Annotated in this window: 101 protein-coding genes and 1 pseudogene (1 of these 102 cut by a window edge); 47 read left to right on the plus strand and 55 right to left on the minus strand. The window is 44.1% G+C overall.

All coding sequences use genetic code 11. The features are described from left to right. Positions 1-35: 35 nt before the first annotated feature. Positions 36-665 carry a DUF3306 domain-containing protein gene (locus tag R7035_RS00470; RefSeq protein ID WP_262651999.1) on the minus strand — a complete coding sequence of 210 codons (630 nt, stop codon included), beginning with the start codon at positions 663-665 and terminating at the stop codon, positions 36-38. Further along, entirely contained in the window at positions 655-1119 is a 465-nt protein-coding gene (locus R7035_RS00475; protein ID WP_005377550.1) for a DUF3305 domain-containing protein, read from the minus strand. The genes R7035_RS00470 and R7035_RS00475 overlap by 11 nt, the downstream gene beginning before the upstream one ends. 323 nt (positions 1120-1442) lie before the next feature. Between R7035_RS00475 and R7035_RS00480 the strand changes: the two genes are divergently transcribed. Continuing rightward, complete coding sequence (locus R7035_RS00480; RefSeq protein ID WP_017820681.1) at positions 1443-2267, plus strand: formate dehydrogenase accessory sulfurtransferase FdhD; 825 nt, start codon at positions 1443-1445, stop codon at positions 2265-2267. A 240-nt stretch (positions 2268-2507) separates the two neighbouring features. On the opposite strand, the gene R7035_RS00485 is transcribed toward R7035_RS00480, so the two are convergent. The 3 genes from R7035_RS00485 to R7035_RS00495 form a co-directional block, all read right to left on the minus strand. Then, a complete protein-coding gene (locus R7035_RS00485; protein ID WP_025766654.1) occupies positions 2508-4100 on the minus strand; it encodes an ABC-F family ATPase in 1593 nt (530 codons plus the stop codon). A gap of 216 nt (positions 4101-4316) precedes the next feature. Next, positions 4317-6356: a cache domain-containing protein gene (locus R7035_RS00490; RefSeq protein WP_005377562.1), complete on the minus strand. Its 2040-nt coding sequence runs from the start codon at positions 6354-6356 to the stop codon at positions 4317-4319. Beyond that, entirely contained in the window at positions 6346-7797 is a 1452-nt protein-coding gene (locus R7035_RS00495) for a sigma-54-dependent transcriptional regulator (RefSeq protein ID WP_025766656.1), read from the minus strand. Before R7035_RS00495 ends, R7035_RS00490 begins: the two co-directional genes overlap by 11 nt. A 334-nt stretch (positions 7798-8131) precedes the next feature. Here R7035_RS00495 and R7035_RS00500 point away from each other — a divergent pair, with 334 nt between their 5' ends. The 6 genes from R7035_RS00500 to R7035_RS00525 all read left to right on the plus strand — a co-directional run bounded on the left by R7035_RS00500 (position 8132) and on the right by R7035_RS00525 (position 13108). Next, entirely contained in the window at positions 8132-8950 is an 819-nt protein-coding gene (locus tag R7035_RS00500) for a substrate-binding domain-containing protein (protein WP_005389522.1), read from the plus strand. Between the two features lie 6 nt (positions 8951-8956). Continuing rightward, positions 8957-9655 carry an ABC transporter permease gene (locus R7035_RS00505; RefSeq protein ID WP_005389524.1) on the plus strand — a complete coding sequence of 233 codons (699 nt, stop codon included), beginning with the start codon at positions 8957-8959 and terminating at the stop codon, positions 9653-9655. 50 nt (positions 9656-9705) lie between these two features. Further along, positions 9706-10425, plus strand: a complete 720-nt coding sequence (locus R7035_RS00510) for an energy-coupling factor ABC transporter ATP-binding protein (protein ID WP_017634914.1) — start codon at positions 9706-9708, stop codon at positions 10423-10425. Further along, positions 10403-10990: a molybdenum cofactor guanylyltransferase MobA gene (mobA, locus tag R7035_RS00515; RefSeq protein WP_005389527.1), complete on the plus strand. Its 588-nt coding sequence runs from the start codon at positions 10403-10405 to the stop codon at positions 10988-10990. The genes R7035_RS00510 and mobA overlap by 23 nt, the downstream gene beginning before the upstream one ends. Then, the gene (locus R7035_RS00520) at positions 10987-12765 is read left to right on the plus strand and encodes a bifunctional molybdopterin-guanine dinucleotide biosynthesis adaptor protein MobB/molybdopterin molybdotransferase MoeA (RefSeq protein ID WP_213901137.1); all 1779 of its coding nucleotides are present in this window, start codon (positions 10987-10989) and stop codon (positions 12763-12765) included. Before mobA ends, R7035_RS00520 begins: the two co-directional genes overlap by 4 nt. Positions 12766-12841: 76 nt before the next feature. Beyond that, positions 12842-13108 (plus strand): DUF2960 domain-containing protein, encoded by a 267-nt coding sequence (locus R7035_RS00525; RefSeq protein WP_005377584.1) that lies wholly within the window; start codon positions 12842-12844, stop codon positions 13106-13108. Positions 13109-13344: 236 nt separating this feature from the next. Here the strand turns inward: R7035_RS00525 and nagK are convergent, their stop codons facing one another. Next, positions 13345-14253, minus strand: coding sequence for an N-acetylglucosamine kinase (gene nagK / locus R7035_RS00530; protein WP_005377586.1), 909 nt, complete (start codon positions 14251-14253; stop codon positions 13345-13347). A 174-nt stretch (positions 14254-14427) separates the two neighbouring features. Then, on the minus strand, positions 14428-15177 hold the full coding sequence (locus R7035_RS00535; RefSeq protein WP_021033873.1) for a tRNA-uridine aminocarboxypropyltransferase: 750 nt from the start codon (positions 15175-15177) through the stop codon (positions 14428-14430). A 140-nt stretch (positions 15178-15317) separates the two neighbouring features. On the opposite strand from R7035_RS00535, the gene R7035_RS00540 reads away from it, so the two are divergent. After that, positions 15318-16133, plus strand: coding sequence for a sterol desaturase family protein (locus R7035_RS00540; protein WP_031777247.1), 816 nt, complete (start codon positions 15318-15320; stop codon positions 16131-16133). 103 nt (positions 16134-16236) lie between these two features. Here the strand turns inward: R7035_RS00540 and R7035_RS00545 are convergent, their stop codons facing one another. From R7035_RS00545 to R7035_RS00560, 4 genes are all read right to left on the minus strand, one after another. Beyond that, the gene (locus tag R7035_RS00545; protein ID WP_005389537.1) at positions 16237-16455 is read right to left on the minus strand and encodes a hypothetical protein; all 219 of its coding nucleotides are present in this window, start codon (positions 16453-16455) and stop codon (positions 16237-16239) included. Between the two features lie 48 nt (positions 16456-16503). Then, entirely contained in the window at positions 16504-16884 is a 381-nt protein-coding gene (locus R7035_RS00550) for a hypothetical protein (protein WP_170890626.1), read from the minus strand. A 198-nt stretch (positions 16885-17082) separates the two neighbouring features. Next, a complete protein-coding gene (locus R7035_RS00555; RefSeq protein ID WP_053307087.1) occupies positions 17083-17496 on the minus strand; it encodes an NUDIX hydrolase in 414 nt (137 codons plus the stop codon). Positions 17497-17779: 283 nt separating this feature from the next. Beyond that, the gene (locus R7035_RS00560) at positions 17780-19798 is read right to left on the minus strand and encodes a methyl-accepting chemotaxis protein (RefSeq protein WP_005377618.1); all 2019 of its coding nucleotides are present in this window, start codon (positions 19796-19798) and stop codon (positions 17780-17782) included. A 134-nt stretch (positions 19799-19932) separates the two neighbouring features. Here R7035_RS00560 and R7035_RS00565 point away from each other — a divergent pair, with 134 nt between their 5' ends. After that, entirely contained in the window at positions 19933-20427 is a 495-nt protein-coding gene (locus R7035_RS00565) for an NlpC/P60 family protein (RefSeq protein ID WP_005377619.1), read from the plus strand. Positions 20428-20471: 44 nt separating this feature from the next. On the opposite strand, the gene R7035_RS00570 is transcribed toward R7035_RS00565, so the two are convergent. The 3 genes from R7035_RS00570 to R7035_RS00580 form a co-directional block, all read right to left on the minus strand. Next, positions 20472-20816: a DUF3802 family protein gene (locus tag R7035_RS00570; protein ID WP_005377620.1), complete on the minus strand. Its 345-nt coding sequence runs from the start codon at positions 20814-20816 to the stop codon at positions 20472-20474. A gap of 190 nt (positions 20817-21006) precedes the next feature. After that, the gene (locus tag R7035_RS00575) at positions 21007-21969 is read right to left on the minus strand and encodes a GGDEF domain-containing protein (RefSeq protein ID WP_005377621.1); all 963 of its coding nucleotides are present in this window, start codon (positions 21967-21969) and stop codon (positions 21007-21009) included. After that, a complete protein-coding gene (locus tag R7035_RS00580; RefSeq protein WP_021033872.1) occupies positions 21969-22943 on the minus strand; it encodes a response regulator in 975 nt (324 codons plus the stop codon). Before R7035_RS00580 ends, R7035_RS00575 begins: the two co-directional genes overlap by 1 nt. Before the next feature lie 224 nt (positions 22944-23167). Between R7035_RS00580 and R7035_RS00585 the strand changes: the two genes are divergently transcribed. Next, positions 23168-24034: a fructosamine kinase family protein gene (locus tag R7035_RS00585; RefSeq protein ID WP_005377623.1), complete on the plus strand. Its 867-nt coding sequence runs from the start codon at positions 23168-23170 to the stop codon at positions 24032-24034. A gap of 253 nt (positions 24035-24287) precedes the next feature. Further along, positions 24288-24482 (plus strand): CPXCG motif-containing cysteine-rich protein, encoded by a 195-nt coding sequence (locus tag R7035_RS00590; protein ID WP_005377624.1) that lies wholly within the window; start codon positions 24288-24290, stop codon positions 24480-24482. Between the two features lie 75 nt (positions 24483-24557). Here R7035_RS00590 and R7035_RS00595 read toward each other — a convergent pair whose 3' ends face one another. After that, positions 24558-25169, minus strand: coding sequence for a riboflavin synthase (locus R7035_RS00595; RefSeq protein WP_005377625.1), 612 nt, complete (start codon positions 25167-25169; stop codon positions 24558-24560). Positions 25170-25561: 392 nt separating this feature from the next. Between R7035_RS00595 and R7035_RS00600 the strand changes: the two genes are divergently transcribed. Both R7035_RS00600 and R7035_RS00605 read left to right on the plus strand, forming a co-directional pair. After that, entirely contained in the window at positions 25562-26932 is a 1371-nt protein-coding gene (locus tag R7035_RS00600; RefSeq protein WP_005377626.1) for an MATE family efflux transporter, read from the plus strand. 133 nt (positions 26933-27065) lie between these two features. Continuing rightward, positions 27066-28064, plus strand: coding sequence for a DUF3080 domain-containing protein (locus tag R7035_RS00605; RefSeq protein WP_132936654.1), 999 nt, complete (start codon positions 27066-27068; stop codon positions 28062-28064). Positions 28065-28079: 15 nt separating this feature from the next. On the opposite strand, the gene R7035_RS00610 is transcribed toward R7035_RS00605, so the two are convergent. Further along, positions 28080-28925, minus strand: a complete 846-nt coding sequence (locus R7035_RS00610) for a DNA ligase (RefSeq protein WP_191116136.1) — start codon at positions 28923-28925, stop codon at positions 28080-28082. 419 nt (positions 28926-29344) lie between these two features. Between R7035_RS00610 and R7035_RS00615 the strand changes: the two genes are divergently transcribed. From R7035_RS00615 to R7035_RS00690, 16 genes and pseudogenes are all read left to right on the plus strand, one after another. Further along, positions 29345-29665: an STAS domain-containing protein gene (locus R7035_RS00615; RefSeq protein WP_017634929.1), complete on the plus strand. Its 321-nt coding sequence runs from the start codon at positions 29345-29347 to the stop codon at positions 29663-29665. A gap of 26 nt (positions 29666-29691) precedes the next feature. Further along, on the plus strand, positions 29692-30558 hold the full coding sequence (locus tag R7035_RS00620; RefSeq protein WP_065274524.1) for an OmpA family protein: 867 nt from the start codon (positions 29692-29694) through the stop codon (positions 30556-30558). Next, positions 30555-32657, plus strand: a complete 2103-nt coding sequence (locus R7035_RS00625) for an SLBB domain-containing protein (protein ID WP_262652002.1) — start codon at positions 30555-30557, stop codon at positions 32655-32657. Before R7035_RS00620 ends, R7035_RS00625 begins: the two co-directional genes overlap by 4 nt. Further along, positions 32657-33343: an AAA family ATPase gene (locus R7035_RS00630; protein WP_054576898.1), complete on the plus strand. Its 687-nt coding sequence runs from the start codon at positions 32657-32659 to the stop codon at positions 33341-33343. Before R7035_RS00625 ends, R7035_RS00630 begins: the two co-directional genes overlap by 1 nt. A gap of 11 nt (positions 33344-33354) precedes the next feature. Beyond that, the gene (locus tag R7035_RS00635; protein ID WP_005377636.1) at positions 33355-33735 is read left to right on the plus strand and encodes an Hpt domain-containing protein; all 381 of its coding nucleotides are present in this window, start codon (positions 33355-33357) and stop codon (positions 33733-33735) included. Positions 33736-34042: 307 nt separating this feature from the next. Further along, positions 34043-35569 (plus strand): sigma-54-dependent transcriptional regulator, encoded by a 1527-nt coding sequence (locus R7035_RS00640; RefSeq protein WP_031778967.1) that lies wholly within the window; start codon positions 34043-34045, stop codon positions 35567-35569. Next, positions 35544-36613, plus strand: a pseudogene (locus R7035_RS00645) (glycosyltransferase family 4 protein). Before R7035_RS00640 ends, R7035_RS00645 begins: the two are co-directional and overlap by 26 nt. Positions 36614-36757: 144 nt before the next feature. After that, positions 36758-37942 carry a glycosyltransferase gene (locus R7035_RS00650; protein ID WP_005377639.1) on the plus strand — a complete coding sequence of 395 codons (1185 nt, stop codon included), beginning with the start codon at positions 36758-36760 and terminating at the stop codon, positions 37940-37942. A gap of 11 nt (positions 37943-37953) precedes the next feature. Beyond that, positions 37954-39126, plus strand: coding sequence for a glycosyltransferase (locus R7035_RS00655; protein WP_005377641.1), 1173 nt, complete (start codon positions 37954-37956; stop codon positions 39124-39126). Further along, entirely contained in the window at positions 39119-40549 is a 1431-nt protein-coding gene (locus R7035_RS00660; protein WP_005377643.1) for a lipopolysaccharide biosynthesis protein, read from the plus strand. The genes R7035_RS00655 and R7035_RS00660 overlap by 8 nt, the downstream gene beginning before the upstream one ends. Further along, entirely contained in the window at positions 40546-41910 is a 1365-nt protein-coding gene (locus R7035_RS00665; RefSeq protein WP_005377645.1) for an O-antigen ligase family protein, read from the plus strand. The genes R7035_RS00660 and R7035_RS00665 overlap by 4 nt, the downstream gene beginning before the upstream one ends. A gap of 115 nt (positions 41911-42025) precedes the next feature. Beyond that, positions 42026-43150, plus strand: a complete 1125-nt coding sequence (locus R7035_RS00670; RefSeq protein ID WP_005377646.1) for a glycosyltransferase — start codon at positions 42026-42028, stop codon at positions 43148-43150. Beyond that, positions 43147-44580: a GumC family protein gene (locus R7035_RS00675; protein WP_005377649.1), complete on the plus strand. Its 1434-nt coding sequence runs from the start codon at positions 43147-43149 to the stop codon at positions 44578-44580. Before R7035_RS00670 ends, R7035_RS00675 begins: the two co-directional genes overlap by 4 nt. A gap of 221 nt (positions 44581-44801) precedes the next feature. Further along, entirely contained in the window at positions 44802-45920 is a 1119-nt protein-coding gene (locus R7035_RS00680; RefSeq protein ID WP_165935345.1) for a glycosyltransferase, read from the plus strand. Continuing rightward, positions 45913-47103, plus strand: coding sequence for a glycosyltransferase family 2 protein (locus R7035_RS00685; RefSeq protein WP_132936651.1), 1191 nt, complete (start codon positions 45913-45915; stop codon positions 47101-47103). Before R7035_RS00680 ends, R7035_RS00685 begins: the two co-directional genes overlap by 8 nt. Positions 47104-47113: 10 nt before the next feature. Next, positions 47114-47752: a sugar transferase gene (locus tag R7035_RS00690; protein WP_005377654.1), complete on the plus strand. Its 639-nt coding sequence runs from the start codon at positions 47114-47116 to the stop codon at positions 47750-47752. Positions 47753-47771: 19 nt separating this feature from the next. Here the strand turns inward: R7035_RS00690 and R7035_RS00695 are convergent, their stop codons facing one another. The 5 genes from R7035_RS00695 to hrpA all read right to left on the minus strand — a co-directional run bounded on the left by R7035_RS00695 (position 47772) and on the right by hrpA (position 55594). Next, on the minus strand, positions 47772-48161 hold the full coding sequence (locus R7035_RS00695; protein ID WP_005377656.1) for an ATP-binding protein: 390 nt from the start codon (positions 48159-48161) through the stop codon (positions 47772-47774). 126 nt (positions 48162-48287) lie between these two features. Next, positions 48288-49868 carry a BCCT family transporter gene (locus tag R7035_RS00700; protein WP_005377659.1) on the minus strand — a complete coding sequence of 527 codons (1581 nt, stop codon included), beginning with the start codon at positions 49866-49868 and terminating at the stop codon, positions 48288-48290. 362 nt (positions 49869-50230) lie between these two features. Then, on the minus strand, positions 50231-50746 hold the full coding sequence (locus tag R7035_RS00705; RefSeq protein ID WP_005377661.1) for an outer membrane beta-barrel protein: 516 nt from the start codon (positions 50744-50746) through the stop codon (positions 50231-50233). A 199-nt stretch (positions 50747-50945) separates the two neighbouring features. Then, entirely contained in the window at positions 50946-51425 is a 480-nt protein-coding gene (locus R7035_RS00710) for an outer membrane beta-barrel protein (RefSeq protein WP_021033871.1), read from the minus strand. Between the two features lie 182 nt (positions 51426-51607). Continuing rightward, positions 51608-55594 carry an ATP-dependent RNA helicase HrpA gene (gene hrpA / locus R7035_RS00715; protein ID WP_017634938.1) on the minus strand — a complete coding sequence of 1329 codons (3987 nt, stop codon included), beginning with the start codon at positions 55592-55594 and terminating at the stop codon, positions 51608-51610. A 185-nt stretch (positions 55595-55779) separates the two neighbouring features. Between hrpA and R7035_RS00720 the strand changes: the two genes are divergently transcribed. Continuing rightward, on the plus strand, positions 55780-56364 hold the full coding sequence (locus R7035_RS00720; protein WP_017634939.1) for an FMN-dependent NADH-azoreductase: 585 nt from the start codon (positions 55780-55782) through the stop codon (positions 56362-56364). 94 nt (positions 56365-56458) lie between these two features. Here R7035_RS00720 and R7035_RS00725 read toward each other — a convergent pair whose 3' ends face one another. Both R7035_RS00725 and R7035_RS00730 read right to left on the minus strand, forming a co-directional pair. Continuing rightward, complete coding sequence (locus R7035_RS00725; RefSeq protein WP_017634940.1) at positions 56459-56845, minus strand: hypothetical protein; 387 nt, start codon at positions 56843-56845, stop codon at positions 56459-56461. Positions 56846-56910: 65 nt separating this feature from the next. Further along, positions 56911-58215: a MipA/OmpV family protein gene (locus R7035_RS00730; RefSeq protein ID WP_171342973.1), complete on the minus strand. Its 1305-nt coding sequence runs from the start codon at positions 58213-58215 to the stop codon at positions 56911-56913. A 235-nt stretch (positions 58216-58450) separates the two neighbouring features. Between R7035_RS00730 and R7035_RS00735 the strand changes: the two genes are divergently transcribed. The 3 genes from R7035_RS00735 (at position 58451) to R7035_RS00745 (ending at position 61381) form a co-directional block, all read left to right on the plus strand. Beyond that, a complete protein-coding gene (locus R7035_RS00735; protein WP_017634942.1) occupies positions 58451-58801 on the plus strand; it encodes a hypothetical protein in 351 nt (116 codons plus the stop codon). Positions 58802-58810: 9 nt separating this feature from the next. Then, positions 58811-60751, plus strand: a complete 1941-nt coding sequence (locus R7035_RS00740; protein WP_170897095.1) for an alkaline phosphatase D family protein — start codon at positions 58811-58813, stop codon at positions 60749-60751. Between the two features lie 189 nt (positions 60752-60940). Beyond that, positions 60941-61381: a TerB family tellurite resistance protein gene (locus tag R7035_RS00745; protein ID WP_017820644.1), complete on the plus strand. Its 441-nt coding sequence runs from the start codon at positions 60941-60943 to the stop codon at positions 61379-61381. Positions 61382-61622: 241 nt separating this feature from the next. Here the strand turns inward: R7035_RS00745 and R7035_RS00750 are convergent, their stop codons facing one another. Then, positions 61623-62153, minus strand: coding sequence for a 3'-5' exonuclease (locus R7035_RS00750; protein WP_005377684.1), 531 nt, complete (start codon positions 62151-62153; stop codon positions 61623-61625). Between the two features lie 83 nt (positions 62154-62236). Next, positions 62237-63778 (minus strand): sensor domain-containing diguanylate cyclase, encoded by a 1542-nt coding sequence (locus R7035_RS00755; RefSeq protein ID WP_005377686.1) that lies wholly within the window; start codon positions 63776-63778, stop codon positions 62237-62239. Positions 63779-64069: 291 nt separating this feature from the next. Here R7035_RS00755 and R7035_RS00760 point away from each other — a divergent pair, with 291 nt between their 5' ends. Genes R7035_RS00760 through R7035_RS00770 form a run of 3 tightly spaced genes read left to right on the plus strand, consistent with a single transcriptional unit; the run spans position 64070 to position 69532 of the window. Then, positions 64070-64702, plus strand: coding sequence for a DUF2760 domain-containing protein (locus tag R7035_RS00760; protein ID WP_017634945.1), 633 nt, complete (start codon positions 64070-64072; stop codon positions 64700-64702). Then, positions 64702-66666, plus strand: a complete 1965-nt coding sequence (locus R7035_RS00765; protein WP_005442693.1) for an Hsp70 family protein — start codon at positions 64702-64704, stop codon at positions 66664-66666. Before R7035_RS00760 ends, R7035_RS00765 begins: the two co-directional genes overlap by 1 nt. Positions 66667-66721: 55 nt before the next feature. Next, entirely contained in the window at positions 66722-69532 is a 2811-nt protein-coding gene (locus R7035_RS00770) for an Hsp70 family protein (protein ID WP_104979155.1), read from the plus strand. Positions 69533-69617: 85 nt separating this feature from the next. Here R7035_RS00770 and R7035_RS00775 read toward each other — a convergent pair whose 3' ends face one another. Further along, complete coding sequence (locus R7035_RS00775) at positions 69618-69812, minus strand: hypothetical protein (protein WP_005377692.1); 195 nt, start codon at positions 69810-69812, stop codon at positions 69618-69620. Between the two features lie 86 nt (positions 69813-69898). Between R7035_RS00775 and R7035_RS00780 the strand changes: the two genes are divergently transcribed. Beyond that, positions 69899-70585, plus strand: coding sequence for a DNA-3-methyladenine glycosylase I (locus R7035_RS00780; RefSeq protein ID WP_005377694.1), 687 nt, complete (start codon positions 69899-69901; stop codon positions 70583-70585). Positions 70586-70667: 82 nt separating this feature from the next. On the opposite strand, the gene R7035_RS00785 is transcribed toward R7035_RS00780, so the two are convergent. Continuing rightward, complete coding sequence (locus tag R7035_RS00785) at positions 70668-71645, minus strand: Gfo/Idh/MocA family protein (protein ID WP_270054782.1); 978 nt, start codon at positions 71643-71645, stop codon at positions 70668-70670. A gap of 11 nt (positions 71646-71656) precedes the next feature. Next, entirely contained in the window at positions 71657-71944 is a 288-nt protein-coding gene (locus R7035_RS00790; RefSeq protein ID WP_005389066.1) for a putative quinol monooxygenase, read from the minus strand. A gap of 103 nt (positions 71945-72047) precedes the next feature. On the opposite strand from R7035_RS00790, the gene R7035_RS00795 reads away from it, so the two are divergent. The 6 genes from R7035_RS00795 (at position 72048) to R7035_RS00820 (ending at position 79981) form a co-directional block, all read left to right on the plus strand. Further along, entirely contained in the window at positions 72048-72926 is an 879-nt protein-coding gene (locus R7035_RS00795) for a LysR family transcriptional regulator (protein ID WP_054579469.1), read from the plus strand. Between the two features lie 425 nt (positions 72927-73351). Further along, positions 73352-74695 (plus strand): sodium/glutamate symporter, encoded by a 1344-nt coding sequence (locus R7035_RS00800; protein ID WP_086046743.1) that lies wholly within the window; start codon positions 73352-73354, stop codon positions 74693-74695. Between the two features lie 204 nt (positions 74696-74899). Beyond that, a complete protein-coding gene (locus R7035_RS00805) occupies positions 74900-75391 on the plus strand; it encodes a type II secretion system protein (protein ID WP_005377704.1) in 492 nt (163 codons plus the stop codon). A gap of 271 nt (positions 75392-75662) precedes the next feature. Continuing rightward, entirely contained in the window at positions 75663-77402 is a 1740-nt protein-coding gene (locus R7035_RS00810) for an ABC transporter transmembrane domain-containing protein (RefSeq protein ID WP_065274505.1), read from the plus strand. Between the two features lie 3 nt (positions 77403-77405). After that, positions 77406-79181, plus strand: coding sequence for an ABC transporter transmembrane domain-containing protein (locus R7035_RS00815; protein ID WP_158173869.1), 1776 nt, complete (start codon positions 77406-77408; stop codon positions 79179-79181). Positions 79182-79432: 251 nt separating this feature from the next. Continuing rightward, the gene (locus tag R7035_RS00820) at positions 79433-79981 is read left to right on the plus strand and encodes a hypothetical protein (RefSeq protein ID WP_005377712.1); all 549 of its coding nucleotides are present in this window, start codon (positions 79433-79435) and stop codon (positions 79979-79981) included. A 42-nt stretch (positions 79982-80023) separates the two neighbouring features. On the opposite strand, the gene R7035_RS00825 is transcribed toward R7035_RS00820, so the two are convergent. From R7035_RS00825 to R7035_RS00860, 8 genes are all read right to left on the minus strand, one after another. Continuing rightward, on the minus strand, positions 80024-82246 hold the full coding sequence (locus tag R7035_RS00825) for a TonB-dependent siderophore receptor (protein WP_213904930.1): 2223 nt from the start codon (positions 82244-82246) through the stop codon (positions 80024-80026). A 200-nt stretch (positions 82247-82446) separates the two neighbouring features. After that, entirely contained in the window at positions 82447-84423 is a 1977-nt protein-coding gene (gene fhuB, locus R7035_RS00830; protein WP_065274502.1) for a Fe(3+)-hydroxamate ABC transporter permease FhuB, read from the minus strand. Then, on the minus strand, positions 84420-85304 hold the full coding sequence (locus tag R7035_RS00835) for an iron-siderophore ABC transporter substrate-binding protein (protein WP_053303102.1): 885 nt from the start codon (positions 85302-85304) through the stop codon (positions 84420-84422). Before R7035_RS00835 ends, fhuB begins: the two co-directional genes overlap by 4 nt. Positions 85305-85315: 11 nt before the next feature. After that, on the minus strand, positions 85316-86080 hold the full coding sequence (locus R7035_RS00840; RefSeq protein WP_064353887.1) for an ABC transporter ATP-binding protein: 765 nt from the start codon (positions 86078-86080) through the stop codon (positions 85316-85318). 324 nt (positions 86081-86404) lie between these two features. Next, complete coding sequence (locus R7035_RS00845; protein WP_005377723.1) at positions 86405-86623, minus strand: hypothetical protein; 219 nt, start codon at positions 86621-86623, stop codon at positions 86405-86407. 87 nt (positions 86624-86710) lie between these two features. Further along, positions 86711-87835, minus strand: a complete 1125-nt coding sequence (locus R7035_RS00850) for an HD-GYP domain-containing protein (protein WP_318145920.1) — start codon at positions 87833-87835, stop codon at positions 86711-86713. A gap of 274 nt (positions 87836-88109) precedes the next feature. Continuing rightward, positions 88110-89315, minus strand: coding sequence for an aromatic amino acid transport family protein (locus tag R7035_RS00855; protein WP_318145921.1), 1206 nt, complete (start codon positions 89313-89315; stop codon positions 88110-88112). A gap of 161 nt (positions 89316-89476) precedes the next feature. Beyond that, on the minus strand, positions 89477-90670 hold the full coding sequence (locus tag R7035_RS00860; protein WP_318145922.1) for an iron-containing alcohol dehydrogenase: 1194 nt from the start codon (positions 90668-90670) through the stop codon (positions 89477-89479). A gap of 623 nt (positions 90671-91293) precedes the next feature. Between R7035_RS00860 and R7035_RS00865 the strand changes: the two genes are divergently transcribed. After that, positions 91294-92559 (plus strand): HD domain-containing phosphohydrolase, encoded by a 1266-nt coding sequence (locus R7035_RS00865; RefSeq protein WP_005389088.1) that lies wholly within the window; start codon positions 91294-91296, stop codon positions 92557-92559. A gap of 54 nt (positions 92560-92613) precedes the next feature. On the opposite strand, the gene R7035_RS00870 is transcribed toward R7035_RS00865, so the two are convergent. Then, entirely contained in the window at positions 92614-93216 is a 603-nt protein-coding gene (locus R7035_RS00870) for a 2OG-Fe(II) oxygenase (RefSeq protein ID WP_154204619.1), read from the minus strand. A gap of 160 nt (positions 93217-93376) precedes the next feature. Further along, the gene (locus R7035_RS00875; protein WP_005377734.1) at positions 93377-94147 is read right to left on the minus strand and encodes a TerC family protein; all 771 of its coding nucleotides are present in this window, start codon (positions 94145-94147) and stop codon (positions 93377-93379) included. A gap of 442 nt (positions 94148-94589) precedes the next feature. Between R7035_RS00875 and R7035_RS00880 the strand changes: the two genes are divergently transcribed. Next, complete coding sequence (locus tag R7035_RS00880) at positions 94590-95528, plus strand: LysR family transcriptional regulator (RefSeq protein ID WP_005377737.1); 939 nt, start codon at positions 94590-94592, stop codon at positions 95526-95528. Positions 95529-95547: 19 nt separating this feature from the next. On the opposite strand, the gene R7035_RS00885 is transcribed toward R7035_RS00880, so the two are convergent. The 4 genes from R7035_RS00885 to R7035_RS00900 all read right to left on the minus strand — a co-directional run bounded on the left by R7035_RS00885 (position 95548) and on the right by R7035_RS00900 (position 100252). Then, positions 95548-96429, minus strand: coding sequence for a YjjW family glycine radical enzyme activase (locus R7035_RS00885; protein ID WP_258509770.1), 882 nt, complete (start codon positions 96427-96429; stop codon positions 95548-95550). A 22-nt stretch (positions 96430-96451) separates the two neighbouring features. Continuing rightward, on the minus strand, positions 96452-97996 hold the full coding sequence (locus R7035_RS00890; RefSeq protein ID WP_267922645.1) for a YjjI family glycine radical enzyme: 1545 nt from the start codon (positions 97994-97996) through the stop codon (positions 96452-96454). Between the two features lie 212 nt (positions 97997-98208). Then, on the minus strand, positions 98209-98832 hold the full coding sequence (locus R7035_RS00895; RefSeq protein ID WP_005377741.1) for a LysE family translocator: 624 nt from the start codon (positions 98830-98832) through the stop codon (positions 98209-98211). Between the two features lie 202 nt (positions 98833-99034). Beyond that, on the minus strand, positions 99035-100252 hold the full coding sequence (locus tag R7035_RS00900; protein ID WP_258475725.1) for an HD-GYP domain-containing protein: 1218 nt from the start codon (positions 100250-100252) through the stop codon (positions 99035-99037). A gap of 487 nt (positions 100253-100739) precedes the next feature. On the opposite strand from R7035_RS00900, the gene R7035_RS00905 reads away from it, so the two are divergent. Then, a complete protein-coding gene (locus tag R7035_RS00905; protein ID WP_005377743.1) occupies positions 100740-102443 on the plus strand; it encodes a putative bifunctional diguanylate cyclase/phosphodiesterase in 1704 nt (567 codons plus the stop codon). A 107-nt stretch (positions 102444-102550) separates the two neighbouring features. On the opposite strand, the gene R7035_RS00910 is transcribed toward R7035_RS00905, so the two are convergent. From R7035_RS00910 to R7035_RS00930, 5 genes are all read right to left on the minus strand, one after another. Continuing rightward, a complete protein-coding gene (locus R7035_RS00910) occupies positions 102551-103024 on the minus strand; it encodes a response regulator (protein WP_005377744.1) in 474 nt (157 codons plus the stop codon). Then, the gene (locus R7035_RS00915; RefSeq protein WP_005389108.1) at positions 103011-104348 is read right to left on the minus strand and encodes an ATP-binding protein; all 1338 of its coding nucleotides are present in this window, start codon (positions 104346-104348) and stop codon (positions 103011-103013) included. The genes R7035_RS00910 and R7035_RS00915 overlap by 14 nt, the downstream gene beginning before the upstream one ends. 3 nt (positions 104349-104351) lie before the next feature. After that, the gene (locus tag R7035_RS00920; RefSeq protein WP_182039588.1) at positions 104352-105770 is read right to left on the minus strand and encodes an SLC13 family permease; all 1419 of its coding nucleotides are present in this window, start codon (positions 105768-105770) and stop codon (positions 104352-104354) included. A gap of 248 nt (positions 105771-106018) precedes the next feature. Next, a complete protein-coding gene (locus R7035_RS00925; RefSeq protein ID WP_053350583.1) occupies positions 106019-106483 on the minus strand; it encodes a GNAT family N-acetyltransferase in 465 nt (154 codons plus the stop codon). 35 nt (positions 106484-106518) lie between these two features. Then, the gene (locus tag R7035_RS00930; protein WP_025766707.1) at positions 106519-106881 is read right to left on the minus strand and encodes a hypothetical protein; all 363 of its coding nucleotides are present in this window, start codon (positions 106879-106881) and stop codon (positions 106519-106521) included. Between the two features lie 480 nt (positions 106882-107361). On the opposite strand from R7035_RS00930, the gene R7035_RS00935 reads away from it, so the two are divergent. Further along, a complete protein-coding gene (locus R7035_RS00935) occupies positions 107362-107919 on the plus strand; it encodes a DUF3750 domain-containing protein (RefSeq protein WP_064353879.1) in 558 nt (185 codons plus the stop codon). A gap of 51 nt (positions 107920-107970) precedes the next feature. Here R7035_RS00935 and R7035_RS00940 read toward each other — a convergent pair whose 3' ends face one another. The 8 genes from R7035_RS00940 to R7035_RS00975 all read right to left on the minus strand — a co-directional run. Continuing rightward, complete coding sequence (locus R7035_RS00940; RefSeq protein WP_318145923.1) at positions 107971-109332, minus strand: sensor domain-containing diguanylate cyclase; 1362 nt, start codon at positions 109330-109332, stop codon at positions 107971-107973. Between the two features lie 185 nt (positions 109333-109517). Next, positions 109518-109988: a heme-degrading domain-containing protein gene (locus R7035_RS00945; RefSeq protein ID WP_053306491.1), complete on the minus strand. Its 471-nt coding sequence runs from the start codon at positions 109986-109988 to the stop codon at positions 109518-109520. Next, positions 109985-111025, minus strand: a complete 1041-nt coding sequence (locus R7035_RS00950; RefSeq protein ID WP_054579456.1) for an oxidoreductase — start codon at positions 111023-111025, stop codon at positions 109985-109987. Before R7035_RS00950 ends, R7035_RS00945 begins: the two co-directional genes overlap by 4 nt. Positions 111026-111036: 11 nt before the next feature. Next, positions 111037-111810, minus strand: coding sequence for a DeoR/GlpR family DNA-binding transcription regulator (locus R7035_RS00955; RefSeq protein WP_206954060.1), 774 nt, complete (start codon positions 111808-111810; stop codon positions 111037-111039). A gap of 178 nt (positions 111811-111988) precedes the next feature. Then, positions 111989-112831 (minus strand): phosphate ABC transporter substrate-binding protein, encoded by an 843-nt coding sequence (locus R7035_RS00960; RefSeq protein ID WP_318145924.1) that lies wholly within the window; start codon positions 112829-112831, stop codon positions 111989-111991. Then, positions 112821-113441 carry an OmpA family protein gene (locus R7035_RS00965; RefSeq protein WP_005377755.1) on the minus strand — a complete coding sequence of 207 codons (621 nt, stop codon included), beginning with the start codon at positions 113439-113441 and terminating at the stop codon, positions 112821-112823. Before R7035_RS00965 ends, R7035_RS00960 begins: the two co-directional genes overlap by 11 nt. Next, complete coding sequence (locus tag R7035_RS00970; protein ID WP_206954056.1) at positions 113434-114747, minus strand: TolC family outer membrane protein; 1314 nt, start codon at positions 114745-114747, stop codon at positions 113434-113436. The genes R7035_RS00965 and R7035_RS00970 overlap by 8 nt, the downstream gene beginning before the upstream one ends. A 15-nt stretch (positions 114748-114762) precedes the next feature. Further along, positions 114763-115343, minus strand: the end of a protein-coding gene (locus R7035_RS00975) for an HlyD family type I secretion periplasmic adaptor subunit (protein WP_021033865.1). The gene runs 733 nt beyond the window's last position; 581 of the gene's 1314 nt are visible here — the last part of the coding sequence; its start codon lies off the right edge, out of view; its stop codon occupies positions 114763-114765.

Consider the following 115343-nt stretch of genomic DNA (forward strand, 5'->3'; position numbering starts at 1 on the left):
TCAGCCGGCTAATTGAGTGTTTAGTCAAAATGTACCTATTCTTTGTGTGGTATATTTTGTCTCACCTCGTTAGGCTGTGATTCTTCAGCAAAAGTATCACTTTCGCCAGGAACTGTATTTATATACAGTTCATTTTCATCTTGAGTAATTTGGCCACTTTTGTCGGTGTTTGATTCTGCGTCTTCAACTACCTCAGATGCGATATCGTTAGCGTTAAGCTCAGACCCTTGCGCAGTTTCAGCGTCTGGTTCGTCTTCCACTTTGTCTTTAACCCAATCACGCAGCGTCTCAGCGACGTCTTGAGAAAGTGACTTTAAGTTACTGTAATCATCATCGTAATCGTCTAGGCCGTCACGCACGTTAAATTCTTCGGACAAGAACATTTTGCGCAGCGCAGCTTTCTTGACGCTTTCTGAGGCTTCAGAAACCAGCAGTTGCGCCACAGACATTTCTTCGGTTTTTTCAGTCTCTACACTCGCGGTAATGTCTGGAGCCTGACTATCCTCATTGACGTTCAAAGCATCTGAGCTTTCGTCAGCGTTTGAAAGCGCTGTGACACTATCTTTGGATTGCTCCGTCTCTGCTATCGGCGTGATCTCTTCATCATGTTGGGAAGATTCTTCTAGTTTACGTTTCGACCAACGGCTTAAAAAACTAGTTGCCATTTGCTCTGCCTGCTCCTTTGCGTTTCTTGCGTCTTACTTCTAACAACTCACCGTGACGACCAATAAAGGCTTCCATCCAAGCCTGAACGGCTAACGGCATATCGTTAGATAGTACAAGGTTATCACCATCCATATATTGCGCCGCAACAGATTGTGAAGCCGTCAGTAACTGTATCGCTGGTTTTTCACCAGACTCGACGTTATCCATCACTAAAAAGAGTTTAGGTTGCTGAGAGCTTAAGTTAAAACGGTAGTCTGTACGCTCGTCTTTATGTAATTGCAACGGACAAACATCTGGAGTCTCTTCCGTCGGATTCAGCGCAAATCCTGTCAACTGCCATTGGGTTGTCACCCAAATCCCTGTACTGATCTCATGCTCAACAAGCTCTACGCCGATTGGCCATGTATCCTCAGTCTTTTCGTAATTTTTTTCGAAATCTTTCTTATCCGACATAACTCACCCAGTCTTTCTATTTTTGGTCTGAAAACACACAGGACATTTTGCCCCCGTTTTCGACCATTTTTATTGTCTTCGAAGCAATAAACGCGCCAAGCTGATATAACTTAGTCTATATACTCCCTCAGGCTATAAGTACCAAACTAGACGAAACTCAAATGTATTGATGTGTCATTACTGCGAACTCGCAGTTTTAATGCATTGTTGACATAAAACCTCGCAATTTCTGTGGGAACCGCTATTTTGGAATGAGATTTGCTAGCCATTTAAAAAGCTAAAATGCGTAGCAACCTAACGCTCTTAATCACTAGGACACGACTGTGCTGAAACCAAATATTATTAAAACCAGTGAAAATCCCCTGCAAACCATTGAAGTCGATGTGTATGACGAGTACGGCGAAAAGCTCACGAAGCAAATCGCTTGCGAGCGTCCTCTTACGGTCATGCTGAACTGGAAAGAAGTGGTCACGCTCATGACGCTAGGTTCGCGTCCAGAAGCACTAGTACTGGGTTATTTAAAAAACCAAAGCTTCCTGTCCGATCCAGCCGCGATTGAATCCGTTATTATTGACTGGGAAACGCATTCCGCAGCGGTGATTACTAAAGAAAACACTGAGCACTTAGAAGGCGCCCTGAAAAAGAAAACCGTCACCTCAGGTTGTGGCCAAGGCACTATGTATGGCAACGTGATGAAGCAGCTTGAAAATTATCAAGTGCCTCAAGTTCCTCTTAAGCAGTCAGAAATTTATTCTGCGCTGGAAGCGTTAACTCATTACAACGACACCTACAAAAAAGCGGGCGCAGTACACGGCTGTGCGGTTTGCAAAGGTAATGAGGTGTTATCATTTGTGGAAGATGTCGGCCGTCACAACGCAGTGGATACACTTGCAGGTGAGATGTGGCTCAAAGAAGAAACAGGTGAAGATAAAATTTTCTACACAACTGGTCGCCTTACATCAGAGATGGTGATTAAAGTGGCTCAAATGGGCATTCCTGTTCTGCTTTCTCGCTCTGGCGTTACTCAAATGGGGTTAGATCTAGCGAAGCAATTTGGTATTACGACCATTGCGCGTGCGAAAGGTTTGCGCTTCCAAGTGTTTACAGGAGCCGACAAGGTTGAATTTGATGTAAAAGGCAACCAATAACACCTTTTCAGTGTAAACTAAAACCAATAATGCGGATTCACAGAGGATGTGGACTATGAATAATGACCAATTGTGGAATTTTCTGCTTACGCCCAGCGGTATCATGCTTTCTATGATTATTACCTTTGGCGTGGTCGGGATCTATGCGTATATAACCGGTCAGTTTAAGGATTAAGGCCAAACATCAAAAAAGCCTCGCTAAATAGCGAGGCTTTTGCTTTTTAAACGCTTTGCGAGTAATTACGCGTCAACGCCACGAGATTTTAGGAACTCAGAGTAAGTGCCTTTAAAGTCTGTGATTTTACCATCGCGGATTTCGATAATACGCGTTGCTAGTGAGTCTACGAATACACGGTCGTGAGAGACGAAGAACAACGTGCCTTTGTATTGCTCAAGCGCCGTGTTCAAAGATTCAATTGATTCCATGTCCATGTGGTTGGTTGGTTCGTCCATTAGCAACATGTTTGGCTTGTGCATCATTAGCTTACCAAGCAGCATACGACCTTGCTCACCACCAGACAGTACTTTTACTGACTTCTTAATGTCATCTTGACCAAACAGCATACGACCAAGGAAACCACGAACGACTTGCTCGTCATCACCTTCCTGACGCCATTGACCCATCCAATCCGTTAGATTCATATCTTCTGCAAAGTCATGCGCGTGGTCTTGCGCGTAGTAACCGATGTTTGCATTTTCAGACCATTTGAACTCACCCGCACGCGGTTCAAGTACACCAGCAAGCGTGTTTAGAAGTGTTGTTTTACCCACACCGTTCTCACCAATGATCGCAACGCGCTCTCCCACTTCAAAAATTGCATTGAAGTCTGAGAACAAGTCCTCTTCAAAACCTTGGCTCAGGTTTTCTACAATCAGAGCGTTACGGAACAGCTCTTTAGACTGTTCAAAACGAATGAATGGGTTTTGACGACTAGACGCTTTCACTTCGTCCAATTTGATCTTGTCGATTTGCTTCGCACGAGATGTCGCTTGTTTTGCTTTCGATGCGTTTGCAGAGAAACGCGCAACGAACGTTTGTAGCTCAGCGATTTGTGCTTTCTTCTTAGCGTTGTCGTTTAGTAGACGTTCGCGAGCTTGAGAAGCCGCCGTCATGTACTCGTCGTAGTTACCAGGGTAAACGCGTAGTTCACCGTAGTCCAAGTCAGCCATGTGTGTACATACTGAGTTTAGGAAGTGACGGTCGTGCGAAATGATGATCATTGTGCAGTTACGCGCGTTTAGCGTGTCTTCCAACCAACGAATTGTGTCCATGTCCAAGTTGTTGGTAGGTTCGTCAAGAAGCATCACATCTGGGTCTGCGAATAGAACCTGCGCTAGAAGCACACGAAGTTTCCAGCCTGGTGCTACTTCACTCATTAGACCGAAGTGTTGCTCCATTGGGATACCTACAGCAAGAAGAAGCTCGCCCGCTTTGGCTTCTGCCATGTAGCCGTCCATTTCAGCAAACTGAACTTCTAAGTCAGCCACTTTCATGCCGTCTTCTTCGCTCATTTCAGCAAGTGAGTAGATGCGGTCACGCTCTTTCTTCACTTCCCATAGCTCTTTATGACCCATGATAACGGTATCGATTACCGTAAATTCTTCGTAAGCGAACTGGTCCTGGTTCAGTTTTGCAACGCGCTCGTTTGGATCGTAGCTTACGTTACCACTGGTTTGCTCAAGCTCGCCGCTGAGGATCTTCATAAAGGTTGATTTACCACAACCGTTAGCTCCAATTAAGCCATAGCGATTGCCTTCGCCGAACTTAACTGAAATGTTTTCGAATAGCGGCTTAGCGCCGAATTGTTGAGTAATATTCGCTGTGGAGATCAAAACCTTTACCTTAGCAATTGGGGTGTATTTAGAAAAACCGGGCAACGGTACTTGTTCATGCTACATACTGCAAGTGTTGTTTTTATTAATTCACTCCAAGTAAAATCATTGTAAGGTTTCTAAGAAGCAAAAGCGCAAACATAAATGCGTCATTAAATACAAAAAAGAGCCACTATCGTCAGTGGCTCTTTTTCCATTAATACTTCAAAAAAGTGACTAAGCGATGTTCGTCACCTCTAGGATCAGTTCGGCTTTTTTAGGTAAATAAATACTGAATTTACTGCCTTTTCCCCATTCAGACTCTGCTTTTAACTCACCACCCGTTTGGCTGAGAATACTTTGGGAGACCGATAGCCCTAACCCTGTGCCTTCTCGTTTCGTTGTGTAAAATGGCGAGAAGATTCGACTCAAGTTTTCTGGTTTAATACCGCAGCCCTCATCGATAACATGAATCGCAGCTCCTTTCACTTCGCCCTCTTCAATCCAGTCTTCACTGACTACTGTTAAAGTTCCTTTACCGCTCATTGCGTGAATGGCATTCATTTGCAAATTAACTAAGATTTGTAGCAAGTGGTGACGGTTTATCTCAACGGACGTATGCGCTTGTAGGTCAGTCACAAACTCAACGTCGCGTTTCTTGGTGCCAGTTTTAACCAAGGTGATGCTTTCATCAATGATAGGATTGACATGTTGCCAAGTGATTTCATCTTGAACACCGCCTTGTCGACTGTATTGCAATAAACTGCGTGTGATATTGCGGATACGATCAATTTGCGCGTGAATCGCATCAATTTCTTCTTGTACTCGACTTGCATCGTCACCCAATTCAAAATGGATCAATTCTACGTTGCCAAGAATCACGGCGGTTGGGTTATTAATTTCGTGAGCAATCCCCGCGGTGAGTTCTCCCAATGCTGCCAGTTTTTCATGAACAACGAGTTTGTCGCGAGTTTGGTTAAGCAATTGAATATGCAGCTCAAGATCTTGGGTTTTTTCTCTCAGGCTTGCCGTACGCTCTTGAACTTTGCATTCAAGTTGAGCTGCGGAGTTTTTCAGTTCAATTTTGCGCTCTTCTAGCGCGTCTAACATATCATCAAACTGTCTGGCTAACTGCGCAAGTTCATGATCGGCATCTAATCCTAACGGGCCAATCCGTTTTTCTTTACCTTGTTGGACCTGCTTCACCACTTTGTGAATGCGTTCGATCGGTCGAAACAGATCATAAGAACCGCGATATACCATCACGCCAGAAACCAGCAATAACATAACCGTAATCAAGCTGATTTCGGCAATGTTGGTCATGTAGGCTTTAACGAATGGCCACATTAGGTAACCGGTATAAAGCATACCAATAACATTGTCGTATTGGTCTTTGATTGGTTGATACGCCGTAATATACCAAGCGTCATACACATATGCTCGGTCAACCCACTGTTCACCCTTCGAAAGTACTTGGTTATACACTTCTGCGCTCACGCGAGTGCCTATGGCGCGCCCTAGCCTATGATCGCTGTCTAAAGGAACGTTGGTGCTCACACGCAAATCATCGAGAAACACAGTCAACGTACCCACAGGGCGAAGGCGGTCATTATCACTTAAGTAAATGAGATCGCGGATTTGATCCACCAACACTGTACTGTTGTTAAGGAGCAAACCACCATCAAGAAAGCCGATCAAATCGTTCGCTTGGCTGTATACCGGAATCACGGTTCGACTGACTAACCCACGCGCCTCCCTGTCACCATCAGCAAGAATAGGCACTTCTGCTCGTTTGGCGAGTTCAGGATCGAGGCGTTCGAGTTCTTCTTTATTGAGTACATCAAAAAACGATTCGCGCTTGGTGAGATCCATAAAGCGGAATTTGTTTTCCATGGAATTAACGCGTTGGAAAGAGAGAAAATCTAAAGCATATCTTTTCTTCTGCTCTGTGACCCACTTTTGCAGGTCACCTTGTGGCGTTCCTTGATTAATGCGAATACGGAAATCGTACGAATCGGCAAACGCCCGCACGTAATTGGCTTGCTTTTGCTGTAACAACGTTACGCTGTTATTTGCAACACCAAGACGCTCCGAGACATCAAGCAGCGCATTTTGCCACGTGTAATGAATAGACCAATAAATGGTAATGCCGATCAGAGCTAACAACGTGAGGAAAATCGGCGCAGAGGTTAAGAATAACAAACGATAACGCACCATGGTTTTAAAACGGTGCGTCCATTTTGACAATCCTTTGTGCTGTGGGCCGTTAGTCGGCATATTCCTCATCCTCAGAATCCCATTCTTTGTATTTACGTTCTAAGGTCTTGCGAGCTACGCCCAAGTCGCGAGCAGCGGCTGATTTGTTGCCTTCGTGCAAGTTAACGACTTGTTTAATATGTGCTTTCTCGACTTCTTTTAACGTCCAGCTGTTTGGATAGCCCTCGCCAGTAAATTCTTTGCCTTCTTTAAAGGTTGGTAACTCAGCTGAGTGAGAAACAGTAATCGATACATTAGGCAGTGAATGCCCGCCATTCAGCTCTCGCCAATAGTGTGCAGGTGGTTTGCCAAGCAAGATACAACGCTCAATCAAGTTTTTCAGCTCACGAATGTTTCCTGGCCAATCGTACTCACTCATGGCTTCCATGTCCTCGTGCGCCCATTTGGGCGCGGGCATACCTAGCTCGCGCGTCAGCATGTTGCTGAAAAATGGCACCAACTCAAATAAGTCGGTTTTGCGCTCTCGCAGCGGACACACTTCAATTTTCAGAACGTTTAAACGGTAATAGAGGTCACTGCGGAAATTACCTTGATTGACCTCTTCTTGCAGGTTTCGGTTGGTTGCCGCTACGATACGGACATCAATACTGATCTCTCTTTCTGAACCGACAGGGCGAATCGTACGCTGCTCTAACACACGTAATAATGATGCCTGCATTGCAAGTGGCATCTCCCCGATTTCGTCAAGAAATAAGGTGCCACCGTTAGCAACACGGAACAAACCTTCACGCGATTTTTTTGCACCGGTAAACGCGCCCGATGTATGACCAAACAACTCACTTTCTAAAAGCTCTGGTGCAATCGCACCGCAGTTGATTGGCACAAACGGGCCCGTTCGCCCACTCGCCTGGTGGATACCTCGTGCAACTAGCTCTTTACCTGTACCCGACTCACCTTCCACCAAAACAGAAGCGCGTGATGGTGCAAATTGGTTAATAAGTTGCTTAAGCAGACGCGTTTTTTCTGAGCCGCCGATGATCTCTGAGGTATTGTGACGCTGGTAATCGCGTGTCATGGCGTACTGCATGCGTTCGTTCAAACGGCGATCCATACAGCGACTGACCGCTTTTAACATCTGCTCAAGGTTGAATGGTTTGAGGATAAAGTCGGAAGCACCGAGCTGTAGCGCTCGAATGGCAATTTCTAAATCCGCATAACCCGTCATAAAAATCACATCGGCACGTTTGTCATCATCTTCAAACGCTTCTTCCCACTCAATTCCAGAACGCCCTGGCAGATTAATATCCAGTAAGATCAGATCATAATGTCGAGAATTACGCAGTTGTTCTGCTTCTTCGATGCTACCAGCTGTATCGACATGTGAAAAAAGCTTACCCAATGCCTTTTTCAAGATGGCTTGCATGCCTAATTCATCATCGACGACCAGTACGGAAAAGGCGCTATATTGTTGGTTTGTACTAAGATGGGATTGAGTAGACATATTTACCCCAGATGGATTTCGATGGGACAGAGTGTACCAAGTTTAAACAGAGATACCCTACAAAAAGTGCGACATTTTGTACCAACGCAAACTTTTATGCAAATAACCCCATGATTTAGTGCATAAACCAAGCACTTTAAGCTTGTAAAAGGTTGGCATCTTGTTTGCTATAAGGTCGATACGGAGCGCATTTAAGTGATCTCAGGATGTTGATGTTTGCTTATTCCAACACCCTAAGACAACTTGCGTATTACGCTAATCGCTCTCGTCCAAAAAGGCTTCTCCCTAAAACCTGGAGAGATTCCAAAGAATCATTGGAAAGGAACACATAAAAATGAAAAAAATTGCGCTAACTCTGGCTGCAACGTCTATCACGCTTGTAAGTTACTCTGCGTTTTCTGCTCAAGACGGAGAACATGTTCGCCTTGCAACCACAACCAGTACTTACCATTCAGGTTTACTTGATTACCTGCTTCCACAATTTGAAAAAGACACGGGCTACAAAGTCGATGTTATTGCTGCAGGTACGGGTAAAGCCTTAAAAATGGGCGAAAACGGTGACGTAGATTTGGTGATGACACATGCACCAAAAGCTGAAGGCGCATTTGTTGAGAAAGGCTACGGCGTTTTACCTCGCAAGCTAATGTACAACGACTTTGTGATTGTAGGCCCGAAAGCTGACCCAGCAACAATCAAAAATGACGAAGGCGTGTTAGATGTATTCAAAGAGATCGCAAACAAAAACGCAACGTTCATCTCTCGCGGCGATGATTCTGGTACGCACAAAAAAGAAATGGGCTTCTGGGCTCAAACTAAAATCGAACCGAACTTTGGTGGCTACCGTAGCGTAGGTCAAGGTATGGGCCCAACTCTAAACATGGCGTCTGAAATGCAAGGCTACACCATGACGGACCGCGGCACATGGCTGGCTTACCAAAACAAATTGGATCTAGAAATTCTGTTCCAAGGCGATGAAAAACTGTTTAACCCGTACCAAGTTATTCTTGTTAACCCTGAGCGTTACCCAACGATCAACTATCAAGGTGCGAAGGCATTCAGTGATTGGTTGGTAAACCCTCGCGGACAGGAACTTATCAATGGTTTCCGCCTAAACGGTAAACAACTGTTTGTTGCGAATGCTGAGAGCAAATAACGCAATATGAATCTTGCTGATACAACACTGGAAGCGCTTCGCTTACTGGTGAATTTTGATGCAGACCTATGGGAGATCGTTGCGGTCTCCTTTAGTGTTTCTATCACGGCAATATCCCTAGTGGTATTGCCGGCTATTTTGATGTCCTTTGTACTGGCGTATACCGACTTTCGCGGTAAATGGTTTTTGTTGTCGATCGTAAATACGCTGCAAGCGGTCCCTACCGTGGTGATTGGCCTGTTGCTGTACATGTTGCTGTCGCGTGCTGGCCCTTGGGGAGACTGGCAAATGCTGTTCACTCAGAAGGCAATGATCTTCGGCCAAATGGTGATCTGCTTCCCTGTTTTGGTATCGATGATGCATGGTGCATTACAATCTAGCGACCGTCGTGCAGTGGAAACTGCCATCACGCTGGGCGTCTCCATTCCGCGCTTGGCAGCTACGATGATTTGGGAAACCCGCTTTCCTCTACTTGCGGCTATCATTGCAGGGTTTTCACGTATCGTGACCGAGGTGGGCTGCTCAATGATGGTTGGTGGTAACATTATGGGCGTGACGCGAAATATTCCCACGGCTATCGCAATGGAAAGCAGTAAAGGTGCTTTTGCGCAAGGAGTTGCATTAGGAATTGTATTACTATCTTTAGCGTTGGCTCTAAACTTCTTCTTATCAAGTATGAGAGGCAAAGGCTACCTCAGAACATAGAACATGAAGCAAACAAACGACTCACCATTAACCCCATGTCGAGGCGAATTATGACTATAAAAATCACCGCCGAACAGTTATCCATGCGCTTTAAAGAGCGTGTGCTTTTCCACATCCCTGAGTTAGCCATCGGCCCAAATGATGCCATTTATCTCAAGGGTGACAATGGTGTGGGCAAAACTACCCTACTCAAAATCCTTGCTGGCTTGCTCAAACCCTCTACTGGCGATGTTGTTGCGCCAAAAGATACGTGGCTGAAAAAACTGACGCGTCGCAATGGTCGTGTCGATGTGATTTATCTCCACCAATCCCCTTACCTTTTTGACGGCACTGTATATGAAAACGTAGTCTATGGAGTGAAATATCAACAAGACACGCAAAAAGATAAGCGAGCTCAAGTTATTCACGCGCTGCGCATGGTAGGTTTAGAAACCTTAGCGGACGAACATATTTCCGTGTTGTCCGGCGGTGAAAAACAGCGCGTTGCCATGGCAAGGGCTTGGATCTTAAAACCGTCGATTTTGTTGATGGATGAGCCAAGTGCGTCTTTAGACCAAGAATCCATTGAACGGTTGGTGGTGATGGCGAAAGATCTTTTGGATCGTGGTTCCAGTATCGTGGTGACAAGCCATCAGGCCAACGCACTGACCGACTTATGTAAAAAACAGTGGTGGATTAAAGACAAGACTTTGATAGAGTCTCCTCTGTTGTATGTCATACCAAAAGAAACATCCCAAGAGAATGCATATGCTTCAACCAACACAAACTAGTTGGGTCATTTTGGCTGGTGGCCAAGCCAGCCGTATGGGTGGAAAAGATAAAGGTCTGATTGAGTTAAATCAGAAGCCACTCATCGAGCACGTTATTGAACGTTTATCTCCACAAACTCCACGCATTTTAATTAATGCCAACCGAAACCAAGATGCGTACAGCAAATTTGGTTTCGTATTTAGTGATCAATTCAAAGATTTCCCTGGGCCTATGGGCGGTATTCACGCGGGTTTGATGCATTCTGAAACCGACTGGGTCGGATTTGTACCTTGCGATAGTCCACAAATTAACACCGACCTTGTCGAGCGTTTCTGCCAGGCCGTCAAAGAAGACAGCGATATTTTGGTCGCGCATGATGGTGACCATCAGCAACCTGTTTTTACGCTCTACCACAAGCGCGTACTGCCAAAACTCACCGCGTTTTTAGAACGTGGCGACCGCAAAATCATTCTGCTCTACAAAGAGTGCAACACCAGTTACGTTGACTTTAGCGACTCACCAAACTGTTTCGTCAACTTGAACACTCCGGAAGAACTGGCGCAATTTGGACAATTAGAATCATGAAACACACGCTAAACATTCCTATTCTTGGTTTTGCAGCTTATTCAGGCACAGGCAAAACCACGCTACTTGAAGCCCTATTGCCAAAGCTGACCGAAGCAGGTTTACGCATTGGCATGCTAAAACATGCGCACCACAACTTCGATGTCGATAAGCCGGGTAAAGACAGCTACCGTTTACGCAAAGCTGGCGCATCTCAAATGCTGATTGCTTCTCGCAACCGTTTTGCGTTAATGACAGAAACGCCAGAAGCCGAAGCGGAGTTTGAATACCTATTAACACGTTTTGATGAAGACATGCTTGATGTGGTTTTGGTCGAAGGCTGCAAAAACATCGCGTTTCCTAAAATTGAATTGCATCGTGAAGAAGTGGGTAAACCTTGGCTTTATCCAAACGATGAAAACATCATTGCTATCGCTTCCGACAGTGCGGAGTTAGATTCTGAGCTCCCTCAAATGAACATCAATGATTTGGATGCCATCGCTCAATTTGTTCTTCAATACGTTCAAGAAGCGAAAGCGCCAAAAAACAAAGAGAAAGAAGCCGCATGTTGCGACACACTTTCTCCTGCTTTCCTTTCTGTGGTTCAAGGCCAAGAGAAAATCCTTTCTTTGGTGAACACGGTTTCGGAAATAGAAGCATGCAAGATTGAAAACGCCTATGGCCGCGTTCTTGCGGAACATATCGTTTCACCAGTAAATGTGCCGCAATACACCAACTCCGCGATGGACGGTTATGCCATCCGCAGTGATGATGTTGACCGTGATAGCTACCAAGTGGTTGCTGAAGTGATGGCGGGCCATGCTTACGATCAGCCTCTGGAAGTTGGTCAAGCAGTTAAGATCATGACTGGCGCACCAACACCACGTAACGGCGATACAGTGGTCATGCGTGAGCAAGCCATTCAAGAAGGTGACAAGGTCACTTTTAACGGTGCGAATATCAAAGCAGGCCAAAACGTTCGTCAAGCAGGTGAAGATCTCGCTATCGGCAGTGACGTCTTTACCGCAGGCACTCGCCTCGCCTCTCCAGAAATGGGCATGATCGCTTCGCTTGGCTTTGGTGAAGCGAATGTATTCCGAAAATTGAAAGTTGCCGTGTTCTCCACCGGTGACGAAGTACAAGCGCCGGGAACAGAGCAAAAAGCGAATTCTATCTACGATTCCAACCGTTTTACCATCATGGGCATGCTTGAAAAGCTCGGCTGCGAGATCTTGGACTTCGGTATTCTGGAAGACAACGAACAGTTAATGATTGAAGCATTGGAAAACGCATCGGCGCAAGCGGACGTGGTTATGACTTCTGGTGGCGTATCCGTTGGTGATGCGGATTACATCAAACTTGCCTTGGATAAACTTGGTCAAATCGATTTTTGGCGAATCAACATGCGTCCGGGACGTCCATTAGCGTTTGGTCAAATCAACAACAAGCCGTTCTTTGGTCTGCCGGGCAACCCTGTTGCCGTGATGGTTTCATTCATCAACTTTGTTGAGCCTGCACTGCGTAAGATGCAAGGCGAACAAGGCTGGAAGCCTCTGAAAGTGAATGCCATCGCGACTGAAAACCTTCGCTCTCGCCAAGGTCGTACCGAGTTTAGCCGTGGCGTCTATGAACTGGATGCAACTGGCCGTTTAACCGTTCGTACAACAGGCAAGCAAGGCTCTGGTATTTTACGCTCAATGAGTGAGGCAAACTGTTTGATCGAAATCTCCCCAGCTATTGATACAGTAAAAGCGGGAGAAAGCGTGACAATTATCCCACTTCAAGGCAGAATCTAGCTCAAACTAGAAATTCAAAGGTCAGCGAGTCTGGCCTTTTTGTTTAATATACAGAAACCTTTTCAGAGAGACAGCTATGGCTCGCACCATTCTTTACACTTACAAAGACCAAGACAAAGAACTGACGTTCTCATACCAGCAACACCGCAACATTCAAGAAGCAGTTGCAGAAGCCGAAGGTATCGATATCACTGAGTTCCTAAAGATGGAGCAACAAATCGAAGCAGTGTCTGACACTAAAGCGGTGCGAAACTACCGCGACAACTACTTCAGAAAATTAGGCTTTAGCAAAATCACCCTAGCTCAAAAAGAAAACCTGGGCGTAGGCAAAAAGAACAAATAAGCTTAGCTGCAAACAGAAAACTCACGATTCGTCGTGAGTTTTTTATGCATGCTACTTTTGTTCATGATCCATACCCGAGCATACCGAAATTACTTAGGTATATGAGTTACTTGGGTATACAAGTTACTTCGGTATATAAGTTACTTCGGTATATAAGTAAAAGCCCCGTTTAACCTTGAAAGTCTAAACGGGGCTTTAAATTTCTTCTTACTTTATATCGAGTAAGGTTTAAGTCATTACTTGATGTTTAAGAACGCAGCGCCGCGTACACCACCTGAATCACCGTGTTTTGCTTTGATGATCTTAGGACACTTAGCCACAGACAATAAGTGTTTAGGGATGCGTTTTGGCATCTCTTCGTAAATCAATTCGAAGTTAGATAAGCCGCCACCAAGTACAACGGTGTGTGGGTCTGTTGCAGTAAACAGGTTTGCAAAGCAGATCGCTAGCAGCTCCATAAAGCGCTCGACGTGCTCTACTGCTTTCTCTTCACCCTCTGCGTGCGCTTTAATAATGTCGATCGCTTTCTTCTCTTCGCCGTAGTAATGCGCGTAAAGAAGCTCGAAACCACGACCAGATAGGTAACTATCTAAACAGCCTTTGTTGCCACAGCCACAACCCAGTAATGGTGCGTTTTCGCCTAGGTGGAACCATGCGTCGATAGGAAGACGTGTGTGACCCACCTCACCCGCTACGTGGTTGCGGCCAGAGAATACTTTGCCTTCGTAGATAAAGCCGCCACCAAAACCAGTACCAAGGATCAAACCTAGTACAGATGGTTCATCTTGAAGATCTTCGTCCCAGGCTTCAGAAAGCGCGAAACAGTTTGCATCGTTTTCAATTTTTACGCTGCGACCGATTTTAGCTTCTAGATCAGCACGAAGTGGTTTGCCTTTTGCCGCAGGAACGTTAACTGTTAGTACCGTTGCATCATCGGCGTCTTCCATACCTGGTAGGCCAAGACCAATCGTACCTTCGCAGCCAAACTCTGTATCGTATTTATTCACCAATTCCGCAATGGTATCAACCAGCAGCTCGTAGTTGTCTGTTGGTGTAGGTACACGTTCCGTCGCTACACGCTCAAGCTTCTCGTTAAATGCACCAAATTCAATTTTAGTGCCACCGACATCAAAGCCGTAATACATGTATTTCTCTCCTAAAAAATGCTTCAAACGACTCTCAAAATGGCTAGAGTCAAAAGTATAAACTGATGGCATTATCCATATCTGTACGCCTGCAAACCGTGACCGAATGCAGATTTATCCCCTCACCGAAGCCAGTTGAACAACATACCATCAACAAAAGCTCATTCCTTAGAGTCAGCTCTCGGTTTTCATCCACTCTTTGAAACGTTTCAAGTGTGGCTGGTTAGGGTCGTTTTTGACTCGAGTCTTGCTCAGCATGTAAGTTTCTCTGAAGGCTTCAAACCACAGTTGAAGGCATTCCGCAGCTTTCGGCTCACCAGCTTGTTTTAAAACTAATGTCGCGACTTCGGCGGTTGAAAGATGCTGCTCATTCTCGGAGCGGCGCATGATGTATTCAGACAGAGATTCCGGCTCAATGGAAAGCACAGGCAAAGATTTAAGAAAATCAGAACGACGGAATATCTTTCGTGCCTCACGCCAGCTACCATCAATAAAGATCAGCAACCATTTTTTGTTCTCGACATCTTCTTTTACCAATCGCCCTGGCTCTAGATCTTCAATTAAACGAGAGGGATCATCCACATAGTCTGCAGGAAATACAATCACTGGTTGGTAACTGTCATCCTGTAGTAGCGCTAGCATCTCTTCAGACGGTTCTGTTCGGTTCCATTGATACACGTAAGTCTCTTGAATCGTATCAGCGATTAGACGACCGGTATTACTTGGCTTAAACACTTCGTTTTCAGAAACAATCAACATACATGCAATATTGGCCTTGATGTTTGGCTGAAGGTCGCACAAACAGTGTTGCTCAGAAACCTGGCAATATTGGCAACGAACCACTTTACATCCACGCGCGTTGAAAGGCTTGGTTGAGATAGATTGTCGGTACTGATATAAACGGTGGAAAGCGTGAATTCTCATGGTAAGTAATGCCAAGTAAAAAGTAGAGCGCGATTCTACTGATATTATGGTTTCGCCTCAAGATAAGCCCATCAGCAGTGTGTTGAAATAATTTCACTCTTATCTCGGTCATAGATAAAGAAATAAATAAGGGAATGACAGTGACAGAAACGACATTTCAAGAACCCTCATGGCTCAGATTAGGCTTTTTCCTTGGCGTATTATTGCTTTGTGCCATTTGGGAGAACAAATTGCCTAGAAAAACACTGACCGCTTCGCGCAGGTTTCGCTGGGTCAATAACTTGTCATTGGTTGCTTTTAACAGCCTAGTTATTGCTTTAATCATGCCTATCGCCGCCTTTCAAGCTGCGGTCATAGCTCAGGAGCAACAATGGGGGCTGCTGAATATTCTGTCCCTCCCCGCTTGGTTAAATATTTTTCTAACCGTCATTTTGCTTGATTTCGTCATTTACGCTCAGCATGTTGTCTTTCATCATGTAAAACCGCTGTGGAAGATTCACCGAATGCATCACGCCGATCTCGACATAGACGTCACCACAGGCGCACGCTTTCATCCCTTCGAAATAATCATTTCAATGGGAGTAAAAATTGCAGCCGTGTTTATCTTAGGTGTTTCACCTATCGGAATTGTGGTATTTGAAATTGTGCTTAATGCGAGCGCGATGTTTAATCACAGTAATGCAAAACTGGCTTTATCTATGGACCAAAAACTGCGAAACGTCATCGTTACACCAGACATGCATCGCGTGCACCATTCAGTGATAGTAAAAGAGACCCACTCAAACTTTGGTTTTTTCCTTTCAGTTTGGGACCGCTTTTTTGGGACATACCGAGCTCAGCCTAAGTTGGGTCATGAAGATGTTGTTATTGGTGTGCCGGAAATTAGAGACGAAGAAGAGCAAAGATTAGATAAGCTGTTAACGCAGCCCTTTCGCTACAATAAAGAGAAGAAGTAATGGTTGAAAAAATATTGTTGGATGAAGTATGTCAACAAAACGAATAGACCAAGCCTAAACCCCTGTTAAACACTACTTCATCCTCATGATGTGTAAGAACAGATTAGTTTTCTGCTAGCTGACGCTTTTTGTTTAACTGAGTAATACCAACAAATAAACCAACAACACCAAGCACTGCACATGCCAAAGCATTGGTGTTCATTACTTGCTGTGCCTCTATTGAGCTGTATAGAAAAGCAAGGCTGAAGAAAGTGGTGGCAAAGCTCAAACCTGTCAGTACGCTGAAACCAGCAAAACTGGCCAAGTCTTTAAAATCGTTCATAACGAGTCCCTGTTTACAATCCTTAATCGAGTGTTGTGAAAATAATAATTAACGAAATATTTGGCGCGATTGACTATGTTTTCGCGCATTCCATAACCAGATAGATACCCCAAATGAGAACCCTAAAAACAGTGTCTTCATTTGTAGGGCGACGTTGTTATCTAATATTTCTAATGTATAGTGAGCGTGGGAACTAAAGATAACATTGGTTATAAGAATCAATAACATAACCACTAGGCCAGAGCGGCGATGCTTGACCAATAGATACGCTGCTAATAAGTCTAACAGCCCCAACGAGCTCCAATACATATTCAACCAGCGTGGCGCAAAATCGTAAGGTAAAAAGCCACCAACAATGTTGTCATAAAGATGAACCACTCCGCCAACTGTCATAAAAAGGCATAAGAGAAACACGACGAATTTTTCCATTACCGTTTCCTTATCTGAATGAATGAGCAAAGCATATAGAAGTCACTTAAACATTTGTAATCCCATCGCCATTTTTGAGATCGACAGTGCCATTATCAACACGATGAGAACAGTAACGGCTGCTCTACCTTCTTTATTTAGCATAGTGTTTGCTTTGTCATTGTCCCAAATCCGCCAATGCAACGACAGAATCCTCCTTTAAATCACGCCTTGGTTTATCAACTCTCGTACCTTTTCCAGCCCGCGCTGAAACACAGTATGTGCATTCGCGGGAAGGCCGCTCTCGACATCGTGCCAGAAGAACGCGAAATCATGTCCACCATCGTCTTGCGTATGAAACAGCCATGAATTAGCGAGGTCAGCACACTCACACAAAACAAAATGCCATACTTGATTTTGAAAGCCACTGTCCCATGAGCATAAATATCGTGCGGAACGAACATGTGTGATACCAGACTCCTCAGCGAGCTCCCGCTTGGCTGCTATGATGTAACTTTCATCAAACACTTCAACAGTGCCCTTGACGAGCTGAACACCCGCCAACGGATGTTTAAAAAGTAGGATCTCTTGATTTTGATTACGTAGAACGACGGGGCAAACTTTATCGATCACAAAACCACTCCTTCTTATGGTTCAAGCAAAAGGCTTTATCTTTCTCTGGATATAAAGAAATCGCATGAAGCTGCATGATTCATTCCTTTGAATTCTGGCGACATTCTAGTCAACGAGTCCCTCGAACAAAGCATTAACATCACGTTGTGATAACTAAACCCTTTAGAAATGAACGAGATGAGATGTAACTCACTTTTGCGATGCAAATAGGAGCCATTAAATGAGTAGCCGTAACAAAAAAGCAGAACCGAGGTTCTGCTTTTAGTCGGTGGAAACATCTCATTTACTTGGTCTGATGAAGCTCATACTTGTGCAGCATTGCTTGCTGGTGCCCAGCAATTTCCGCCACTTGCTCAGAACTCTCAACCATAGACTCAAGCTGCAGCTTTGTGCGTTCGCCAAGATCAGAAATATGTGTGATGGATTGAGATACATCTGCCGTCGCTCGTTCTTGTTCTTCTGTAGCAACTGAGATTTGCTCAACACGTTCTTGAATGTGCTTAACCGCGAGGTTGATATCAGAGAATGTCGATTTCACTTCATTGCTGGACTGTAGCGCGTGGGTCATTTCTTCTCTTGAATCATTAACTGCTTGGCGCGAGCGCTCTGCGGCAGTAATAAGCTCGCTCATCATTTCTCGGATGTTCGTAGTTTGTTGAGAGGTATCACTTGCAAGTTTGCGAACTTCATCAGCGACAACCGCAAATCCACGCCCTTGCTCACCAGCACGGGCAGCCTCTATTGCCGCGTTGAGAGCAAGTAAGTTGGTGTTGTCCGCGATCCCACTGATCATATCCACCATTTCACGAATCTGTTTAACACGCTGGTCTAGCTCTAACATTGACTGTTCATTTACATCCAAAGAGCTTTCTAATGACTCCAAACGTTCGCGGTTTTGTTCCACGACTTGAACCCCTTTTTCAGTGTGTTGGGTTGCAAGGAGCGAGTCCTGTGAAGATGCATTTGTCACCATTGCTATTTCACGAATAGAGGCTTCAAGCTGCGTTATGGTCGTGATCATACTCGACAACGCTTCATTTTGTGTTGCCAACCCATCACTTGTTTGTTCGGCTGCACTGTGACTTACTTCTGCCGTCTGATAAAGCGTTTCACAATTGCGCGTCACCGTTTGAATGGAGTCATGTGTGGAATCGATTACTTGATTCAACTTTCGTGCTACTTCTTTCAGCTCATAGGGGCCAACTTCTTCTGCCTTGTCACGAAAATCATGTTCGGTAAGTGCTGAAAGACGCGTTAGTACATTCCTTAACCCTCGGTTTGTCCATGACTTGAGACTAAACCAAGTAACCAGAATAATAAAAGAAATCACACACGCCGCAAACACGAGCACAACGCTCACCGATTCAATGGTCTCGTTGACCACCCGCTCCTTTTCATCGATCAACTGACCAGCGGTTTGGGAGATTTGATCAAGTAACCGCATGGTTTCATCCGCAAGCATCGAAGCCTGTTTAAACTCTGAACGTTGCAATTCCCCTTGTTCTAGTTTGGCGAGGATCAAACGCAGCACGCCCTTTTCACTAAAGCCTTGTTTCACCATCTCATATGGTGCGGTTAAGCTTGCATATTCACTTACTTCAGGATGGAAAGATTGGAAGTCTTCATAGGCGAGTTTAATACCTGCTATGCGATTTCGCATTTCTCGGTATTCTTTTTCGGCTTTGTTTAATTCTGAGTGCATCATCATGACTAAGAACGTACTTTCCATTGAGCTTGCAGAAGCAATGAAACGGTTAGCGGCATCGCTCGACTCAGGATTATCAGCACTAAGGAACGAACTGATTCGATTCATTTCCGGGCCGATAGAGCTAAGCCCATAGCGAAAACCACCAACAGCGGCATCAATATCCATTTGAATTTGTATCACCGAAGATTGCTTCAACAAAATGGACTGCGTGATGTTATGTAAACGCGCTAGTTTGGTGTCTAACTCCTCCGAGAGTTGCTGAGCTACACCAGACGCTTTCACAACCAAAGTTGTGCTTTGAGTTGCAAGAGAGTCGATTTGCTCTTTTATGAGAGGCAACTCTTTCGGCTCAGTAATCTGCATACCATGGTTGAGTAGCTTAACCATCTCCAATACATTCCTGGTTAACTTTGCGTTTGCCATCGCGATTGGTAATGCTTTTTGCGACAAGTCTTCAAATTGTTCCCCTACCTGTTCCATTCCTTTGAAACTTGAGACAGAAAGGGCTATAACAAGAGCAATGATAGTTAAAAATGTTGCACTGACAGCCTGAATCAGTGAAAGTGATGTGCGTGAGCGTTTTCGCTTTGCCATAATCAATTTTTATTCTTTCTTAAGGTTGAATCGGTTCTGCAGTGATTCCGTCACATTTGTGAGACAAAACCGTGATTTGCAGCCCATACTATGGATTGGTTATGACACTAATATTTCAGTTGTGAGTCATAGAGATGACAGGTGGTGATTTGCGTCGAGTATATTTTCCTTTGATAATCAGTGTGCTACTAAGCGCCTGCTCTTCTGGGCCTGAGCCTAGTGAGCAAGCTCAAGTGACAGCACCTACAAATCAGCTATTGTCGGACAACCCCGACTTGTTCGAGTTTTACACAGAGTGGCACGGCACGCCTTATCGCTTAGGCGGGACACAGAAATCTGGAATTGATTGCTCAGCATTTGTACAAAAAGCGTTTATTGAGGCTTATCAGCTCTCGTTACCAAGGACAACGAGGCAGCAATCAACGCAAGGTGTGGAGTTAAGTTGGACGGATGCCAAGCAAGGGGATCTAGTGTTTTTTAAAACAAGACGTACAACTTATCATGTCGGAATTTACTTGGGTAACAAGCAGTTCATGCATGCATCGACGTCTAGAGGTGTGATTATTTCAAGAATCGACAACCCATACTGGGCATCTAAGTTTTGGCAAATAAGAAGAGTTACAATGTAACTCTTCTTACTCTTAACCGGACATTGCTGTAAGTTAAAACAATATCAGTCGTAAGTCGCAACAGCATTATCGAACAGATTTTTGACCAGAGCGATGTATTCATCAAGGAACGTGATCTGTTCATTGGTCGCTTTTTTATGCCATACCCCAGCCAATATCTCACCAAGATCTTCAACAACTGCATCAGCCTCTTTCAACAATTTGAAACGTACGCTCGAGTGAAGTTCTGGATTTTGCTCAAAAATCGCCATGATGTTTGAAGCCACCATATCGGTGACAACATCTTCGATGCTTTCGGATCCAGTGTCGCCAATTTCGGTCGTAAAAATATCTAGATTTAGAGACAAGTGCTCGATAAGAGCGAGATATCCATCGGTTTCTAAAACCACTGTTTTTCTCCGTTTATTGCAAGCCTTCGAAGCTGAAAGCAGAATAGTTTCAATAGTAAGACATGCCGAGAAAATTTCATTAACTTATTTCATATTAACAAACATTCACGAACCAACTGGATGATTTTCAAACAATTGAGCTTTGCTTCACTGAATTCGGATACAGGGTTTCTTCAAACCTTTTTATATTTCAGCCATTTTCATGCAAACAGGTTTGGTTACGACCATTTTCTTTTGCACGATACAGCGCAGCATCGGCACTCTTTAACCATTGAGTGTGAGTTTCAAAATAAGGCTTATACTCGCAAACACCAATACTTATCGTGTAATTAATCAAAAAATCTTCCACTTTCACGATCTCTTGCTCAATTCTTTTGCGCAAACGCTCTGCGAAATAGCAAGCTTGCTCCTGGTTTGTGTGAGGAAGTAGTACGGTAAACTCTTCACCACCAAAACGACCGCAGATGTCACTGCTTCTTGCTGTTTTTCTCAACAAGGCAGAGGTTCGACGAATGACTTCGTCCCCTGTCGGGTGACCATAAGTATCATTCACCTTCTTAAAGTGGTCGATATCGAATATTACTAATGAGCATGGTCCGTCGATAACTTTTAAGTGAGCAAACTCATCTTTCAATGATTGCTCCCAATAAGCGCGATTAAATAAACCTGTTAAACCATCTTTGCGACTGATTTCCGACAAATGTTGATTTGTTTCTTTCAAATGAATGCGATTTCTCGCAGTTTCAGAAACATCATTGACTTGAATCGCTATGTGGCTGACCTCTCCTGAGAGCCCAATTAACGGCGTGATCACGATATCTTGATACATAAAATCACTGCTGTTTGAAACCGGAGAAAAATTGTTGAACTTAAAAAGATACGGTCGGTTTTCCCAGCTAGAAAAAGAACGAGTTTCCAGATCGGCGGCAGCTTTTATCTTGGTTTCTAGCCAAGTTCTTGGCAGCTCTTCAAAATGCTCAAATAAACATTCACCAAGAATTTCTTGTGATAGAATGCCACTGTATGACTGCATAAAACTGTTCCACACACACACTTTATACTCTTGATCCAAAACAATAAGCCCTGAATCCATCGTATCGAGAATTTGTGTGACCCAATGAAAGTCTGCTATGTCCAGCGTGATATCGGACATTAGATTAGCTCCATGATTTCATAGATTATTTCTACGGATGGCTTATCAATTAAAAACAGTACCTCGCACTCGAAATCGAGCGCTTCTGCCATGTAGGTGTATTCGATAGTAAAGAGCTCACCCAACTCGCCTTGCTCTTCACAATAAGGTGTTAAGGTATCCACAATGCCTGGCTGACGAAGTGAGAACTGCTTGTCGAGTTGATCGCCTAACGACGTGAGAAATGACGAAACCAGTAGGTTAGAGATATTCAAGATGATTTCATTATGAGGCGTAAACTCAAGGAGGTAACCTAATTTTTCCCCAATCTGATTGATATCCCTACCACGTAAGCACACCAGTGCCTCTCCGTGAATACCACCACCGACAAACCTCTGCGCTACCGCAACGGAACTGTCACGCCCAACCACATCAACCAGTGTCATATGAAGCTCGCCGTAGGACAACGGTCCAACATGAGGAACAGGAAGTTGGATGAACTCATGTAAATGGTCAGCCATAATCGCAGCCCCTTTACCAAGGGCAATGTTCGCAATTTCACGGAATTTGGCTAGTAAGGAAAGCTCTTCGCAACCCTGGTTTTTAGAATCAACCGAATGACTAGGTTTGAACGCATAATGCAGCCCTAATTGTTCGTATAGTGGGAGCACCTGCTCTTCTGTCAGAGGCTTAGCGATAAAAGCTTGAGCACCAAGATCGAGACAGCGCTGTTTTGCCTCTTGTTGAACATCTCCAGAAATAATGACGATTTTGGTCGGGTACTGACTAACAGGTAATGATTCGAGGACCTCAAAACCATCCATTATGGGCATCGTTAAATCGAGAAACAAAATATCGATATTTTGCTCAGCAAGAATATTAAGCGCCTCATAACCATCTTGCGCTTCAATAAGATGCAATGATGTATCTTGTACGATAGAACGCGCAATAAGCTTTCTTGCAACAGCTGAGTCATCACATATCAGTATTTTCATGCCACCAATGGAACTAACGTCAAAAAAATCATAATACCTGTTGTAAACGTTCATCTCCATATGCTAAGCCAACAAATCAGAGGCTTATAAGCGATTTGATTCACATTTATACAAATTGACTACACTAAGAGGAAGGTTTCTTTACTAAGTATGCTCAACATAGCGCCAACTCCCTGCTATTTATCCTAAACTATTGGTGGTCAAATAGATTCGCGAGGTTTTGTATGTGGCAAGCAATATCGCAACAGCTTTCTGATACTTTATTGTTCGATTACCAGATCACGGAAAAAGTAAGGCTGTCTGGTGGGGATATCAGTGAAAGCTACATGATCAATGATGGCGAGCAACGTTATTTTGTGAAAATTAACGATCGCGAGTTTTTGTCGAAATTTGAGGTAGAAGCTGAAAGCCTGCATCTTTTGCGTGAAACATCCACCCTATTTGTACCTGAGGTGGTATTGGTTGGTAAAACCAAAAATGCCTCATTCTTAATTCTTAACTACCTTCCAACGAAACCATTAGAAGATGGTCCCAACAGCTTTAAATTTGGGCAGCAATTAGCTCACCTACACCAGTGGGGCGAGCAAAAAGAGTTTGGTTTTGATACCGACAACTATCTTGGTTCGACTCTACAGCCCAACAAATGGCACAAGAAATGGTGTGTATTCTTTGCTGAGCAACGTATAGGATGGCAATTACAGCTCCTTAAAGAAAAAGGCGTCACCTTGGTTGATATCGATGACTTTATCGATGTCGTAAAACAGCGGCTAGCAAACCATGCTCCGGAACCTTCTTTGTTGCATGGCGATTTATGGAATGGAAATGCGGCACTCACTGCATTCGGTCCTATCTGTTACGATCCTGCGTGCTATTGGGGGGACAGGGAGTGTGATATTGCGATGACGGAGCTTTTTGGTGGATTTCAACCAGAATTTTATCAAGGCTACGAATCGGTTATGCCACTTTCTTCAAGCTATGAAGAGCGTAAAGATATCTATAACCTTTACCATGTTCTCAACCATTGTAATTTGTTTGGCGGCCATTACTTGGAACAGGCTCAACTGGTTATTAATAAAATCATTTCTTATTAATTTGGAAGCCACTGCATATTTCAATATGTAAAATCTCGAGGCACATCACTACAGAAGATCACCCTAAGCTCAAGGTTGAGTTTGGGGTCAAGTTTTGTACTTATTTCGACTCAATTAGCAACAACTCGACCTAATATCAAAGGAGACTTAACTTTGGATTGTGCCTATTTTCCTTGTAGGCAAAGTAAGTAAAGGGCTGTACTTCCTTGATGAATAGTGTGTTTAAAAGCCCTGCGAGATTAGGAGTTGTTGTATGAAAAATTATACCGAAAGGTATGTAAAGTGCCCGCATTGCGGACACTCTATCGGCATTACATTAGATGCAAGTAATGGTGACCAAGAGTTTTATGATGATTGCCCAGCTTGTTGCCACGCTATCCACCTAAATATGCGAGTGGATGAGTTACAAGATAAGGTCGAACTAATTATCGATGACAATTACGAATAACAGCTCGAGCATGTGAACATCAGAAATATAAAAACGCTTAAATGAAAAAGGAGCATTAGGCTCCTTTTTCTCATTCTAAAGCTGTTTTGCTGCAAGAACGCGCTCAACAGTATCAACAATTGCTTGAGTCTGAGGATCAAACTCAATATTAACACGCTCCCCTACTTGTCTCACTCCGAAAAGCGTTCGCTGCAAGGTTTCTGGAATTAGGTGTACCGAAAAACGACACGCTTCAACTTCACCAATAGTTAGCGAGCAGCCATCTAAACCAATGTAACCTTTCGCTAATACATATTTCATTGATTCTTGCGGCAGTTGAAACCAAATCGTGCGGTTATTGGGCGTATCGATGATATCGACAATATCTGCCGTCAAACTAATATGACCAGACATGCTATGCCCGCCTATTTCGTCACCAAACTTAGCCGCGCGCTCAATGTTTACGCTATCCCCTTCCACCAGCCGACCTAAATTAGTAAGAGCCAATGTCGCTTGCATTAAATCAAAACTGATAAGGTTGCCTTCGATCTTAGTCACAGTTAGACAACATCCGTTGTGTGCAACGGATGCACCAATTTCTAACCCTTTACAAAGTTCATCGCTTAACTCGACAACGTGCGTTTGAAAGCGTTCTTTTTTATCAATTTTAACGACCTTCGCCGTACCCTGAACTATTCCTGTAAACATTTCTTTTTACCTATTGATTTCATACCAACTGTAGTTGAAGACTAAGCCTTAAACACTGCGCTACGGGCCGGAAATAAAGACCGCAGACGATAAAGCAACGGCTTAATGAACACTGGTCTGCTCTCATGCATGTTTCAACATTACCATGATTCGCTGCTGTTCTCAGTAAAAGCGTATCCTTAGCGTGGAGAGCGTCCAGTCAGTGTTATCGACTATTCACTACCTAGCTATGGAATATAAACATACAATTGTTTATCATTTGCGCGGAGTTTCTCCGAGGCATTTTTTCACCTTATCGTGACTAAAATCAACCATCAGATCCGTTCACCACATCTTTTGCCCTCGAGTACTCTCATTCTTTCAACTTATTGTTCCGCTCTGGAGTATTTTTCGTGCATCGCTATAAAGAAGAAGCATCAAGTCTTATCAAATTGGCGACCCCGGTATTGATCGCATCTGTCGCTCAAACTGGTATGGGGTTTGTTGATACCGTAATGGCTGGCGGCGTTAGCGCCACCGACATGGCTGCGGTTTCTGTCGCTTCAAGTATTTGGCTACCATCCATTTTGTTTGGGGTGGGTTTATTAATGGCATTGGTCCCTGTTGTCGCACAGTTAAATGGCTCTGGTCGTCGAGTGAAAATACCGTTTGAAATTCAGCAAGGCGTCGTTTTGGCATTGCTGATCAGTGTGCCGATAATTGCAGTCCTGCTCCAAACCCAGTTTATTCTCGGGCTGATGGATGTTGAAGCACTGATGGCTGAAAAAACGGTGGGATACATTCATGCCGTTATATTAGCAGTACCCGCTTTTTTACTTTTCCAAACGCTTAGAAGCTTTACGGATGGTATGTCATTGACGAAACCGGCAATGGTTATTGGCTTTATCGGTTTGCTGCTCAACATTCCTCTAAACTGGATTTTCGTGTACGGCAAGTTTGGTGCACCTGAATTAGGCGGTGTTGGCTGTGGTGTAGCAACCACGATTGTTTACTGGGTCATGTTTGCCATGCTATTGCTGTATGTGATGACATCAGAGCGATTGAAAAGCATCAACCTATTTGGAGAATGGCATCGCCCACAATGGAAAGCGCAAGTTCGTCTATTCAAGCTCGGCTTTCCTGTTGCAGCAGCGCTGTTTTTTGAAGTGACATTGTTTGCTGTTGTTGCACTGCTCGTTTCACCACTGGGTCCTATCATTGTGGCAGCGCATCAAGTCGCGATTAACTTCTCCTCGTTGGTATTTATGCTACCAATGAGTATTGGTGCAGCAGTAAGCATTCGTGTCGGCCATCGACTTGGTGAAGAAAACGTAGATGGCGCGCGCGTAGCGTCACGAGTCGGCATTATGGTTGGTCTAGCATTGTCCGTTCTCACAGCGATTTTAACCGTCTTGTCTCGTGAGTGGATCGCCGAGCTTTATACTAGCAACCCAGAGGTAATCACTCTAGCGATGCACCTGCTCGTGTTTGCCGCTGTTTATCAATGTACGGATGCGGTTCAAGTGATCGCAGCTGGTGCATTACGCGGCTATAAAGACATGCGAGCCATCTTCAACCGTACTTTTATTGCTTATTGGATTCTTGGGCTCCCAATTGGTTACGTCCTTGGCCGTACAGACTGGATTGTTGAGCCAATGGGAGCACAAGGCTTCTGGCTTGGTTTTATCATCGGCCTATCTTCTGCTGCCTTTATGTTAGGCGTCAGAATGCGTTGGATGCATCGCCAAGAGCCAGAAGTGCAATTGAACTTTTCAGTTCAATAAAAAGTAAAAAAGCCAGCTTCCGCTGGCTTTTTTGATCGAATAATCACACGGTTGAGTATACTTATAACAAGATTACGAAGCGGTTGATTTTGCTCTCTAGACAACGGATACGAAGTTATAAAAAAGGATATTTGTGCGGTCTATTTTATTGTTCTTAATCTTGATTCTTAATGGTTGTGATAACTGGTTCAATCCAGAGAACGCCATGTTTGATAAGTATCATCAACGTGTAGCCAATGTATTGGAAGCTCCTGCTATTCCAATAACATTACAGTCTACGGTAACGATTCCTGCGAAACGCGTTTTGTTCGAGCCATTGCCAAGGCTATCTATTGGCCTGCTAGAGAGCTATCAATTACGACAGTGCGGACTCTTCAATTTACTTGCTGAGAAAAACTCGCAACTTGGAAAGGTGCAGGATGCCTTTCATGATTTTGATTATCAAACTGCCCTTTTAAGAGTCATGCATCGATGTTTATCCGAATTTCCACTTAGCGATGAAGAACGCGCGACATTGGCAGAGCTTTACTCAACCAAGTGGCAACATTTAGACATTCATCTCGACAACTTACTACTCGTAAGTGATGCCATGCAGAAGCAACTAACTGCCTCTGATTGGCTATCTCAAGACACGACGAATGATATTGCACGCATTAACGATGTCTATCGTATTTTCAGCGAAATGTATGATTTACCCCACCGCGCGGTCTCACGTCTACCCGATGTGGAAGTTACGCAATATCAAGAAGAGTTAGAGAAATCTCGTTTACTCGGACGACTTTACTATTCAATGGTAAACACATCCCTTTGGTTAAAAGCGACAACTCAGCTACTTGAGCAGAACCAGAGCAATGTATTGTGCGGGCCGAACAGAGACACCACCCAGTTCCGCTACTTAAGAAATGTCTTTCAATCCATTTACGTTGAAGAAGTGCAACCTTATTTGGCTTATTTAGACAGTACCTATCAACAACTTAATGATGGTGCCACTTTGGTGGAGAACCGTATGCAACTCCATGGTCACCAGTATGGCATAATTGAGGCACATAGGACATTTAGGCAAGAAACCCTAAACCACGTTCAGTTTTGGCAGGGTCTCTTCAAACGATGTGGCGTAACCGTTGGCAACTAGTAAGTGCAGAGCGTTCTATTCCTTCAGCCTTTCACGCAAGAATCGAGCAAAACGTGGTTTACCAGTATGTGTAAAACCGTTATATCTAAATGTAATGGTTGAACCAATTTTCGGAGGCTGGCGACGCACTTCATCGGTAAATCCGCTACCGATGTAAAACTCAATGCCATTTGGTAAGCGAACTAACATTGCTCCCATCATACCTAATAAGCGCCCTGTTCCTGGCTTATAACCCACAACTAACGCTTCATCATCTGCGTATCGTTTTAGTTTAAGCAAATCACTACCGCGTCCAGCCTGATAGCGGCTTGATACCTTCCGCAACATCACCCCTTCACCGTCGGATATTGAAATTTTATCCAACTGTGTAAACAGATGAGCTTCATTTTGAATGGCTCGGTGCTCGACATATTTGATATGAGGCTGGTCGACTTCAAGCACTAAGGCTTTGATGTTGTAATAACGCTTCCGATAATCACCAGCGGAATATGGCATATCAAAGATCATAAAGTCGATATGTCGCCAAGCAGACTCTACAGGAGTTTTATCTAATACCGTTTGCTGAACAAGATGGAAGTTACCTCTCCCAGCCCAAAGTTCACCGTCCAACGGATAATCAGGCAAAGGTCCTGTAAACCAATCTGGGGCGTAGATTCGATTACCATTTCTCGTCACGAGATGTTGCCCAGTCCAATAAGCGCGAACACCATCAAGTTTTTCGCTATACCAATATTCAGACACATCAATGCCATCCTGATAGCTTTGTGCAAGAGAAACTGGTGGTGCGAGAGAAGTATCCGCTTGAGGCTGTGAAGACGCAGCCATAACAGCCAACGCAATTAATGTCATTTTTAATGGCATAAGAAGACCTTGTACAAAAAATCGCCTTTATTGAAACGTAAGTCCTCTCGATGACCTATTTATTACTAGTTATTCTTCGACTCATAACAATCAACATTAGTAATAATTTGCAAAGGTAATCATAAACTTTATGACAGGTTTTGCATTTAGTCGTTACACGTTATTCACGTAAGGCGGATGGTTCGTCAATCGAGGTGGAATCTAATTATGATGCCCCCGCTCTAACGACTTCTTTCGGCTCAACACCTCTTATAAGCAAACCATTTCTGTGTGCGTTTTTGATTCTCAATTTGAGAATCAGTCCTTTCTCAAATTGAACAATATCATTAACAATATTTAACTATTTGATTTTTAATTAATTTCAAATTGGCACGTTACCTGCTCTATATCCAATTAGAAAAACAAACGGAGACAGAGTCATGGAATTACGCAAACTAGAAATCAATCAAGACAAGTTAGCCATTGAGTTTTTTGGTGACTTAGACGCAAGTGGCTGTCGACAAGCACAACATCACATTGATGAAGTAATTCACAACAATCATCACAAAGAAGTCGAAATTAACCTACAGCACGTCCAATTTCTTGATTCTTCAGGGATTGGTGCCATTGTTTACTTATATAAGCGTCTAGTTGAACGTGAAAGAAGCATGAGTATTGAAAACGTATCAGGCCAACCTTTAGAAATCATGAGCTTGCTTCGTATCAACCATGCCATTCCCGTTAACTCAAAAGGACACTAAAAATACCGGTTTAAACGGAGGTTGGCATGGTAAATCTTATACGACGATATGCAGTAAGCGGTCTTGTTGTCGGCATGTTTGGTTGTTCGTCGTTTGACTACCCAGAACACGGGAAAGGTGGCTTGGCGGAAAGCTATCAAGATATCTCGATCGAGAATTATCAGTTTTCCCCAGTGATGCCTGACGAGCCTTTAGGTCCAGAACATGGGTTAAGGTTTGATTGGCAACTGACCAAGTTACATCTAGACGCACTAATCCAAGAGGGCGCGCGCTGGTGTTTTCCTGCGGCAGTTGTTCAGGCCCTTGAAAAACAAAATAGAATTGCGCGCGAGTTAGAAGGTGGGCTTTTACTCGACGCTGCCAACGACCTTGTGATTCAGCGTCGACGCTTAAACCAGCTCGAACAACAACTCGACTACGTACTGAGCCAAACCACTTGCACACCGCCCGATGATATTGAAGCTCTACGTAGCGACCTAAACATAGTCTCGGATATCTATGCACTACTTAATATCGACAACCAGTTTGCTGTCGATTCAGCAGAAATCAACCCGAAGTACATGGGACATTTGGCAGAAGCAGCCTACATTTTACGTGACCACCCCAACCTATCTCTTGTAGTAACGGGGCATGCGGATGCAACTGGAACACCCGATTACAACCAGAAACTTGCTCAAGCGCGTGCGGAACAAGTAAAGCGTTACCTAACCGTATTTGGTATCACTTCAGAGAGAGTCACTACCAAATCTGTCGGAGATAACCTGCCACTCTATGAAGGTGAAACATCCGCCGTGCGTTTAACTAATCGTCGAGTAAGCATCGAGGTTATTAGCCCTAATTCAGATAGCGATAGCTCAATAAACCGCAACCCAACGGCAGGAGGCGCGCTATGAACACGATGAAACCATTTATCCTCTTAATGTTGTTGTGTCTGGTCGCGTGGGTACCTTCTTCCATAGCGGATGAGAGCAATACTGTTAAGGTCGGTGATTTAATACAGATTAACTTACCTGGAGAGGCGTCGTTAAACCAAGGGTTTCAGGTTGATCGTCGTGGACGAATTAATTTACCAGAAGTCGGCCCTGTATTAGTGGCCGGCTACAATGAAAAACAACTCCAAGACGTGATTATCGACAGGCTAAAGACCGTGTATCGTGACGTTAACAACGCTCGAGTTTTTATTAAACAGCAACAGTTGTTAGTGTCCGTTCAAGGCTACGTGGTCAAACCCGGTGAATATACCTTACCTTCTGGGTCCAACATTCAAATGTTTGTGTACGAAGCTGGCGGCCTGCGCGCTGGGGCTCAGCTTGATAAAATGATCGTGAAACGTGGAAATAAAAACATTGAATTTGACTACAAACGCTTCCTTGATACGGGTGACAATAGCCAACTGCCAAAACTAGAATCACTGGATGTCTTATTTGTCCCCGCTTCCCCACTCGTAGGGAATATTGAGCAAGAGTTTGATGCAGCAAAACTCGCGAATTCAGGTGACAGCGCAGATTCCGCTCGTGCAATCAAAGTCTTTGGTGAAGTCAACGCACCTGGCTCGTTCTCATACAAGCCAAACACCACGCTAGTTGATGTCGTAATGCGAGCTGGCGGCGTGACACGATATGCCAGTGTTGAGCAAATTCGCGTGATAACAAACAATAACCCAACCATGTTTAACCTGAAAAAGTACCTTGATACTGGAGACCAAAGCCTACTGCCAGAGATCCTGCCAGGTGCCACCATCTTTGTCCCAAAACAGGAAGAAGAAATCAAAGCAGGTGCAAATGTGGTTTACGTGATGGGTGAAGTCGCCCATCCTGGGGCATACGAAGGCAAGCAAGGCGCTAGCTTCATGGATATCCTCGCCAACGCTGGCGGGCCCACTCGCTACGCAGAATCTCGCCAAATTCGCGTTATAAAAGCCGATGGCAAAGTCATCAAATTCGATCTTACCGCGCATACAGAAGGACTATCTTCAGTCAGACCACCAAATGTTGGACCAGGAGATGCGATTTTCGTGCCGGAGAAAACCGATTTCAATGAGAAGTCTTGGTTAAAAGTAGCACCTAGTCGAGCGGTCGCAGTGATGGGAGAAGTTGTTCGCCCTGGACGCATCGAGTGGTCAGACGAAATGGATTTGATTGATCTGCTTGCACACGTTGGAGGCCCAACTCGACGAGCTGATACCACCAAAATTGAAGTCGCCAATAACGGTCAAATGACACAATTTGACTTAGACCAATACATTCTGGATGGCTCACCAACATCAAGCCTACCTCAAGTTTCCGCTGGTACAGTCGTAAGGGTACATGCATTGCCTGACGACCCATCCGATAATAAATCGCAATGGGTAAGCCAAAGCTCTGACGCATCGATATACGTTTTCGGGCAAATCAATGCACCTGGGCGCTATCGTTTCACCGAAGATATGCATTTTCTGGATATTTTGTCTGCCGCCGATGGACCGACAATGGATGCAGATATTCACAACATCCGTGTCACACACCGAGGCCTAGGTTATGCCAAAGTGAGTAAATTGAATTTATCGATGTACTTTGAAACAGGCGATGAGTCAATTCTGCCCCACGTTCGTCCTGGTGATACCATTTACATTCCAGAAAAAAACAAAAACTGGTTAGATCGTTCAAAAGAGTCCACGGTACGCGTATTAGGTGAAGTAAGAGACCCAGGGCGATACGTATTCAATGACAACATGACTGTGCTTGATCTGTTAGCGGAAGCAGGAGGACCAACTGACAATGCCTACCTTGAAAAGATCAGTGTGGTCAATATGTCTTGCTGCCAGGGCCAAGCCCGAACATTTGATTTGGTGAACTTTAGTAAAACAGCCAACATTTATGAGCTGCCAGTCATTCGCGCAGGCGACACGATTTACATTCCCCATAAAGACGAAAGCTTTGTTGAAAAAGCGAGGGCCGGATTAAGAGATATTTTACAAATCACCACAACCATCGTGTTAATAGGAGCGTTGTAATGACTATTCCTGCAACTCACGCTGAGATTGAACAAATTTATCTTCAGAGTGAACAGAAAGGCCACAAAACGATTTGTGTTGTGGGTTGTAAATCTGAAGATGGTGTCACTTCCGTGGCTTCATCTCTTGCAGAGCGCTTGGTTTTAGCAGGCCACAATACTTTGTATGTAGACCTTAACTTATTCAAACCCGCTTATCACACTGTTCACGAATTTGATGATGACGAGAAGGTTGGCCATTTGATCACACGAGAGAATACACATCAAACTTTAGTCGGCCTCCCTGCTCCATCTCTCGCCAGCACTCAGTTAGCGTACCGAGACCCAACAACGCTGAAACAAAACATTGCACAATGGTTAACGCAGTACGAGCGCGTCGTGATAGATACATCACCTCTTCTCAGTGTCAACCGAAGCAATATTGCGCCTCAAGTGATTGCTGGCGTATGTGATGCTACTTTGTTAGTAGCGCATTATGGCTCTACGACTGCAATCCAGCTCGAGCAAGCCAAAAAGCTACTCGATGCTAGCGATGCGAACTTGATTGGTTCTGTACTGAACATGAAGCACACTCCAAGCCTGAAAGATGAGTTAATCCGCCAAGTTTCCAAGCTGCGTTTCTTACCAAAAAAGTGGAAAGAAAAACTGTCTCAGCAAATTAAAAAAAGCGAACTGTTTATGTTATAGGGAGCGCTATTATGACGATAAATAACACATTGACTATCGAGCAAGAATTAGTGGATGAGCATATTCTTCAGCAAATGATCAAAGATACGTGCGCCGAAATCATCCCTACCTTGATTGATCACTATGTCGAAGAGTCACGCGATCGCATGGAGAAAATAGAGCAAGCATTAAGCACAAAAGACCTTCAAACATTAGAGTTCGAGGTTCACACACTGGGCAGTTCTGCTCTCGCTCTAGGCAATCGAACGCTTTCAAGACAAGCAAGAATGATTGAGAAGTACTGTGTCGAAGGAAAAATACCAAAAGCATTGGAGCTTTGTGAAACACTTCCTCAACTCGCCAATGAATCGTTTGATGCGTTAGAAAAGCGAAAAGCTCAAGGGTTTGAGTAGTATCAGTGTCTTACTCCCTAGCGAAGCATCGCGTTTGATAAAGCGCGATGCCGACATCATCTCAGAAATTTAGGCTCCAAATTCAGTCACCCTCGCCAAGCCACACACCTTGAAATTATTTGGGTATACTTAATCAATTAAAAAGTATGGATTTTTCGCAAATTTCCTACCTTGTGCTAATACTTAAATAACGCTTTTCTCAAATTGAGAATTTTCAGCACTAGAGAGCTATAAACCACTCATAATGCCAAATAGTAGTGCTGACAAAAATCATAAAAAATGAAACAAACTACGTTGGGATGGGACTATGAGACCAAGGGTGTTACTGGTAGAGGACTCTACTTCACTAGCCATACTTTATAAGCAGTATGTGAAAGACGAACCTTATGACATTTTTCATGTCGAGACAGGTCGCGAAGCGATTCAATTTATTGAAAGAAGCAAACCTCAGCTCATCATTCTCGATTTGAAACTGCCCGACATGTCTGGCGAAGACGTGCTGGATTGGATCAACCAGAATGACATTCCTACGTCCGTTATTATTGCTACGGCGCACGGCAGCGTCGACTTAGCCGTTAATCTAATTCAAAAAGGTGCGGAAGATTTCTTAGAAAAGCCCATAAACGCTGATCGCCTAAAAACGTCAGTTGCATTGCACCTTAAACGCGCCAAATTGGAAGATTTGGTGGAAAATATTCAATCCAAGTTTGATCGCCACAACTATCACGGATTCATCGGTTCAAGCCTCCCGATGCAGGCGGTATACAAGACCATTGATGCTGTTGCGCCAACTTCTGCCAGTGTGTTTATTGTGGGAGAAAGCGGCACAGGTAAAGAAGTTTGTGCTGAAGCCGTCCACCGCCAGAGTGACCGTAAAGACAAGCCTTTTATTGCAATTAACTGTGGGGCTATTCCACGAGATTTGATGGAAAGTGAGATTTTTGGTCACGTTAAAGGGGCCTTTACTGGAGCAACAACAGATCGAAAAGGTGCGGCGACGCTGGCACATGGTGGCACGCTTTTTCTTGATGAGCTGTGTGAAATGGAACTTGAGATGCAAAAGAAGTTGCTCCGCTTTCTACAAACGGGCACTTACACCCCTCTTGGTGGCACTCGAGAAATGAAAGTGGATGTGAGAATCATTTGTGCCACTAACCGAGATCCATTAACAGAAGTAGAAGAAGGTCGTTTTCGTGAAGACTTATACTACCGTGTGCACGTTATACCTATCGATATGCCCCCATTACGTGAACGAGGAAGTGACATCGTCACGCTTGCCAAGCACTTCTTGACCACTTACGCCAAACAGGACAAAAAGAAATTCTCAACAATCGACAGCGAAGCTCAACATATCATCAAGCATTACGAATGGCCGGGTAATGTAAGGCAACTACAAAACATCATACGTAACATTGTGGTGCTTAATAACGACGAAAAAGTCACGGTGAGCCACCTACCCGCTCAACTTACTAAAAAGTCTAAAGTGACGAAAACAACGACGCCTGCGCATGTTGCTCAAGAGTCAGCAAACATTGCACCAATCACACCACCACCTGTTTATACTGAGGAACCTTCACCTTCTGCGGTCGAACCGTCGATTACCGCAGCGGAGCTGCCTGGTACACCGTCCTCTGCTGCTACCTCACCGTACTTTAACGCTGATGGAACCATTCGTCCTATGTGGCAAGTAGAGCGTGAAGCAATTCAAAACGCAATCGCGTACTGTGATGGCAACGTCCTCAACGCCGCTGTCATGCTGGAGTTAAGCCCATCTACGGTTTACCGAAAAAAACAAGCGTGGGAAGCGGATGAAATTAATCTCGAACAATCTTGATAAACCTGCCATTGGTGAAATTTGGATCTTGCTTGATAGCCGTCTATTCGGCGGCATTGAAAGTCACGTTATCGAGCTAGCTCGGGGATTAATCGCCTTTGGAAACAAAGCTCGAGTTGTGCTAACCACTGAGTATTCGCCAGCCGCTCAGATTGTACAGAAGGCAAAAGAAGCCGCGATCCCTGTGAGTTACTTAAACTATTTGTCTGGCGAGCCCAATAAAGCTTTAAAAATTAAGCACCTAACAAGCGCCGTCGCCAATCACCAACCCTCAGTGGTTCACTCCCATGGTTATAAAGCGTCGATTTTGTCGCGCTGCGCCAAACTGCTCACCCGAACGTTTCCTCGTTTGATTTCAACTTATCATGCTGGTGAATCGTCCTCAGGGAAGCTATGGCTATACGATTGGCTTGATAGAAGCTCAGGCAGCCTATCTGACCATTGCTTTGCTGTCAGTCCAAGTATTCAGCGCAAAGTTTTTTGTTCTTCAGAACTGCTGAATAACTTTGTTTCGATTCCCAACAGTCAACTCAACTATCAGGAAATCGCTTTTGTCGGCCGATTGAGTCAGGAAAAAGGCGCCGATCAATTTATTGAGGTAGCGAGGGTCTGTCCAACATTACAGTTTAGTGTGTACGGTGATGGCCCAGAAAAAGAGTCGCTTAATCAAACTGCCCTTCAAATGTGACTTTCTTCGGCCATCAAACCGATATGGAAGGTGTTTGGGAAAATATCAGCGTACTTATTATCTCTTCTCGTTATGAGGGTCTTCCAATGGCGGCGCTTGAAGCCATGTCGAGAGGCATTGCCGTGATGAGCTTACGTGTAGGTCGTCTTCCAGATATTATCCAAACGGGTAAAAATGGTTTTATCGTCGAAGACATTCCCTCTCTTGCTAAATGTCTTCATGACTGGATGTCGATTGGTGAAGCGCAACAATCACTCATTCGCCAGAATGCTCGACAAACCATCATTGATGATTTCTCAGCGCAAAGTGTGATTCCCGTATTGCTACAAAAATATCAAATTGAAGCGGATCACTAATCCATATTGGTTCTCAATATGAGAATGATGAGTTCCAAACATAAATATCATATAAGATTCAATCACATAAACTAATGGCATATTTTGGCATCTCTATTGCAGCTCAGCAGTTAACGCAGATTAATGATGAGACAGAGGTGACTTATGACTACGCCAAAACGCATTCTATATGTTCATTATGGTGATAATTGGATTCGCGGCAGTGAAGTGGTGCTTCTGGATCTCATTTCAGGAATCGACCGCAATAAGTTTGAGCCATTCGTATGGTCAAACTGCCAACCATTAATCGATAAGTGCCAATCGCTCGGAATTGAAGCGGAACATTCAGCCTTCAATTTGGTGGGTGGTTGGAGCGCTCCACGCTGGGATATTAGCGGGTGGAATAGCCTTATCAAACAAGGCTCAGATTTGATCGAAAAGCACAGCATCGACTTGGTACACGTCAATAGCGGCGGCCCTTGTCAATGGATGTGTTTGGCTGCTCGCATGAATCATATACCACTTGTCACGCAACTTCATTGCCATTATACATTGCGCGATCGCTTCTCTCTCGGACTTCACCTCTCTCCAAAATTGATTTGCGTTAGCAAAGATGTTGGACGCGAAATTATTCAGGACGGCTACCCACAAAACCAACTTCATGTCGTACACAACGGCGTGTCACTTCAAGGCGTGGATACACCCATCGACATTAAAGATCGCCTCGGAATCCCATCACAGGCCTTTACCTTTCTGTCGGTGGGTTCGCTGATTAAGCGCAAAGGGTTCGACCGCCTTATTCGCGCAATGCGCATGCACAACTACCACCACCACAACCCTCACCTTGTTATTGTTGGTGACGGCGAAGAAAGAGAAGCATTGCAACAGCTTGCCGCGGATCTTGGTATCCAAGAACGAGTGCACTTTGTCGGGGAGCAACACAATGCCGGAGCGTGGATGTGTGGTAATGCAGACGCTTTTATTAGCGGCGCCTATGAAGAGGCCTTTGGTCTCGTGCTCGGGGAAGCGGCTTTAGCTCAACTGCCTATCGTGGCTCCTAAAACGGGAGGCATTCCTGAGTTGTTCGAGCATAATCACTCTGCATTGCTGTACCAGAACAGTGGAATGGCGAGCCTGTTAAACGCGATTCAACAAGTCATGCAAGACGCGGCATTAAGAAACAAGCTGGCGGAAAACGCTTACCTACATGCTAGCCAGCACTTAACGACGACTGCATCTATCAACGCTATTGAACGTATTTACGAAGGTGAACTTAATAACAACGCCATTACACCAATGCCAATGACTCACTGCATGAAGCCTCTTTCACGCTGGTTGAGCATCAATTGAGGAGCCCGGTCATGAAACGTGTATTGATGTTCGACGCCATCCCAATGCAAGGTGGATCCAAAATCGCGAATGCAGAGCTCCTTAAGCAGTGCGATAAGCTGAACGTGATTGGTTATCTACTCACTACAAATCCAGAGCATTGGGCGTCACTGCTTAGTGATACACCGCGTGTGCAAGTTATAAAAATAAAACCATCACCATTTAACTCGACTCATGGACTGACCTACTGGTTGATGAACGCTTACTACTTTCTCCAACTTCTCTACGCGTGCATGAAGCTGCCAAAAATAGATAGCTTTTTGGGCCTATCTTGCCCAAGTAATGATATGCCTTTGTACTTACTACGATTAATTAGCAAAAAGCCTGTGGTACAGATGGTTCATGGCCCTATTGGACGATCGAGATCTGCTGGCTACTGCTTAGTAAAAGCATCGGCAATTTACTACTTGGCAAACACCCGCGAATCAATGGTAGAAGCATTACAGGCCTACCTCAAAACAGAGAAGCCAGCCACCGAACGCTATTGGTGTGGTTTGAATACATCTACGTTTGTTAATGGATTATCGAAAGATCGCTGGCCAAAACAAGCGAATCCGATTTCAAGCCGCGTTTTCTGGGCAGCTAGCTTACTAAAATGGAAGAACATCGATCTTTTGCTTGATGCTTTAACACTTGATGAGTCGAAAAAGATCAAATCCACCGTGTGTTACATCAAACCTAACGTGGCAGGTGTGGAATATTCAACACCGGACTTCAACACACAAGGTGTTGAATGGCATGAGTGCCCAAACAACTTAGATGAATTGCGTTCACAGTGTGGTGTGTTTGTTTCCACCAGTCTCAACGAACCTTTTGGGTTATCTATTTTGGAGGCGCTCGCTGCAGGTATGTGTGTCGTCATTCCACATGATGATAGTTATTGGGACCGCGTGTTAACTCACGGCCGAAATTGTATTAAATACACGCCTAACAATGTGGCTTCGTTACACAACGCAATTCGCCTTTTGAATGAATCGCCGTGGATGAAAGTAACGATGGGTATCGAAGCACTCAATGTTTCTCAACTATACACAGCCGAACGTTGTTATTTGCCAATCGCCCAGCACCTTGCTGCCGAAATTGCTACCAACAATGATTGCACACTCAAGACACCGCGAGACATCAAAGGATATGACCATGTCTAAAGCAATGACCAACATGACGCTATTTGCTATCGCCTTAGTGATCAATAAAAGCATCAGCCTAATCATGCTGCCTGTATTGCCCCACTTTCTCTCACCAGAACAAATGGGCAAGCTTGAGCTTCTAACAACCTTTGGTGTTGTTACGACCTTGTTTGTCAGTTTCGTTTTGCATGAAGCGCTTTATCGATTCGTCGGCGTTGAAAAGGATAAAAATACACGCACAAGCCTACTAAACCAGCTGTACTCACTTGCTTTACTCATCGCTGGCGTCGTCGCTCTTAGCTTGCTCACTATCATTTTAATCGCCCCCATTCCCGCGCCTTTTACGCGAGTCGAGTTTGCTATTGTTATGTTTGCTATCGTTCTAGAAGGCAGTATTGCAATCGGCACTGCCTGGTTAAGAACACAAGACGACAAAGCAAGAACACTGCTTAACGTCATGGTCACTACCACCATTTTTCAGGTCATTTTTATCGTCGCGGCGCTGTCTGTTCATCCCCATGTTATTTCTGTTTTGTGGGGTGGCTTGTTGGCTGCTATTACTCAATTTGTTTGGCTGCACATCGTTAACCGTTACAATGTCACCCTTCCTAAACTGACATTGGCAAAACAATACCTAAACTACTGCCTACCAATGATGATGGCCGGTTTAGTAGCATTTTGTCTCAATGGCGCTGAACGCTGGTTCATTGGTGCCAACACTTCTCTTGCGACGTTAGGGATTTACGCGATAGCGGTAAAATTTGCAGTGGGCATGTGTATTTTAGTGCAGCCATTTGGCATGTGGTGGATGCCACGTCGATTTAACTACTTAGAAGGGCGCAAGAGCACTGAAGCAGTGCGCATCACACACTTAGGTATGATTTACATTACAGGTTTGAGTGTAGTGGTCGGCACATTAGCAATGGTGATGATCACCCACTTACTGCCAGAAACCTATCATGACGCGGTATTATTCAGCTTATTCTTGCTGCCTATCTCCATGTTAAAAGAATGGAGTGAGTTGATTAACATCTCCATTTTGTACAAGCGTCGTACTCGCTGGCTACTGGGTATAAATGTCGTCTCTGCGTGCGTTGCGATTGCTTTGCTGTTTGGCTTATCTTCTCTGGGTATTTATGGTGTGTTCATTGCGCTTTATTACGCACAACTGTGTAAGCTGGGCCTGACTTATGTAGTAGGCCAACAATGTATGACGTTGCCTTTTCACCTCAGTCTGATGGTTTTATTACAGATTATATCCGGTGTGGCACTGTTCCTGCTTCACTCTTCACAATCAATAGGAATCGCCATCGCAATTTGCATTTTGACATGCAGTTTGCTGGCATGGATAGCCACTCGCTACATGAGTAAAGAGACGCTCAATGCTCTCACTCGATACATAGTGAAAAGGCGTGGACAGGTGAAGAGATACTCGTTATGAATGAAACCAAGGTGAGAACAAAACAGTCCATCGCAGCACTGACGATTACAGTCTGTATCGGCCTGCTTTGGATTGTTATGCCTCATCCCATTTTGATTGTTGCGTTGTGTTTCGCACCACTCGCGTTACTGTTTGTTCTCAATCAAACGTTTTGGCTTGTCACACTGTTCGTTATTTTTTCATTCTTTCGTATTCACGAAGCCTTTCCTGTTATCTATAACTTCAAGATCCCATTACTGTTATCACTGGGGGCACTCGCCGCACTCGCCTTTCACCTTCTTATAAGCCGCCAGATTACAGCTTTTTGGCACCCTTCATTAAAGTGGCTGTGTATATTTTGGGGTCTGGTGATCATCGGAATAATATTCGCTTCCAGTCGTGATATCGCAATAACGGTGTTCAAAAATACCTATTGGAAAATCATCATTATGACGTTGGCCATCACCTGGCTTATTACTAAACCTTCACAGCTCGCTCAGATGTCAAAAGCAATTATTTTCGCCGGATTATTGATTGGCTTAGTGGCATTACAAAACGCTGCGAATGGCATTGATTTAGTCGAAGGAACGCGCGTGTCAATAGGACGATCCATAGGTTCAGTACTTGGCGATCCTAACGATTTGGCACTAGTGCTGATGTTTCCCCTTGCCTTTACCGTTAGTCAATTGATGGAGAAGCATTCCCCCAAGCATCTCAGGCTCTTTGCCCTTATCACCTGTTTGGTTTTGTTCTTTGCGATAATTGAGACTCAGAGCCGCGGTGGGTTACTCGGTTCACTGTCTGTATTTGCCTACTTTGCTTTTAAACACATCAAAAGCAAAACATTAGTCTTGGTACTAGGCGCCATCGCAGCGATCGTACTCTACGCATTCGCTGGTATTTCAGGACGAGAATCGGGGGGAGCCGCTGAGGATGGTATAGATGCCTCTGCGATGGGGCGACTTTATGCGTGGGAAGCGGCATTTAAAATGGCGCTGCATCATCCGTTGACTGGCGTAGGTCTAGATAACTTCTACTTTAATTACTATTTCTACAGCCCACACTGGGATGGTATCAACCACGCCGTCCATAGTACTTGGTTTGGCGTGTTAGCAGAAACGGGTTTTGTCGGGCTCGCGGTGTTCATTACTTTAATTGTGTCATTGATCCGCACCTCTTTGCATTCCATCTCATTGCTGACACCAAAATCAGATTACACCCTCTCTGTAGGAGCAAACGCCGTGTTAAGTGGGCTTATCGGTACCATCGTATCAGGTACGTTTCTGACTCAAGGTTTCACTTGGCCAATTTACATTCTAGCGGCATTAACAGTTGTCGTTAGCCGTATTGTTCAAAGTGACTGTCAAAATGAGAAATCCTAGTTTCAAACATAAACAAAACCCATAACTCACTGTTTTAAAATGGCTAATTCCTTGGCACGCATTGTGATTACTCACTTAATTAGTAATCAAATAACCAAGACTCAAGGAGAGCCACATGACGGACATCGTAGTATTTGGAGAAGATTTTGGTGGGTTACCCTCTTCCACTCAGCATATTGTCAAGCAACTAGCAGCGAACCATCGAATCCTTTGGGTGAACTCCATTGGCCTTCGTCAACCTAAGCTGGATTCTAAAGACATACAGCGTGCGTTAAACAAACTCACTCGTGTATTTCATAACGTAGGCTCACACAAGCCAACATTGGACTCTGAAACAAGCCCAAACATTCACATCATCAACTTGCTCACCATTCCTGCCCCTAGTTCTGCATTAGCAAGAAAAGTGGCCGCTAAGATGATGAAACACCAGCTCAATAAACAATTACAAGCTCTTGGTTTTGATAAGCCTGTATTTTGGACGTCGCTCCCGACTGCTGCCGATCTTTGTTCAGAAATGAACCCACGTGGACTGATTTACTATTGTGGCGATGACTTTAGCGCTTTAGCTGGTGTTGACCACGACACGGTGGCCAAGCACGAACGTACTCTTGTTAATGCGGCCAGCGTTATCTTTACGGCAAGCGAAACACTCTCCACCAAATTTCCATCTGGTAAAACCGTCACTTTGCCTCACGGTGTCGACTTTAGTCTGTTTTCTGAGCCAGCACCTAAGGCTGAAGATTTTCCTAATAATGGTCGCAAAGTGCTGGGCTTTTATGGCAGTTTGTCGGAATGGTTAGACTACGACTTAATTGCCCAAGTCGCAGACCAAGCGCCTGACTGGGATCTCGTGTTCATCGGCCCTAACGAGTTCAGTGATAATCCACTTCCACAAAGATGCAACGTATACTACCTGGGCCCGAGAGCGCATCACACTCTGCCACGTTACTCCCAACACTGGGATGCCAGTTGGTTGCCCTTTGTTGATAACGCTCAAATCAAAGCGTGTAATCCGCTTAAACTTCTTGAGTACTTGGCAACAGGAACCCCTGTTATCAGCACACCGTTTCCTGCATTAATGCCCTACAAACATATGCTTCATGTGGTTCAAGATGTCGAAGACGTGCGTGCCAGTCTCGATCACCTCCTACCGCCACCGACAGATTCAAAGTCATTTGTTCAACAGCAAAGCTGGGAAGCAAGAGCCAACCAAGTTGATAAATTAGTGAGGGCGCTATGAACGATTTGAGAGAGAACCTTAGTGTATTACTACATGGCGCTTGGCGACGTCGTTACATGATCGTTATCCCTATGCTTGTCTTGCCGGTGCTGGGCTTCATCGTAAGTAAGCTGGTTCCGACGACTTATGTTGCTCATACCAGCATGCTTATTCAAGAGACAGCGAAAATGAACCCGTTCCTTCAAGACCTTGCCGTCTCAACAATGCTTAAAGACCGATTGAGCGCACTCAGTACTCTGCTAAAAAGCCGACACGTTTTGTATTCTGTCGCAAAAGAACAATCGCTGATCAATGACGAGATGAGTGCAAAAGAGCAAGAGTTCATCATAAAAGATCTTGCGTCGCGCCTGTCTGTTCAGCCACTCGGTAAAGACTTCATTCAAATTCAATTGCAAAGTGGTAAATCAGAAGGAATGGAGTCGATGCTGCTCTCTGTCAGAGAGCATTTTGTCGAACAGCTTTTGGCTCCTGAGCGTTCTTCGATTAAAGATTCGAGTCATTTTTTGACTATCCATATCAACAAACGCAGGGAAGAACTAGACAAGGCTGAACAAGCTTTTGCAGAGTATAAAAATACTTACTCAGACGCGACGCCCGAAATGCAAGCTCAAAGCCTTACTCGCCTTGCTAGCCTCAAACAAACGCTAGCCGAAAAGGAGGCGGAGCTTGCTGGTGTTTCACGAAGTCTAGGCAGTTTGGATCAACAACTATCCAAAACGAACCCGGTTATCGGTAAACTGGAAGAGCAAATCATCGACATTCGTAGTGAACTTACCCTGCTTCGCGCTAAATACACAGAGGCGCATAGTTTGGTGCAAGGTAAGTTGCGAGAATTAAACCGGTTGGAGCAGGAACGCTCGGTACTCTTGAACTCTAAACAACCAGAACTAAACAGTGCTCAACTATGGGATATCGCGAGCAATACCACAGTAAACAGTCTTGGCGAAGCACAGCCTCTACTTGTCTCCCAACTACATCAATTACAAATGATGCGCGGACGTTTTGAAGCACTTACGGAAGAAACCAACAGCTTGCGAGATATGATCCAAGAATTAGAGCGAAATGCGCACCAATTTGGGAGCACAGCAACAGAAATCAACCGCTTAGCTCGTGACGTCGCAGTGAAGAGAGAAATGTATGATGAACTCGTCGAACGCTATGAGATGGCCCAACTAACGGGTTCTTTGGGAGAGTTTGAAGAGAATAAGCGCGTAAAAATCATTGATGAACCGTTCACGCCAACGATTCCAACTAACTTACCTAGTTTTGTATTTGTCATTTTAGGATTTATTGGTGGCGCTGGTTTAGGCATTGGATTAGCGACGATACTTGAGTTAGCCGATAACTCTATCCGCTCAAAAAGAGCATTAGAAAAACACCTTGGTGTTCCTGTCATCACCACTTTACCTAACGTAGTGTACGGAAACTAACCGCCATAAGAACTCATTTACAAGCACTCGGTCGGCGAGTGCTTTTCTTTTACTACTGCCTTATACAGCCTCATAGCATGTCCACTAATATGAATCTCAAATTGAGAATAAACATAAAGCCTCACAAACATCAATATTAACTTATTGTTTTTAAATAATTAATTTTTTGGCACGCAGTCTGCTATTCCTAAATAAACAAAGAACTCAACGAGGGTTTGAAAATGGAAGTCAGACAAAAGCACAATAACACTAAGCACAGCAAAAAAGTGATATTACACGTCGTGCAGCACTTAGCTCCTGGCGGCTTAGAAACGCTCGTACTAGAAATGCTTCGTTTTGCGCAGCCAAACCATTCCGTTTTTGTCGTAAGTTTAGAGGGAAGCAAAGCGCAAGCACTGCAATGCTGGCAAAAACTATTGCCCTACCAAGGCCAACTGCACTTTCTTAATAAAAGACCTGGATTCAGCGGGAAGACCATCGCTACACTGACTTCAATGATAAAAAGAATGCGACCAGACGTGGTCCACACTCACCATATCGGACCACTCTTATATGGTGGGATTGCGGCACGTTTAGCGCACGTACCTGTAGTTATTCATACCGAACACGACGCATGGCACCTTAATAACAAAAAATCAGCTCGACTGCAGTCCCTACTGCTAAAAATGATTCGTCCACATGTGGTTGCCGATGCGAACTTTGTCGCCGAACAAATCCAGACAAAACTGAATTACCGCAAAGTCTGCACCATTCACAATGGAATCGATTGCCAGAAGTTTAAAAGCGGTGACCAAACGGCAACAAGACACTTGTTTGAACTTCCAACCGACAAAATCGTGATTGGCGTTGCCGGGCGTCTAGAAGCAGTTAAAGGCCATAAAGTGCTTATCGAAGCCTTCTCTCATCTTACGCCAAACACACACCTAGCAATAGCCGGTGATGGTTCTCAGCGAACTCAATTGGAAGCACAAGTTAGAACGTTAAAACTTGAAGATCGAGTAACCTTTTTAGGTTTGGTGGACGATATGCCCAGCTTTTACCAAAGCCTAGACTTGTTTTGCTTACCATCACTTCAAGAGGGCTTTCCTCTCTCAACCCTCGAGGCTCAAGCATGTGACATTCCTTGCGTCGCGACGGATGTTGGCGGCGTGAAAGAGACGCTCTGTCCGAACAACAGCACACTGGTTGAAGCAAATCGCGTGTTTTTGTTGGCCGAAGCGTTATCACAACAACTGGAATCATCACACCGCTCTCCTCGAACTTTTATTCTCAAACACTTTGATATCAGAGACATGGTGAGTCGCTACTCACGTTTGGCCAAGGAGGCTAGCTATGAATGATTTACTTTGGATTATAGGGTTTGGTTTATCCGCATTTTTGATTGTCTATCATCACGTTGGGTACCCACTGCTCCTTAAATGGCTTCCTTTAAAACAGCAAGACGAAACCAAAGCACCATTTGTAGAGCGAGCTTACAAAGCCTCCAAAGCAGATAACCAGCTACCCTCTATTACTGTCATCGTGCCCGCCTACAATGAAGAACAATGGATAGCAGAGAAGATCCGTAACCTTGCGAGCCTAGATTACCCGAGGGATAAATTAAGGGTAGTGATCGCATGTGATGGCTGCACAGATAACACAGCCGAGATTGCTCAAGCGACAATTCAAGAAGCAATCTGCTCTGATACTCTGTTCATTATTAATGATCACCAAATCAATCGCGGTAAAGTTGCCCTACTAAACGAAGAAATGCGTCATGTTAGCTCGGACATTACCGCACTGAGTGACACGTCGGCATTGATTTCTTGCGATTCTCTGTTGCTAGCTAGTCAGCATTATCAAAATGAGAACGTAGGAGTGGTTAACGCAACATATCAAATAATGAGTACTGATAACCAAGGTGAAGCGGCGTATTGGCGATACCAGTCTCGAGTAAAGCATCAAGAATCCTTGTTAGGTTCAACGATTGGTTCCCACGGTGCGTTTTACACTTTCAGAACCCACTTATTTGAACCACTGGAAGTCAGCACCATTAATGACGATTTTATTCTCCCTATGAGAATCGTTTTGCGAGGCTATAGCGCTATTTACGAGCCAAACATGCTGGCTCTTGAACTAGAACAGAGCTCAGACAACGCAGATTTCAAGCGGCGCCTAAGAATTTCAGCGGGTAACATGCAGCAGATCATGCAATTAAAGCAATTACTGCTACCTCGTTATCGTGGCACTGCCTTTGCATTTCTATCGGGAAAGGTTCTGCGCTTAGCAACACCCTATTTGATGATTGTTTGCTTTATTTGCTCACTACTACTGGCACACAATCCACTGTTTCAAGTAATGCTGTTCGCACAAGTTGGCATTTACAGCATCGCGCTTATCACTTACTTGATGCCAGCACTTAACACAATTAAACCTTTTAAGCTGATTAGTTACATCGTCATTGGTCATCTCGCCAACTTTATCGGCGGTATGAAGTATTTACTCGGAATGGAAAATGGACGTTGGAAACGCGTCAACCAATAAGGAAAGCATCATGAAAAACTCACGCTACGATTCAAATGTATGCCACGCAAAAAGAACGTTTGATGTACTGGTTGCAATGCTTATTTTGGTCGTCACTGCACCACTATTCCCATTTATCGCGCTAGCGATCAAAACCACATCGAAAGGCCCTGTGATTTATCGCCAATTGCGAGTAGGACGCTGCACACCAGAAAAAATGGATCTTTTTCAAATCATGAAGTTTCGCACCATGTATATTGATGCAGAGCAACGCTCTGGCGCAGTATGGGCAACTGAAAATGATCCCCGCATCACGCCAGTAGGACGCTTTTTACGCAAAACGCGTTTAGATGAACTACCTCAACTGTTTAATGTGTTGAGAGGTGAAATGTCGATGATTGGGCCGCGCCCAGAACGCCCAGCTTTCTACCAGAAATTGGAAGATGAAATCCCCTATTTTGTAGAGCGCACATATGGCGTGTTACCAGGTATCACAGGCTTAGCTCAGGTTAACCAAGGCTATGATGCATGCATTGAAGATGTAAGACGCAAAGTTGGGTTTGACCACAGTTACGCACTAAGCTTAGGTTCGTTTTACTCTTGGATTTCAATGGACCTTTCAATCATGAGCAAAACATTCGTTGTGATGATTGACGGACGAGGTCAATAACTTCCGGTTCTGGTAACGGTCATTCTTGCCACTGGCGTCGCATCTTTTCTATCGTCGCTGGTGGTACATCATGAATGCTTTGATACGCTCCGTGGCACACTTTAATTTCCACCTCGATGCGCTTCTTCATGCAGTAGTCCATGTAACGCTTCATCTCCCAATGTCGAACAAACGTATTGCTCACAATCACGACTCTCCCTTTGTTCAACCACTTTCTAGTTTGCTGAAAACACCACTCATGCGCTTGAGGTAATTGAACTGGTTCAAAGTGATAATCACCTTCATCATTTTCAAAATACATGTCAGCTTCAAAATGCTTAGCACCAAGCTCTATCGCTAGTTGTTTTGCTAAGGTTGTTTTACCTGAACCCGGAAGTCCACGAATAAGAATGAGTTTAGCCAGTGACATAATGCAGTTTAATGAGGTGGGAATAAGCCTAAACTGTAACGAAATTATTGGAAAAGAAAAGTAGAAATAAAAAATGCCGAGCACATTAGGCTCGGCATTTAAACTCAATCATGGATCGTGTTGTATTTATTTGTAAGCTGGCAGTTCTGTTCTTAACCCTTTCACCAAACTTACGCACATCAACAGCAGAACAAAAGTAAACGGTAATCCTGTTGCAACAACACCTGATTGCAATGCTTGCAGGGCTTCTTTACCACCAACCCAAAGCATTACGGCTGCAATTGCACCTTCAATACACGCCCAGAAAATGCGTTGCGGTACTGGTGCATCAATCTTACCACCGGCGGTAATACTATCGATAACCAGTGAGCCAGAGTCTGACGATGTAATAAAGAATACCAGAATCAGCACGATAGAAAGCATTGAAATCACTGAGCTATACGGAAGCGCATCGTAAACATGGAACAGAGTCAATGAAATATCAGTTAGGCCATTTGCACCTAGCTCACCAACTTTATTCACCACTTGGTCAAGCGCGATACCACCAAACACAGACATCCAAATCAAAGTAACAACTGTAGGAATAACGATGACTGCGAATAAGAATTCTCGAACCGTACGACCTTTAGACACACGCGCGATAAACATACCAACAAACGGTGACCAAGATACCCACCAAGCCCAGTAGAATACCGTCCAGCCGTGCATCCAAGTTTCATCTTCACGACCGTGAGGGTTACTCAATGGAATAATATTTTCAATGTAAGCCATTGTTGTGTCGCGTAGCGAGCTCCACGCCGTATCAAACGTGATGAAGGTAATGAAAATAAGCAGCGCAAACGCAACCACCATATTGACGTTACTCAGTAGCTTAACACCACCATCAATACCACGAATCACTGATAGCACCGCGATAAAGGTAACGAAGGTGATCACAATCATTTGTGTACCAATGCCGCCTTCTAGACCAAAGACATGATTAATACCACTGGTCGCCTGCTGAGCACCCAGACCTAGCGACGTTGCAAGACCAAATAGCGTCGACAAAACGGCAAGGATATCAATAACGTGACCTAACCAGCCCCATGCACGGTCACCAAAAATTGGATAGAACGCCGCGCGCAATGAAAGTGGTAAACCTTTGTTAAAGGCAAAAAACGCTAATGCTAGTGCAACGAGTGCGTAAATACTCCAACCATGTACACCCCAGTGGAACATAGTGGCACCCATCGCGAGGGATTTTGCTTCTTCGGTGTATGGTACTGCGTTAAGTGGCATTCCCCACCAATCAGTGAAATACGCGGTCGGCTCAGCCACACTCCAGAACAGAAGACCAATACCCATACCCGCGGCGAAAAGCATCGACAACCAAGAAACGGTTGAGTGATCCGGCGTTGCTTCTTTGCCTCCTAAGCGGATTTTACCTAGCGGAGAAAAAAGAAGAGCAACGGCGAACAATAAGAAGAAGTTTGTCGACCACATAAAGAACGCATCAAACTGTTCGATAATTCCGTTTTTTAGACCGTTTAATACGTCTCGAGCAGTGGTTGGCTCAACAAGAAGAAGTGAAATCAGACAGAAAACAACGAGCCCCGCACTAATGCCAAAAACCGGGTTATGTATATCGAATCCCCACTTTTGAACGTTATCCTGTCCAACCTGATAATCGGTTGTATCAATACTATATTTTTTAAATGCATTATCCATAAATACAAATTTAACGTGAATTTGAAACGCCCCTCAGGTGAGAAGAACTCCAATACCGCCCTCCATTAATTTGAACTCTAAAGTTTTAAAGCGGGACGAATTTTAGCAGCAATCACATATTTTTGCAAAAAGTCGTGATTTATTGCATTTTAAGCTCAATTCAAGACAGATGAAGGGGAAATAATATCAACACAAAAATTATGAGGTCTAACGATTGATTTTGTCGTAGGTTGTAGACTAGAAAAGACACAAGAAATACTTAAGTTCATAGCCAGTCACTGCGCAAATAGAGAAGACCTGCGCTGATTTGGTTTCACAATTAACGACGAAACCAAATCAGCAAACCTTTCATCCAGCGAGCGTTATAAGAAATGGAAGGTGATGTTCCCTGTTACGCTGCTAACGGTATCGCTATCGCCTTCAATATCCACGCCAAACGCTTGATAACTCGCGCCCACAGACACATTGTCAAGCAAGAAGTATTCGGCACCAACACCATACATGTAAGAGACGCCATCATCTTTGTCTAAGTTTCTCAGTCCGCCGTCATAATCAACATTGAATGCATTGATGCCGCCTTTTGCGTAAACGTGTAACGGGCCGAAGTCGATACTAGGTTTCGCCGCTAAATAGAATGAATCAAAATCAGCACTACCCCTGCTGCCACTCAAAGATAAATCCACTTTGCCGTGGTTAAAGTAGCCTGCTTCAATGCCAATGAACGGCAAAATACCAGTACCGACATGAATACCGTAGGTTGTATCATTTTCGCTGTCGATATCGGACTGACCAATTTGGCCACCAGCGTAAATCCAAGAGTCAGCCATTGCTGACGTTGAGCACAACGTTAGAGCGAATAACGAGAGTGTTTTTTTCATACTATCCCTTCCTGATCGATTCCCAAGCGAAACATTACGCAAATATGCGCATTTAATCGCCACTATATATTGGAAAGCATAGGCATTTTAAGACTCTAAAAGTGAATAATTTATGTTCAACTTTTGTTTTGTGACTTCCAGACAAAAAAACACCGGCATAAAGCCGGTGTGTTTCATATGGTGTTAGAAAGCTTGACGCTTATAGGAAATGTAGTGTTGCGTTAACAGAGAACGTGCTGATATCGTCTTTACCAGCAGTGTAGTTCATGTAGCTAGCACCAACAGACATTGGGCCAAAAATGAAGTACTCAGCACCCACACCGTACATTAGGTCCAAATCGTCATCGTCTTTGCCGCCTTTCACTTTTTTGTCCCACTGATGGAAACCACCTTTTGCGTACACGTGTAGCGGACCGAAGTCGATACTTGGCTTAAGTGCTGCGTAGTAAGAAGTTAGCTTAGTGTCTTGACCATTTACGTTAAATTCACCGTGTTGTGTTACACCAGCTTCAACACCAATGATAGGTAGAATGCCTGTACCAACGTGAACAGAGTATGATGTGTCTGTCTCACCTTTGTAGTCAGACTGACCTACTGTTGCACCACCGTAAATCCAAGAATCCGCCATTGCCGCAGAAGATGCGCCAAGTAGCGCGACTGCTAATAGAGTTTTTTTCATCATCTACCTTTACTCTTTATTATTCCCACGTCTGCATAACTCAGTCGTTGGTACTACAAATAAAGGGAGGCGAACTATTGCCTCCCAGAACTAAAAAATAATGCTTATTGAGTTACTAGCAATTAGTGTACCAGCAACTTCTTAAGCGATAATTACAAATCTGACACTATTTTACTGGTTGATTAGCAAGCATCAATCGCGTTTTTGACTCGTTTATCAGAAACAGGATAAGGAGTGCCTAATTGTTGAGCAAAGTAACTCACGCGAAGTTCTTCAATCATCCAACGCACTTCTTTTACATTTTCAGGAATGGCCACACCTTTCGGGATCTTGTTCAGCAACTCTTTATAGTCTTGAGTCACAGATTCAATCTTCAGCATATGTAAACGATCTTTGTTTGGATCGATTGGCAACTTCTCCATACGGCGCTCTATCGCGCGCATGTAGCGAAGAATATCCGGCAAGCGCTTCCAGCCACATTCCGTTGCAAAGCCTTTGAAGATCAAGCCTTCAATTTGTGCTTTGATATCGGACAGAGCAAACGCCATTGTGAAGTCGATCTTGCCTTTTAGCTTCTTATTGATGCTAAACGCCGTGGTCAGAATAGTCTCAACCTGTTGAGCAATCTCTACAACGGTGTCACCCAATTCAGCACGAACGTGTTCTTTCAACGCTTCGAACTTCTCTGGCTCCCAAACTAAACCACCCTGCTCTTCAATAAGCTTATCGACACCACAGGCAATGCAGTCATCTATCAGATCAAGCACTTTGCCGTATGGATTAAAGTACAGACCCAGCTTCGATTTGTTCGGTAAGTTGGCGTGCAAATATTTAATTGGCGACGGTACGTTCAATAAAATTAGGCGACGCTGACCAGCACGCATTGCCGTTATCTGCTCGTACTCCGTTTCGTAGAGTTTGATCTCAACGCTGTCTTTAGTATCAACAAGCGCCGGATACGCTTTTACATCGTAGCCGCCACGTTTTTGTTGATACACTTTCGGCAGTTCGCCAAAGCTCCACGTATGCAGGCCTTGTTGTTCGATATCGTCATCCGCGACTTTGGAAAGCGTTTCTTGAACTTTGTCTTTCAAGCTTTCTTTCAGTTCATGAAGATCTTTGTTTTCCTTCAGCTTGCGATTTCGATGATCAACCGCGCGGAACGTGACTTTCAAGTGCTCAGGCACTTGTTCTAAGTTCCAATCTTCACGCAGCACTTCTACGCCCGTCATACGGCGCAGTTCTTTTTCTAGCGAGTCCAGCAGCGGCGCTTCCATTGGTGTTACGCGTGCTAAAAACGCATCCGCATAGTTCGGTGCCGGCACAAAGTTCTTACGAATTGTCTTCGGCAGAGACTTAATCAAGCTCACCACAAGCTCATGGCGTAACCCCGGGATCTGCCAGTCAAAACCTGCTGGTTCGACTTGGTTTAAAATCGGCAATGGCAAGTGTACGGTTACACCGTCACTATCATCACCCGGTTCAAACTGGTAACTCAACTTGAGCTTCAAACCATTCTGATGCCAGAAGTTCGGGTAATCCAAATCGGTTACATGACTAGCATCGCCCTTGAATAGCATCTCTTTTTCAAAGTTCAGCAGTTCCGGATTTTCTTTCGATGCCTTTTTCCACCATGTATCGAAATGCTTACCAGACACCACTTCGGTACCAACGCGTTGGTCATAAAAATCAAACAGCTCATCATCATCCACCAAGATGTCACGACGACGAGATTTGTGTTCAAGCTCTTCTACTTCTTGCAAAAGCTTACGATTTTGCTTGAAAAACGCGTGTTTGGTTTCCCACTCACCTTCAACCAATGCACTACGAATGAAGATTTCGCGGCTAACGGTAGGATCGATACTGCCGTAGTTCACCAAACGTTTCGGTACGATTGGCACGCCGTAAAGCATGACTTTTTCGTGCGCCATCACCGCCGCACGTTTCTTCGACCAATGCGGTTCGCTGTAACTGCGCTTGATAAGGTGCTTGGCTAATGGCTCGATCCACTCCGGTTGAATCTTGGCGATGATACGCCCCCAAAGTTTCGAGGTTTCCACCAGCTCAGCCGACATGATCCACTTAGGTTGCTTCTTAAACAGCCCCGATGCCGGGAAGATATGAAAACGAGCGTTACGCGCGCCTTGGTATTCATTCTTCTCTTGGTCTTTCATACCAATGTGCGACAACAAACCAACCAGAATCGCACTGTGTACGCCATGGTAAGACGCAGGCTCATCGTTAAGTTTGAATTCCATTTCACGCATAGATTGATGAATCTGGAAGTACACATCTTGCCACTCACGTACGCGCAAGTAGTTCAAGTAATCTTGCTTACATTGTTTGCGGAATTGGTTACCCGTCAACGCTTTCTGCTGCTTCTGGATGTAATCCCACAAGTTCACAAATGTCAGGAAATCCGACTCTTCATGGAAGAAGCGACGATGTTTATCGTCTGAAGATTGTTGTTTGTCGGAAGGACGCTCGCGTGGATCTTGAATCGACAAGGCAGCTGCGATGATCATCACTTCTTTAAGCGCACCATATTTTGGCGCTTCCAATACCATACGCGCCAAGCGCGGATCGATTGGCAAACGCGCTAATTGGCGACCAATGGAAGTCAGGCGCTTTTTCGGGTCTTTTACCTCAGAGTTAATCGCACCAAGCTCTTCCAGCAAACGCACGCCGTCTTGGATGTTACGTTTATCCGGTGCTTCCACAAACGGAAACGCTTGAATATCACCCAAACCAAGTGCCGTCATTTGCAAGATAACCGACGCTAGATTGGTACGTAGGATTTCAGGATCAGTAAACTCTGGGCGTGACTCAAAATCTTCCTCTGAGTACAGACGAATACAAATACCCTCTTCCACACGACCACAACGACCTTTTCGCTGGTTCGCACTCGCCTGAGAAACTGGCTCAATTGGAAGACGCTGAACCTTAGTACGGTAACTGTATCGACTGATACGCGCCGTACCCGGGTCGATAACGTACTTAATGCCCGGAACAGTTAGCGAGGTTTCTGCCACGTTGGTTGCCAGTACAATTCGGCGACCAGTATGAGGTTGGAAAATCTTATTCTGCTCACCTGCCGACAAACGCGCGTAAAGCGGCACAATTTCCGTGCTCTTCAGATTACGTTTGGACAATGCATCTGCGGTATCACGGATTTCACGTTCACCGTTCATGAAAATCAGGATGTCACCTAAACCTTCATCGCACAGTTCGTCTACCGCTTCGAAGATGCCTTCAAGCTGGTCACGATCATTGTCGTCATCACCGCTTAGTGGGCGGTAACGTGTTTCTACTGGGTAAGTACGACCCGATACTTCAATGATTGGTGCATTGTTGAAGTGTTTTGAGAAGCGTTCTGGGTCGATGGTTGCCGACGTGATGATCACTTTCAAATCAGGACGACGTGGCAGCAACTCTTTCAAGTAACCCAAGATGAAATCGATGTTAAGGCTGCGCTCGTGCGCTTCATCGATAATGATGGTGTCGTATTGATTCAAGAAACGGTCATGCTGAATTTCAGCCAACAAGATACCGTCCGTCATCAATTTGATTTGGGTATTTTCAGAGATCTGATCGTTGAATCGAACCTTGTAACCAACAAACTCACCAAGCTTGGTTTCCATCTCTTCGGCAATACGGTTAGCAACCGAACGCGCTGCAAGACGACGAGGCTGAGTATGACCAATCAGGCCAAATTTACCGCGACCAAGCTCAGCACAGATTTTTGGTAGCTGAGTGGTTTTACCAGAACCGGTTTCACCCGCGACGATAACCACTTGGTTTTCTTCGATCGCTTTCGCAATATCGTCGCGTTTTTGGCTTACAGGCAGGATTTCTGGGTATTCAATCGTTGGTTTGTAGTTGCTGCGCTGCTCTGCAACCATCATGGATTTTGCGATGTCTAATGCGATTTCGTCGAACACAGCATTACGCGCTGCGTCCTTCTTAATTTTGCTTGCACCAGAAATACGTTTACTCAAGCGGAAACGGTCGCGCATCATGCACTGATTCAGCGCTTTACGCAGAGATGCCGCGCTATTCACTTGAGCCTGAGGTGTTTGAGCTTGTTTCGCTGTCGCTTTTTGCGCACCATTTGACGGTGTCGCTTGCTCTTCAGCTAGATTCTTTTTTGGGGGCTGTGACGAAGTCAAAGCGTTTCCTATTCTTTTCATTACAAAAACTGCGCGGATTGTATCACACAAGATCTGTAACAAGATAACCGAAAGCTCATTCAATTTTTTCGAACATGTTCAGCGAATCGCTAGGCTTTTGAACTCACTTACGTTGCTTATAATGGCTCCCATAGTCGAAAGCACTTATTTAAGGAATAACCATTATGTCTCGTGTACTAGCTCTAAAATCAAGCATCCTTGGCGATTACTCTCAATCAAACAAATTGGTTGAAGACTTCATCAAAAATGTAGACCAAGACAAGCTTACTGTTCGTGATTTGGCTGCAAACCCGCTACCTGTTTTGGACTTCGCCGTTGCGACTGCACTGCGCGCTACGGAAGATCTTTCACAAGAACAGCAAGCGGTGGTCGACTTGTCTGACACCCTTATTGAAGAAGTAAAGGCCGCAGACACTTTGGTTATTGCCGCTCCAATGTACAACTTTACCATCCCGACTCAGCTTAAAAACTGGATTGATTTGATTGCTCGTGCAGGCGTGACATTCAAATACACAGAAAACGGCGTTCAAGGTTTGATTGAAGGTAAAAAGGCGATTGTAGTAACGACTCGTGGTGGTATTCATAAAGATTCACCAACTGACAACGTTACGCCATACCTACGCACTGTGCTGGGTTTTGTAGGAATCACTGATGTGGAATTTGTTTACGCCGAAGCGCTAAACATGGGTGAAGATGCGGCTGAAAAAGGCATTTCAGAAGCGCAAAGCCAACTTGCAACAATGGCGTAAGTTAGAATAAACCAGAATACAAAAGGGATTGGTTCGCGCCAATCCCTTTTTGGATCCTGATGCCTTGATCGTATTTATAGGGTCTCTTACATCGTCAAAAACGATTCACTTTCTCCAAGTTGCGTATTGCATCGAGGTAGACTTTTTCTAAAGACCGCTCAGCTTCGCTTATCATATTCTCGATCATCGCATTAAACGCGACATCGCTACGGATTTCTATATTGTTTCCCGCCTTAACGTCAAGAGAGTTGACGTACAACACCAACCATTCATCTCCCTCCAAATGCCCTTCTCCGTGAATGGCAAAAAAGCGTTTAGCAAATTCATAGTTAGTACAATTTATCGCTTCAATTTGAATATTGAATGAGGAGTCGATACTCATGGTGCTCATGCCATCCGATTCATCAGATGCATCACAAACAGCCTTAACTCTGGCACGATATACGAAATTTCTCGTTGAAAGCAGCATAGTATTATTCATCTTTACTCATAATGGGCGATAAATAAGTCAGTTGCAAATCCGACCTATATGCATCTCGTGATGCGCTAAAACTCGAACTGGAAATAAATAGTATTGTAGTTGCTCCCACCTTTAATTCGCCCAAACTGGGAAGCGCTTTCAAAAATCGCCGAGCGGTGATGCAATGAATAGCCCACCCACATATTGTTCCAGCTCTTTTGGTTGAAGAGATCGCCTACATTGACATCAAACGAGAAATCTAGGTAGTTGAGCAACTTGCTTGGTGTATAACCCTTGTCTTCCATTTCTGTGCCTTCAATATAGGTAATGCTATCAATGTATGACACACCTTCCGCTACACCAAATCGCCAAGTCGTAGGCCAATTAACCGTATAATAAGCCTTAATCGCCATGACGTATTCTGTGCTCGCAGACTGAACACTGGACGACCAGTGATGAACCAACCCTGGCGTTAAATAAATATCAAGAGGAAAACCAAACAGCTCATCCGTTAATGGATGCCCATAAAACAATGAAGTAAGTTGATTGTCGTATGGGTCTTTTTCTCTCTCAAAGCTAAATATTTCACCGATGTTCGAAGGCGTCGCCCAACCATGCGCAATACGTAGATATGCTTTATTGCTCAGTGTCGGTTTCGGAACTTTGCTTTTATCGTTGAAAAAGCCAAAACCGACAAACACTTCTCCCTGATATCGATCTTCTACAAGCTGACTGTTGTAGGCGTTATCATCTAAGCGAGTAACACTCGTCTCACCCAATAAATACAAATTTGAAGTTACATGGTAACGAGCTTTAATACCAAGATTGGTGTCAAGTCCAGCTCCAATTCTCTCGCCAGTAATATCCTTAAAGGAATAGTATTCACTATTGAAATCAGCGTCTTTGTATCGAATCGTAATCGATGGCTCTAATTCCCAATCCCCAAATACATAATTGGCAGCAAGGCGGTAATTAGAGTGAAACTGGAGTTCGTCGTCCGTCATCAACTCTACTTCTGCGCGCCAATTGTCGTTAATGCTATAACGCACTTGCCCACCGAAATCGACTCTGTCCCCTTCATTAGCATTTTGTAGCGACATGGGAATATCGACAAATCTCAATCGCATGAGTGCGCTCGCACGCCAGTCAGAATCACTCTCGTTATACAAAAAAGCGCCACCTTCAATGCCATTGATATACACATGTTCGTTTTCAAAGAACATCATTGGTACAAATGTACTCACCGTAGAGTCATTATCGGCGGTATAAAACGGAATCGATGCTGTACGATACATCGCAGCAATCCCCCACATTTGTTCTTCTGCACCATGCGCAGAAGAAACTGCCGCAGCCAAAGGTAAAGCGAGTGTTGTTAGAATTAATCTCTTCATGAGTTCGAAAAATGTTGGTTGAGAAGCAGGCAAACATCAATGATTTGCCATTAAAAGCTTATGTTCTGCTGATGATAGCCGTTACAATGGCAAATGTTGTCATCCTCGTGACAGTTTGAGTCCCAAGATCATATTAATATTGCACGACTAGGTGAGCTTGTTTGCGAATATTTTACCATCACAACAAGCGCTTAAACTCTAGCTTAGTTCTAAATCAAACATAATGAAGTAAAAAGTGAAAGCATCAGAACTCATCTCTACCTTGAATCATTTACCTGCAGACACAGACCCAGACATTGTGATGGGAGAAGCATGGCTGCCAGAGAGGTTGATAGGGACTCAACTCGATGGTGACATGTTGTTTTTGCACTTTGATAATGCACCAGAAGATGGTCAAGGTGACGAAGAAGGGCGTGGCTTCGTCGAACACGAAATCGACCTAATTAGAACTCGGCTTCAGCAAATTTTGGATGAAGACAGTAATAACGCGTCAAAAGCCGATGCGATGCTTGGTTTGTTCCTTATGGGACATGAACTTAGTAGCTCGCAAGTTATCGAAATATTAGAAGAAGAAGCTGACACATAAGGAGCCGTTTTGCCAGCATTGATGAACACGACTGAAATTTCTTCACTTCCTCTTGTCGTTGCAGGTCCGATCCTACGTAAAGTGACCGCAACTGAAATCAATATTTGGCTAGTCACCACCCAACGCTTGGAGGGTATGGTGCAAATTACGGATGAAAATGCCTCCATCCTTTATCAAGCCCCTTTAAGTGAACAAAAAGAACAGCTTCAAATCGGCCTCAATGCGTGGTGTTGCTTACTTAAATTAGAAGGCGAGTTTCCAACCCATCAAGCGTTACGCTATCAAATAAAAACGCAATATGGATTAGTGACGGAACTGCTCCCTCACCTGACTTATGAGCGAGATAATACGCCAAACTTGGGTATTGAGTTCCTCGTTAGTGAAAAAGCGGATTATCTCCTACATGGCTCTTGCCGTAATCCCCATCACTTCAGTGATGATACATTGGTCGCTGCGGATCATAAAATCGCGTCTCAATCCATTGAAGAGAGACCGGATATGCTCATCATGAGTGGTGATCAAATCTATGCAGACCATGTTGCAGGCCCCACTCTCGATGCCATTGAGCAAGTCATAGCTTTATTGGGTTTGCCAGGCGAAGAATTCGATCAAGCTCCGATAAAAAATACCAATGAGCTCTACCAACACCCTGCTTGCTATTATGGTCGAGATAAATTGTTGCCTCATTATGTGAGTGATGACAGTTTACTAAGTAAGTTTTTTCCACACCGAGGGACACCAATATTCAGCGCCAAAGAGTGTGAGAATCACCTAATAAGCTTTGCTGAGTGCTTTGCAATGTACTTATTGGTTTGGTCTCCGACCTTGTGGAAGCTTGTTCGAACGGATCGTTTATTAGAAAACGAATTTACTGTCGGCGGAGAAGTTCTTGAACCCAAATGGCAGCAGCAATGGCGCGAAGAAAAAAAACAAATTGATAAATTCGTCGCAGGTCTGGACAAGGTTCAACGCTTACTCGCTCACATTCCAACCTATATGATTTTTGATGATCACGATGTCACCGACGATTGGAATCTCACCATAGGCTGGGAACAAGCCGCATACAGCAACACGTTTGCAAAACGCATTATCGGTAATAGCTTGATTGCTTACTGGCTTTGCCAAGGTTGGGGAAATGCGCCAGAAAAATTCAATGATGAATTTATGAGCCTCGCTCAACGCTTTATCGATGAGCGAACCTCGCAAACCCAAGATGCATTTATTCAATATTTGTATCGCTTTGAGAATTGGCACTACACCATTCCTACGACACCAAAAGTTGTCGTGCTAGATACACGAACCAGACGCTGGCGTTCTGAGTCTAAAATGAACAAACCTTCTGGCTTAATGGACTGGGAAGCGATGATTGAGTTCCATCAGGAGCTCGTGCATCAAGACAAGGTTGTTATTGTTTCTGCCGCGCCAATGTTTGGTGTGAAATTTATCGAAGCACTACAACGTGTGGTGACCATACTTGGTAAACCATTGATGGTTGATGCTGAAAACTGGATGGCTCACCCCGGAAGTGCGAATACTCTTATTAGTATTTTCACACACACAAAGACACCAACTAACTTTGTTATTCTCTCTGGCGACGTGCACTACTCTTTTGCATACGATATTAAGCTCCGCTATCGAAAAAACAGTCCGAATATCTATCAAATCACCTGTAGTGGAATTAAAAATCAGTTCCCTACACAACTGCTCAATATTTGTGATGGCCTAGATAGACTGCTATACAGCCCTCGCTCACCTTTAAACTGGTTCACAAAACGTAAACGACTCAAGATTTACAAACGCGCACCAAGTACGCACAACTTTTATCGCTTGGTTAACCATAGTGCCATTGGTGAGCTACGCCTTGATGATGAAGGCAAACCAAGTCAAATTAGTATTCTGACGAGTGATGGTGACGAAGTTCATTTTCCACCGACACGTGCTGAAAGCTGAGTATCAATCCCCAAATGACTTGCCCTTTGTAAGAGGCAAGTCACCTTGAACTAACTCAGGAGTTTAGGTTTTTTGGGGAGAAAGTGGCCGTTCTTAAATGTCAACGGCGTGCTAAATTTGGTATCGCACCTTGAGATCTTCCGTATTTATTACCATGTTAACCAAATAAACAATAGCTCGGTGTTCATTATGTTTAATTCTCTCACATCATTATTTAAACAACTCATTGATGGCTCTGATTTAAGCCAAACCAACACACTTTCCCCTAACATGGCTATCGCGTGTTTGCTTTGTGAAGTTTCTGGCGCAGACCATAGTGTCGATGATAGAGAACAAGAAACAAAGCGCTCTTTATTGATGAAACTGCTTTCGTTAAATGAAGAAGAATCAAATACTTTGTTAGAGCAAGCGCAACAGAAAATAAAAGATTCCGCTTCGCTGTACGACTTTACCTCTCAACTAAGAGAACTGACTCAAGAAACTCGTTACAACTTAATCAAAAGCATGTGGGAAGTCGCTTACGCAGACGGCGAAATTGACCCGCTAGAAGACGCGGTGATCCGTAAAACAGCAGAGCTACTCTATGTTGATCACAGCGAGTTCATTCGAGCGAAGTTACAGTCTCAGTAAAGTGACGAGATGAGTATATAAGTCGCTGGCTAACTCTAAGCTACCCCTAGAATGACAACAGATATCGCTTCTGTAGCCATAAAAAAACGCGCACTCTGCGCGTTTTTCAATAAGCCAACGACATTGTTATTAAAATACTGGTCAAGGTATGTGTTTAGCTCTTTCCACACTAAACAGACTGCATGACAAAACAACAATGGTTGGATGATTATTTAATTACAAGCTAGCTAGGTTCGAATAACTAAAACATGGTCAAAGCAAGCTTAGCTAAGTTATATGCATCTACATAGCCAGAGTGTTGACGCCCTTCCCAGTCTATTCCTTTTGCTTCTTGAGCGGCTCGATGGCCTATACGTTTATCTTTAAGACGATTTTGAATACGGTAGAGTGTCGCTAAGTTGATGAACTCTGTGAACGGTGCTTCAATACCTTTTTGCTTACACTCTTCTAGAAGAATGAGGTCATCTCGCCCCCAAGATGCAAAGATTTTGTTGCGACCACCGAAGTTCTTAACCATGGATTTAAGCACTTCTTCTAGTGGGCGTCCTTGTTTTTCAATCTTACGTGGTGTGATGCCCGTTAACTCAGCGCAAAATAGAGAGACTTCATCGTGTTCTGGTTTCACGTAGTATTGAGCACGCTTGACTATCTCACCTTTAGACAAATCTATTTCAGCTAACCCCACTTCGATAATTTCACCCGTGCTGCCGACGCCATTTTCGTTCCAGCAACACATTTCTAAATCGAAGCATACAATACGGTTATGGTTCATAGTTTGCCTTGGTTCCTAACATAAAAATTTAAAGCGTGCGATTCTATCGTAACACGGCGTAAAACTCGAATTTGTGCGCCCATTTAATCGCCGATCGACACATTATTACGGCCGTTTTTTTTACTCAAATAGAGTTGACTATCCATTTTGTGATACAAGCTCTCAGGATCTTCTTCTTTATGGATAACCGCACCGATACTCAACGTACAGATGATTGACGCATCACCATAATCAAAAGCCGTACTTGCCACAACACTCCGTAATTTTTCTAGGTAAGCTTCTAGCACTGCTCTATCAATGACTTTAGAAATAATACAAAACTCGTCACCACCAGCTCGGTAAAACTTATCTCCCGGTTTTAAATTAGCACTGACCAGCTTAGTGACATGTTGTAACGCTTCATCTCCACCTAAATGGCCGTGTTTGTCATTAATCACTTTGAAGTGGTCGATATCAAAACCAACCAAGGCGAAGTTAACACCTTTGTTTATCTGATTAAGCAAATGATCGTTGAATGCTCGGCGATTCAGTAGTTGAGTTAGAGGGTCTCGCTCTGCCATTCTTTTTAATTCAACGGTTTTGAGCTCCAACATGACCGCTAAGCGCTCTTTTTCTCGAGACTGTAAATTCACAATCCAACTGATCAAAAAGGCGATTACCAATCCGGCTAGTGTCGTGCCCGCTAAAATAGAACGTTCCCAAGCTGAGACTGCGTCAGAAAGCTTAAAGTCAATACGCCATTCACGGTTAGGCAGTTGAATGGTCCGGCTTATAACCGTTCCTCGAATGTTGTCCCAGCTCGCACTTTGAAAGAGAACAGGGTCATCTGCTGCGTCGAATCCCAAATCTTCTACGCGCACCGACATATCGAGCTCCGTCGCGGTTTTCGTAATCAAATCCTCAAAGTAAACCGTACTTCGGATAACACCGGTCACTACTCCTAATAAATATTTGTTCTCGAAGTCGAACACTGGATGGAACACCAGCAACCCAGTCTTAGGTATGGACTTGTCATAACCATCTTGCAGCAAGCGAACTTTATCCGAGACATTCGCTCGCCCATTTTCGGAAATATCATCCAAGATTAAATCGAAGCGTTTGCGCGAAAAATAGAAACCCAATAGAGAAAGGTTTTCCGGTGTTCTTGGGTAGATATCCGACGCGATGAAAATTGGCTCATTGTGTTCAAAAATGTACCCGTAGGTTTTGGGACCATCTTTAGGAACGGTAAACGGTTGGAAGTTTGGAAATTTTTGACGGGTCTTTAAAATATGTTCATCAAGATCTTCAAATTCGACCTTTTGCATCCATTGAAGTCCAATGAGACTTCGCGAGCTGTTAATCACTTGTTCCGCATACATCGGAAACGATGGCCAATAGCTTCGCTCAATCGAATGGAAAAAGTTTGCGCCCGCACCAATGAACTTTAGATCATTCTCGACGTTTGCTTTAAGTGATTCTGCTTGTCGGTCGGCTAAAGTATCAAACGTCGTCTGTGTATACCGTTGCTGCATTGTATAAGCAGCACCAACTACACCAGCAGTGACACATAAAGTCGCCAAAAAAGCTAAAATAGAGTCTGAATGTCGTTTTATAAAGCTCTTATGAGCGGTGCTTTGTGTCATATCGTAATTTTTGATACTTCCGTAAGTTAAACTTCGGGATCTATTGAAATACTGCGTTAGCAATGCACAAACATCAAGCAACAACCTATATTGGGGAGTCTGATCGTCGATTTTTCACGCTGTTCGTACGGTATAGTCACGAATTATTACAGCCTTAAGCCTTGAATATGCTACCATCCGTCATCATTTTAATGTCTAAACTTGGTGCAAGATCGCAAAGACGATCGTTTTAGTGAACAAATATGAGCCAATACTGAGCACCAATAAATCAATAGAAAGAGAAAAAACGTCATGAACATTGATTTGAACCTAATTCCTCAAACGTTCGATATGCTTCACGCTGGCCTAACCGCATCGAGCGTTTTGCTTCTTCTAGTTGCAGTGTCGCGCAAATCAAAAGTGGTCGAGAAAGTGGTAGAAAAACCAGTCGAGAAAATCGTCGAGGTTGAGAAACCAGTTGAGAAGATCGTTGAAGTAGAAAAAGTAGTGGAAGTAGAGAAAGTCGTAGAGCGTGTTGTAGAAGTTGAATCAAAACTTGCAACCGCATCAACAGACTCTGCAATGCAGCTGCTTTCTATCATGCAACAAGAAGCTCGCCTGATTGACTTCCTAAAAGAAGACCTAACGTCATTCTCTGATGAAGAAGTAGGCGCAGCCGCTCGCGTAATCCACACTGGCGGTCAGAAAGTACTGAACGACTACGTGACGCTAGCGCACGTTCGTAACGAAGACGAAGAAACTCGCATTACGGTTGAAGAAGGCTTCAACCCACAAGAAATCCGCCTAACTGGCAACGTAACAGGCAGCGCGCCATTCAACGGCACGCTAGTTCACAAAGGCTGGAAAGCAACATCAATGACGTTGCCTAAACTGGCTGAGAACTACGATGCTTCTGTGATCGCTCCAGCTGAGGTTGAGCTGTAATGGAACACATGAACCAAGAAAACCATTCTCAAGAAGCGTCTGTTGAAACTCAACAGACACCTAAATTCAGTGTTGGTATCGACTTAGGTACAACACACTGTGTCATGTCTTTTGTTGATACACACAACGAAGACGCTCGCGTTGAAGTGATGCCAATCCCGCAGTTAACTGCGCCAGGTACGGTAGAGACTCGTAGCCAATTAGGCTCTTTCCTTTACCAACCACACGAACACGAAATGAACCCGCAATCACGCGTTCTTCCGTGGTCGAGCGAGCCAAAAGCTCTAGTTGGTGCAATTGCACGTAACCTAGGTTCAAAAACACCAATTCGCCTTGTTGCAAGTGCGAAATCTTGGCTTTGCCACGCTGGTGTGAATCGTCGTGATGCCTTCTTACCAGCAGGTAGCCCAGAAGAAGTGGAAAAAGTATCCCCTCTTCGTGCGACAGAGCTTTACCTAGAGCACCTAAAAGACGCTTGGAATCACACCAATCCAAATCACAACCTTGCCGATCAAGACGTGACTATTACGGTCCCTGCTTCTTTTGATCCTGCTGCTCGCGATCTAACTGCAGAAGCAGCACGCAATGTTGGTTTTGTGCACCTAACGCTTCTAGAAGAGCCACAAGCTGCACTTTACAACTGGATCGATAACAGCAACGACAAATGGCGCGACGAAGTTGAAGTTGGCGACATCGTGCTTGTAGTCGATATCGGTGGTGGTACAACCGACCTTTCTTTGGTTGAAGTAACTGAAGACGACGGCAACCTAACTCTGAACCGCATCGCGGTAGGTGAACACATCCTACTTGGCGGTGACAACATGGATCTTGCACTTGCGTACCGCTTGAAGATGAAGCTAGCGCAAGAAGGCAAAGAGCTACAGCCATGGCAAGTGCAGGCAATGACACACGCATGTCGCGACGCGAAAGAAGCGCTATTGAACGACAGCGAACTTCAGTCAGTGCCAATCGTAGTACCAAGCCGTGGTTCTAAACTGCTTGGCGCAACGCTGAAAACAGAACTGACTCAAGAAGAAGTACAACAAACCCTGGTTGACGGCTTCTTCCCTCAAGTTGCGATTACTGATCACCCTGTTCAACGTAATCGTGGTGCACTAACGCAAATGGGTCTGCCTTACGCACAAGATGCAGGCATTACTCGTCACATCGCTGCGTTCTTGTCTAAGCAAGCTAATGCCCTTTCTGCTTCAGGAAATGGCGCAGAAGCAGCCGCTCAAGATTTCAACCCATTCGCTAACATGCCTGGTATGCCAGGTGCGGATGCAGCGCAATCGGCTGACTTCATCAAGCCAACCGCAATCCTATTCAACGGTGGTGTTCTGAAATCGAAACTCCTAGCAACTCGTCTAGAAGACACGATCAACGAATGGCTAATTGAAGCAGATGCTGAAATGGCGAAACGCCTAACAGGTGTGGATCTAGACCTTGCAGTTGCTAGCGGTGCGGCTTACTACGGCTCTGTTCGTCGTGGTCAAGGTGTTCGTATCCGTGGTGGTATCGCTTCGGCGTACTACGTGGGTATCGAAAGTGCGATGCCAGCGATTCCGGGCATGGCACCTCCAATGGAAGCACTTTGTGTCGCACCATTTGGTATGGAAGAAGGTTCAAGCGTTGACGTACCAAGCCAAGAGTTTGGTTTGATCATCGGTCAGCCAGTTAACTTCCAATTCTTCGGCTCAACCGTTCGTCGTGATGACCTAGCGGGTACTCACCTAGACTACTGGGCACCAGAAGAGCTTGAAGAGCTCCCAGAAATTCAAGTAACTCTGCCTGTATCTGAAGGTCGCCGTGAAGGTGAAGTGGTTCCTGTAACCCTAGCCTCTCGCGTCACAGAACTTGGTACGCTTTACTTAGAAGCCATTGCCGCTGATAACGGTCAAAAGTGGCATGTTGAGTTCGATGTGCGCGAAGACGCGAAAAGCAACTCAAACGAAGAAGAATAAATAGAAATCAAACGGCATCCAATCGGGTGCCGTTTTTAAATACACGAAGGTTTGTATGGCATCTCCTCGTTTTCTTGTTGGTATTGACCTTGGCACCACAAACACTGTGGTGGCGTATTGTGAAATCACCGACAACCTTGAACAATCCGAAGTATCCCTATTCGACATCGACCAATTGATTGGTCCGGGTGAAGTGGTTCGTAAACCATTGCTGCCCTCTTTCCGCTATCACCCTGCGGTTGGTCAAATCTCCCCTTCTGACCTAACACTTCCTTGGGAAAACGAACCTGTATCTGGCGACATTAGTAATGTGATCGTGGGTGAATGGGCTCGTGAATTAGGCGCTAAGGTGGAAGGACGTCAGGTATCCAGTGCTAAAAGCTGGCTATCACACCAAGCAGTGGATCGTAGCTCAGACATTCTTCCTTGGGCTGGTGCGCAAGACGTAGATAAAGTTTCTCCCGTCATTGCCAGCGCAAGCTACCTCAACCACATTCGCCAAGCATGGAACTACCGTCATCCTAGCAACAAGCTAGAAGACCAAGATGTGGTTGTGACCGTTCCAGCGTCGTTCGATGAAACCGCTCGTAAACTCACGCTTGAAGCTGCGCAGCTAGCTGGTTTGAAGAAAATCGTCCTGCTAGAAGAGCCACAAGCAGTATGTTACGACTGGTACGCACGCCACCAGCAAACCGCAGCTGATGAACTCAAAGAGTTACCGCTGATTCTGGTGTGTGATGTGGGCGGTGGTACCACCGACTTGAGCTTGATTGAAGCCAGTTTCTCTTCTCGAGATGAACTAGCCCTTGATCGTATTGGTGTTGGCGAGCACTTAATGCTGGGCGGTGACAACCTCGACTTAGCATTAGCACACCTTGCGGAAAGCCGCTTCAACCAGAGTAAGAAGCTCACTGCAGCAAGCCTGACTAAGCTGATTCAGCAAACTCGCAAGGCGAAAGAAAACCTACTTTCAGCGAGAGCACCTGAAGAAGTAAAAATCACCATGCTAGGCAGCGGCTCTAAACTTCTTGGCGGAACAAAGAGTATTGGGCTGAGCAAACAAGAAGTGCACCAAATCGCTTTGGATGGCTTCTTCCCGCTTTCTGATTTCAGTGAAGTACCAGACAAACGCCGCAGCGCGGTTGTCGAGTTTGGTCTTCCATACGTTGCTGACCCAGCAGTGAGCAAACACGTTGCCGAGTTCTTAACTCAGCATCAGCAAGTTGCTCGTGCCGCTCTCGGCATTGAAGACGACAAACAAAATGCAATTCCGGTAGGTTTGCTACTTAACGGTGGTGTGTTCAATAGTGAACTTGTGACTGAGCGAGTCACTACCCTACTGTCCGATTGGCGCGGCGCTCCGGTTACGGTATTAGATAACCCACATCCAGATTGGTCTGTTGCACTAGGTGCTGTTGCGTTTGGTAAAGCACGTCGTGGTGCACAGCTAAAAATTGGTGGTGGTGCAGCGCGTTCTTACTTCTTGCATCTTCAAGAAAAGAACAAGATGGGCAAAGCGCTCTGTTTGCTTGCAAAAGGGACAGAAGAAGGTCACGAGATCCGCTTAAGTGGCCGTCGTTTCTCACTTACCCTAGGAGAACCCGTTCGCTTTAACCTGCTGACTTCTACCCACGACACCTTAACCAATAACACTGCCATTCAAAACGGTGTGATGGTGGACGTTGATCCTGACTTATTTGCTCCTCTGCCGCCTTATATCACCACCCTTGAAGGTGAAGGTGCCGAACTGCAAGCCAACCAGAAAGAGCGTGTAGAAGTACAACTGGCGTGTCAGTTGACCGAAGTCGGTACGCTCAAGATGGAATGTGTCAGCGCAGAAGATGACAGCAAACGTTGGGAGCTGGAGTTCGAAGTTCGTAACAAGCAAACCGATGACAGCGAGCAAGTTAAGCTTCACCCTAAACTGAACGAATGTAAGGAGCTCATCGCTCGCCTTTACAGCGGTAACAAGAAAAGCGCAGAAAGCAAAGAGATCAAAACTTTAGCCAAAGATCTTGAGAAGAAACTGGGCAAACGTGACGAGTGGGATTTCACTACCCTACGTCAACTTTTTGATACCTTTGCACAAGGTCGTAAGCGTCGCCGTCGTTCTGAGCAACACGAGAAAAACTGGCTTCGTTTGGCAGGTTTTGCACTGCGTCCGGGCTTTGGCGATCCAACCGACTCATGGCGCATTGAACAAGTTTGGGGTCTCTACCAACAAAACATTCAGTTTAAGAACCATCAAGGTTGGACCGACTGGTGGGTGTTCTGGCGTCGTATCGCAGGTGGCTTGAGCCAAGAGCAACAAGAGACCATCTTGGCGGACATCGCGAAATACCTACATCCTGGTGCGATGAAAAACCCACAATCAGCCAAAGCGGCACAAGATATGGGTTACGAGTCGATGGTACGTTTGTCAGCCTCTCTGGAGCATCTAGAAGTCGAAGACAAAGTTCTATTGGCAACGTGGTTCTTGAGCAAAGCCATCAACCATAACCAGTTCGAACAAGCGCACTGGTGGGCAATGGGTCGTTTGGCATCGCGTACGCCTTTGTATGGCAGCCAGCATAACGTCATTCCTCGTGAACAAGCGGAACAGTGGTTGCCTAAGCTGTTAGAGCAGAACTGGCAGAAAGAGCCAATGATCGCTTTCGCAGCCGTAATGATTTGTCGTAAGACGGGCGACCGCCTATTCGATATCTCTGACGACTACCGTGAGCAAGTGCTGGCTAAGTTGAAGCAAAGCAAGGTGCCTGAATCTTGGATATCACTGGTTGAAGAAGTCAAAGAGTTATCTGAGAGCGAATCGAAGCGTATCTTCGGTGATGCACTGCCAAGCGGTCTGACGCTGGTAAACAACTAAGCTCCCATGCTTATAAACGCAACAAAGCCCTTCGAGTGAAGGGCTTTGTTTTATCTGATTCTGCTTGCTGACGATAGTCGACTCGTTAGTTCATTTCCGTATTGATTACCACATCACGCGTTTCATTATCCATATCACTGATGCCGACAACTGAGATTTCACGGTCAGATAAATTCTCAATCATGCTGTCTTCTAACCCACCGTCCGTCATCCACGCATAGAATTTTTCTGCAATACGATCCGAACCTTCTCCGACAAACGTTAATGTGACCTTCTTCATTTGTGACACTCCATCAATTTGCGATTCAGCCACTTAAGCGTAGTATGTTTCGCAAATATCGACATAAACTAGGACTAACTTCTTTTATGAGTATCGAAAAATTTGACGCGATTTATCAGCGCGCTGCCGAGCGTAAAGGTGGTGAAGATCAACTTGAAGCGCTTTTATCTCATCCACTAAGCAAAGAAGAGCTGGCAGCGATTCCCGACGACCGTTGGCTGGCTGCTTTTTCAATGAAGGTATTCCAAAGTGGGATTTCGTGGAGCGTGGTTCGCAACAAGTGGCCGAACTTCGAAGAAGTGTTCTTCGGATTTAAGATTGAGCCGCTGTTGATGCTGTCAGACGAGCAATGGGAAACCAAAGCAACCGACAAACGCATCATTCGCCACCTCACTAAAGTCATGTCGATTCCTGCCAACGCACGTATGATCCACGAAGCAAAAATCGAATATGGCTCGTTTGGCAAAATGGTTGCCGATTGGCCGCAAGAGAAAATCACCGACCTGTGGGCGTATTTGAAGAAACGCGGTAATCGCCTAGGGGGCAATACCGGTCCTTACACACTTCGCCAAATGGGCGTTGATACCTTCATCTTGTCTAGCGACGTTGAAGCTTACCTGCGTAATTGCAAGATCATTGAAGGTGGCAAAGATACGAAAAAATCGCTCGATGCAACCAACAAAGCGTTTGTTCAATGGCAGCAAGAAAGTGGCAGAAGCCTGTCTGAAATCAGCCAAATCATTGCGTTCAGCACCGGCGATAATCGCATTTAACAGAGACTGGCCCAAAACAAAACGGCGCACCAAATATTGGATTTAGTGCGCCGTTTTTATGTTCATTGGTTCAAATACAGACTTACTTTGAAGCCAGTGATTCCCACTCAGTCAGTAGCTGCATAATACGGTGAGAGTCTTCCCATGTTGCACAAGGGTTCTCTAACGATGTACGCCCTGCTTCAACCGCTTGGCGAATATTGCGCACTTGATAGAAGAAAGCGTCTCCAGCTGCCGATACAGACACCTCGCGCTTCGACGTCTCGTAAATTTCCACACTAAACTGGTTGTCTTGCGTTGGTAGCCATGGATTCGAGTCTAACGTAATACTGCCTTTACTACCCAGAATAGTGAATTGGTGTTTCAATCCATGATCTTCGGCGGTGTGTACGCTCGCCGTTTGTTGCTCACCGAATTGCATCATCAAACTCGATTCACAGATATTCCCATCGTTACCTCGTCGACCAATCGCCGTCATAGAGCGGTTTCCAACGGCTTGTTCACCCAACATGGTTTTCACCACCAAATGCACTAATGACATTGGGTAGCAACCTAAGTTATACAAAGCACCTTTGCTGTCTGGATTAACAAACTGCGCAATCGACGCAATATAAGACGTGTGGATGGAGCGAAGTTCACCAATCTCTCCCGATTCAAGCACCGAAACCAACTCGCTGATCAACGGGTGATGTAAATACATTAAGCCTTCAGCAAAGAACACCTTGTGTGCTTCTACTGCTTGAAGTGCCAGCTCGGTTTTTTCCATATCGACAGAAAGCGACTTTTCACACAGAATCGCTTTGCCCTGCTCAGCCGCTTTGACGATAAAGTCATGATGAAGGTGATTTGGCGATGCGATGTAAATAATGTCGACTTGCTCATCGGCAATCAACGCATCGTAATCGTTGAACGTATTCTCGATGCCATATTGCTCAGTGAATGTCTTTAAGTTCTGCTCCGAACGCCCAGCAACCGCGTACAGTTCACTCTTGTCATCGCCTTGGATTGCCTCAGCCATGACACCTGAGATAAAGCTTGTGCCTAAAATACCCCATTTCATGTTCGCCTCTCCTATTGAGCTTGGGTTTCGAATGCTTGAACTAACTCCGCCATTTCAGCCGCAATAAACGCTTGTGTATGCGGCATAGCAAAATGCGCTTCAATCGCGGCTCGGTTTTCATATCGCTCCCAAAGAATCACACGTTGTGGGTCTTTCGAATCGTAGGTCGCATTCGCTTGCAAGCACCCCGCTTCGCTTTGCATATCAAGGCAAAATTGTTCAATGGCTTCAACCACTTGTTGTCTTGGCTTATCAGCATTCATTTTCAGTTCGGCGGTAACAAAAATCGTCTCGCTCATGATGGCTCTCTTTCTCCATTCTTAATCATACGCCCACTGTAATTAACCTCATTTGATTGATAAACTCTGCTTTAGTTATTTCTTTATCAACTCTGGGTGTGCAATGGATAAATTAACAAGCATGAAAGTTTTCGCTTACGTGGTCGAACACGGCAGCTTTCGTAATGCAGCACACCACTTTGATATTTCACCGACCATGGTTGGCAAGCACATGAGCTTTCTTGAGCAAAGCTTAGGTACGCAGCTGATTCATCGCACCACGCGCAAACAGTCCTTGACCGAAGCTGGCAGACTCTACTATCAAGAGTGCCACCGCATTATTGAAGACATCACCAACGCAGAGAACCTAATCCAGACGCTGATCAACCGCCCAACTGGAACAGTAAAAGTTAACTGCCCAGTTACCTATGGTAAAAAGGTGATTGCGCCCATCGTGGCTGACTTCTTAGCAGAATTTCCCGAACTGAACGTTGAGTTAATGTTGGATAACAGTTTGATTGACCCATATCGAAGCGAAGCAGACGTGATTATTCGTATTGGTGAGTTGGTCGATTCATCGTTAGTTGCAAGAAAACTCGGGCAATACGACATGACTTACTGCGCCTCACCCTCTTATCTTAAGCTGCATGCCCCTATCCAATCGCTTGATGACCTTGAACATCATCATTGTTTGGGATTTCAGTACCACCAAGGGGAAAGCCAACAGGTGGTGAACATGCCATCTAATACCTTTGGAAACAGCAACACCCGATTAACGTCTAATAATGGTGATGTGCTTAAGTTTGCCGCGTTAAAAGGCTCTGGTGTTCTTCTTCAACCAAAGATCTTAGTCGAACAGGAAATTCAATCTGGTGCCTTGGTAGAAATTCTCCAGCAACATACTCCCAAGCCAAAACCGATCCACCTGCTTTACCGTTCAAAACAGCTTTCCCTTAAAAACCGCACCTTGGTTGATTTTGTTCTTTCGCATGTGAATCCGTAACACCACCTCATAAAGCGGCGACAATTTAACCACTCAATCAACTTTTATTGTCGATATGACAAATATTATTTCTTGTTAATTGTCTTTATTTTTCAGGCCGTTAGTATAGAACGCTCACTTAGTGAACACTATTTGTTGATTCCCATCAATTGCATTGCTCTGACAAAGTGACTAGGATTGCCGCCTTTCCTGAGTGAACTATCAAAAAATATCGAGAAATTTAATCTAATTTCTCTTCCTGTTCGTGTGCAATCACAACATTTACACTCATTTCAAATTGCATAAGCACATTCCTTTGCTTATGAAAACGACATTGATTTCTCAACGCTTTTAGTCACGTATGTGGCTTTTTGGCTTGAGAGAGATTTTTATTCAAGGTAGGTCACAAGGACGCTACCCCTTGACTGCATTTACTGGAGGATAAGATGCCTAAAGGTCTAATGCTGACTGACTTAGCCATCGCTGGCTTACTATTGATTTTGGCAAAAGTCATTCGCGTTCACGCGCCATTACTACAGCGTATGTACATTCCATCGGCGGTTCTCGCAGGATTATTCGGTCTAATTTTTGGACCAGCCCTGTTAGACGTACTGCCTTGGACCGATACGTTTACCGCTAACGCAAGCCTATTAACTGCTGCACTTTTTTCTGCGTTAGGTCTGGCAACGGATGTTCCATCACCTAAAACCGTCGCACAGCGTGCTGGCTCATTGTGGGCGTTTAACCAAATCGCTTCTGTTTCTCAGTGGTTGTTTGCGGCAATGTTTGGTCTAGTTCTCACAACCTTCTTCTGGCCAGAGATTAATCCCGGCTTTGGTGTGACAATGTCTGCGGGCTTTATGGGTGGTCACGGGTCTGCCTCTGTTGTTGGTGAAATCTTCACGGGGCTTGGCTGGGAAGATGGCTTCACACTTGGCTTAACATTCGCAACCGTGGGTATTTTCATTTCAATTTCTGTCGGCATGCTCATGCTGCAATTCGCATTGAAGATGGGTTGGATTCGTAGCTTTACGACCTTCGATAGCATGGATGAACACGAACGCAAGGGGCTCGTTAAGCCTGATGATCAAGCGCCGGTAATGAAAGACACCATGTCTTCCCTGTCGGTTGATTCTTTTGCGATTCACGCGGCGTTGGTTGTAGTGGTAACGGCTTTCTCGTATGTAGCGGCTAACTACTTATCTTCTTTCCACGATAAGGTACAAATTCCTACGTTCGTAACCGGCTTCCTTGGCGGCATGCTTGTGCGAATCATCGCGAAACAAACGAAGGCTTCACGCTATCTTTGTGACGGTGCATTCAAACACGCTGCGGGCATCAGTACCGATTATTTGATTATCTTTGGTATCTCAGCCATCAAGATTACCGTCTTAGCCCAGTATTTAATGCCGATGGTAGTGCTTGCAATCGGCGGTATCGCCTTCACACTATGGCTAATCTTCTGGGTTGCCCCACGTATCATGGGAGAAGATTGGTTCGAGAAAGGCATTTTCTCTTGGGGTTGGTTAACCGGTACGGTTGCCATGGGTATTGCGTTGCTTCGTATTGTTGATCCAAAAATGCGTAGCAAGGTGCTTGATGATTACGCCATCGCTTATGTCCCTGGCTCAATCACTGACATCTTCATCATCTCTTTGATGCCAATCGCGATGTATAACGGCATGCACTGGCAAGCGCTTGGGGTAGGATTAGGTTACATCGCAATTGTCTTATTTATTTGGCGATTCATTTTTAAACGTAACCGCAGTGCTCTGACACACGAATCTTAGTCGCTTTACTCGGGAGGATTTTATCCTCTCGAGTTCATTCCTTGGTTTTTATCAAAATCACTCCTCATTCCGAAAATAAGCAACTTGTTTTATATTTGAGATTTGCAATCCCGATCTCTTACTATCATTCTTTTTTAATACTTGACCTGAAAGTTTCTATATCAGAATAGCCGCCTATTCGTTTCTAAAACATGGAGAAAAGCTGTGCGTCGCTCTCAAGGATTTACTCTTATTGAACTCATTGTGTGCATCATCATTCTTGGTATTGTAAGCGTCGTTGCATTTCCTAAATTTCTTGGCTTACAAAAAGATGCCAGAGTGGCGGTTCTATATGGAGCCAGAGAAGCACTCATGACCGCCAACAACTTTGTCTACACCAAAGCAGTGATTCAATCTCAAGAGACAGTAGATGGCGGCATACAATATAACATTGATCTAGATAATGACGGCCATAACGACCTAATTGGTTACTTTGGATTTATCAAAAATGTTATTCCAGCAAAAGAGCTAGCAGGCTTTGATCCGCAACTCACTATCAACACTTGGTATGGGGTAGACAGCCCAGACGAGCCCTACTTCCTTATTGGTTTTGCAAACAAGCCTGTTGGTCCAGAACATATGTGTTATGTCGAAGTTTACTACCCAGAAACTCCAGGTGGCCAAGTGAAATACAAAATACAAACTGACGATTGCTAATTCCCATATAGAGTGGCAGTAACACTTTTACTTTTGGTGTCTTCATCGTTATTGCAAGGTAATGGCTCCAAAACAACCATTAACAACTATTTCACATAATGTCGTCGCACAGTTAGCTCATAGAGATAAAACCAGTAATTTGCGCCGACACATGGCTATAATTGAAACAATCTATCGTTTTTAAACCCGCCTATAACTTGTGCTTGTAAACTCATCATTTCGCTCAATAATAGTTCTATAACAAATTCAATAATTTAAAGCGGGAGGCGTAATGAGAATATTCTGGCAGCTACGTTGGTATTTCCAACAAAAGTGGAGGCACTATGTCGGATCCATTCTGCTTTTCGCTGTGATATCAGCACTACAGCTTGTTCCGCCCAAAGCAGTTGGCATCATAGTTGACGGCGTCGTAGACAACACTTTAGATACAAATACGCTGATTCTATGGCTCTCAGGGTTAACTGTACTGATCTTTACCATTTATGGGTGTCGCATCTTATGGCGAATTTGGCTTTTCGGCGCAAGCTGGGAGCTCGGGACCATTCTACGTAACCGTCTATATAGGCATTTATCGACACAGCCACCTCGTTTTTTTGAACGTTACAAGACGGGGGATCTGATGGCTCGTGGCACTAATGATGTGCGTAATATCGTTATGACAGCCGGCGAAGGGGTTTTAACCGCCGCAGACTCTTTGATCACTGGTATTGCGGTTTTAATCATTATGGTAACGCAAGTAAGCTGGAAGCTCACCGTAATGGCGCTTCTTCCAATGCCATTTCTTGCCATCATCATCTTCTTTATTGTGCGCATCCTACATCAACGCTTTCGTGTCGCTCAGGAAGCCTTTTCTACCATGTCAGACATGACACAAGAGTCACTTAATGGCGTGCGAATGCTGCGTGCTTTCGGATTAGAAAACCAAGAGCAGCAACGTTTTGAAGAGGTTGTGGATGATACTGGCGAAAAGAACATCGCTGTTGCAAGAGTCGATGCTAGATTTGACCCGGCAATTCAGTTAACCATCGGTCTTTCTTTCCTTCTTAGTGTCGCTGCTGGTGCTTACCTTGTTGATAAAGGTGAGATCACGCTTGGTGATCTGACCGCATTTACGATGTATTTAGGGTTGATGATATGGCCGATGCTGGCATTCGCATTCCTATTTAACATTTTAGAAAGAGGCTCAGCTGCATGGAACCGACTACAAGAGATCTTTGATGAAAAGCCAGAAATTATCAGTGGTAATAAGCCAATAGAAAATAAACCACTTCCGTTAAAAATTGATATCGACGATTTCCACTGGTCTAGTGATTTACCGCCCGCTTTGACGGAAGTAAACATCGAACTTGAACCCGGAAAAATGTTGGGAGTTGCAGGGCCTGTAGGAAGCGGAAAATCGACCCTGTTAACACTACTTTTACGTCAACATGATTTAGAAAACGGCTCAATTAAATTCGGTGATGTCGAGATCAAGGATGCCCTACTTCCACAGTGGCGAAACCGCTTTGCTGTCGTTAACCAAAGTCCGTTTCTATTCTCCAAATCTATCTTCGACAATATTGCCTTAGGCAACCCTAATGCAGAGAAAGAAGAAGTCTATAGAGCTGCAAAGTTAGCCTGTATACATGACGATATTGAGAAGTTTCCTGAAGGCTACCAAACAGAAGTCGGTGAAAAAGGCATTACACTCTCCGGCGGGCAAAAACAACGTATTGCGATAGCACGCGCTATGTTACTAAATGCACAAGTCTTGGTATTGGATGATGCGCTTTCGGCTGTTGATGGCCGGACCGAACATCAAATCCTTAAGAATTTGGAAACACACTACCGTGATCAAGCCCTAATCGTTATTGCACACCGCCTCACCGCATTGGAAGCAGCAGACGAGATCATTGTCTTGAATCACGGCCACATTACTGAACGTGGGCAACATAGCGCTTTATTAGCGCATCAGGGATGGTACGCCGAAATGTTCGAGTACCAAAAACTAGAACAGGCGATGGAGGAATAATGAATGAACCAGACCAGTACGTTTAAACGGTTGATGTCTTACCCATTATCTCAACCAAAGCCAATGATTAAAGGACTCGCCTTGCTGTTTATTGCAGCGTTAGCTAGCGCCGGCGGCCCTTGGTTGATTCAATATTTCATTGATGAGCACATCGCTAAAGGTGACTATTCACAAAGTGTTCTGATTTCGCTAGCAGTAGGTTATATCGCTCTTCAGATCGTATCGGCAACATTCCAGTATTTTCAGTCATTGCAATTTAGCATTGTCGCGGCTAACACGATCAAAGCGATTCGTAAGCAAGTATTTTCTGGCGTGATTAAGCAGCCGTTATCTGCGTTTGATTACACTCCTGCTGGAAAATTGGTGTCGCGAATCACCAACGATACGGAATCTTTACAGCAATTTTATGAGCTTTTGATCGCGACCGTGGTGAAAAACGTGGTCATGATTGTCGTAATGCTTGGCGTTATGTTTTTCATGAGTTGGAAGCTCACACTCGTTGTGCTTGTATTGCTGCCGATCGTCATCGGCTTTATGTACTTGTTTAAGCAGCTAAGTACAGAAAGCTACCGAAAGATGCGTGACCTATTGACCGATATAAATGCGAATCTGAGTGAATCCATTCAAGGGATGAGTGTCATTCAATTAATGCAACAAGAAGAGCGTTTTAATAAACAGTTCAACGAGCTAACCGCAGAGCATCTGGTGGCATCTAAACGAGTGATTCGGCTAAACGGCTATCTGCTAAGACCATTAATGGACTTACTCGCTGGTCTTGCGTTGCTTTGCTTGGTTGCGATCTTTGGTTTTAATGGTATTGAGTTGATTGGTGTGGGGGTACTGTATGCATTTATCAGTTATCTTGCGCGAGTTACTGAACCACTAATTGAGATGACTCAGCAACTTGCTCTACTTCAGCAGGCGTTAGTATCAAGCGAACGTGTTTTTGAATTGATTGATGCGAAAGAACAAACTTACGGGGGCGATCATCAACCATTAAGGTCAGGTGCTATCGAACTTAAAGACCTCACATTTAGCTACGATGGTAAACAGGACGTCCTAAAAGACATTTCGTTGAAGGCCAACCACCAAGACTTTATCGCGCTTGTCGGGCATACAGGAAGCGGTAAAAGCACCTTAGCGTCACTGTTAATGGGCTTTTATCCAACGCAATGTGGTGAACTGCTCATAGATGGTCGTCCACTTCAGACATTAGGGAAAGACGTACTTCGCAAAGATGTGGCAATGGTTCAACAAGATCCACATATTCTCCCTGCTTCAGTCAGAGAAAACATCTCTCTCAGTCGGGCGGTTGATGACAATCAAATATGGGATGCGTTAGACAAGGTAGGTTTGGCAGAACAAATTCATCGTTACCCTAACGGACTAGACACGCAGTTAGGTCAAGGCGAAACTAATTTATCTGCGGGTCAGAAACAGCTTTTGGCGTTAGCACGTGTGCTTGTGGTAAAACCTAAGATATTGATATTAGATGAAGCAACCGCAAATATTGACTCAGGAACAGAGGCTTTAATCCAAAAGAGCTTGGCGGTACTCAGACAAGACATGACGCTCGTTGTTATTGCTCATCGGCTGTCAACTATCCTAGATGCAGACCAAATCATTGTTCTTCATCATGGGGAGTTGGTCGAGAAAGGTACACACAAAGCACTCTTAACGCAAAATGGTCGTTATGCTCAAATGTATCAGTTACAGCAAGCAAACCGACACCTACAACAGATTGAAGAAGACACCAAGCAACTCGAAGAAGCGGTGTGATTTTATGCCCGTGCCTTCTTTTTATTTAGTCGGCATGGGCATAATTGGTGTAACTTCAAAATTTAGCCTTGTTAGCTTCCAATTTCTTCATAATGTGAACTAATTTTCTATTTCTTACCTATTATTGACATAACCCCTCGCTATATCACGCAAGGTCGTTGTAAAATCGTACGGTACTTAAGTCTACTGCCTGTGGCATTGGGCTGAATTCCGCTTTCTAATTATGCACATTAATCTCATGACACAAGTCCATGGACAAAGATAAGTTTACTAACATCTATCGCTTGCCTGGTTCGATTCAAATTCGTATCGGTAAATGGCAAAAGACGTTCCGCGGCACCTCTGATTTAGTTTTACATCAGGCGCTAATGGAGCGTAATAAGCAATTTAAGAAGCCAGACTTTTTACCTAAAGGCTGGTGTGTCACTCCTATTGATGAAAACGACATTACCATTACGCATCACGGTAAATATATCCAAACCGTTATGCGCACAATGCTGGACAGAAAGGTCTCATACAAGCGACTGTTCCTATCTCGAATGAGTCTCGAAGATGGTGAAAAAGTGCTCCACAATTACAAGCTGGAGTGGGTAAGAAAACATAACCAGATCGCCAAAAAGTACAATCAAATTAAAAAGAAACAATATATGAACTTTGCAAGAGAAGAAGAGGAAACCCTCTACCCTTCGATTCCAAAGGGTGAGTTTGACAAAACATTATGGAACAAACTTGTCGTATCATCGTTTGGCCCGCAGAAAAAGTACAAAAACCCGCACTTTGTCCGTAAAGCCGATTTCTAAATAAACACCCCTAAAGTTAGGGGTGTTTATTTATACGTTAACTCACCAGTCGTAAGTTAAACTTGCAATAACATTTTGTCGGTCGCCATACCAACAAAAGCCATCACATGTCGCTATGTACTTTTTATCCGCGATGTTTTTAGCTGCGACTTGTAACTTGTAGTCGCCGATTCGATAACTGACCGTCGCATCCATTAAGAAATAACTTGGTACTTTTAGTCTCTCTTCATTGTCTCCGTATGACTCACCTGTATAGCGCGCGCCTAAGCCAACAGCAAAGCCATCAAGAGGTCCATCAAAGAAACGATAATGTGCCCAAGCTGATGATACGGTATTAGCCACTTGGGAAGGTGTTTTGCCAACCCATGCCTTATTGATGTCTTCTTTTATCTCTGCATCAACGTACGCAATGTTCCCGATCAATGTTAAGGATGGTGTCACATTAGCTACAGCTTCAAACTCAACGCCGTTATTTTCTATTTTTCCTATTTGCGTTAATTCACTCAAGTAGATACGAGCCAAGTTTTCTTTTGTTGCCCGATACGTTGCAATATTGAAATAACCATCAAATGAATCCGGTTGGTATTTCATACCGATTTCAAATTGATCACCGCTTTCAGGCTTCGCTGGCTTACCATTGCTGTCTTCTTGAATAATTGGATCAAAGTACTGAGAGTAACTAAAGTATGGCGTGAAGCCAGAATCAGAAATATAAGCCGTTCCCACGCTAAACGTCCACTCTCCATTATCGACTTTCGTGCGAGCACCCGTGGTAACATTATGTACTTCATTACTTGTATCGTCGTAACGTGCGCCCAATAACATCGCCCATTTATCGTTGATCAGCATATGATCTTGAAAGTAGACGCCGAGCTGCTGATTATCGATTTTCGTTCTTTGCTTATCGGTTTCGCTCAATGGTTGTAGCGTATTCGGATCGAGTAACATTATGTTATCCGAATAAGTAGGATTAAATACATTAAACCTAGGATCGGGCAAAGCTCCCATTGGTGTGTTTAATAATGCATTACCATTAGCAACTATAGGGTCATTGGCAAAATCTTTACCATCGATACTGATCATTTGAAAATCTATGCCCAACATCAAGTTATGCTCAACACTTCCCCAATTTACTTGGTGCATCAAACGATTATCGATATTAAAAGCATCAGATGACCCATCTTCTGTTGAAGCACCCCGAAGTATGGTTTTGCGTTCATTTGATGGGTCCAAAACCGGCCCCAACGCAGGCACATCAGCCGAGTAAACGTACGAATACATTTGTCTTAGCTTAACATCCATTTCGCTGTAACGAGCTGCTTGAATAAATGAAGTGGTATCATTAAATGCATGAGAAAACTCATAGCCTAAAGACACCTGCTCACGCTCAAACGTCTCCCAGTTAGGATTGCCTATCGCTAAACTATCACTGATCTTTCCATTTTTGTTTGGCGTTAACGTTCCTTCAACTGGCAAAAATTGCAGATAAGGATCTGAGTCGTCTTTTTGATAGCTCGTTAGAAAGGTAATTTCAGACGCCTCATTAAATTTGTACGTCATCGATGGAGAGAGAAGAATGCGCTCTGCTTCTACCCCACTAATTCTCGTCCCATTTTTTCTCGCTAACCCTTGAAAGCGGAAAGCTAGCTGCTCACTCACCTCAGAGTTTACGTCAAGAGAAAGTTGTTTACGGTCTTCAGAACCGTACTCCAAAGATACAAGTCCTGACCCCCCATCAAATTGAGGTCGCTTACTGACAACATTGATGACCCCACCAGGAGGGTTTTGCCCATAAAGAACAGACGCTGCACCACGTAAAACTTCAACCCTCTCTAACGCAAACGGATCTATTTGCCAACTATAGAAGCCAGAAGAATATAAACGGGTACCATCTTGATACAACCCACTGTTCGCCTGTTTAAAACCACGAATAATAAACCAATCTTGCTTGTTATCTTCGCCGAAATAATTAGTTTGAATGCTTGGTGTGTACTGTAGTGCGTCAGAAATGCTAATAGAGGCACGATCATCCATTTGCTCTCGCGTAACAACAGACACCGCTCTTGGAGTCTCATTGATAGCAATATCAGTTTTCGTCGCTGCCCGACTCTTCGCTCCGAGATAACTAAAATCAGGACCAACTGCACTGTCTTGCTGCTGTCCAATCACAACTATATTTTCATCTTCCTGAGCCAAGACATTTGGCGTTGATAAAGCTAATACAACCGCCATCGACGTTGGTGTCAGCATAAACTGCCGAGTCATATTCTTCTCCTTTTTGTCGGCAGCCAAACCAACCCTTCATGACTTCAGCGACCGCTGAAAGAAAAGCGAGTTACGGCATCGCCAGTTGTTTCCGTAAAAGACAAACCAGAGGTTTTGCATAAAGCACTCGCATAGGTTACGAATGCCACTACGAGTGCTTATTTGTATAAGTACTTTCTTGGTTGAGGCTTAGCTCATTTCTATAAGCGGCGTAAACCCCACATTAAATACAAACCGCCAATGAGAGACGCCATAAGCCCTGTTGGTATTTCTTGCGGGTAAAGGATCTGTCGTCCCAACCAATCAGCCAACAACATCACCCCTGCCCCCAGTATCGCGGCGCATAACATGTGTTGTGACGCTTTGTTAAAACCAAATAAGCGAGCTAAATGCGGAGCCAACAACCCAACAAAGCTAATCGGGCCAACAACCAATGTCGCACTGACCGTGAGACAAGCAACTAAAAGAAGCAGTATTGCGCGTGAACGATCAACTCGAATTCCAAGTGCTTTAGAGGAAGCGGCACCGACAGGAAGAATATCTAGCCATCTTACGCAGAGAAAACTCAACCCTATAAAGACAAGCGCAGATAAAGACAATGGGAGTAACGTTTCAACCGAAACATAGTAGGTAGACCCAGACAACCAAGCCAATGCTTGATAACTTCTTGGGTCACCAGTGGCTAGAATAAAGCTCTGTATTGCATTCATCAGTGCGGTTATTGCAATACCAGTCAACAAAATACGCTCCGGCTGAAAGCCTGACTTACGGTTTAGCAGCACAATGACTAATACCGTCGCTAATGCGCCTACGAGCCCGCCTAGAGAAAGAGTGAAAATTGACGAACCAAACCCAGTAAACATCGCGATGATCAATCCCATCGCTGTCCCTGAACTGATACCGATCACTTCAGGACTTGCCATTGGGTTTCCACTTAGGCGTTGAATCATGGTTCCAGCAATCGCTAACATTGCCCCCGCAATTGCTGCTGCAAATAATCTAGGTGCGCGCCATTCCAAAAAAATCCAATTTTGGCTAGCAAATAAATTTGTCCACCCTTCATTTTGCACAGCAACCGTGGCAAAAAGAACAACAGAAATTAACGTGCCGATCAACGCCAATGAGATCGCTTTAGGGTTTAGCCTGTAAACATGTTGACGGTGTCGAGTTAACACTGTTTGAGTATGGCTCTGCGTCTTTTGTGATAAACGAGGTAACAGCCATAACAGTAACGGAGCGCCCAATGCAGCCGTTGCTGCTCCCGTTGGTATAAAACTCGCCATTAGCCCTGGCAGTTGCTGAATAACCAAATCGGTTAAAGTCAATAACATGGCACCAATCAGCATTGATACCCAAAGCTTATGCTGGATTTTATTGATACCTATCAATCGAGTAATCGCTGGCGCCGCTAACCCGATGAAACCGATGATTCCTACGGCAGAAACCACCCAAGAAGTGATTAACACCGCAAGCCCAAGACAGACAAAACGCAACTTAGCTAACGAGACACCTAAACTCTTGGCACCTTGCTCGGAGAGTTCCAACAGACTTAACGGCTTTGCAATCACAAATGCAACGACCGTAGCAAGTGCGATTCGAGGTGCAAGATACGAGAAATCTCCCCATCCACTCTGAACAAGCGAACCGGCTCCCCATATCATTAACCCATTCAGCTTTTCGGTATTCATCATCAGAATAACCGTACTTAATGATGCAAAGTACAGGTTTATCACTAACCCAGAAACGACGACAACCGTTGGAGATAACGCTCGTCGCCATGACAACAGCATCACCAACCCCATCGATATCACACCGCCGATGAGAGCAACCAAATTAGGCGCGATATCCAACATCCAAGGTGCGAATAGCGTAGCTAACATCAAAGCAAAACTTGAACCGCTCGCCACACCAAGTGTCGTGGGTGAAGCGAGAGGGTTACGCAGCACTTGCTGCATCAATACCCCAGCAACCGCTAATCCAGCACCAGATATAATCGTGGTGAAGACTCGAGGCCACCAGCTAAAGTGAAGTAAAACAGAATCGATAGATTGAAAGTTAGGCTCCCATAAACTGCTTAGAGCTAACGAAAATGAGCTTACTTGGTACAATTGGAAAGCACCAATAGAAAAGGTAAATGCCGAAAGTAACACCACAAAGCTTAAAGGCATCGTTTTCATTGTGTTAACTCCTCGACCTTACTCGCCGTAACTAACTCTGCGAAACGGAGGGCTGAAGGCATAGAACCAAAACTCCAAACGGGCGCGACTTGCATGACCTTTTCACCAGATTGTTGAACAACATATTGCCAAAATGGGTCTTGAGAGAGCTGCTCCGCTCCACCATAAGGTAATGGCTCTACGATAACGATTTGAGCTTTTATGCCAGCTAACTTGTCGATGCCAACTAGGCTGAAGCCCCAGCTATTCGTCTTTTCATTCCATGCATTACTCAGCCCAATCTTTTCGATAGCCTGAGAGTAAAGACTATTTTGACCAAAAACACGAACGTGCTTCGTATCCATAAACTGAATCATTAAAAGCGGCGGCTGGTCTTTGTTTATGCGCTGTTTTAATAAAGAGAAACGTTTTTCATATTGTTGGATAAGCGCCTCTGCTTCCGCCTCTCTTCCCAGCTCTTCACCAAACCTCCGAGTGAAACTGGTAAGTACCGACCAATCCGTAATCCCGCTTTCATATAAGTCAATGGTGGTAACCGGGGCGATATCAACTAAGCGATGCTTCATTGAGGAGAAGTACGGGGCAATAAAAATACGATCAGGTCTGAGCTCGTAAATGCGCTCTATATTGGGTTGAGTCCTTAACCCTACATCCTTTGTTTGAGGCGGTAACGGTGGTGACTTTACCCAAGCGTCGTAATCTTGCCCTTGAGCAACGCCTACAGGTACGACCCCTAAAGCCAACATCGTTTCAGTTTGTGTCCAATCAACCGACATCACCCGAGGTGATGCGTCAGCTAGTGCTTGAAAAGAACTGACCAAAAGCGCACTAAGTGAGAGAGCGAAAGAGAAATGTTTAAGTCGAGTGTTTGTACTGCTCATTATTCCAACCTTTAGCTTGGCATCGCCACCGGATAACCCGCAGGGTGGTCAGAGATCATCATCTCTATCCCATATATGTCCCTCAGCTTAGGTTCAGTAAACACCTGTTCAACATTGCCTTGTGCAATCAAATCACCTTGATGTAATGCAACGATGTAGTCGCAAAATCGTGCAGCCAAGTTGATGTCGTGCAATACGATAATAACGCCCAAACCCAGTTCTTGACTGAGTTTAGAGATAAGCTTCAACATATCTACTTGATGGCTGATATCTAGCGCAGACAAAGGCTCATCAAGAAGCAAATACTCGGTTTTTTGGGCTAACAGCATAGCTAGCCACACACGTTGACGCTCTCCTCCAGATAACGTGTCCACTAAGCGATCTGCGTATTTTAGTGTGCCTGTCATCGCCATTGCTTCTTCAACAATGTCGTGATCTTTCTGACTCAAACGTCCAAGTAAACCATGCCATGGATAACGACCAAAACCGACTAAATCTCGACCTAAAATACTGTCGGTCACTGGAAGATGCTGAGGCAAGTAGGCAATGTGTTGGGCGAACTTTTTCGCTGAGAGATCGTTAATGCTCGTGCCATGCAAAACCACATCCCCTGCAGTATATGGCTGTTGCTGTGCCAGCAACTTTAACAATGTGGATTTTCCTGAGCCATTATGCCCAACAAGAGCGTATGTTTTTCCGGGTTCAAATGTCACATCAAACGCTTTTAGCAATGACTTGCCTTCAATCTCAAACTGGAGTGCTTTAGCTTCCAACATCCCTACTTCACCTAATAGCCATTTACGAATAACAGTTATTCAAAGCTCTCATTCGTTGATCACGCTTGCCGTTCTTATTCAACAGAACGATTAATAAGGGAGGTTTTATATAACAACAAAGATACAAATGCAAACCGTTGTCATTATCATTACATCAACAAGATCATTGAGAGAATTGCTAAGTGTTAATGATAATTTGCTCTGCTGAACTTCATTAGTAAATTATAGGCAGGTCAACGAGAGCAGCGGTCTCCCACTGCTCTCGCATAAATTTGAACGAATACTGCAGCGTATGAAGAAATGAAAAACGCCGCAGTGAATACATTAATGACGAGCGTCAGCGCCAAACTCTACTTCTTTATAGATATCGGCCAGCGACTTTTTACCTTGTTTGTCTTTGGCTGAACGCTTTTTCTTAGTTTGATAATGGTATTCTTGCTCCTGAAGTGCTTGTTCGTGCTCTTTTGCTGACTCAACAAACTCAGGATTTGCAAGTGCTTGTTGGCGTAAGCGGTTTACTCTTTCAAGGGTTTCCCACAACATACTTCACCTCCAAACTTATTACTGTATATAAAAACAGTATTGTTTAAATATTCCTCCTCGTCAACATTTCAACTTTGTTACTGCTCTTCACATTAACCCCAAGCCTGTATAGTGCTCGGGATATTTGTGGATGATTTGCTTTATATAACCTTGATGCTCTCGCAGAGCATCAACACATTCTCGAGATAACCATCCCTGATATACCCATTTTTCAAGTTCTAACAATGCGTATGGGATGGACCACGCTTGTCTGTACGGATGGTGCGTCGTCATAAAATCAAAGGCATTCGCGACAGCCGTAATTTGCGCGGCGATTGGTATATCATCATTGGTTAAACCATAAGGATAACCAGTGCCATTTAAGTTTTCGTACTGATAAGTAACCATTTGCAAAAACAAAGTCACACTCGGGTGAACCAGATTTCCGATACGGGCAACTATGTCATCCGCTGAATCGATACAACGCTCAATATGTTGAATCAATATCGCCTCTTGTTCTTGAGAGTAATTTGTTCGGCGGCTAGCAATTTCAACTGGCAGCTGACTATCACCGAGCGCATGGAACTGAGCAAAAATACTAATATCTTCGACCATTTCGTCATTCAGGTGATAACGATCCGCTAACTGCGTTGCGATAATTTGACTGTAGTACTTCATGCGTTTGGTATGCGCGTAATACTCAGGTGAATAGCCTGGCATCATACATTGCATTCGGTTCGCTAGCGTTTCTATCGCATTGACTACTTGAGTCTCTGATTCAACCGCAAATCGAATCATTTCGAAATAAGGTTTAAGACCATTCAGCGCTTCTAAACTAAACGCATCACGTTGAGTGGAGTTCAAAAATACAAAACCAGTAAAAGCTTTATTGTCATAACAAGGAATAGCAGCCGACGACTGATATCCGTGTTTGAGTAAAATTTGAACCCGAGGACAGTGCTTAATATCATGAAGGTCTTCGACGATACGAGGAACCGCGTTTTTAGAGGCAATATTGAGGTGGTGGAGTTTACGGAATGCTGATTCGTGATGGGCTAAACACCAAGTGTCGAACTCACTTTCTGCAAATGACTTGAGCACATCTTGGTCTGGGTGATATTTTGCAAATGACACCCTATCAATACATGGCAAGTGCGCCTGCATCCTGCCTTTTAGCGTTTGCAGTTGCTCGTTAAGCGGTTTTGCAAACGGGTAAAAACTCCGGTGCGCCATGCTTCACCTCCACACCAAAGCAGAGAAACAAGAAAAGCTCATTGTGTTGCAAATTCAATGGTATTTTGAGCGGTTTTCTCCACTTAAATTATCGATATACCACAACTTAAGTGTACGAAATAAAAGCACATTTCTACCAATTTTTTCACCGGATATCTTACGGTAATTTGATCCAGATTAAAAAAGCCAACGAGCGAAACTCGTTGGCCTAACAATACTGATTGATTACGATGGATTCAGTAACTAGAAGTTATTCAAAGAACGTTCTAAACAACTAGCCTAGAGCAGGAAGCACACCCAGCGTAATTAACACCTGAGCGAATACGATGCCAGTGCCAGCGATGCCCGTTATCACTAACGCACCTTGACCACCTGCGACGCGGTACTCCCCAGTAAAATCATCCGATTTACGAACCTTGATCACCATAACCAAAGGCAAAAAGATGGCTAAAATCGCTAAGGCAATCGCTGCATAGCCCAAAGCCATAATAAAGCCTTGAGGATAGAAAAGTGCGAAGCCTAGCGGTGGAGTAAACGTCACTAGTGCCGCAATCAAACGATTAGGCTTATCGTTACTTCCTTTGATGGTATCACCCAAAAATTCGAATAGACCCAAACTCACGCCAAGGAACGATGTCAACAATGCCAAGTCAGCAAACACACCAACAATGCTACCCAAATTTGATTGGTGTACTGTCTGAGATAGTTGACCAATCAGTGCGCTCAACCCTCCGTTCTCAACAAACGTACTTTGGCTAACCACACCCAACGTCACGATTTGCCAAAAGATATAAATAACGAGTGGAATCGTCGAACCAATAATAACGGCTTTGCGTAAAGAAGAAGTGTCACCGTCTAAGTAATTCACAATTGCAGGTATACTTCCGTGGAAACCAAACGAAGTAAAGATCACCGGAATCGCCGCTACAACAAGGCCTTGTTCGATTGGCATACTTAACAAGTAAGATTCCGTAACGTTTGGAGCAAGAAAAGAAAGCACCGCAACCATCGCAATGAGCTTCATCGCGAACAGAACTCGGTTTACTTTATCGACCGTACCGGTACCCACTGTCACAACTAAAGTCACAATCAAGGTAAAGATTATCGTTGATGTAGGCCCTGAAATATCGAGGTCAAACCATTGTGCAAGGCGGTCTCCGAACTGAGCACCACCGCCAGCGATATACGCTGCACATAATGAGTAGAAAAGAAACAACATCGCAAAACTTGCCACCCACTTGCCTTTTTGACCTAGGATCTGTTTCGCCAAAGTATGAAGTGTAGCACTACTCTCCGCATGTTGATGAAGCTCAAGCATAAGCAAGGCAGTGAAAGCCATCAGAGCCCATAAGCCTAGCATGATGATAATAGAAGTTGAAAAACCAATGCCGGCAGAGGCAAGTGGAAGCGCTAGCATACCAGCGCCTATTGTAGTGCCCGCAATAATTAGCGTACTACCGAATACTTTAGAACGACTCATTGTATATTAATCTTTACACTTTATTAGAAATTATCAGTATTAGATCGGGCAACGGCGGACCGAAACCAACACCATATTTGTATTGCCGTCGATATTGTAGGATCTTTAGCAGAAGATCAAGCAAAGTGTAAGGATAAAAAACCACACGTGTAAACTATAATTTACACCTTACTGATATTTAACAATAACTGTGTGCATTCTTCCCTGTTCATGAACTTGGGAACAGGGTAATTCCAGTGCGCCTCTTTCAGAATTAAATCAACAAGCGCATCAGCATCTTCACGTTGAATGAGCGCACTGGTTTGCTCAATATCAATAGTTGAAAACAAGGACTCCAGATTCGCCAAAAAATGCTGAGCACTTGCGTTACCTAACTGCCCCTCGGCCGTCAACTCATCGAGCTTTCTTAGTTGAGGCTCAATCTCTGATAATGAAAAGCGCAGCACAGGCAACAAGGCTAATCCGTTTGCCATACCATGAGGTATTCCATATCTCGCACCGAATGTGTGAGCAAAGGCATGAACATAACCCAAACTCGCTTTGGTAAATGCTAAACCCGCGTAATAGGATGCCATAGCCATTTTATGACGAGCTTTGACATCATCCCCTTGCATCACAGCCCTAGGAAGATATTTAAAAATGAGTTTAATAGCGGCAACCGAATAAGCCATCGTTTCTTGAGTAGCGTTTTTCGATACATAGGCCTCAATAGCATGGGTTAATGCATCAACGCCAGTATCAGCCGTGATCTTAGGAGGTAAACCAATCATTAAATTCGCATCTAAAGCTGCCATTAGTGGCACCAACTTTGGATCCATTAAAGGGGTTTTAATGTGTGAGGAGGGATCTGACACGACCGCAGCGATAGTAACTTCACTTCCGGTTCCAGCCGTTGTTGGAATAGCAAAAAGCGGCGCTGGCATTCGCCATACCTTCAATAGTCCAGCTAATTTTTTTATTGGCCGTTTATTGGTAACTTTCGCAGCGATGACTTTTGCACAATCCATTGCAGAGCCGCCACCCAAAGCTAATATGCCCTCACAATGAAAACGATGATAAGCCTCTAGACCGCTCTCTACCTGATCATAGGTAGGATCGGGCTTAACTTGCGAGAAAACATCTAACTGTAAATCGAGTTGTGCTGCAGCCTCAAGCACCTTATCTACAATACCGACTTGGACTAACCCTTCGTCGGTAACTAACAAAACGCGTTTAAATCCCAGCTCGGTCATCGATTCTAATAGCTCATTCATCGAACCAGGGCCGGAAAACAAGGTTGGTCTCGGCATAGGAAGGATAAGGGCTGCTATTTTTAACCCAGCGGTGTAACTCCGATATAAACGATGCTTCAACATACGAAATCCTTTTCATTTAGAGCTATCATTCTAGCTACTTTTACTACCTATGCTTACTTTGCAATCACACATTTTCAATAAACTTATCTCACTAAAAGGGCTAGCATCGCTGGGAAACCGTACCATTTTATTATCTTCCCTCAACGACATGAGCTACAGAGAAAATGTTTTCAACGACGCTCTATTGTCATGTAGTTAACAAGCTGCTTTCCCTATTACTCTGTTAGTTACAGAGCAAGCCTCGAAGAAGTCTTCTTATTTTTTGCCTTCAAAAGCAACAATATGAATTCTGTTAATCAGACATCAATACCGTGTGTCTCTGGTTGAGCCCGAACACGATCTACAAAAATAAAAATGCGTTACATCATGATTTATTGTCGTTTTCAAATAAGTCAACAAGAGCAACAATAATCTTTCAAAACTTATACTTAGTTCAAATATCTGACTCTTAACCATGAGCTTCAGGTGATATTATTATGCAACTAGGATTATTATCCCGCCCATAATCAAAACTATGTCTAAACGCCCACCTTTTTGGGGTCTATTCGCTGTCGTACCCAATTTTTCCTATCACCTTCTGATTTGGGTTTAGCGTGGGCTAATTAGCAATGTCGGTATAAACCATGAATCATTCTTGCCATTCCCATACGGACATGGGCTTTGAAGTCGATCTGAAACAAGCACTTATCTGGGTTGCTCGAGCACTCGACTATGTCGGTGTTGATGATACGCACCATAGCCATCGTGTCGCTTACATCGCTTACCAATGTGCTCGGGTCATGAACTGGGAACCAGAAAAAGCGGAGTTTTGCTACTTCGCAGGGATGATCCACGATTGTGGGGTCTCCGAAACACAAGAACATAAAATGTTACTTGAGGAGTTGGTGCCACAAGATGTAAAAACACATTGCTTAAGAGGATACCGAAGCCTCAAGCAGTGTCGTTTGTTGCGTCAGTTTGCTACACCTGTTCTTTACCACCATACACATTGGAGTGAACTAAAATATCTTGATTTACCGCCTTTTGAAAAAGAGGTCGCTGCCCTACTCTATTTAGCCGACCGTCTCGATTTTATGCGTTCCAAATACGTCATGAACTGCCACTGTGACATTGTCACACTTCATGAAGAACTAATTGCAGAGTGCATCATGGCAAACGCTGGAACTTTGTTTAATCCAGACATGGCTAAGGCAATGGTTAAGCTCGTTATGACCGACGCATTTTGGTTCGCGATGGAGTCTGAAAATATAGAAACCATCGGATTAAACTTTAAAAGCATTGATTGGCTTCAAAAACAGCTCACCATCCAAGATATGAATAGTTTGGGCATGTTTATCGCTCGAATTGTTGACGCAAAAAGCCCATTTACTTATCAGCATTCGCAAAAAGTGGCGGAGTTATCTCGGTATCTAGCCATCAAGCTTGGGTTCTGTGAGCACGACCAAGAGATGTTATTTATTGCTGGGTTGGTGCATGATATCGGAAAGTTAAAAACACCAGATGAGATTCTTCATAAAGAAGGCTCTCTTAATAAACAAGAGTATACGCGTATCAAACGCCATACAATTGATACTCAGCTCGCATTGCATAAGGTCTTCCCTAACGCGAAAATAGCGGAGTGGGCTTCCAATCATCATGAACGTTTAGACGGGTCGGGCTATCCCTATCACAAAACAGGCGCCGAGCTCGATGTTCCATCGCGTATCATTGCTGTCGCGGATGTCTTCCAAGCTCTGTCTCAGGACCGTCCCTACCGAGGACGAATGGCTCAAGCACAAATCGCCGCGATTATGGGCGAGCAAGTCGCTAATCAAGAACTTTGTTCTGACGTCTATGCAGTGCTAGAGCGAAACATGACCGAGTGTTACGAGCTATCAACTAATGTTTAATCGATAAAGGGCGTATCTACGCCCTTTGCTGATTTTGTACAGGTTGCAAACCAATCATTTTGCAATATCAAGTACATTGTCTCGCACACCATTGATTCTGAACCAACCTGCAATGCTGAACCGCTCTGCGTTGGTCGGTAAAACCTCATGCGGGAATTGCTCAGATAAGAATAAAAGTAAGCGTCCTGATTGAGGAGGGATGGTTGCTATCTTATTATCATTTAGATCGTAAACCACCAATTCACCAGCATCCTTTTCCGTCCAAGATTCGTTCATGTAAAAAACGGTTGTCAATCGACGGTTTTCATTGCCCTTAAAACAATCTAGATGCTTTTGGTAGAAATCCCCTTCCTCGTACTTGGCAAAGTGAGCTTCATACTCAAAAAGTCCCAGAAACAAGTGACGGTTCACTTCTTGGCGTATTTCTTCCATCTTATCTAAGTAAGAAGTAACCGCGTGCCCCATATTGGGCGACAACCATTGAATTTTGTCACTTCGAATTGACTCAATACGAGTCACATCGTCATTACGACCAATACGCGCTTTTTTCCAGTTACTTGGAATGCAGTCTCGCAATTGATCCACTTCTTGTTCAGAAAGAAAATCATCCCAGATGTAGTAGCCATGGGTTGCTAACGCATCGATCATTTTATCCATTATTGTCGTTCACTCATATTAGTTGGGCGGTCTATATAAAAAATCTTCAACCCCACAACAAATGCGATTTTTTGTCGAAACGACAACAAAATAAAAAGAGAGTAAAAATAGGTGATGACGAATATAAAAATGCCGCTCATATGAGCGGCAATATCTTTTATTATTGACGAGCTTCTAATCTGGTTGGATGAACTCGCAACGGACTAAGACGTTTAATAGTCGGGCGTTGTTTGTTTTTTAACTGGATATGACAAAGTTCCAGAATTAAGCCGAATGCCATCGCAAAATACACATAACCTTTGTTGATATGAATTTCGAAGCCTTCTGCCATCAATAAACCACCTAACAAAACGAGGAATAACAAAGCAAGCGTCTTAAAACCAGGGTAACACGACACCAGGTTATTGATTTTTTCGGCTGTCATGACCATCACGATAGCAGACGAAACAATCGCTGCGACCATAAGTGGGACATCACTTGTCAAACCAACGGCGGTTATCACCGAGTCCATCGAGAATACAGCATCCACGGCAACAATCTGCAACAGAACTACCGCTAAACCAGTACGGGCGTGAGTTGAGTGAGCAGACTCGTTGTGATTTAACCAACTCCACAACTCTTTCAGGCTTTTAGCCAAGAGGAATGCACCACCCGCAATCATGATGACGTCTCTTCCGGTAAACGCTTGGTTCGCCAAAGAAAATAGCGGTTGAGTCAATTGCATGATCCAAGAGATTGAAAACACTAAACCAATACGAGCAATAACAGCAAGACCAATACCAAGGTTTCTTGCCAGTTTACGTTGGTGCAGCGGCAGTCTTTCACATAAGACAGAGATAAAAACGACGTTATCAACGCCTAAGACAACTTCAAGCGCAAACAAAGTGGCGAAAATAGCCCAAGCTTCTGGTTGCATAAAAAGTTCTAGCATGAGCATGTCTCCAATAATAAGAAGACATATGGTGAAGGGTTTTGTCGACTAAAGGGGTCGTCCATTAATTATTTATACCTTTGTTACTGAGGGATCATGAGTAAATCACCAAACAATCAACAAAACAATATCTATTTTAATTAACAAGGAACAAAACAATATCTATTTTAATTAACAAGGAACAAGTTTAATTCGTGTACAAATCAATCAACTCCTCCAAATTGATTAAAATTACATAGAAGCTTTAGAATTGAATAAATGAAAGCATTAAAGTCCAACAAAACTAAGATAAATTTCTAGACTTATAAGCACCATCAACCCTTATGCAACCCATTAAATGCATTGAGCTCAAAGAGAAACAGGCGTGTTTCCGAGATAAACAATAGTAAAAATTTGTTTCATGCTGATATACTGCCAAAAATCATAAGAAACCATGCTATTTATGGACTACATTGCTCTTTCGCGTATAAGCCTTAAACATCTAACTGTTTTACATATGTTGTTAACCACTCACAGCGTCACACTTGCGGCAGAACGCTTGTGTGTAACACCATCGAGCGTCAGTAAAACGCTCGGACAGTTGCGCGAAACGCTAAAGGATGACCTTTTTTATCGTGATGGCACTCGCTTAGTGCCGACAGCATTTGCGCTGCATATAGGCCCATCAATCCATGGCATACTCTCCAGTATGAATGGGTTATTACATCAAGGCTCTTTTAATCCGGCTTACTATCAAGGTAGTTTTTCATTAGCAATGCGTGAAAGTTCGTTTGAGCTCTTTGCGCCAGTTCTACAGCACTTGTCCCAACAACTGAGCAATCACGCGCACTTGAATGTCCATGCGAAAGAGGAAATGAGCTTCGATGCATTAGCAAGAGGTCAAGTGGATTTTTTGTTGCTTCCTCACGATCTCAGCCAACCACCCACACAAAATAAAGACTTGGTCTGGAAAACCATTTTGAAAGACGAAATGGTTTGCTTAATGAGAGCATCGAACCCACTCGCTGAGCAACCCCTATCTGTTGAAAGTTACCTTTGTGCAAGACACATCGGTATTCATGATAAAGATCTGTCACAACCTTATTTTGAGCAAAATCTCACCCAAAGGCATTCAAAGCGAAACTTGGCCATGCGTGTAGCCGACTTTGGTTCAGCTGCGGTGATGTGTCAGCACTCGGATTACTTGTTCACATGCTCCAAGCTTTGGGCAAGAGCGGCAATGCAAGCAAAAGGTTTGGTTGAACAAGCTCTTCCATTCGATTACGGACAGGTAGCCTACAGCCTCGTTTGGAACAAAGCGAGCTTAAACGATCCCGCTTTAAAATGGTTACAGCAACAATTACTCGACGCCTGCGCCATGTTAGATGCCTGTGATGCGTAAGTATAGATAAACAACGGTACTACGTGAGTACTGTCGGCACTGTGATAGGGTTACTCACGTAGCATCGAAGCTCTGATTTTAAGCGTTCGATATCATGATGAGAGCACATATCCCAAGTTAACGCCTCCCCCACTACTCCGTGATGCTGAAAGGCATTTAAACGGATAAGCACCGATTCAGGAAGAGTACTCAAGTAACGTCCAATTGCTACGATTTCTATATCTAAATCACTTTTTTGGGGAATATGCAGTAAGCGGACCTCGTACAATTTTTCGTGCTCAACAAGGTACTGAAGGGTTTTAAATACACGATGATTATCACGCCCAGTTAGCCACTGATGCGTCTCCGTCTGCCACGCTTTCAAATCGATCATTGCGCCATCCAGAAAAGGTAGAACACGCTGCCAACCAGCAACCGCTAAAGAACCGTTACTGTCGATGAAACAAGAGAGGTGCCGTAATTCAGGATCTTGTTTTATCCCTTTAAACAGCTCAATAATGAAAGGAAGTTGTAAGGTAGATTCCCCACCGGATACAGTAACACCACTGATGAAAAAGCGATGTTTGCGTATCAAATCGAGCATTGTTACTACAGAGTAGTCAGTAATTTTTGGATTAGATTGGTTCTGACATATCTCTATACAATGATCGCAGTGGGTGCACTCCTCTTTAAGCCAAACAACGTTGTTGTTTTCGTCGAACTTCAATGCGCCTGCTGAACATTCACTCACACACTCACCACAATGATTACAATGGTTTATCGTGTGAGGATTGTGGCAGTTCAAACACTGATAGTTACAACCCTGTAGAAAGATGACTAGACGATTTCCTGGCCCATCAACACAAGAGAAAGGAAGGATACGAGTGACTTTTGCCAAAAGGCTTCCACTTCGTCTAGACATCTTGTTCTTTCCTAAACCGAACTTATGCCTGCGTGTAAGTCGGTGTTACTTCATGACTCACCACACGTGGCGAGCGTTCTAAAATTTTGGTATTTTTTGCTGCTTCTGCACCTAGAAACGTCGTGTTGGTTCTCGAACCTTCTTTATCATATTTCGCGACATCTGAAAGTTTGATCATGTAGCCTGTCACGCGAATTAAGTCATTTGAAGTGACATTCGCGGTAAACTCACGATAACCAGCATTTAGTGCCCCTTTACATAAATTGAACATCGCTTCTGGGTTAGATTTCACCGTTTCATCAATCGTCAAAATATCGCTGATACCCGCACGATAATACTGATGATGCTTCGCCGTTGCTTGTACATAAGTGACAGGGTCTGGCTCTGCACCATAAGGCAGACGTACACCTGGCGTAACATCATGATCTAAGCTAATGCCGCCTTGTGCATGTAAGAGCGCTTTGCCATCTAAACCATATTTCACCGGGGTTGAGTCCACCAGTTTAGCCAGTGTTGCTGAAACATCATGAGCAAAAGTATTTGCTCGATCATTTTTTCCGTATCGCCCTATTTGCCCTTCTTTTTCAAATAGAAGGTTTACCGCTTCGGCCATGCCGTAAACGCCATACATTGGCGCGAAATAGGACTCTTTTATCAACCCTTCTTGCGTCAAAAAGCCTTGAAAGAAGTTCGATTTTTCATGCAAGTGCGTGCTTCTTGCGTTTATGAGCTCGACCATTAATCGATGGTAAGAAGGCAACGCACTGTTTAAGAAGTCGTTACAGTCTGATGCTCGTTTTGCAACTTCTTTTAAATTCATTCGCACCAATGTGTTCGAGCCACCTGCTAATGGAAGCGAGTTGTAGCAACTTACGATACCAAAGTGTGAGCCGTTGTAGGCTTTCGCGTGCATTGGGTAATTGGCGATATGCGGTTTACTGCATTCACAAATGTTCTGTGTCGCTTGACGAAGTAAGTCATCAGGCGTAACTGTCTCATCGTACATAAAGGTGAGATTCGGTGCGATCTGCTTGAGCTCCGCATCTACTTTTAAAACAGTGCGACAAATAATGTTGTCTGTCGGTCCGACATTCACATGCATAAACGCATCTGGCAATGTGCGATCCAGCATGATCCAAAAATGTTTTAACTTTTTGTAAATCTGGCTCTCTGTTAGGTCGCCTATGTAAGGCAACAAGACATCATCTAACTGGCCTAAGTAAACCGGAATGTTCGTTACCGAAGGAACATGATGGTAAATGATGGTCAGCATGTTCAACGCATCATCGAAATCATCAGCCGGAGACAACTCTAAATAGTCTGAGCCTTGCGATAGAAATTTAGCGTAATCAGGCAACACATAGCGAGGTTTAAACGGTGCATGACCTTCAAACATATCGCAGATGATGCCTTCATCTATTGCTTGTCTCAGTGATGGAGATACGGTCATGTAAGGAATGCACGCTTCCGCCTCTAAAGCTAAAAAACTCGACTTCTGTTTTGGAGAAAGACGGACGTCGGTCGCGATATCTAGAAAACGTTGTTGTAGTTTAGAAAGGCTTGTCATCTAAGATATTCCTACAAAGTAACCACAAGCCCACAAGACAAAATACGAGCTCTACCCCTAAAGAGTAACGTGATTTTACTCCTGCTTGGCTGTTGCCACTAATGAAAATAAACAAAACGTCTATTTCCATTCTGGAAATAAGACAAAGCTAAATTAGCGCATTCCAACTTACTATATGGGAAAACCTAACTGCGTACCGAAGTCTGTCTTATTTATCGGTTTGCCGTCGACAACATCACGCCAGCACCAATAAATACTCCACCAGTCAAACGATTGAACAACTTCGCTCTTCCAGCGACAAACAACCAATCAGAGGCTTTTACCCCTAACAATGCATAAAATGTTAGCCAGCTAAGCTCAAAAACCACAAATGTAGACGCGAAAATCGCGTATTGAGCCAGTAGCGGTGCGGAAGGTTCAATGAATTGAGGAAACAAAGCGGTGAAAAAGACTATCGCTTTGGGGTTACTAGCGCCAACAATGAAACCACTAGTGAACGCGCTGAACGCTGTCGCGGAACTTTGAGTCGTTGCCGTTTTATTAAAATCTGTCTGAGATGAGCGCAACGCTTGAATACCTAACCAGATTAAATAAGCGGCACCACACCATTTGATAATATTAAAAACTAACTCAGATGAAGCAATGACAACTCCCAGCCCGGTAAATGAGAGCGTAAGGATGATCGTAATCGCAGACAAACTGCCAAGTGCAGTCATGAAAGCAATACGAAACCCACTACTCACTCCTTTACTCAAACACAACAGTGAGCTTGGTCCTGGTGAAGCAGTGAGCACGAGAATGGCAAGAGTGTAAAAAATCCATGTATCTATTTGCATTGGCATCCCTTCCAGAAAAATGAGGTTTATAGCCCATTGTGTATAGAACTATTTTATCGCCCGGTTTCTATCCATGAAGCCGAGGTCTTAATAACCATCTTGCATCTAAATAACTTAGAAAAAATTAATAGATAGTTATGCAAATAAAATACGATCTACATGCAAGGATGTAAAGCCTGTTGTATAAGCTTATCTATTTCTCTTAATCATAAAAAGGCTTAGGATCGATCTCTAACGATGAAGGCGCTATCGCTCTTTCAATTTTGTACGCACTCGTTTTTAAATCCACCATCGTGACATCAATGTATCGTTTATACTTGCGGGAGTAGAAACATTTCACTTCTGGCTTTAATGCTTGAGATTCATTTGAAGACCAAACAATACCAACACGCCCATCGTTCAACTCGACAATGGAGCCTACGGGGTACATCCCAATGCAATTAATGAATTTGTAAACTAAGTCGGCGTCTAAATGAAATGGCGTTAGACTCAACAAGATTTTAAACGCTTCGGCAGAACTCATGCCTTTTTTGTAACAGCGATCAGCCGTTAGCGCATCGTAGATATCTACAATACAGCTCATACGGCCGTGAATTGGAATCTCCTCCCCCTTCAAGCCTCTAGGATAACCATTGCCATCTAACTTCTCGTGGTGCATCAAACAAACATCACGGCTTACTTCACTAAGCCCTTTTACGTGAAGGATAATCTCACCTGCGAACACTTGATGTAGCTTCATATGTTCAAATTCTTCAGGCGTTAGCTTCGCTGGCTTGTGCAAGATCTTATCATCGACTTTAATTTTACCTACATCATGAATAATGCCACCTACAGCAAGCTGTTTTAGCGTTGGTTTATCCAAGCCCAAGTACTTACCGAATGACACTAAAAGACAAGCGACATTGACGGAGTGTTCCAATAAATAAGAATCTTTTTTTCGGAGTGCAGAGACACACTGCAACGCATCTGAGTCAATAAAAACACTCTCAATGACATCGTCAGCCCAAGCTTCTACTTCATCAACTTCTATGATTTTTCCTTCAAAAGTTTGATTCAATAGTTTTTGCGCCAAATCTTTTGCTTCGGCGATCAGCCTTTTGGCTCGCTTGTGTTGGATGTCTCTCGAACGATAAGCTCGTTGACCCCTCTTAAAATCGGAGTGTTTCTGCTCTCGCGTCTCTTTAGTGGCATCAGTTGATTCATCTACAGGCTTGAAGACACACTGCTGCGAAGATAATGTTTGATCTACCCAAACATACTTTACGCCACTTGTAGCAAGCTTCTTAATGCCTTCAGGGCTAGATATCCGCCCTGCATTGGCTAAATTGACGCGCTTGTTGTGCTCTATCGCGGTAACAAACATACCAACGCCGATATCAGCGAGCGCAATTTTGATTGAATTTTTCGGATCGTACTGCATATAAAGAAGGCTTACTCGATATTAACGTCCGCATTATAAGAGATTTGATTACTTGGCGTGATAATAAATTTGAATTGATTACAATTAATGAGCATCCTGTCAATTAATAATCGGTCGCGCTCATTAAGTCCTTTTTGTTATTATGGTTTTATCCAAGATAACATATATACAAATGACGTTAGAAAACCGCACATTGATACCGACACAACTGAAAATAACTTTAGGATAATTATTCATAAATATTTATAGATTGCGGACGGCATCAATAACTGTATTTTATAAATGATTTTTACTGTTGACTATTTTTTATAAATGTCGATGATTAGCCGCCTAATCTTAGTATGTTATTAACCTAGTAGCGCATAAAATGATAGCCAAACAATTTGAACTGACACTTTTGTGATTGTAATGTACGCCAGCAGATCAACTCTATGTTATCAACCCCAACACTCATCTCTGATGCTAAAAGGCTCGAGGAGGAAATATCTTGACCACCATATTTGACCAACAAGTCTCAGATAGTGACCGAGAGTTCCTAAAAATCGTCGAAGAACGATTCATTCATATCTTCGATGTATTTAACGAAGGCCTCTTTTACATGGATGAGTTTGGCACCATGGTATTTTATAACAAGGGCTTTTATGAGCAGCTTGGTATCAACGCTGGTCGAATCAGCTTAGAGCAATGGTTAGACCTTGTTCACCCTCTCGATCGAGAAAGACTCTCCACTCGGGTCGATGCTCACATCATTACCAACAACACGAGGGTCACAACGACCTACCGCGTGCGTAAACCCAATGGACAGTACGTCTGGATTGAAGGCGTAGCCATGACCAAAGAAACAGAACATGGTCATTATATGGTTGGTAGCCACCGTGATATTTCTGAACGCAAGCTGATGGAAAGCTACATTCATCAAGTCGCATTTCATGACAATGCGTCAGGTATGGCTAATCGCGCCCATCTCTTGCTGGATATTGAAGATAGTGTGCGAGCCACCGATTCTTGTGCATCTATCTGTTACATTCAGATAGAAGAGATTAAATCTTACTTAAATCAATATGGCAGCGAGTTGGTCGATGGGTTAGTGGAAAAATTGCTACAAACTCTCAGTCACCTACCTTCTCCAAATAGTTCTGTATATCGCGTACATGATGATGACTTTGCGATTTTGATTCACGATGAATGCTCGGTAGAAACGCTGCAAAGTTATGCCGAAAGTTTAAAGGAAACCTACCACGAGGCAGTGATTGAAGAGGGCCAATACTTAGGAAGTAACATTAGTATTGGTTTGTATCCTTGCATAGATCCAAGTCACTCAGCAGAGGAAATATTACGTAAAGCAGCACGAACTTGTCAGTACGCAAGCGAGCAGAATAAAGACCGTGTTGCGGTTTACAGTGAGAAAACTCAGCATGCCGTAGACCGTTATTTCTTTATTGAGCAAGGTCTAAAAAGTGCACTAGAAAAACAGACATTAAGCGTTAAGTTTCAGCCAATTATTGACGCCAAAAGCTCAAAAGTGGTGAGCTTCGAATCTCTGGTTCGCTGGCGTAGCAAAGAGTTTGGCGAAATTTATCCAGACGAATTCATCCCCGTGGCAGAGAACAAAGGTTTGATTGTCGAACTCGGATATCAAGTCTTTGCCAAAGCGTGTGAATTTATCAAAAACTACCGTGAGCGTTACCAAAACCAAGTTCGCGTCAACGTGAATGTTTCTGTACTTCAGTTAATGAACAGTGAATTCCCTGCGCGAATTAAAGCCATGGCGGATGAGGTTGGTGTCGATCCTGAGTCTATTGTGTTGGAACTAACAGAAACGTTTATTTTGGATAATAATCAGACAGCCATTGCCCCTCTGAATACCCTCAGGGAACTAGGATTTGCACTCTCTCTGGATGACTTTGGATCGGGTTACAGTTCATTAAATAGCTTCTTCGACCTCCCGATGACACAAATCAAAATTGATAGGTCGATGGCGTGGAAAACACTAACCAACCGCTCTTCACAAGAATATCTGAAGTTTCTTATCACTATGTGCCAGGAAAATAATATTGAAGTAGTGATTGAAGGAATTGAAGACGCCAAAATGTGTGAATTTTTTACCGAAATGGGCGTCGATTATCTGCAAGGTTATTGGTTCTCTAAGCCACTTTCTGTTGCCAGTGCAAGCCGCTATTCGTTGAGTTAAGCATACTAGAGCAATATTCCGCACGGCCACGTTAAACATGCTGAACTATTCACTATAGATTTCAGACACTAACTGGCCGTGACGAAAACAAGCTTAATGTCCCCCGATTAACGTAGACGTTCAAACACCACACTCTGATCTAAATGCTCGTGATACTGAGTGTAATCTAAGCCCACATCAAAGATATATTGGGTCACCAGGTTTCTAACGCACTCTATTAATTGGCTTGCTTGCCATGGTTTTTCAAAGTAGCGGTCAATGCCTGCGGAGTTGATCGCATTAATCGTATCGGTGTGCGTCGCTTGCCCGGTAAGAAGCACTTTCCTCGTAAAGCCAAAACGACCGTCCTTTGATACATCGGTCAGCAGTTCTACTCCCGTTTTACCTGGCATCACATGATCGGAAATAATCAATGCGATCATCTCGCCTTCTGCATCAAATTCATCCATCAGTTCTAGAGCCTCACCTGCTGATTCGCAGTCTTCGACATTCAACCATTGATTTAACGGCTCTAAATCTTGTAGAACCGCGCTTAGTACCTCTCGTTGGTCATCAACGCAAATTACATTAAGCTTCTCCATGTTCACCCTCTACTGGTAACTTGATTCTAAAAATCGTTTTTTCACTGTCGCTCTTTACCACAATAGAGCCGTTATATCCGGCGATAATGCGCTTCACAATCGACAGACCTAACCCTAAACCAAACGACAATCCCCCCTTTTTAGTGGTGAAGTTTGGCCGGAAAATTTTTCTACGTGTCGCTTCATCAATTTCTGGTCCGTTGTTAGCAATCGTGACCAAAATTTTACCCTTACTCTCCCGAGTATGTATTTCGATACCGGGTTTCTCCGTTTCACCAAGTGCATCGCACGCATTCTTTAATATATTTACCCAAACTTGGACGAGTTCGGTTTGAGAACCAATAAAAGCAGGTAAATCCGCAGGGCTAAAACGAACACTCACTCGTCTTAAGTCACTTTGCAATAGAGCCAAGGCGCGATTGATTGAATCATTGATGTTAATCGCTTCATCCAAGTCGATATCCGTGCGCCCCAATTGTTTTACGGATCGCACAATGCCAACGGTATGTTTAGAGGCGATGCGTAAGTCATGGAGATCTCGTCCCATTTGCCAGAAACGTATCGCTTCTTCTGGTCTTTTTAGCCAATGTTCTGAAAGGAAGTTGTTTGGAACGGCACGTGCAAGATCACGAGCAACCTCCTTGGTTAAACCGTAGTATTTTTCGAAGTGGCGCCCCCGCTTTCTCGCTTCGCTAGAAGAGACTTTCTGCCCTTGCATTAAACCAAAATCAAAAAATTGACTCGCTTCCGGATGAACTTCTTCAAGCAGTTCCATGATAACTGTCTCTAGCCGTTCTGATTTACTGCTTACAACGCCTATCGCATTGTTCAACTCATGAGCAATACCCGCTGCAAGCTGCCCCAACGTTGTCATTTGCTCTGCGGTATGAAGCTTTTGTAGTGCTTTTTCTTTAGCTAATGCCTCTTGCATTGCACGCCGTTGACGACGAGATAATTCGTTAACCATCACAGGCATAAATTGTGTCGTCAATGGTCCGTATGTCGCCTCTTCCACGGCGGGCGTATCACGCTGTATCCAAGCCAATTCAACATCGGTTTGAGCAATCACTGTCGAAGAGGCAGTCCACGTACCAGAAAAGAAACTATGTACGCCAATAAACGCTCCTTGAGACGCAGAAAATACCTGAATCGGTTTCTTGTCATCTTCCGCGTAATAGCCCGCCAGTTCTCCCGACAGCACATAGTACAAGCGATCATTGTAGCCAGCTTGCTCAATAAGCACCGACCCGGATAAAACCGTTAATCGGCGTTCAAGGTGATTAAAGTAGCGTTGTACTAACGCGTCTAACTTCGTTTCGTACATGGGTTATCCAATATGCCCAACAGTATGTAAAATCCACACCATCACAAAGCTGAGTAATACGCCAATCACGCCTAACACAGCACCGATACGAGCCATTTGGCCGCTCTCGACATGCCCTGTTGCATGAGCTAACGCGTTTGGTGGCGTACTGATTGGTAACGACATACCGAGTGAAGCAGCAAATGTCACGACTAAGATCAGAGTAACTTCACCGCCGAGAGGCGTTAACGAAGCCATAGAGGTACCTAACGCAGCCATAATCGGCATCAGCAAGTTTGCGGTGGCTGTATGCGACATAAAGTTTGCCATTAACAAGCACAAGAAAGCCGCACCAAACAAGACAACATATGGCGAGAACTGATCAAACGGAATGCTGTGTACCACCAGCTTCGCAAGCCCGGTTTTATCTAGAGCAAGGCCCAGAGCAATACCGCCTGACACCAACCAAAGCACATCCCAAGAGATTTTCTTCAAGTCTTCTTTGTTGATGATGCCCGTCAATGAGAACACTGCGACCGGAATTAATGCTACTGTGTAAGAATTCATTCCATGTGCAGAACCCATCAACCAAAGAATAACCGTGCCGGCAAAGGTGACGTAAACCATTATTGCTTTGGGTGTTTTCAAAAACTTGCTTTTAATGTTCAGATCGATGGTGGTTTGTTCGGCTTTATACAAAAAGCCAATCAGAAACCAGGCTAACGCCATCATCACAATAACGAATGGCACACCAAATACCATCCATTCACCAAACGTAATTAAGTTGTCACCAACCAAATATTTTAGGGCGATGGCATTCGGTGGCGTGCCGATGGGAGTACCAATGCCACCAATGTTGGCCGCAACAGGAATACACAAGGCGAATGCAATTCGACCTGGGTCTTTAGGCCCGAAAACCGCTATCACAGGGGTTAAAATGGACAACATCATCGCTGTTGTTGCGGTGTTTGACATAAACATGGAAAAAACAGCGGTGATCAGCATCAACCCCAGCATAACGAACTTTGGTTTTTGTCCAAATGGTTTGAGTAACACTCGGGCTAAGTTGACATCTAACCTGTACTTTGTCGCCGCCATAGCCAAAAAGAAACCGCCGAGGAAGAGCATAATAATCGGACTAGCGAAGGTCGCCATTATCTCGTTGTATTGTAATAGCTCACCAAAATGTGGCTGCCCTTCTTGCAAACGAAAGAGCACAATACCTTTATTTGATACAAGCAATAGCTCTAGGACAATGATCACAACCGAAGTGGCGTAGATTGGAATTGGCTCGAATACCCAGCAAAGTGCGGCAAGCAAGAAGATTGCAATCACTCTTTGCTGGACGATAGTAATGCCATCAAATGGGAACGCAGAGAGAGGCATCAACCAAACAAGCAATGGTATCAATGTTGGAACAACGTATTTGAGATAAGGGCGCATAGTACTACTTCTCTTCCTGAGATGGTTAGCCAGAAACATTTGGCGTTTGGAACGCTATTACCCGCCGCAAAACCAAAACTTTCAGACTGTTTTTAAGCCTTCAGAGACGAGATGCGGTAATGGCGTTCCAGAGAAGATTATGTACACTGTTTTCAAACAAAACGTTGGTGCGAGATCAATGAACTCGTTTTCACATTGGAAAACATTTTATATCTGTGTTCAAGCTCACTAAATGCTCATGATTTAAGTTAAATATACTTTTCCATCATAAAGTTAGTTAAAGTTTCTCCCCTAACCTCAACACGTTGTCGAGACTTAACTGTGAAACCCATTTTCTCGTAAAAAGGTCGGGCGGTAATACTCACTTCAGAATACAGTCGTTTTATCCCCTGTACTTTCGCTTGTGAACAAAGAAAAGACATCAAATCACGACCAACACCTTGTCCTTGGTATTCATGATGGCAAAAGAAATGATCAATCAAGCCGTCACCTTGCAAATCACAATAGCCAACGACCTGCCCTTCTATCTCCGCGACGTATGGTTGAATATCGTCCATTTTTCGTTGCCACACATCGAGGTCAAAATCTGATGGTGCCCAAGCGGAAACTTGTGATTCCGTATAATCGCGACGATTAATGATTCGCACAGTATGGTAAAAGAGTGCCCACAGTGTTGGGGCATCCTCGGTGCGATAGCAGCGTATTGAGAGCATCAATTTCCTCATTCTTATTCAATAAATACTAAGCATTAACGCAAAGTGATACTAGTGAACTCATCATTTTCAATGCCAATCACTAAAGGCTTCCCAATCTGATCACTGTTCATCAGTACGGTTGTATTCAGCTCTCGGCTTGATCTGCGTATTTTGCTTTTTCTTATGATATGAACATTCACAATATAATCGGAATACTCTTTTATGATTCCTCCGGAAAATTCTACGTGCTCACTTTCATTGTCTCGGACAACATGAAATTTTCGATTGGCTTGAATATCAGTACTGATGGAGGAGTCACCATAGTTCAGCACAACGGACGTTGGTTCGCTATCTTGATTGGCAAAACAGCCAAATGCGAACATGCTTAATGCGAGTATACTTTTTGATTTAAACATTAATTATTCTATTTCTAGTTATTTTTCTGCTATTTGCATGACCAAACAGCACTTGTTCTGTGAGCGCCTATTGTGCCATAGCTGAACGCTGACTCTAAACGCGCAAAAAGATGAGCGATGAAAATTCCGCCCAAAACAAGCAAATGCGAGACAATGTGAGGGTCCCAAACTCACTCAACCAGTCAAAATCCACTGTAAACCTCTGTTTTTTTAATGTTTTTAATTCATGTGGCCGTGTAAGGAATACATACAACCTCTTACTTTTTCATACGCAACTAGACGAATCGTTCGAGAAATACGGCATAGTCTATGCCACATGTTACAAATCGGCTTACCTTATTATTACGTATGAACTGGAATTATGGCACTAACTTCCCTCTCTCTTTTAATAAGGAGAGGATTTCAACAATCAGACTTGCCACGTTTTTATAGCTAAAATCAATAGAGCGTTAACAGCATCGGTTGGTCTAGGAGCAATAAATGAAAGACCCTCTCAACTTTACTCACCTTGTAAAAATTTGGCTCATGTCAATCGCGGTTATGCTGGGTGGATGCACTCAAGGAGATTGGCGTACCGCAAGCAGAGAACCTGCGGGTATCGCACCCGATCCTTCCAATGTCAAGCATGCTGTGATTGAGTTTTACGCCGCAGACGCGTTTGGTTGGCGAGGCTGGTTTGCTGTTCATACATGGTTTGCAATAAAGCCTGAAAATGCGAACGAATATACAGTGTATGAAGTAGTCGGCTGGAGAGTGAATCGCGGACAACCCGCTCTATATCAGTACCAAACTGGGACGCCAGATCGATATTGGTATGGTGCAAAACCAGAAAAGATCCTCTCCATACAAGGTGAAAAGGCCCGCCAACTTATCCCTAAAATACAAAGTGTGATTAACCAATACCCTTGGGCTGAAGAATATACGCTGTTTCCAGGGCCAAATAGCAATACATTTCCGGCTTGGGTGGGTAAACAAATTCCAGAGTTAGAGCTAAACTTGCCGTTTCGCGCAATTGGTAGCGGTTACGCCAGCGATTAACAGCAAAGGTTAGTCACTGGCTCGTTTTATGTTCAGCATAAAGCGCAATATCTATTGTGCGTCGTCACCCAACTCCGTTCTATTTCTTCCATTATGTTTCGCTTTATAAAGTGCATTATCGGCGTCTTTCATTAACTGCGCAAACTCTCTAAGTAAATTGTCACCCACGTCATGGCCATAGTTATCGTTTACGCTCTTAAAGTGGTCAATATCTAGCGCCAAAACAGAGAACGCGGTATTTTCCTGCTTAAACAAACCAAGAACTTTATCTAATCCACGTCGATTCAATAATCCAGTCATCGAATCTGTTAATGTATCCAGTTGCAGCTTATCAATGGTTTTTGACACGATACCAAATGCTTTAAGAAAGCTAAGCTTCAAATGTGAGACCTCAAAATACCAAGACTTAACCAGTTTGAGATCATCGATAGAGGATGAATGTTCTTCGACACCTCGCACAGCACCCGCTAACTGCCAAAGTGGTCTAGAAATAAGAAGGGACAAGAACCAAATTAGCAACAAAGTTAATAAACCAATTGGAATCGACTTAAGGAAAACATTCCACATCTGTTCATCTAGCACAGATAACGTCATCGATTTCGGGCGCTGAGCAACAATTCCCCATCCTGATGACTTTACTGGTGCATAACCAGCAAGCATTTCGACGCCGCGAGAGTTAACAATTTCTTTGTTACCGCTCTGCCCCATCGTCACCGCTTTGATTGCCTCATTATCGTCGATTACTTCACCAACTCTCGACTGATCTGGGTGATAAATCAGAGTGTTACTCTCATCGACAACGTAAAGGAAAGAACCATCTTTGTATGCGTGCTGGCTGAGTAACTCTGCAAGAATATTTTCTTTTTCTAGATAAATAGTGCCGCCGATATAACCTAAATATTCATTAGATTGAGAAAATATAGGGTATGAGATGGTTAACAAGTAATTTCCAGCTGGCGATATAAATGGTTCAGTAACAACCGGTGCTTGAGCGTTTAAAGACTGGCGTTTTCTTTCACCCACTAACCTTACACCTTTCACCTGAAGTGTTTCAGGGGATACTGAAATAATAACCCCTTTTGCATTAACGACAACCACAGAGTTAAATGATTTGGTTTGCGTTCTTAATCTCTCAGCCTCTTTATCAAGAAGCTGAGCGTCATGCATCTTGTCTTTTAGCACGTTCGCACTGTATTTTAGCTGCGACATTGAGCTTTCTATGAAAGAGTCTGTCATTTCAGACATTTTTTGGGCGTAAACACGGTTTGATTCTAACGTGTTATTGATGATGAGATCCCTTTGAACACGATAAATCGAGTAGAATGCGTTGATCAAAGTGACAAGCACACTGAACACACATAGGGTGACAATAAGATTTCTAAGATTGAGTTTTTCTTTTCTTCTAAAAGACATTGCCAATGGCCAACTTTGAAGGCTTTCTATATGAATGAGCGTATAGGTTATATGAAATTGATTTGATTTTCAGGTAGTAAGTTGGGATCAATGTTAATATTTGCTCACATTAAAGAACACTTTATGAGCTAAAAAGAGAATTCAGTAGCACGATAAAGAAACCGTGCTACTTTCATATTTGGCGTTTAAGAGGGTTTTGTCTCTGTCATCGTTTTTAATATATCCACAACTAGCTGATGATCATCTAACTGCGGTAAACCCGATACCGTCACAACCCCAACCAAACCAGACCCAGAAAGCCGAATTGGGAACGCGCCACCATGAGCGCAGTACTCACGAGCATCGAGATGAGGCTGATTTTCGAAATCACGTTGCTTTTGCTTGTTGTACAGAGAAAGATAGTAAGAGCTGTGGCCATACCTTAATACTGAGTTTCGCTTCCTACGAACCCAATCTACATGATCAGCGCAGGTTCCTGCCATCGCGTATTGAAATAGCGTTTGTCCAAAGCCGTAAACCTCAATAGCAACAGCCGCGCCGCGAGCTTCAGCCTCTTCTTTTAGAGCGAGGCCGATAGACCACGCAATATGGTGATTAAATTCCGCCAACTGAAGTTCATGCTCTTGCAGGGCCACGAGTTCAAGCGTCAAACTCATGGTTTCACCTGAATCGTTTTACCCGTTTTACTGCTTTCCAATGCCATCTCAATCAGAGCGATATTCTGTACTGCTTGAGCGGCAGGAACCGGGTTATCAGTGCCCAAGCGAATGGCGTCTGCCACACCAACAAAGTAAGCTTGGTACGCGCCTCTCTCCGTTTTGATAGTTTGCGCACCGTCTTCGTCGTAACGGACGCCGTATAATGCCTCATCTTCTTCCGACCAAGCATCGTTTTCCGGCAAACGGCCTTCTTTTAAGTAGCCCTCTTGAGGATCTAACCCAAACTTTTCATATTTAGCTTCCGTACCCAATACTTTGTAGCGGAGATTCGGCTCTGGGCTATACAAGTTTGAATGCAAGTGCACAATATGCTCAGGGTAATGAAGTATCAAGTTGTAATAATCAATCGTCGTCGCACCCGGGCGCATCATTCGACATTGTGCGTCTATCGCATCTGGCAAGCCAAACAACACCAATGCTTGATCGAGAAGATGAGGAGCAAGGTCGAATAAAATACCACCGCCATCTTGAGCCTGCTCTCGCCAGCGTTGACGAACTTCAGGACGGTAGCGATCAAAGTGCGACTCAAACAGCTTTATATCACCTAACTTACCTTGTTCGATAAGAGATTTAACCGTGAGAAAGTCTCCATCCCAACGTCTATTGTGAAAAACGCTCAGCACCAGACCTTTCTCTTCGGCTAATGCGATAAGTTCATTACCGTCTTCTATCCGAGTAACAAACGGTTTCTCGACGATGACGTGTTTCCCATTGTTCAACGCACGCTTTGCAAGTTCGTAATGTACGTCATTTGGCGCAGTAATGATTACGAGCTCTGCATCACTATCATCGAGTAAAGTATTCGCATCAGAAAACCACTTAGCATCTGGCCAATCATTTTGAACCGCCTCCTGTTGACGAGAGCTTATCGCGCTCAGCGTTAAATTTGGTAGCGATTTAATGAAGGGTAAATGAAACGTTTTTGCTGAATATCCGTAACCAATCACAGCGGTTTTTACGGGATCGTAAGCCATTGTAAGATTCCTTATTTCGGTGATACAACAATACATTCAATATCATTGTGATCGAGGAGTTGTTGAAAATCTGATTGAGGGGGATGATCGGTAATAATGATGTCGATCTTTGACAAATCACATACGTGGTGGAAATTGTCGCTACCAATTTTTCGGGATTCACAAACGACGATGACCTGCTGAGCTTGAGCAATCATCGCTTGTTTCATTGTTGCTTCTAACAAACTATTTGTTGTCAGCCCTCGGGATGTCAATGCACACACGCCAATGAACGCTTTGTTCACGTGATACTGCTGCATTTGCTGCTCTGCTTGCGCCCCTAAAACTGCTCTGGCATAAGGGTCAAAGTGTCCGCCTAAGAAATAAACATCCATTGTGTCGTTTGTTTCAGCAGCGGTCAGTACATCAATGCTGTTAGTGACGACGTTGAGCTTGTTTTCTCCACAATGTGCTTTTCCTGCATAGAGTGGGAGCAGAGACAAAATGGTGCTGGTATCAATAACAAGATGGTCGCGCTCATCCAACAACGCTGCGGCAGATTGAGCCAGTCGATGTTTGACGTCACTCACGGGTCGACTCGCGTATGCCTCGGTATGGGAAGAGATCGGCGCAAGCATGACACCACCTCGTATTCTTTGTAACCCAGGTTGCTGACTCAACTTAACTAAGTCTCGGCGAGCTGAATCTCGCGAGATACCAAAGTACTCACAAACTTCAGACAACGTTACTTTGTTTTGCTGCTCCAGCTTCGCTCTGAGTGCTACGAGTCTTTCTTCTTGTGTCATGACTTAAATTCACTTAAGTGGTTTTAAGTGAACTTGCCACAATAATAGAAAAATTACCAACAAAACCACTTACAACCAACTCAATTGACCAAAGGTTAACCAAAGATAAATGAGCAGCAAGGCAAAACTTCCTAGGACGGTACGTTCACTCAAGCCCACATAGTTAGGCGTATGAAGTTTATTTATACCCGTTTAAAACAACTGGCTCATCTAGCCCTAACTTCACCCTATTTATTTTAATAAGCGCTTTTGGTAGTGGAATAAACTCAGCATTTCGTACCTGTTGTGTATTGTTGTCGGTTGTAAGGAGTTCAAATAGCTTTGATTTTTTGATCTTCTGATTAGTGTCGAATTGTTTATTTATATAAACGTAATAGACCACGGAAAATGGATAGCGAAGAGAATAGATGCAATCTGTGCTCAAAGAGCATGAGTCATCGTTATGATGAACAGAGAGAGCCTTGTAGCTCGACCACTGTTCTGAGTATTTAAAATCGGAGTATCGCATATAAGCTTTGGCTGACAAGTCGTCGCTTAAAGCCCGTTTCAATCGGTCTTCATCAAGCATTTGAATCGATGATTGACAACCATTAGAGCTCACATCTGGGTTACTTAAACGCATCTCCCCGAAAGCATACGTATTTGCATCACAGCGTTTCAATTCACTAACGGAAAAACTATCTACCGTACTCTTTTGACTATTGATTACGACAATAGCGTTTGCCATTAAAAACAAACGTGTAGGCCTGTGGCCTCTTTCTCGTTGAAATCGGGAGATGTTTTCATCTGACCATTTCTTAGATGTGATCGCAATAGAGGTTCCGTCATTTAGCATGTCGTTAAAACCACCAGACTGAGATGCAAGCGCTACATTTACACTTGGCTCATCTATCAATGTTTCTATCGTTTCTAGTATCTCTGGTTCGACAAAAATCGATGTTCGAGCCTCAGAGTCAGCAAGTGCCAGCGGTGAAATCAAACATGAAGCTAGAGCAAAGAAAGGCAAGACTTTAATTTTCATAATTCAACTCCAACTTCGAATTAGGTGTCAACTCGCTGTCCGAACTAAATATAGTCCACGCTTGTTCAGTACTTTCAGCTTTCGTGTTTACAACAGCAATTGTGCGCCTTTCCCGTTTTTTTAGTTGTACCGTCAATGCCGTATTCTGATAAAACTCTTGCTCTTCAATTCGATTATCTTGAATGCCGTTTCTCACTAGCAATTCTCGTATAGCTGCCGTTCTTTTCTTTGCCAATGCTTTGTTGTATTCGAGTGACGCTTCAGGGCTTGTGTCTCCTATCAGTATGACTTGCGCATTTGGGTTACTCTGAAGCAGTGCTTTCAACTCGCTTAGCGGCATATCATGAGATGGCGTTACCTGATGCTCATCCATCGCAAAGAAAAAACTGATCAGGTGTGTCTGCGAGTCGTTGACCCAATTCGCACAACCTTCACTGTCAACAACGACACCTTTTGGCGTATCTGCGCAGTTATCTCGTTGGTTTATCACGCCATCACTATCATTGTCTTTAAGGTCGTTGTACTGGTAAGTGGTCAACGTCGTATCCGGTGATTCAGCACAGCCCGCTAACATGAAAACTAGAAGACTCGTCACTGCGAATTTATCCATTATTGTTCTCCTTCCAGTTCTCTGGATACTCAACTCGCAACGCATAAGTCAGAATCCCCATCGAGTTGAATAAACGGTAAGTGGCAACCAAACGATCGTACTTTGTTCGGGTGTAGTTCCGTCTCGCAACAAACGTTTCAACTTTGGCATCTAATACATCTAACAAACTGCGTCGCCCTACATTGAACTGCTGGATGTACCCTAATTCAGTTACTTTCGCCGCATCAACGTTGACTTTTAAATACTCCATTTGCTGTTGAAGCAATGTATGTGCGTCCCATGCCAGCCTTACACCTTCATTCGCATCTAGTTCTGCATTTGCTCGAATAGCCCTCGCCTCCTCAACTCTCCAGGCGGATGACTCCACTCGGGAGTCTGTAGAAAAGCCGTTAAAAAGATCGTAGTTGACCGTCAGCATAACCTTTGCATCTTCGTTAATGCCTTCAATATTATCCACGTTGTCTGTTTTGTTGGCTGACAGCTCAAGCTTGAGCTCTGGGTAGTAATCCCCCTTTTCTCTTTTTACTTCCTGTCGAGCCGCCTCTAAATCTTTCATCGCCGACTGTATGGATGGGTGCAACCTAACCGCTTGTTTGAGTGCTTCGTCAAGCTTATTCGGAAGCAATTCCTGCGGGTAAACAGGCTCAACTAAGTTTTGCGGCGCTCGACCAACTAAACGTACAAATCTTGTTCTAGCATCGGAAAGATTGTTTTGGGCGGCAATCAATGAGGACTGTGTTGTCGCGACACGCGAAGAAACTTGCGCTAAGTCGGAGTTGCTGGTTAAACCTTTTTCTTTTTTATCTAGAATGAAACGGTAGATCTCTTGGTGTTCACTTAGGTTTCTTTCTGTCAGTTTCATCAACTCTCGGGCATGTAAAACGTCCACATACGCTCTGACAGTATCTAATGCGACATTTTCCGCAGATGCCAATAAGCCCAAGCGTTCAGCTTCAGCCTCGTAAGATAAGCGATCAACGTCAGCACTTGTTTTAAATCCATCAAATAACAGTTGGGAGATTCTTACGCCCATCTCCGTTCTTTCTAATGTTCTATCTTCACTGTCGATGTAGTTTCCGTTGTTATATCGAGTACCTTCGTACCCTGCTGCTGCATACAAATTAACCTGAGGAAGAAATGAACCATTTATGGCATTTCGGTCTCGTACCATCGACTCATAGCGAGAATAGCGAGCAAGCAAACTTGGGGAGCTATCGAGAGATAACGTAACTGACTCTTCTAAAGTCAAAGCGTTTGGCGACGATGATACTGCAAACAAGACCAATAACGTTGATTTAAGCCGCATCTTATATCCTTATGTCTATCTTTCTCTGAGCGAATTCTCTTTCGCACGTAATATAGGTTTTAACCAATAATTCAGTACTGTTTTTTCTCCTGTAAGAATGTCTACCACAACCTGCATTCCCGGGATGATCGTAAACTTATCATCAACCTTGAAAGTAACGTTGGCACGGTAGTAGGCATTGCCCTCTTCATTTTGAAGTGCATCGGCGCTTACGTAGGTCACTTCTCCTTCTAGGCCTCCGTAAATGACAAAGTCATAGGCAGACAACTTTACCGTTGCCGGCAGGCCAGGCCTTATAAAGGCGATATTCTGAGGAGAAATTCTCGCTTCAACGATTAACGTGCTATTACGAGGGACTATTTCTAAAATAGGCTCACCCGGCTTAACCACACCTCCGATGGTTCTGACAAAAACATCTTTGATGGTTCCATCGACCGGAGAAAGTAACTGCGTTCGATTCAACTGATCCGCAATCGCCTGACGACTTTCATTGAGCTGCGCTAGTTGCGTCACAACTTCATTGAGCTGCCCTTGTGCCTCTGCCCTAAAAGCAAGCGCAGTACCACGATAATCTGCGATGGATTCAGAATACACAG

This window comes from Vibrio sp. 1731, assembly GCF_033339955.1.
Lineage (GTDB): Bacteria > Pseudomonadota > Gammaproteobacteria > Enterobacterales > Vibrionaceae > Vibrio > Vibrio alginolyticus.

Bases quoted from the DNA above. Each gene is read 5' to 3' on its own strand.
- R7035_RS00565 (WP_005377619.1), top strand. From the start codon at position 19,933: ATGACAGGTGGTGATTTGCGTCGAGTATATTTTCCTTTGATAATCAGT.
- R7035_RS00690 (WP_005377654.1), top strand. From the start codon at position 47,114: ATGAAAAACTCACGCTACGATTCAAATGTATGCCACGCAAAAAGAACG.
- R7035_RS00640 (WP_031778967.1), top strand. From the start codon at position 34,043: ATGAGACCAAGGGTGTTACTGGTAGAGGACTCTACTTCACTAGCCATA.
- R7035_RS00470 (WP_262651999.1), bottom strand. From the start codon at position 665: ATGGCAACTAGTTTTTTAAGCCGTTGGTCGAAACGTAAACTAGAAGAA.
- R7035_RS00920 (WP_182039588.1), bottom strand. From the start codon at position 105,770: ATGCGCCCTTATCTCAAATACGTTGTTCCAACATTGATACCATTGCTT.
- R7035_RS00880 (WP_005377737.1), top strand. From the start codon at position 94,590: ATGGACTACATTGCTCTTTCGCGTATAAGCCTTAAACATCTAACTGTT.
- R7035_RS00650 (WP_005377639.1), top strand. From the start codon at position 36,758: ATGACTACGCCAAAACGCATTCTATATGTTCATTATGGTGATAATTGG.
- R7035_RS00580 (WP_021033872.1), bottom strand. From the start codon at position 22,943: ATGAAAATACTGATATGTGATGACTCAGCTGTTGCAAGAAAGCTTATT.
- fhuB (WP_065274502.1), bottom strand. From the start codon at position 84,423: ATGAAAACGATGCCTTTAAGCTTTGTGGTGTTACTTTCGGCATTTACC.
- R7035_RS00840 (WP_064353887.1), bottom strand. From the start codon at position 86,080: ATGTTGGAAGCTAAAGCACTCCAGTTTGAGATTGAAGGCAAGTCATTG.
- R7035_RS00895 (WP_005377741.1), bottom strand. From the start codon at position 98,832: ATGCAAATAGATACATGGATTTTTTACACTCTTGCCATTCTCGTGCTC.
- R7035_RS00970 (WP_206954056.1), bottom strand. From the start codon at position 114,747: ATGCGGCTTAAATCAACGTTATTGGTCTTGTTTGCAGTATCATCGTCG.
- R7035_RS00660 (WP_005377643.1), top strand. From the start codon at position 39,119: ATGTCTAAAGCAATGACCAACATGACGCTATTTGCTATCGCCTTAGTG.
- R7035_RS00490 (WP_005377562.1), bottom strand. From the start codon at position 6,356: ATGCCGACTAACGGCCCACAGCACAAAGGATTGTCAAAATGGACGCAC.
- R7035_RS00655 (WP_005377641.1), top strand. From the start codon at position 37,954: ATGAAACGTGTATTGATGTTCGACGCCATCCCAATGCAAGGTGGATCC.
- R7035_RS00760 (WP_017634945.1), top strand. From the start codon at position 64,070: ATGAACATTGATTTGAACCTAATTCCTCAAACGTTCGATATGCTTCAC.
- R7035_RS00475 (WP_005377550.1), bottom strand. From the start codon at position 1,119: ATGTCGGATAAGAAAGATTTCGAAAAAAATTACGAAAAGACTGAGGAT.
- R7035_RS00725 (WP_017634940.1), bottom strand. From the start codon at position 56,845: ATGAATAATACTATGCTGCTTTCAACGAGAAATTTCGTATATCGTGCC.
- R7035_RS00675 (WP_005377649.1), top strand. From the start codon at position 43,147: ATGAACGATTTGAGAGAGAACCTTAGTGTATTACTACATGGCGCTTGG.
- R7035_RS00625 (WP_262652002.1), top strand. From the start codon at position 30,555: ATGAACACGATGAAACCATTTATCCTCTTAATGTTGTTGTGTCTGGTC.
- R7035_RS00755 (WP_005377686.1), bottom strand. From the start codon at position 63,778: ATGACACAAAGCACCGCTCATAAGAGCTTTATAAAACGACATTCAGAC.
- R7035_RS00745 (WP_017820644.1), top strand. From the start codon at position 60,941: ATGTTTAATTCTCTCACATCATTATTTAAACAACTCATTGATGGCTCT.
- R7035_RS00700 (WP_005377659.1), bottom strand. From the start codon at position 49,868: ATGGATAATGCATTTAAAAAATATAGTATTGATACAACCGATTATCAG.
- R7035_RS00680 (WP_165935345.1), top strand. From the start codon at position 44,802: ATGGAAGTCAGACAAAAGCACAATAACACTAAGCACAGCAAAAAAGTG.
- R7035_RS00825 (WP_213904930.1), bottom strand. From the start codon at position 82,246: ATGACTCGGCAGTTTATGCTGACACCAACGTCGATGGCGGTTGTATTA.
- R7035_RS00705 (WP_005377661.1), bottom strand. From the start codon at position 50,746: ATGAAAAAAACACTCTCGTTATTCGCTCTAACGTTGTGCTCAACGTCA.
- R7035_RS00550 (WP_170890626.1), bottom strand. From the start codon at position 16,884: ATGGAAAAATTCGTCGTGTTTCTCTTATGCCTTTTTATGACAGTTGGC.
- R7035_RS00865 (WP_005389088.1), top strand. From the start codon at position 91,294: ATGAATCATTCTTGCCATTCCCATACGGACATGGGCTTTGAAGTCGAT.
- R7035_RS00665 (WP_005377645.1), top strand. From the start codon at position 40,546: ATGAATGAAACCAAGGTGAGAACAAAACAGTCCATCGCAGCACTGACG.
- R7035_RS00535 (WP_021033873.1), bottom strand. From the start codon at position 15,177: ATGAGAATTCACGCTTTCCACCGTTTATATCAGTACCGACAATCTATC.
- R7035_RS00915 (WP_005389108.1), bottom strand. From the start codon at position 104,348: ATGTACGAAACGAAGTTAGACGCGTTAGTACAACGCTACTTTAATCAC.
- R7035_RS00935 (WP_064353879.1), top strand. From the start codon at position 107,362: ATGAAAGACCCTCTCAACTTTACTCACCTTGTAAAAATTTGGCTCATG.
- R7035_RS00775 (WP_005377692.1), bottom strand. From the start codon at position 69,812: ATGAAGAAGGTCACATTAACGTTTGTCGGAGAAGGTTCGGATCGTATT.
- R7035_RS00960 (WP_318145924.1), bottom strand. From the start codon at position 112,831: ATGAAAATTAAAGTCTTGCCTTTCTTTGCTCTAGCTTCATGTTTGATT.
- R7035_RS00525 (WP_005377584.1), top strand. From the start codon at position 12,842: ATGGCTCGCACCATTCTTTACACTTACAAAGACCAAGACAAAGAACTG.
- R7035_RS00910 (WP_005377744.1), bottom strand. From the start codon at position 103,024: ATGGAGAAGCTTAATGTAATTTGCGTTGATGACCAACGAGAGGTACTA.
- R7035_RS00930 (WP_025766707.1), bottom strand. From the start codon at position 106,881: ATGTTTAAATCAAAAAGTATACTCGCATTAAGCATGTTCGCATTTGGC.
- R7035_RS00965 (WP_005377755.1), bottom strand. From the start codon at position 113,441: ATGGATAAATTCGCAGTGACGAGTCTTCTAGTTTTCATGTTAGCGGGC.
- R7035_RS00765 (WP_005442693.1), top strand. From the start codon at position 64,702: ATGGAACACATGAACCAAGAAAACCATTCTCAAGAAGCGTCTGTTGAA.
- R7035_RS00710 (WP_021033871.1), bottom strand. From the start codon at position 51,425: ATGAAAAAAACTCTATTAGCAGTCGCGCTACTTGGCGCATCTTCTGCG.
- R7035_RS00780 (WP_005377694.1), top strand. From the start codon at position 69,899: ATGAGTATCGAAAAATTTGACGCGATTTATCAGCGCGCTGCCGAGCGT.
- nagK (WP_005377586.1), bottom strand. From the start codon at position 14,253: ATGTATTACGGCTTTGATGTCGGTGGCACTAAAATTGAATTTGGTGCA.
- R7035_RS00510 (WP_017634914.1), top strand. From the start codon at position 9,706: ATGACTATAAAAATCACCGCCGAACAGTTATCCATGCGCTTTAAAGAG.
- R7035_RS00635 (WP_005377636.1), top strand. From the start codon at position 33,355: ATGACGATAAATAACACATTGACTATCGAGCAAGAATTAGTGGATGAG.
- R7035_RS00860 (WP_318145922.1), bottom strand. From the start codon at position 90,670: ATGTTGAAGCATCGTTTATATCGGAGTTACACCGCTGGGTTAAAAATA.
- R7035_RS00520 (WP_213901137.1), top strand. From the start codon at position 10,987: ATGAAACACACGCTAAACATTCCTATTCTTGGTTTTGCAGCTTATTCA.
- R7035_RS00900 (WP_258475725.1), bottom strand. From the start codon at position 100,252: ATGCAGTACGATCCGAAAAATTCAATCAAAATTGCGCTCGCTGATATC.
- R7035_RS00545 (WP_005389537.1), bottom strand. From the start codon at position 16,455: ATGAACGATTTTAAAGACTTGGCCAGTTTTGCTGGTTTCAGCGTACTG.
- R7035_RS00795 (WP_054579469.1), top strand. From the start codon at position 72,048: ATGGATAAATTAACAAGCATGAAAGTTTTCGCTTACGTGGTCGAACAC.
- R7035_RS00620 (WP_065274524.1), top strand. From the start codon at position 29,692: ATGGTAAATCTTATACGACGATATGCAGTAAGCGGTCTTGTTGTCGGC.
- R7035_RS00610 (WP_191116136.1), bottom strand. From the start codon at position 28,925: ATGCCATTAAAAATGACATTAATTGCGTTGGCTGTTATGGCTGCGTCT.
- R7035_RS00575 (WP_005377621.1), bottom strand. From the start codon at position 21,969: ATGTCCGATATCACGCTGGACATAGCAGACTTTCATTGGGTCACACAA.
- R7035_RS00590 (WP_005377624.1), top strand. From the start codon at position 24,288: ATGAAAAATTATACCGAAAGGTATGTAAAGTGCCCGCATTGCGGACAC.
- R7035_RS00875 (WP_005377734.1), bottom strand. From the start codon at position 94,147: ATGCTAGAACTTTTTATGCAACCAGAAGCTTGGGCTATTTTCGCCACT.
- R7035_RS00750 (WP_005377684.1), bottom strand. From the start codon at position 62,153: ATGAACCATAACCGTATTGTATGCTTCGATTTAGAAATGTGTTGCTGG.
- mobA (WP_005389527.1), top strand. From the start codon at position 10,403: ATGCTTCAACCAACACAAACTAGTTGGGTCATTTTGGCTGGTGGCCAA.
- R7035_RS00695 (WP_005377656.1), bottom strand. From the start codon at position 48,161: ATGTCACTGGCTAAACTCATTCTTATTCGTGGACTTCCGGGTTCAGGT.
- R7035_RS00815 (WP_158173869.1), top strand. From the start codon at position 77,406: ATGAACCAGACCAGTACGTTTAAACGGTTGATGTCTTACCCATTATCT.
- R7035_RS00885 (WP_258509770.1), bottom strand. From the start codon at position 96,429: ATGTCTAGACGAAGTGGAAGCCTTTTGGCAAAAGTCACTCGTATCCTT.
- R7035_RS00495 (WP_025766656.1), bottom strand. From the start codon at position 7,797: ATGTCTACTCAATCCCATCTTAGTACAAACCAACAATATAGCGCCTTT.
- R7035_RS00670 (WP_005377646.1), top strand. From the start codon at position 42,026: ATGACGGACATCGTAGTATTTGGAGAAGATTTTGGTGGGTTACCCTCT.
- R7035_RS00890 (WP_267922645.1), bottom strand. From the start codon at position 97,996: ATGACAAGCCTTTCTAAACTACAACAACGTTTTCTAGATATCGCGACC.
- R7035_RS00505 (WP_005389524.1), top strand. From the start codon at position 8,957: ATGAATCTTGCTGATACAACACTGGAAGCGCTTCGCTTACTGGTGAAT.
- R7035_RS00835 (WP_053303102.1), bottom strand. From the start codon at position 85,304: ATGAGCAGTACAAACACTCGACTTAAACATTTCTCTTTCGCTCTCTCA.
- R7035_RS00585 (WP_005377623.1), top strand. From the start codon at position 23,168: ATGTGGCAAGCAATATCGCAACAGCTTTCTGATACTTTATTGTTCGAT.
- R7035_RS00850 (WP_318145920.1), bottom strand. From the start codon at position 87,835: ATGGCGCACCGGAGTTTTTACCCGTTTGCAAAACCGCTTAACGAGCAA.
- R7035_RS00785 (WP_270054782.1), bottom strand. From the start codon at position 71,645: ATGAAATGGGGTATTTTAGGCACAAGCTTTATCTCAGGTGTCATGGCT.
- R7035_RS00500 (WP_005389522.1), top strand. From the start codon at position 8,132: ATGAAAAAAATTGCGCTAACTCTGGCTGCAACGTCTATCACGCTTGTA.
- R7035_RS00615 (WP_017634929.1), top strand. From the start codon at position 29,345: ATGGAATTACGCAAACTAGAAATCAATCAAGACAAGTTAGCCATTGAG.
- R7035_RS00870 (WP_154204619.1), bottom strand. From the start codon at position 93,216: ATGGATAAAATGATCGATGCGTTAGCAACCCATGGCTACTACATCTGG.
- R7035_RS00790 (WP_005389066.1), bottom strand. From the start codon at position 71,944: ATGAGCGAGACGATTTTTGTTACCGCCGAACTGAAAATGAATGCTGAT.
- R7035_RS00820 (WP_005377712.1), top strand. From the start codon at position 79,433: ATGGACAAAGATAAGTTTACTAACATCTATCGCTTGCCTGGTTCGATT.
- R7035_RS00925 (WP_053350583.1), bottom strand. From the start codon at position 106,483: ATGCTCTCAATACGCTGCTATCGCACCGAGGATGCCCCAACACTGTGG.
- R7035_RS00945 (WP_053306491.1), bottom strand. From the start codon at position 109,988: ATGAGTTTGACGCTTGAACTCGTGGCCCTGCAAGAGCATGAACTTCAG.
- R7035_RS00730 (WP_171342973.1), bottom strand. From the start codon at position 58,215: ATGAAGAGATTAATTCTAACAACACTCGCTTTACCTTTGGCTGCGGCA.
- R7035_RS00560 (WP_005377618.1), bottom strand. From the start codon at position 19,798: ATGGCAAAGCGAAAACGCTCACGCACATCACTTTCACTGATTCAGGCT.
- R7035_RS00845 (WP_005377723.1), bottom strand. From the start codon at position 86,623: ATGTTGTGGGAAACCCTTGAAAGAGTAAACCGCTTACGCCAACAAGCA.
- R7035_RS00720 (WP_017634939.1), top strand. From the start codon at position 55,780: ATGTCTCGTGTACTAGCTCTAAAATCAAGCATCCTTGGCGATTACTCT.
- R7035_RS00595 (WP_005377625.1), bottom strand. From the start codon at position 25,169: ATGTTTACAGGAATAGTTCAGGGTACGGCGAAGGTCGTTAAAATTGAT.
- R7035_RS00940 (WP_318145923.1), bottom strand. From the start codon at position 109,332: ATGTCTTTTAGAAGAAAAGAAAAACTCAATCTTAGAAATCTTATTGTC.
- R7035_RS00855 (WP_318145921.1), bottom strand. From the start codon at position 89,315: ATGAGTCGTTCTAAAGTATTCGGTAGTACGCTAATTATTGCGGGCACT.
- R7035_RS00800 (WP_086046743.1), top strand. From the start codon at position 73,352: ATGCCTAAAGGTCTAATGCTGACTGACTTAGCCATCGCTGGCTTACTA.
- R7035_RS00685 (WP_132936651.1), top strand. From the start codon at position 45,913: ATGAATGATTTACTTTGGATTATAGGGTTTGGTTTATCCGCATTTTTG.
- R7035_RS00630 (WP_054576898.1), top strand. From the start codon at position 32,657: ATGACTATTCCTGCAACTCACGCTGAGATTGAACAAATTTATCTTCAG.
- R7035_RS00770 (WP_104979155.1), top strand. From the start codon at position 66,722: ATGGCATCTCCTCGTTTTCTTGTTGGTATTGACCTTGGCACCACAAAC.
- R7035_RS00810 (WP_065274505.1), top strand. From the start codon at position 75,663: ATGAGAATATTCTGGCAGCTACGTTGGTATTTCCAACAAAAGTGGAGG.
- R7035_RS00955 (WP_206954060.1), bottom strand. From the start codon at position 111,810: ATGACACAAGAAGAAAGACTCGTAGCACTCAGAGCGAAGCTGGAGCAG.
- R7035_RS00950 (WP_054579456.1), bottom strand. From the start codon at position 111,025: ATGGCTTACGATCCCGTAAAAACCGCTGTGATTGGTTACGGATATTCA.